94 protein-coding genes and 1 pseudogene (1 of these 95 running past the window's edge) are annotated in these 115,343 nt (G+C 43.9%); 43 read left to right on the top strand and 52 right to left on the bottom strand.

Annotated elements, in window-relative coordinates; translation table 11 throughout:
* The 3 genes from mobA to R7Q38_RS08645 all read left to right on the top strand — a co-directional run.
* Positions 1-499 carry the 3' portion of a molybdenum cofactor guanylyltransferase MobA gene (gene mobA, locus R7Q38_RS08655; RefSeq protein WP_005453897.1) on the top strand. Its footprint begins 89 nt before the window's first position, so the window shows 499 of its 588 coding nt (coding positions 90-588); its start codon lies off the left edge, out of view; its stop codon occupies positions 497-499.
* Positions 496-2,274 (top strand): bifunctional molybdopterin-guanine dinucleotide biosynthesis adaptor protein MobB/molybdopterin molybdotransferase MoeA, encoded by a 1,779-nt coding sequence (locus R7Q38_RS08650; protein ID WP_239938402.1) that lies wholly within the window; start codon positions 496-498, stop codon positions 2,272-2,274. The genes mobA and R7Q38_RS08650 overlap by 4 nt, the downstream gene beginning before the upstream one ends.
* A gap of 74 nt (positions 2,275-2,348) precedes the next feature.
* Positions 2,349-2,615, top strand: coding sequence for a DUF2960 domain-containing protein (locus R7Q38_RS08645; RefSeq protein ID WP_005377584.1), 267 nt, complete (start codon positions 2,349-2,351; stop codon positions 2,613-2,615).
* Between the two features lie 185 nt (positions 2,616-2,800).
* Here R7Q38_RS08645 and nagK read toward each other — a convergent pair whose 3' ends face one another.
* Positions 2,801-3,709, bottom strand: a complete 909-nt coding sequence (gene nagK / locus R7Q38_RS08640; protein WP_005377586.1) for an N-acetylglucosamine kinase — start codon at positions 3,707-3,709, stop codon at positions 2,801-2,803.
* 175 nt (positions 3,710-3,884) lie between these two features.
* The gene (locus R7Q38_RS08635; RefSeq protein ID WP_005389532.1) at positions 3,885-4,634 is read right to left on the bottom strand and encodes a tRNA-uridine aminocarboxypropyltransferase; all 750 of its coding nucleotides are present in this window, start codon (positions 4,632-4,634) and stop codon (positions 3,885-3,887) included.
* A 140-nt stretch (positions 4,635-4,774) separates the two neighbouring features.
* On the opposite strand from R7Q38_RS08635, the gene R7Q38_RS08630 reads away from it, so the two are divergent.
* Entirely contained in the window at positions 4,775-5,590 is an 816-nt protein-coding gene (locus R7Q38_RS08630; RefSeq protein WP_031781345.1) for a sterol desaturase family protein, read from the top strand.
* A gap of 104 nt (positions 5,591-5,694) precedes the next feature.
* Here R7Q38_RS08630 and R7Q38_RS08625 read toward each other — a convergent pair whose 3' ends face one another.
* The 4 genes from R7Q38_RS08625 to R7Q38_RS08610 all read right to left on the bottom strand — a co-directional run bounded on the left by R7Q38_RS08625 (position 5,695) and on the right by R7Q38_RS08610 (position 9,266).
* The gene (locus R7Q38_RS08625; protein ID WP_005389537.1) at positions 5,695-5,913 is read right to left on the bottom strand and encodes a hypothetical protein; all 219 of its coding nucleotides are present in this window, start codon (positions 5,911-5,913) and stop codon (positions 5,695-5,697) included.
* Between the two features lie 48 nt (positions 5,914-5,961).
* A complete protein-coding gene (locus tag R7Q38_RS08620) occupies positions 5,962-6,342 on the bottom strand; it encodes a hypothetical protein (RefSeq protein ID WP_005377611.1) in 381 nt (126 codons plus the stop codon).
* A 211-nt stretch (positions 6,343-6,553) separates the two neighbouring features.
* Positions 6,554-6,967 (bottom strand): NUDIX hydrolase, encoded by a 414-nt coding sequence (locus R7Q38_RS08615; RefSeq protein WP_239938403.1) that lies wholly within the window; start codon positions 6,965-6,967, stop codon positions 6,554-6,556.
* A 280-nt stretch (positions 6,968-7,247) separates the two neighbouring features.
* Entirely contained in the window at positions 7,248-9,266 is a 2,019-nt protein-coding gene (locus R7Q38_RS08610) for a methyl-accepting chemotaxis protein (RefSeq protein ID WP_239938404.1), read from the bottom strand.
* A 134-nt stretch (positions 9,267-9,400) separates the two neighbouring features.
* Between R7Q38_RS08610 and R7Q38_RS08605 the strand changes: the two genes are divergently transcribed.
* Positions 9,401-9,895 (top strand): NlpC/P60 family protein, encoded by a 495-nt coding sequence (locus R7Q38_RS08605; RefSeq protein ID WP_064353906.1) that lies wholly within the window; start codon positions 9,401-9,403, stop codon positions 9,893-9,895.
* Positions 9,896-9,940: 45 nt separating this feature from the next.
* Here the strand turns inward: R7Q38_RS08605 and R7Q38_RS08600 are convergent, their stop codons facing one another.
* From R7Q38_RS08600 to R7Q38_RS08590, 3 genes are all read right to left on the bottom strand, one after another.
* Positions 9,941-10,285, bottom strand: a complete 345-nt coding sequence (locus tag R7Q38_RS08600) for a DUF3802 family protein (RefSeq protein WP_005377620.1) — start codon at positions 10,283-10,285, stop codon at positions 9,941-9,943.
* A gap of 190 nt (positions 10,286-10,475) precedes the next feature.
* Positions 10,476-11,438 (bottom strand): GGDEF domain-containing protein, encoded by a 963-nt coding sequence (locus R7Q38_RS08595; protein ID WP_025766666.1) that lies wholly within the window; start codon positions 11,436-11,438, stop codon positions 10,476-10,478.
* Entirely contained in the window at positions 11,438-12,412 is a 975-nt protein-coding gene (locus R7Q38_RS08590; RefSeq protein ID WP_151514771.1) for a response regulator, read from the bottom strand. Before R7Q38_RS08590 ends, R7Q38_RS08595 begins: the two co-directional genes overlap by 1 nt.
* 224 nt (positions 12,413-12,636) lie before the next feature.
* On the opposite strand from R7Q38_RS08590, the gene R7Q38_RS08585 reads away from it, so the two are divergent.
* Together R7Q38_RS08585 and R7Q38_RS08580 are read left to right on the top strand one after the other, a co-directional pair.
* Complete coding sequence (locus tag R7Q38_RS08585; RefSeq protein ID WP_005377623.1) at positions 12,637-13,503, top strand: fructosamine kinase family protein; 867 nt, start codon at positions 12,637-12,639, stop codon at positions 13,501-13,503.
* Positions 13,504-13,756: 253 nt separating this feature from the next.
* Complete coding sequence (locus tag R7Q38_RS08580; RefSeq protein ID WP_017634925.1) at positions 13,757-13,951, top strand: CPXCG motif-containing cysteine-rich protein; 195 nt, start codon at positions 13,757-13,759, stop codon at positions 13,949-13,951.
* A 75-nt stretch (positions 13,952-14,026) separates the two neighbouring features.
* Here R7Q38_RS08580 and R7Q38_RS08575 read toward each other — a convergent pair whose 3' ends face one another.
* The gene (locus R7Q38_RS08575) at positions 14,027-14,638 is read right to left on the bottom strand and encodes a riboflavin synthase subunit alpha (RefSeq protein WP_205460947.1); all 612 of its coding nucleotides are present in this window, start codon (positions 14,636-14,638) and stop codon (positions 14,027-14,029) included.
* 392 nt (positions 14,639-15,030) lie between these two features.
* On the opposite strand from R7Q38_RS08575, the gene R7Q38_RS08570 reads away from it, so the two are divergent.
* The gene (locus R7Q38_RS08570; protein WP_151514769.1) at positions 15,031-16,401 is read left to right on the top strand and encodes an MATE family efflux transporter; all 1,371 of its coding nucleotides are present in this window, start codon (positions 15,031-15,033) and stop codon (positions 16,399-16,401) included.
* Positions 16,402-16,535: 134 nt separating this feature from the next.
* Positions 16,536-17,534 (top strand): DUF3080 domain-containing protein, encoded by a 999-nt coding sequence (locus tag R7Q38_RS08565; RefSeq protein ID WP_239938405.1) that lies wholly within the window; start codon positions 16,536-16,538, stop codon positions 17,532-17,534.
* A 15-nt stretch (positions 17,535-17,549) separates the two neighbouring features.
* On the opposite strand, the gene R7Q38_RS08560 is transcribed toward R7Q38_RS08565, so the two are convergent.
* Entirely contained in the window at positions 17,550-18,395 is an 846-nt protein-coding gene (locus R7Q38_RS08560; RefSeq protein ID WP_191116136.1) for a DNA ligase, read from the bottom strand.
* A gap of 419 nt (positions 18,396-18,814) precedes the next feature.
* Between R7Q38_RS08560 and R7Q38_RS08555 the strand changes: the two genes are divergently transcribed.
* The 16 genes from R7Q38_RS08555 (at position 18,815) to R7Q38_RS08480 (ending at position 37,223) form a co-directional block, all read left to right on the top strand.
* The gene (locus R7Q38_RS08555) at positions 18,815-19,135 is read left to right on the top strand and encodes an STAS domain-containing protein (RefSeq protein ID WP_017634929.1); all 321 of its coding nucleotides are present in this window, start codon (positions 18,815-18,817) and stop codon (positions 19,133-19,135) included.
* 26 nt (positions 19,136-19,161) lie between these two features.
* Positions 19,162-20,028 (top strand): OmpA family protein, encoded by an 867-nt coding sequence (locus R7Q38_RS08550; RefSeq protein ID WP_239938406.1) that lies wholly within the window; start codon positions 19,162-19,164, stop codon positions 20,026-20,028.
* A complete protein-coding gene (locus R7Q38_RS08545; RefSeq protein WP_318114190.1) occupies positions 20,025-22,127 on the top strand; it encodes an SLBB domain-containing protein in 2,103 nt (700 codons plus the stop codon). Before R7Q38_RS08550 ends, R7Q38_RS08545 begins: the two co-directional genes overlap by 4 nt.
* Entirely contained in the window at positions 22,127-22,813 is a 687-nt protein-coding gene (locus R7Q38_RS08540) for an AAA family ATPase (RefSeq protein WP_005377635.1), read from the top strand. The genes R7Q38_RS08545 and R7Q38_RS08540 overlap by 1 nt, the downstream gene beginning before the upstream one ends.
* Positions 22,814-22,824: 11 nt before the next feature.
* Positions 22,825-23,205 (top strand): Hpt domain-containing protein, encoded by a 381-nt coding sequence (locus tag R7Q38_RS08535; protein ID WP_239938407.1) that lies wholly within the window; start codon positions 22,825-22,827, stop codon positions 23,203-23,205.
* Positions 23,206-23,513: 308 nt separating this feature from the next.
* Positions 23,514-25,040, top strand: coding sequence for a sigma-54-dependent transcriptional regulator (locus R7Q38_RS08530; protein WP_239938408.1), 1,527 nt, complete (start codon positions 23,514-23,516; stop codon positions 25,038-25,040).
* On the top strand, positions 25,015-26,085 hold the full coding sequence (locus tag R7Q38_RS08525) for a glycosyltransferase family 4 protein (RefSeq protein ID WP_239938409.1): 1,071 nt from the start codon (positions 25,015-25,017) through the stop codon (positions 26,083-26,085). The genes R7Q38_RS08530 and R7Q38_RS08525 overlap by 26 nt, the downstream gene beginning before the upstream one ends.
* Before the next feature lie 144 nt (positions 26,086-26,229).
* Entirely contained in the window at positions 26,230-27,414 is a 1,185-nt protein-coding gene (locus R7Q38_RS08520) for a glycosyltransferase (RefSeq protein WP_239938410.1), read from the top strand.
* 11 nt (positions 27,415-27,425) lie between these two features.
* Entirely contained in the window at positions 27,426-28,598 is a 1,173-nt protein-coding gene (locus R7Q38_RS08515) for a glycosyltransferase (protein ID WP_206954077.1), read from the top strand.
* Positions 28,591-30,021: a lipopolysaccharide biosynthesis protein gene (locus R7Q38_RS08510; protein ID WP_239938411.1), complete on the top strand. Its 1,431-nt coding sequence runs from the start codon at positions 28,591-28,593 to the stop codon at positions 30,019-30,021. The genes R7Q38_RS08515 and R7Q38_RS08510 overlap by 8 nt, the downstream gene beginning before the upstream one ends.
* Positions 30,018-31,382, top strand: coding sequence for an O-antigen ligase family protein (locus R7Q38_RS08505; protein ID WP_175413444.1), 1,365 nt, complete (start codon positions 30,018-30,020; stop codon positions 31,380-31,382). Before R7Q38_RS08510 ends, R7Q38_RS08505 begins: the two co-directional genes overlap by 4 nt.
* A 115-nt stretch (positions 31,383-31,497) precedes the next feature.
* Complete coding sequence (locus tag R7Q38_RS08500) at positions 31,498-32,622, top strand: glycosyltransferase (RefSeq protein ID WP_239938413.1); 1,125 nt, start codon at positions 31,498-31,500, stop codon at positions 32,620-32,622.
* Positions 32,619-34,052 (top strand): GumC family protein, encoded by a 1,434-nt coding sequence (locus tag R7Q38_RS08495; RefSeq protein ID WP_005377649.1) that lies wholly within the window; start codon positions 32,619-32,621, stop codon positions 34,050-34,052. The genes R7Q38_RS08500 and R7Q38_RS08495 overlap by 4 nt, the downstream gene beginning before the upstream one ends.
* A gap of 220 nt (positions 34,053-34,272) precedes the next feature.
* Positions 34,273-35,391, top strand: a complete 1,119-nt coding sequence (locus tag R7Q38_RS08490; RefSeq protein WP_239938414.1) for a glycosyltransferase — start codon at positions 34,273-34,275, stop codon at positions 35,389-35,391.
* On the top strand, positions 35,384-36,574 hold the full coding sequence (locus R7Q38_RS08485; RefSeq protein ID WP_239938415.1) for a glycosyltransferase family 2 protein: 1,191 nt from the start codon (positions 35,384-35,386) through the stop codon (positions 36,572-36,574). The genes R7Q38_RS08490 and R7Q38_RS08485 overlap by 8 nt, the downstream gene beginning before the upstream one ends.
* Positions 36,575-36,584: 10 nt before the next feature.
* Positions 36,585-37,223 carry a sugar transferase gene (locus tag R7Q38_RS08480; protein ID WP_005377654.1) on the top strand — a complete coding sequence of 213 codons (639 nt, stop codon included), beginning with the start codon at positions 36,585-36,587 and terminating at the stop codon, positions 37,221-37,223.
* A 19-nt stretch (positions 37,224-37,242) separates the two neighbouring features.
* Here R7Q38_RS08480 and R7Q38_RS08475 read toward each other — a convergent pair whose 3' ends face one another.
* The 5 genes from R7Q38_RS08475 to hrpA all read right to left on the bottom strand — a co-directional run bounded on the left by R7Q38_RS08475 (position 37,243) and on the right by hrpA (position 45,065).
* On the bottom strand, positions 37,243-37,632 hold the full coding sequence (locus tag R7Q38_RS08475) for an ATP-binding protein (protein ID WP_005377656.1): 390 nt from the start codon (positions 37,630-37,632) through the stop codon (positions 37,243-37,245).
* Between the two features lie 126 nt (positions 37,633-37,758).
* Entirely contained in the window at positions 37,759-39,339 is a 1,581-nt protein-coding gene (locus R7Q38_RS08470) for a BCCT family transporter (protein WP_005377659.1), read from the bottom strand.
* A gap of 362 nt (positions 39,340-39,701) precedes the next feature.
* Positions 39,702-40,217: an outer membrane beta-barrel protein gene (locus R7Q38_RS08465; RefSeq protein ID WP_005377661.1), complete on the bottom strand. Its 516-nt coding sequence runs from the start codon at positions 40,215-40,217 to the stop codon at positions 39,702-39,704.
* Between the two features lie 199 nt (positions 40,218-40,416).
* Positions 40,417-40,896 (bottom strand): outer membrane beta-barrel protein, encoded by a 480-nt coding sequence (locus R7Q38_RS08460; RefSeq protein ID WP_238844466.1) that lies wholly within the window; start codon positions 40,894-40,896, stop codon positions 40,417-40,419.
* Between the two features lie 182 nt (positions 40,897-41,078).
* Positions 41,079-45,065: an ATP-dependent RNA helicase HrpA gene (gene hrpA / locus R7Q38_RS08455; protein WP_262643109.1), complete on the bottom strand. Its 3,987-nt coding sequence runs from the start codon at positions 45,063-45,065 to the stop codon at positions 41,079-41,081.
* A 185-nt stretch (positions 45,066-45,250) separates the two neighbouring features.
* Here hrpA and R7Q38_RS08450 point away from each other — a divergent pair, with 185 nt between their 5' ends.
* Positions 45,251-45,835 (top strand): FMN-dependent NADH-azoreductase, encoded by a 585-nt coding sequence (locus tag R7Q38_RS08450; RefSeq protein ID WP_005377667.1) that lies wholly within the window; start codon positions 45,251-45,253, stop codon positions 45,833-45,835.
* A 94-nt stretch (positions 45,836-45,929) separates the two neighbouring features.
* On the opposite strand, the gene R7Q38_RS08445 is transcribed toward R7Q38_RS08450, so the two are convergent.
* Positions 45,930-46,217 (bottom strand): hypothetical protein, encoded by a 288-nt coding sequence (locus R7Q38_RS08445; RefSeq protein ID WP_005389458.1) that lies wholly within the window; start codon positions 46,215-46,217, stop codon positions 45,930-45,932.
* Positions 46,218-46,381: 164 nt separating this feature from the next.
* The gene (locus R7Q38_RS08440) at positions 46,382-47,686 is read right to left on the bottom strand and encodes a MipA/OmpV family protein (protein WP_033905356.1); all 1,305 of its coding nucleotides are present in this window, start codon (positions 47,684-47,686) and stop codon (positions 46,382-46,384) included.
* A gap of 235 nt (positions 47,687-47,921) precedes the next feature.
* Between R7Q38_RS08440 and R7Q38_RS08435 the strand changes: the two genes are divergently transcribed.
* The 3 genes from R7Q38_RS08435 (at position 47,922) to R7Q38_RS08425 (ending at position 50,853) form a co-directional block, all read left to right on the top strand.
* Entirely contained in the window at positions 47,922-48,272 is a 351-nt protein-coding gene (locus tag R7Q38_RS08435; RefSeq protein ID WP_017634942.1) for a hypothetical protein, read from the top strand.
* Between the two features lie 9 nt (positions 48,273-48,281).
* The gene (locus tag R7Q38_RS08430) at positions 48,282-50,222 is read left to right on the top strand and encodes an alkaline phosphatase D family protein (RefSeq protein WP_318114189.1); all 1,941 of its coding nucleotides are present in this window, start codon (positions 48,282-48,284) and stop codon (positions 50,220-50,222) included.
* 190 nt (positions 50,223-50,412) lie between these two features.
* A complete protein-coding gene (locus R7Q38_RS08425) occupies positions 50,413-50,853 on the top strand; it encodes a TerB family tellurite resistance protein (protein WP_017820644.1) in 441 nt (146 codons plus the stop codon).
* Positions 50,854-51,094: 241 nt separating this feature from the next.
* Here R7Q38_RS08425 and R7Q38_RS08420 read toward each other — a convergent pair whose 3' ends face one another.
* Together R7Q38_RS08420 and R7Q38_RS08415 are read right to left on the bottom strand one after the other, a co-directional pair.
* Positions 51,095-51,625 carry a 3'-5' exonuclease gene (locus R7Q38_RS08420; RefSeq protein WP_005377684.1) on the bottom strand — a complete coding sequence of 177 codons (531 nt, stop codon included), beginning with the start codon at positions 51,623-51,625 and terminating at the stop codon, positions 51,095-51,097.
* An 83-nt stretch (positions 51,626-51,708) separates the two neighbouring features.
* Positions 51,709-53,250 carry a diguanylate cyclase domain-containing protein gene (locus tag R7Q38_RS08415; protein ID WP_239938416.1) on the bottom strand — a complete coding sequence of 514 codons (1,542 nt, stop codon included), beginning with the start codon at positions 53,248-53,250 and terminating at the stop codon, positions 51,709-51,711.
* A 291-nt stretch (positions 53,251-53,541) separates the two neighbouring features.
* Here R7Q38_RS08415 and R7Q38_RS08410 point away from each other — a divergent pair, with 291 nt between their 5' ends.
* The 3 genes from R7Q38_RS08410 to R7Q38_RS08400 are packed head-to-tail and all read left to right on the top strand — an operon-like array spanning position 53,542 to position 59,004.
* Positions 53,542-54,174: a DUF2760 domain-containing protein gene (locus R7Q38_RS08410; RefSeq protein ID WP_017634945.1), complete on the top strand. Its 633-nt coding sequence runs from the start codon at positions 53,542-53,544 to the stop codon at positions 54,172-54,174.
* Complete coding sequence (locus tag R7Q38_RS08405) at positions 54,174-56,138, top strand: Hsp70 family protein (RefSeq protein ID WP_239938417.1); 1,965 nt, start codon at positions 54,174-54,176, stop codon at positions 56,136-56,138. The genes R7Q38_RS08410 and R7Q38_RS08405 overlap by 1 nt, the downstream gene beginning before the upstream one ends.
* A gap of 55 nt (positions 56,139-56,193) precedes the next feature.
* On the top strand, positions 56,194-59,004 hold the full coding sequence (locus R7Q38_RS08400) for an Hsp70 family protein (RefSeq protein ID WP_239938418.1): 2,811 nt from the start codon (positions 56,194-56,196) through the stop codon (positions 59,002-59,004).
* An 85-nt stretch (positions 59,005-59,089) separates the two neighbouring features.
* Here R7Q38_RS08400 and R7Q38_RS08395 read toward each other — a convergent pair whose 3' ends face one another.
* The gene (locus R7Q38_RS08395) at positions 59,090-59,284 is read right to left on the bottom strand and encodes a hypothetical protein (RefSeq protein WP_005377692.1); all 195 of its coding nucleotides are present in this window, start codon (positions 59,282-59,284) and stop codon (positions 59,090-59,092) included.
* A gap of 86 nt (positions 59,285-59,370) precedes the next feature.
* Here R7Q38_RS08395 and R7Q38_RS08390 point away from each other — a divergent pair, with 86 nt between their 5' ends.
* Positions 59,371-60,057 carry a DNA-3-methyladenine glycosylase I gene (locus tag R7Q38_RS08390; protein WP_054823495.1) on the top strand — a complete coding sequence of 229 codons (687 nt, stop codon included), beginning with the start codon at positions 59,371-59,373 and terminating at the stop codon, positions 60,055-60,057.
* Positions 60,058-60,141: 84 nt separating this feature from the next.
* On the opposite strand, the gene R7Q38_RS08385 is transcribed toward R7Q38_RS08390, so the two are convergent.
* A complete protein-coding gene (locus R7Q38_RS08385) occupies positions 60,142-61,119 on the bottom strand; it encodes a Gfo/Idh/MocA family protein (protein ID WP_239938419.1) in 978 nt (325 codons plus the stop codon).
* A gap of 11 nt (positions 61,120-61,130) precedes the next feature.
* Positions 61,131-61,418, bottom strand: coding sequence for a putative quinol monooxygenase (locus R7Q38_RS08380; RefSeq protein WP_239932151.1), 288 nt, complete (start codon positions 61,416-61,418; stop codon positions 61,131-61,133).
* A gap of 103 nt (positions 61,419-61,521) precedes the next feature.
* On the opposite strand from R7Q38_RS08380, the gene R7Q38_RS08375 reads away from it, so the two are divergent.
* The 6 genes from R7Q38_RS08375 (at position 61,522) to R7Q38_RS08350 (ending at position 69,457) form a co-directional block, all read left to right on the top strand.
* Positions 61,522-62,400, top strand: coding sequence for a LysR family transcriptional regulator (locus R7Q38_RS08375; RefSeq protein WP_213874457.1), 879 nt, complete (start codon positions 61,522-61,524; stop codon positions 62,398-62,400).
* 427 nt (positions 62,401-62,827) lie between these two features.
* Complete coding sequence (locus R7Q38_RS08370) at positions 62,828-64,171, top strand: sodium/glutamate symporter (protein WP_213973205.1); 1,344 nt, start codon at positions 62,828-62,830, stop codon at positions 64,169-64,171.
* A 204-nt stretch (positions 64,172-64,375) separates the two neighbouring features.
* Complete coding sequence (locus R7Q38_RS08365; RefSeq protein WP_005389069.1) at positions 64,376-64,867, top strand: type II secretion system protein; 492 nt, start codon at positions 64,376-64,378, stop codon at positions 64,865-64,867.
* A 271-nt stretch (positions 64,868-65,138) separates the two neighbouring features.
* On the top strand, positions 65,139-66,878 hold the full coding sequence (locus tag R7Q38_RS08360) for an ABC transporter transmembrane domain-containing protein (RefSeq protein ID WP_318114188.1): 1,740 nt from the start codon (positions 65,139-65,141) through the stop codon (positions 66,876-66,878).
* A gap of 3 nt (positions 66,879-66,881) precedes the next feature.
* Positions 66,882-68,657 carry an ABC transporter transmembrane domain-containing protein gene (locus R7Q38_RS08355; protein WP_053307070.1) on the top strand — a complete coding sequence of 592 codons (1,776 nt, stop codon included), beginning with the start codon at positions 66,882-66,884 and terminating at the stop codon, positions 68,655-68,657.
* 251 nt (positions 68,658-68,908) lie between these two features.
* Positions 68,909-69,457: a hypothetical protein gene (locus R7Q38_RS08350; RefSeq protein WP_005377712.1), complete on the top strand. Its 549-nt coding sequence runs from the start codon at positions 68,909-68,911 to the stop codon at positions 69,455-69,457.
* Positions 69,458-69,499: 42 nt separating this feature from the next.
* Here the strand turns inward: R7Q38_RS08350 and R7Q38_RS08345 are convergent, their stop codons facing one another.
* The 8 genes from R7Q38_RS08345 to R7Q38_RS08310 all read right to left on the bottom strand — a co-directional run bounded on the left by R7Q38_RS08345 (position 69,500) and on the right by R7Q38_RS08310 (position 80,146).
* Complete coding sequence (locus tag R7Q38_RS08345; RefSeq protein ID WP_213973206.1) at positions 69,500-71,722, bottom strand: TonB-dependent siderophore receptor; 2,223 nt, start codon at positions 71,720-71,722, stop codon at positions 69,500-69,502.
* Between the two features lie 200 nt (positions 71,723-71,922).
* Complete coding sequence (gene fhuB / locus R7Q38_RS08340; protein WP_213973207.1) at positions 71,923-73,899, bottom strand: Fe(3+)-hydroxamate ABC transporter permease FhuB; 1,977 nt, start codon at positions 73,897-73,899, stop codon at positions 71,923-71,925.
* The gene (locus R7Q38_RS08335; protein ID WP_033905240.1) at positions 73,896-74,780 is read right to left on the bottom strand and encodes an iron-siderophore ABC transporter substrate-binding protein; all 885 of its coding nucleotides are present in this window, start codon (positions 74,778-74,780) and stop codon (positions 73,896-73,898) included. The genes fhuB and R7Q38_RS08335 overlap by 4 nt, the downstream gene beginning before the upstream one ends.
* Before the next feature lie 11 nt (positions 74,781-74,791).
* Entirely contained in the window at positions 74,792-75,556 is a 765-nt protein-coding gene (locus R7Q38_RS08330; RefSeq protein WP_005389081.1) for an ABC transporter ATP-binding protein, read from the bottom strand.
* Positions 75,557-75,880: 324 nt separating this feature from the next.
* Positions 75,881-76,099, bottom strand: coding sequence for a hypothetical protein (locus R7Q38_RS08325; RefSeq protein ID WP_005377723.1), 219 nt, complete (start codon positions 76,097-76,099; stop codon positions 75,881-75,883).
* 87 nt (positions 76,100-76,186) lie between these two features.
* Entirely contained in the window at positions 76,187-77,311 is a 1,125-nt protein-coding gene (locus R7Q38_RS08320; RefSeq protein ID WP_213973208.1) for an HD-GYP domain-containing protein, read from the bottom strand.
* 274 nt (positions 77,312-77,585) lie between these two features.
* On the bottom strand, positions 77,586-78,791 hold the full coding sequence (locus R7Q38_RS08315) for an aromatic amino acid transport family protein (protein ID WP_033905238.1): 1,206 nt from the start codon (positions 78,789-78,791) through the stop codon (positions 77,586-77,588).
* A 161-nt stretch (positions 78,792-78,952) separates the two neighbouring features.
* Positions 78,953-80,146 (bottom strand): iron-containing alcohol dehydrogenase, encoded by a 1,194-nt coding sequence (locus R7Q38_RS08310; protein WP_213868779.1) that lies wholly within the window; start codon positions 80,144-80,146, stop codon positions 78,953-78,955.
* A 629-nt stretch (positions 80,147-80,775) separates the two neighbouring features.
* Between R7Q38_RS08310 and R7Q38_RS08305 the strand changes: the two genes are divergently transcribed.
* Positions 80,776-82,041: an HD domain-containing phosphohydrolase gene (locus tag R7Q38_RS08305; protein WP_239938420.1), complete on the top strand. Its 1,266-nt coding sequence runs from the start codon at positions 80,776-80,778 to the stop codon at positions 82,039-82,041.
* Between the two features lie 54 nt (positions 82,042-82,095).
* Here R7Q38_RS08305 and R7Q38_RS08300 read toward each other — a convergent pair whose 3' ends face one another.
* Both R7Q38_RS08300 and R7Q38_RS08295 read right to left on the bottom strand, forming a co-directional pair.
* Complete coding sequence (locus R7Q38_RS08300; protein ID WP_213866549.1) at positions 82,096-82,698, bottom strand: 2OG-Fe(II) oxygenase; 603 nt, start codon at positions 82,696-82,698, stop codon at positions 82,096-82,098.
* Between the two features lie 160 nt (positions 82,699-82,858).
* Positions 82,859-83,629 carry a TerC family protein gene (locus tag R7Q38_RS08295; protein ID WP_005377734.1) on the bottom strand — a complete coding sequence of 257 codons (771 nt, stop codon included), beginning with the start codon at positions 83,627-83,629 and terminating at the stop codon, positions 82,859-82,861.
* 411 nt (positions 83,630-84,040) lie between these two features.
* On the opposite strand from R7Q38_RS08295, the gene R7Q38_RS08290 reads away from it, so the two are divergent.
* Complete coding sequence (locus R7Q38_RS08290; RefSeq protein WP_239938421.1) at positions 84,041-84,979, top strand: LysR family transcriptional regulator; 939 nt, start codon at positions 84,041-84,043, stop codon at positions 84,977-84,979.
* A gap of 19 nt (positions 84,980-84,998) precedes the next feature.
* Here the strand turns inward: R7Q38_RS08290 and R7Q38_RS08285 are convergent, their stop codons facing one another.
* From R7Q38_RS08285 to R7Q38_RS08270, 4 genes are all read right to left on the bottom strand, one after another.
* Positions 84,999-85,880 (bottom strand): YjjW family glycine radical enzyme activase, encoded by an 882-nt coding sequence (locus tag R7Q38_RS08285; protein WP_064353884.1) that lies wholly within the window; start codon positions 85,878-85,880, stop codon positions 84,999-85,001.
* Positions 85,881-85,902: 22 nt separating this feature from the next.
* Positions 85,903-87,447 (bottom strand): YjjI family glycine radical enzyme, encoded by a 1,545-nt coding sequence (locus R7Q38_RS08280; protein ID WP_318114187.1) that lies wholly within the window; start codon positions 87,445-87,447, stop codon positions 85,903-85,905.
* A 212-nt stretch (positions 87,448-87,659) separates the two neighbouring features.
* Entirely contained in the window at positions 87,660-88,283 is a 624-nt protein-coding gene (locus R7Q38_RS08275) for a LysE family translocator (protein ID WP_005377741.1), read from the bottom strand.
* 202 nt (positions 88,284-88,485) lie between these two features.
* Entirely contained in the window at positions 88,486-89,703 is a 1,218-nt protein-coding gene (locus tag R7Q38_RS08270; protein ID WP_258470153.1) for an HD-GYP domain-containing protein, read from the bottom strand.
* Positions 89,704-90,190: 487 nt separating this feature from the next.
* Between R7Q38_RS08270 and R7Q38_RS08265 the strand changes: the two genes are divergently transcribed.
* Positions 90,191-91,894 carry a putative bifunctional diguanylate cyclase/phosphodiesterase gene (locus R7Q38_RS08265; protein WP_258470154.1) on the top strand — a complete coding sequence of 568 codons (1,704 nt, stop codon included), beginning with the start codon at positions 90,191-90,193 and terminating at the stop codon, positions 91,892-91,894.
* Positions 91,895-92,002: 108 nt separating this feature from the next.
* Here the strand turns inward: R7Q38_RS08265 and R7Q38_RS08260 are convergent, their stop codons facing one another.
* From R7Q38_RS08260 to R7Q38_RS08240, 5 genes and pseudogenes are all read right to left on the bottom strand, one after another.
* Positions 92,003-92,476, bottom strand: coding sequence for a response regulator (locus R7Q38_RS08260; RefSeq protein WP_005377744.1), 474 nt, complete (start codon positions 92,474-92,476; stop codon positions 92,003-92,005).
* Positions 92,463-93,799, bottom strand: a pseudogene (locus R7Q38_RS08255) (sensor histidine kinase). The gene R7Q38_RS08260 and the pseudogene R7Q38_RS08255 overlap by 14 nt, the downstream one beginning before the upstream one ends.
* 6 nt (positions 93,800-93,805) lie before the next feature.
* Positions 93,806-95,224 carry an SLC13 family permease gene (locus tag R7Q38_RS08250; RefSeq protein WP_017634015.1) on the bottom strand — a complete coding sequence of 473 codons (1,419 nt, stop codon included), beginning with the start codon at positions 95,222-95,224 and terminating at the stop codon, positions 93,806-93,808.
* A 248-nt stretch (positions 95,225-95,472) separates the two neighbouring features.
* A complete protein-coding gene (locus R7Q38_RS08245) occupies positions 95,473-95,937 on the bottom strand; it encodes a GNAT family N-acetyltransferase (protein WP_017820619.1) in 465 nt (154 codons plus the stop codon).
* Positions 95,938-95,972: 35 nt separating this feature from the next.
* The gene (locus R7Q38_RS08240; RefSeq protein ID WP_053350584.1) at positions 95,973-96,335 is read right to left on the bottom strand and encodes a hypothetical protein; all 363 of its coding nucleotides are present in this window, start codon (positions 96,333-96,335) and stop codon (positions 95,973-95,975) included.
* A gap of 480 nt (positions 96,336-96,815) precedes the next feature.
* Between R7Q38_RS08240 and R7Q38_RS08235 the strand changes: the two genes are divergently transcribed.
* Positions 96,816-97,373 (top strand): DUF3750 domain-containing protein, encoded by a 558-nt coding sequence (locus tag R7Q38_RS08235; RefSeq protein ID WP_064353879.1) that lies wholly within the window; start codon positions 96,816-96,818, stop codon positions 97,371-97,373.
* Positions 97,374-97,424: 51 nt separating this feature from the next.
* On the opposite strand, the gene R7Q38_RS08230 is transcribed toward R7Q38_RS08235, so the two are convergent.
* From R7Q38_RS08230 to R7Q38_RS08185, 10 genes are all read right to left on the bottom strand, one after another.
* On the bottom strand, positions 97,425-99,002 hold the full coding sequence (locus R7Q38_RS08230) for a sensor domain-containing diguanylate cyclase (RefSeq protein ID WP_005389121.1): 1,578 nt from the start codon (positions 99,000-99,002) through the stop codon (positions 97,425-97,427).
* 184 nt (positions 99,003-99,186) lie between these two features.
* Positions 99,187-99,657, bottom strand: coding sequence for a heme-degrading domain-containing protein (locus R7Q38_RS08225; protein WP_033905228.1), 471 nt, complete (start codon positions 99,655-99,657; stop codon positions 99,187-99,189).
* Positions 99,654-100,694, bottom strand: a complete 1,041-nt coding sequence (locus R7Q38_RS08220; RefSeq protein WP_318114186.1) for an oxidoreductase — start codon at positions 100,692-100,694, stop codon at positions 99,654-99,656. Before R7Q38_RS08220 ends, R7Q38_RS08225 begins: the two co-directional genes overlap by 4 nt.
* An 11-nt stretch (positions 100,695-100,705) precedes the next feature.
* Entirely contained in the window at positions 100,706-101,479 is a 774-nt protein-coding gene (locus tag R7Q38_RS08215) for a DeoR/GlpR family DNA-binding transcription regulator (protein WP_053306490.1), read from the bottom strand.
* Positions 101,480-101,656: 177 nt separating this feature from the next.
* A complete protein-coding gene (locus R7Q38_RS08210; RefSeq protein WP_213896343.1) occupies positions 101,657-102,499 on the bottom strand; it encodes a phosphate ABC transporter substrate-binding protein in 843 nt (280 codons plus the stop codon).
* Positions 102,489-103,109, bottom strand: coding sequence for an OmpA family protein (locus R7Q38_RS08205; RefSeq protein WP_053303115.1), 621 nt, complete (start codon positions 103,107-103,109; stop codon positions 102,489-102,491). Before R7Q38_RS08205 ends, R7Q38_RS08210 begins: the two co-directional genes overlap by 11 nt.
* Positions 103,102-104,415, bottom strand: coding sequence for a TolC family outer membrane protein (locus R7Q38_RS08200; protein WP_005377756.1), 1,314 nt, complete (start codon positions 104,413-104,415; stop codon positions 103,102-103,104). The genes R7Q38_RS08205 and R7Q38_RS08200 overlap by 8 nt, the downstream gene beginning before the upstream one ends.
* A 15-nt stretch (positions 104,416-104,430) precedes the next feature.
* Positions 104,431-105,744 (bottom strand): HlyD family type I secretion periplasmic adaptor subunit, encoded by a 1,314-nt coding sequence (locus R7Q38_RS08195; RefSeq protein WP_021033865.1) that lies wholly within the window; start codon positions 105,742-105,744, stop codon positions 104,431-104,433.
* On the bottom strand, positions 105,741-107,912 hold the full coding sequence (locus R7Q38_RS08190) for a type I secretion system permease/ATPase (protein WP_318114185.1): 2,172 nt from the start codon (positions 107,910-107,912) through the stop codon (positions 105,741-105,743). The genes R7Q38_RS08195 and R7Q38_RS08190 overlap by 4 nt, the downstream gene beginning before the upstream one ends.
* Complete coding sequence (locus R7Q38_RS08185; protein ID WP_318114184.1) at positions 107,909-115,291, bottom strand: Ig-like domain-containing protein; 7,383 nt, start codon at positions 115,289-115,291, stop codon at positions 107,909-107,911. Before R7Q38_RS08185 ends, R7Q38_RS08190 begins: the two co-directional genes overlap by 4 nt.
* Between the last annotated feature and the right edge of the window lie 52 nt (positions 115,292-115,343).

Raw genomic sequence — 115,343 nt, 5'->3', positions numbered from 1 at the left:
AAATCAGAAGCCACTCATCGAACACGTTATTGAACGTTTATCTCCACAAACTCCACGCATTTTAATTAATGCCAACCGAAACCAAGATGCGTACAGCAAATTTGGTTTCGTATTTAGTGATCAATTCAAAGATTTCCCTGGGCCTATGGGCGGTATTCACGCGGGTTTGATGCATGCTGAAACTGACTGGGTCGGATTTGTACCTTGCGATAGTCCACAAATTAACACCGACCTTGTCGAGCGTTTCTGCCAGGCCGTCAAAGAAGACAGCGATATTTTGGTCGCGCATGATGGTGACCATCAGCAACCTGTTTTTACGCTCTACCACAAGCGCGTACTGCCCAAACTCACCGCGTTTTTAGAACGTGGCGACCGCAAAATCATTCTGCTCTACAAAGAGTGCAACACCAGTTACGTTGACTTTAGCGACTCACCAAACTGTTTCGTCAACTTGAACACTCCGGAAGAACTGGCGCAATTTGGACAATTAGAATCATGAAACACACGCTAAACATTCCTATTCTTGGTTTTGCGGCTTATTCAGGCACAGGCAAAACCACACTACTTGAAGCCCTATTGCCAAAGCTAACTGAAGCGGGACTGCGCATTGGCATGCTAAAACATGCGCACCACAACTTCGATGTCGATAAGCCGGGTAAAGACAGCTACCGTTTACGCAAAGCTGGCGCATCTCAAATGCTGATTGCTTCTCGCAACCGTTTTGCGTTAATGACAGAAACGCCAGAAGCCGAAGCGGAGTTTGAATTCCTATTAACACGTTTTGATGAAGACATGCTTGATGTGGTTTTGGTCGAAGGCTGCAAAAACATCGCGTTTCCTAAAATTGAATTGCACCGTGAAGAAGTCGGCAAGCCTTGGCTTTATCCAAACGATGAAAACATCATCGCTATCGCGTCAGACAGCGGCGAGTTGGACTCTGAACTGCCACAAATGAACATCAATGATCTTGAAGCGATTGCTCAGTTCGTTATTCAGTATGTTCAAGAAGCGAAAGCACCAAAAAACAAAGAGAAAGAAGCCGCATGTTGCGACACACTTTCTCCTGCTTTCCTTTCTGTGGTTCAAGGCCAAGAGAAAATCCTTTCTTTGGTGAACACGGTTTCGGAAATAGAAGCATGCAAGATTGAAAACGCCTATGGCCGTGTTCTCGCGGAAGATATCATTTCACCAGTAAACGTGCCGCAATACACCAACTCCGCGATGGACGGTTACGCTATCCGCAGTGATGATGTTGACCGCGATAGCTACCAAGTGGTTGCTGAAGTGATGGCGGGCCATGCTTACGATCAGCCTCTGGAAGTTGGTCAAGCGGTGAAAATCATGACCGGCGCACCAACACCACTTAACGGCGACACAGTGGTCATGCGTGAGCAAGCCTCTCAAGAAGGTGACAAGGTCACCTTTAACGGTGCGAATATCAAAGCAGGCCAAAACGTTCGTCAAGCAGGTGAAGATCTCGCTATCGGCAGTGACGTCTTTACCGCAGGTACTCGCCTCGCCTCTCCAGAGATGGGCATGATCGCTTCGCTTGGCTTTGGTGAAGCGAATGTATTCCGCAAATTGAAAGTTGCCGTGTTCTCCACCGGTGACGAAGTACAAGCACCGGGAACAGAGCAAAAAGCGAATTCTATCTACGATTCCAACCGTTTTACCATCATGGGCATGCTTGAAAAGCTCGGCTGCGAGATCTTGGATTTCGGTATTCTGGAAGACAACGAACAGTTAATGATTGAAGCGTTGGAAAACGCATCGGCGCAAGCGGACGTGGTTATGACTTCTGGTGGCGTATCTGTTGGTGATGCGGATTACATCAAACTTGCCTTGGATAAACTTGGTCAAATCGATTTTTGGCGAATCAACATGCGTCCGGGACGTCCACTCGCGTTTGGTCAAATCAACAACAAGCCGTTCTTTGGTCTGCCGGGCAACCCTGTTGCCGTGATGGTCTCTTTCATTAACTTTGTCGAGCCTGCACTGCGTAAGATGCAAGGCGAACAAGGCTGGAAGCCTCTGAAAGTGAATGCCATCGCGACTGAAAACCTTCGCTCTCGACAAGGTCGTACCGAGTTTAGCCGTGGCGTCTATGAACTGGATGCAACTGGCCGTTTAACCGTTCGTACAACAGGCAAGCAAGGTTCTGGTATTCTGCGTTCAATGAGTGAGGCGAACTGTTTGATCGAAATCTCCCCAGCTATTGATACAGTAAAAGCGGGAGAAAGCGTGACAATTATCCCACTTCAAGGCAGAATCTAGCTCAAACTAGAAATTCAAAGGTCAGCGAGTCTGGCCTTTTTGTTTAATACAGAAACCTTTTCAGAGAGACAGCTATGGCTCGCACCATTCTTTACACTTACAAAGACCAAGACAAAGAACTGACGTTCTCATACCAGCAGCACCGCAACATTCAAGAAGCAGTTGCAGAAGCCGAAGGTATCGATATCACTGAGTTCCTAAAGATGGAGCAACAAATCGAAGCAGTGTCTGACACTAAAGCGGTGCGAAACTACCGCGACAACTACTTCAGAAAATTAGGCTTTAGCAAAATCACCCTAGCTCAAAAAGAAAACCTGGGCGTAGGCAAAAAGAACAAATAAGCTTAGCTGCAAACAGAAAACTCACGATTCGTCGTGAGTTTTTTATGCATGCTACTTTTGTTCATGATCTATACCCGAGCATACCGAAATTACTTAGGTATATAAGTAAAAGCCCCGTTTAACCTTGAAAGTCTAAACGGGGCTTTAAATTTCTTCTTACTTTATATCGAGTAAGGTTTAAGTCATTACTTGATGTTTAAGAACGCAGCGCCGCGTACACCACCTGAATCACCGTGTTTTGCTTTGATGATCTTAGGACACTTAGCCACAGACAATAAGTGTTTAGGGATGCGTTTTGGCATCTCTTCGTAAATCAATTCGAAGTTAGATAAGCCGCCACCAAGTACAACGGTGTGTGGGTCTGTTGCAGTAAACAGGTTTGCAAAGCAGATCGCTAGCAGCTCCATAAAGCGCTCGACGTGCTCTACTGCTTTCTCCTCACCCTCTGCGTGCGCTTTAATAATGTCGATCGCTTTCTTCTCTTCGCCGTAGTAATGCGCGTAAAGAAGCTCGAAACCACGACCAGATAGGTAACTATCTAAACAGCCTTTGTTGCCACAGCCACAACCCAGTAATGGTGCGTTTTCGCCTAGGTGGAACCATGCGTCGATAGGAAGACGTGTGTGACCCACCTCACCCGCTACGTGGTTGCGGCCAGAGAATACTTTGCCTTCGTAGATAAAGCCGCCACCAAAACCAGTACCAAGGATCAAACCTAGTACAGATGGTTCATCTTGAAGATCTTCATCCCAGGCTTCAGAAAGCGCGAAACAGTTTGCATCGTTTTCAATTTTTACGCTGCGACCGATTTTAGCTTCTAGATCAGCACGAAGTGGTTTGCCTTTTGCCGCAGGAACGTTAACTGTTAGTACCGTTGCATCATCGGCGTCTTCCATACCTGGTAGGCCAAGACCAATCGTACCTTCACAGCCAAACTCTGTATCGTATTTATTCACCAATTCAGCAATGGTATCAACCAGCAGCTCGTAGTTGTCTGTTGGTGTAGGTACACGTTCCGTCGCTACACGCTCAAGCTTCTCGTTAAATGCACCAAATTCAATTTTAGTGCCACCGACATCAAAGCCGTAATACATGTATTTCTCTCCTAAAAAATGCTTCAAACGACTCTCAAAAATGGCTAGAGTCAAAAGTATAAACTGATGGCATTATCCATATCTGTACGCCTGCAAACCGTGACCGAATGCAGATTTATCCCCTCACCGAAGCCAGTTGAACAACATACCATCAACAAAAGCTCATTCCTTAGAGTCAGCTCTCGGTTTTCATCCACTCTTTGAAACGTTTCAAGTGTGGCTGGTTAGGGTCGCTTTTGACTCGAGTCTTGCTCAGCATGTAAGTTTCTCTGAAGGCTTCAAACCACAATTGAAGGCATTCCGCAGCTTTAGGCTCACCAGCTTGTTTTAAAACTAATGTCGCGACTTCGGCGGTTGAAAGATGCTGATCATTCTCGGAGCGGCGCATGATGTATTCAGACAGAGATTCCGGCTCAATGGAAAGCACAGGCAAAGATTTAAGAAAATCAGAACGACGGAATATCTTTCGTGCCTCACGCCAGCTACCATCAATAAAGATCAGCAACCATTTTTTGTTCTCGACATCTTCTTTTACCAATCGCCCTGGCTCTAGATCTTCAATTAAACGAGAGGGATCATCCACATAGTCTGCAGGAAATACAATCACCGGTTGATAACTGTCATCCTGTAGTAGCGCTAGCATCTCTTCAGACGGTTCTGTTCGGTTCCATTGATACACGTAAGTCTCTTGAATCGTATCAGCGATTAGACGACCGGTATTACTTGGCTTAAACACTTCGTTTTCAGAAACAATCAACATACATGCAATATTGGCCTTGATGTTTGGCTGAAGGTCGCACAAACAGTGTTGCTCAGAAACCTGGCAATATTGGCAACGAACCACTTTACATCCACGCGCGTTGAAAGGCTTGGTTGAGATAGATTGTCGGTACTGATATAAACGGTGGAAAGCGTGAATTCTCATGGTAAGTAATGCCAAGTAAAAAGTAGAGCGCGATTCTACTGATATTATGGCTTCGCCTCAAGATAAGCCCATCAGCAGTGTGTTGAAATAATTTCACTCTTATCTCGGTCATAGATAAAGAAATAAATAAGGGAATGACAGTGACAGAAACGACATTTCAAGAACCCTCATGGCTCAGATTAGGCTTTTTCCTTGGCGTATTATTGCTTTGTGCCATTTGGGAAAACAAATTGCCTAGAAAAACACTGACCGCTTCGCGCAGGTTTCGCTGGGTCAATAACTTGTCATTGGTCGCTTTTAACAGCCTAGTTATTGCTTTAATCATGCCTATCGCCGCCTTTCAAGCTGCGGTCATAGCTCAGGAGCAACAGTGGGGGCTGCTGAATATTCTGTCCCTCCCCGCTTGGTTAAATATTTTTCTAACCGTCATTTTGCTTGATTTCGTCATTTACGCTCAGCATGTTGTCTTTCATCATGTAAAGCCGCTGTGGAAGATTCACCGAATGCATCACGCCGATCTCGACATAGACGTCACTACAGGCGCACGCTTTCATCCCTTCGAAATAATCATTTCAATGGGAGTAAAAATTGCAGCCGTGTTTATCTTAGGTGTTTCACCTATCGGAATTGTGGTATTTGAAATTGTGCTTAATGCGAGCGCGATGTTTAATCACAGTAATGCAAAACTGGCTTTATCCATAGACCAAAAACTGCGAAACGTCATCGTTACACCAGACATGCATCGCGTACACCATTCAGTGATAGTAAAAGAGACCCACTCAAACTTTGGTTTTTTCCTTTCAGTTTGGGACCGCTTTTTTGGGACATACCGAGCTCAGCCTAAGTTGGGTCATGATGATGTTGTTATTGGTGTGCCAGAAATTAGAGACGAAGAAGAGCAAAGATTAGATAAGCTTTTAACGCAGCCCTTTCGCTACAATAAAGAGAAGAAGTAATGGTTGAAAAAAATATTGTTGGATGAAGTATGTCAACAAAACGAATAGACCAAGCCTAAACCCCTGTTAAACACTACTTCATCCTCATGATGTGTAAGAACAGATTAGTTTTCTGCTAGCTGACGCTTTTTGTTTAGCTGAGTAATACCAACAAATAAACCAACAACACCAAGCACTGCACATGCCAAAGCATTGGTGTTCATTACTTGCTGTGCTTCTATTGAGCTGTATAGAAAAGCAAGGCTGAAGAAAGTGGTGGCAAAGCTCAAACCTGTCAGTACGCTGAAACCAGCAAAACTGGCCAAGTCTTTAAAATCGTTCATAACGAGTCCCTGTTTACAATCCTTAATCGAGTGTTGTGAAAATAATAATTAACGAAATATTTGGCGCGATTGACTATGTTTTCGCGCATTCCATAACCAGATAGATACCCCAAATGAGAACCCTAAAAACAGTGTCTTCATTTGTAGGGCGACGTTGTTATCTAATATTTCTAATGTATAGTGAGCGTGCGAACTAAAGATAACATTGGTTATAAGAATCAATAACATAACGACTAGGCCAGAGCGGCGATGCTTGACCAATAGATACGCTGCTAATAAGTCCAATAGTCCCAAAGCGCTCCAATACATATTCAACCAGCGTGGCGCAAAATCGTAAGGTAAAAAGCCACCAACAATGTTGTCATAAAGATGAACCACTCCGCCAACTGTCATAAAAAGGCATAAGAGAAACACGACGAATTTATCCATTACCGTTTCCTTATCTGAATGAATGAGCAAAGCATATAGAAGTCACTTAAACATTTGTAATCTCATCGCCATTTTTGAGATCGACAGTGCCATTATCAACACGATGAGAACAGTAACGTCTGCTCTACCTTCCTTATTTGCTTCTAGTAGAAGCATAGTGTTTGCTGTGGCGTTTCGCCCAAATCCGCCAATGCAATGACAGAATCCTCCTTTAAATCACGCCTTGGTTTATCAACTCTCGTACCTTTTCCAGCCCGCGCTGAAACACAGTATGTGCATTCGCGGGAAGGCCGCTCTCGGCATCGTGCCAGAAGAACGCAAAATCATGTCCGCCATCGTCTTGCGTATGAAACAGCCATGAATTAGCGAGGCCAGCACACTCACACAAAACAAAATGCCATACTTGATTTTGAAAGCCACTGTCCCATGAGCATAAATATCGTGCGGAACGAACATGTGTGATACCAGACTCCTCAGCGAGCTCCCGCTTGGCTGCTATGATGTAACTTTCATCAAACACTTCAACAGTGCCCTTGACGAGCTGAACACCCGCCAACGGATGTTTAAAAAGTAGGATCTCTTGATTTTGATTACGTAGAACAACGGGGCAAACTTTATCGATCACAAAACCACTCCTTATGCTTCAAGCAAAAGGCTTTAGCTTTCTCTGGATATAAAGAAATCGAGTGAAGTTGCATGATTCATTCCTTTGAATTCTGACGACATTCTAGTCAACGAGTCCCTCGAACAAAGCATTAACATCACGTTGTGATAACTAAACCCTTTAGAAATGAACGAGATGAGATTTAACTCACTCTTGCAATGTAAATAGGAGCCATTGAATGGGTAGCCGTAACAAAAAAGCAGAACCGAGGTTCTGCTTTTAGTCGGTGGAAACATCTCATTTACTCGGTCTGATGAAGCTCATACTTGTGCAGCATTGCTTGCTGGTGCCCGGCAATTTCCGCCACTTGCTCAGAACTCTCAACCATAGACTCAAGCTGCAGCTTTGTGCGTTCGCCAAGATCAGAAATATGCGTGATGGATTGAGATACATCTGCCGTCGCTCGTTCTTGTTCTTCTGTAGCAACTGAGATTTGCTCAACACGTTCTTGAATGTGCTTAACCGCGAGGTTGATATCAGAAAATGTCGATTTCACTTCATTGCTGGACTGTAGCGCGTGGGTCATTTCTTCTCTTGAATCATTAACTGCTTGGCGCGAACGCTCTGCGGCAGTAATAAGCTCGCTCATCATTTCTCGGATGTTCGTAGTTTGTTGAGAGGTATCACTTGCAAGTTTGCGAACTTCATCAGCGACAACCGCAAATCCACGCCCTTGCTCACCAGCACGGGCAGCTTCTATTGCTGCGTTGAGAGCAAGTAAGTTGGTGTTGTCCGCGATCCCACTGATCATATCCACCATTTCACGAATCTGTTTAACACGCTGGTCTAGCTCTAACATTGACTGTTCATTTACATCCAAAGAGCTTTCTAATGACTCCAAACGTTCGCGGTTTTGTTCCACGACTTGAACCCCTTTTTCAGTGTGTTGGGTTGCAAGGAGCGAGTCCTGTGAAGATGCATTAGTCACCATTGCTATTTCACGAATAGAGGCTTCAAGCTGCGTTATGGTCGTGATCATACTCGACAACGCTTCATTTTGTGTTGCCAACCCATCACTTGTTTGTTCGGCTGCACTGTGACTTACTTCTGCCGTCTGATAAAGCGTTTCACAATTGCGTGTCACCGTTTGAATGGAGTCGTGTGTGGAATCGATTACTTGATTCAACTTTCGTGCTACTTCCTTCAGCTCATAGGGGCCGACTTCTTCTGCCTTGTCACGAAAATCATGTTCGGTAAGTGCTGAAAGACGCGTTAGTACATTCCTTAACCCTCGGTTTGTCCATGACTTTAGGCTAAACCAAGTAACCAGAATAATAAAAGAAATCACACACGCCGCAAACACGAGCACAACGCTCACCGATTCAATGGTCTCGTTGACCACCCGCTCCTTTTCATCGATCAACTGACCAGCGGTTTGGGAGATTTGATCAAGTAACCGCATGGTTTCATCCGCAAGCATCGAAGCCTGTTTAAACTCTGAACGTTGCAATTCCCCTTGTTCTAGTTTGGCGAGGATCAAACGCAGCACGCCCTTTTCACTAAAGCCTTGTTTCACCATCTCATATGGTGCGGTTAAGCTTGCATATTCACTTACTTCAGGATGGAAAGATTGGAAGTCTTCATAGGCGAGTTTAATACCTGCTATGCGATTTCGCATTTCTCGGTATTCTTTTTCGGCTTTGTTTAATTCTGAGTGCATCATCATGACTAAGAACGTACTTTCCATTGAGCTCGCAGAAGCAATGAAACGGTTAGCGGCATCGCTCGACTCAGGATTATCGGCACTAAGGAACGAACTGATTCGATTCATTTCCGGACCGATAGAGCTAAGCCCATAGCGAAACCCACCAACAGCGGCATCAATATCGATTTGAATTTGTATCACCGAAGATTGCTTCAACAAAATGGACTGCGTGATGTTATGTAAACGCGCTAGTTTGGTGTCTAACTCCTCCGAGAGTTGCTGAGCTACACCAGACGCTTCCACAACCAAAGTTGTGCTTTGAGTTGCAAGAGAGTCGATTTGCTCTTTTATGAGAGGCAACTCTTTCGGCTCAGTAATCTGCATACCATGGTTGAGTAGCTTAACCATCTCCAATACATTCCTGGTTAACTTTGCGTTTGCCATCGCGATGGGTAATGCTTTTTGCGACAAGTCTTCAAATTGTTCCCCTACCTGTTCCATTCCTTTGAAACTTGAGACAGAAAGGGCTATAACAAGAGCAATGATAGTTAAAAATGTTGCACTGACAGCCTGAATCAGTGAAAGTGATGTGCGTGAGCGTTTTCGCTTTGCCATAATCAATTTTTATTCTTTCTTAAGGTTGAATCGGTTCTGCAGTGATTCCGTCACATTTGTGAGACAAAACCGTGATTTGCATCCCATACTATGGATTGGTTATGACACTAATATTTCAGTTGTGAGTCATAGAGATGACAGGTGGTGATTTGCGTCGAGTATATTTTCCTTTGATAATCAGTGTGCTAATAGGCGCCTGCTCTTCTGGGCCTGAGCCTAGTAAGCAAGCACAGGTGACAACACCTACAAATCAGCTATTGTCGGACAACCCTGACTTGTTCGACTTTTACACAGAGTGGCACGGCACGCCTTATCGCTTAGGCGGGACACAGAAATCTGGAATTGATTGCTCAGCATTTGTACAAAAAGCGTTTATTGAGGCTTATCAGCTCTCGTTACCAAGGACAACGAAGCAGCAATCAAAGCAAGGTGTGGAGTTAAGTTGGACGGATGCCAAGCAAGGGGATCTAGTGTTTTTTAAAACAAGACGTACAACTTATCATGTCGGAATTTACTTGGGTAACAAGCAGTTCATGCATGCATCGACGTCTAGAGGTGTGATTATTTCAAGAATCGACAACCCATACTGGGCATCTAAGTTTTGGCAAATAAGAAGAGTTACAATGTAACTCCTCTCACTCTTTAACCGGACATTGCTGTAAGTTAAAACAATATCAGTCGTAAGTCGCAACAGCATTATCGAACAGATTTTTGACCAGAGCGATGTATTCATCAAGGAACGTGATCTGTTCATTGGTCGCTTTTTTATGCCATACCCCAGCCAATATCTCACCAAGATCTTCAACAACTGCATCAGCCTCTTTCAACAATTTGAAGCGTACGCTCGAGTGAAGTTCTGGATTTTGCTCAAAAATCGCCATGATGTTTGAAGCCACCATATCGGTGACAACATCTTCGATGCTTTCGGATCCAGTGTCGCCAATTTCGGTCGTAAAAATATCTAGATTTAGAGACAAGTGCTCGATAAGAGCGAGATATCCATCGGTTTCTAAAACCACTGTTTTTCTCCGTTTATTGCAAGCCTTCGAAGCTGAAAGCAGAATAGTTTCAATAGTAAGACATGCCGAGAAAATTTCATTAACTTATTTCATATTAACAAACATTCACGAACCAACTGGATGATTTTCAAACAATTGAGCTTTGCTTCACTGAATTCGGATGCAGGGTTTCTTCAAACCTTTTTATATTTCAGTCATTTTCATGCAAACAGGTTTGGTTACGACCATTTTCTTTTGCACGATACAGCGCAGCATCGGCACTCTTTAACCATTGAGTGTGAGTTTCAAAATAAGGCTTATACTCGCAAACACCAATACTTATTGTGTAATTAATCAAAAAATCTTCCACTTTCACGATCTCTTGCTCAATTCTTTTGCGCAAACGCTCTGCGAAATAGCAAGCTTGCTCCTGGTTTGTGTGAGGAAGTAGTACCGTAAACTCTTCACCACCAAAACGACCGCAGATGTCACTGCTCCTTGCTGTTTTTCTCAACAAGGCAGAGGTTCGACGAATGACTTCGTCCCCTGTCGGGTGACCATAAGTATCATTCACCTTCTTAAAGTGGTCGATATCGAATATTACTAATGAGCATGGTCCGTCGATAACTTTTAAGTGAGCAAACTCATCTTTCAATGATTGCTCCCAATAAGCGCGATTAAATAAACCTGTTAAACCATCTTTGCGACTGATTTCCGACAAATGTTGATTTGTTTCTTTCAAATGAATGCGATTTCTCGCAGTTTCAGAAACATCATTGACTTGAATCGCTATGTGGCTGACCTCTCCTGAAAGCCCAATTAACGGCGTGATCACGATATCTTGATACATAAAATCACTGCTGTTTGAAACCGGAGAAAAGTTGTTGAACTTAAAAAGGTACGGTCGGTTTTCCCAGCTAGAAAAAGAACGAGTTTCCAGATCGGCGGCAGCTTTTATCTTGGTTTCTAGCCAAGTTCTTGGCAGCTCTTCAAAATGCTCAAATAAACATTCACCAAGAATTTCTTGTGATAGAACGCCACTGTATGACTGCATAAAACTGTTCCACACACACACTTTATACTCTTGATCCAAAACAATAAGCCCTGAATCCATCGTATCGAGAATTTGTGTGACCCAATGAAAGTCTGCTATGTCCAGCGTGATATCGGACATTAGATTAGCTCCATGATTTCATAGATTATTTCTACGGATGGCTTATCAATTAAAAACAGTACCTCGCACTCGAAATCGAGCGCTTCTGCCATGTAGGTGTATTCGATAGTAAAGAGCTCACCCAACTCGCCTTGCTCTTCACAATAAGGTGTTAAGGTATCCACAATGCCTGGCTGACGAAGTGAGAATTGCTTGTCGAGTTGATCGCCCAACGATGTGAGAAATGACGAAACCAGTAGGTTAGAAATATTCAAGATGATTTCATTATGAGGCGTAAACTCAAGGAGATAACCTAATTTTTCCCCAATCTGATTGATATCCCTACCACGTAAACACACCAGTGCCTCTCCGTGAATACCACCACCGACAAACCTCTGCGCTACCGCAACGGAACTGTCACGCCCAACCACATCAACCAGTGTCATATGAAGCTCGCCGTAGGACAAAGGTCCAACATGAGGAACAGGAAGTTGGATGAACTCATGTAAATGGTCGGCCATAATCGCAGCCCCTTTACCAAGGGCAATGTTCGCAATTTCACGGAATTTGGCTAGTAAGGAAAGCTCTTCGCAACCCTGGCTTTTAGAATCAACCGAATGACTAGGTTTGAACGCATAATGCAGCCCTAATTGTTCGTATAGTGGGAGCACCTGCTCTTCTGTCAGAGGCTTAGCGATAAAAGCTTGAGCACCAAGATCGAGACAGCGCTGTTTTGCCTCTTGTTGAACATCTCCAGAAATAATGACGATTTTGGTCGCGTACTGACTAACAGGTAATGATTCGAGGACCTCAAAACCATCCATTATGGGCATCGTTAAATCGAGAAACAAAATATCGATATTTTGCTCAGCAAGAATATTAAGCGCCTCATAACCATCTTGCGCTTCAATAAGATGCAATGATGTATCTTGTACGATAGAACGCGCAATAAGCTTTCTTGCAACAGCTGAGTCATCACATATCAGTATTTTCATGCCACCAATGGAACTAACGTCAAAAAAATCATAATACCTGTTGTAAACGCTCATCTCCATATGCTAAGCCAACAAATCAGAGGCTTATAAGCGATTTGATTCACATTTATACAAATTGACTACACTAAGAGGAAGGTTTCTTTACTAAGTATGCTCAACATAACGCCAACTCCCTGCTATTTATCCTAAACTATTGGTGGTCAAATAGATTCGCGAGGTTTTGTATGTGGCAAGCAATATCGCAACAGCTTTCTGATACTTTATTGTTCGATTACCAGATCACGGAAAAAGTAAGGCTGTCTGGTGGGGATATCAGTGAAAGCTACATGATCAATGATGGTGAGCAACGTTATTTTGTGAAAATTAACGATCGCGAGTTTTTGTCTAAGTTTGAGGTAGAAGCTGAAAGCCTGCATCTTTTGCGTGAAACATCCACCCTATTTGTACCTGAGGTGGTATTGGTTGGTAAAACCAAAAATGCCTCATTCCTAATTCTTAACTACCTTCCAACGAAACCATTAGAAGATGGTCCCAACAGCTTTAAATTTGGGCAACAATTAGCTCACCTACACCAGTGGGGCGAGCAAAAAGAGTTTGGTTTTGATACCGACAACTATCTCGGTTCGACTCTACAGCCCAACAAATGGCACAAGAAATGGTGTGTATTCTTTGCTGAGCAACGCATAGGTTGGCAATTACAGCTCCTTAAAGAAAAAGGCGTCACCTTGGTTGATATCGATGACTTTATCGATGTCGTAAAACAGCGGCTAGCAAACCATGCTCCGGAACCTTCTTTGTTGCATGGCGATTTATGGAATGGAAATGCGGCACTCACTGCATTCGGTCCTATCTGTTACGATCCTGCGTGCTATTGGGGGGACAGGGAGTGTGATATTGCGATGACAGAGCTTTTTGGTGGATTTCAACCAGAATTTTATCAAGGCTACGAATCGGTTATGCCACTTTCTTCAAGCTATGAGGAACGTAAAGATATCTATAACCTTTACCATGTTCTCAACCATTGTAATTTGTTTGGCGGCCATTACTTGGAACAGGCTCAACTGGTTATTAATAAAATCATTTCTTATTAATTTGGAAGCCACTGCATATTTCAAGATGTAAAATCTCGAGGCACATCACTACAGAAAATCACCCTAAGCTCAAGGTTGAGTTTGGGGTCAAGTTTTGTACTTATTTCGACTCAATTAGCAACAACTCGACCTAATATCAAAGGAGACTTAACTTTGGATTGTGCCTATTTTCCTTGTAGGCAAAGTAAGTAAAGGGCTGTGCTTCCTTGATGAATAGTGTGTTTAAAAGCCCTGCGAGATTAGGAGTTGTTGTATGAAAAATTATACCGAAAGGTATGTAAAGTGCCCGCATTGCGGACACTCTATCGGCATTACATTGGATGCAAGTAATGGTGACCAAGAGTTTTATGATGATTGCCCAGCTTGTTGCCACGCTATCCACCTAAATATGCGAGTGGATGAGTTACAAGATAAGGTCGAACTATTTATCGATGACAATTACGAATAGCAGCTCGAGCATGTGAACATCAGAAATATAAAAACGCTTAAATGAAAAAGGAGCACTAGGCTCCTTTTTCTCATTCTAAAGCTGTTTTGCTGCAAGAACGCGCTCAACAGTATCAACAATTGCTTGAGTCTGAGGATCAAACTCAATATTAACGCGCTCCCCTACTTGTCTCACTCCGAAAAGCGTTCGCTGCAAGGTTTCTGGAATTAGATGTACTGAAAAACGACACGTTTCAACTTCACCAATAGTTAGCGAGCAACCATCTAAACCGATGTAACCTTTCGCTAATACATATTTCATTGATTCTTGCGGCAGTTGGAACCAAATCGTGCGGTTATTGGGCGTATCGATGATATCGACAATATCTGCCGTTAAACTAATATGACCAGACATGCTATGCCCGCCTATTTCGTCACCAAACTTAGCCGCGCGCTCAATGTTTACGCTATCCCCTTCCACCAGCCGACCTAAATTAGTAAGAGCCAATGTCGCTTGCATTAAATCAAAACTGATAAGGTTGCCTTCGATCTTAGTCACAGTTAGACAACATCCGTTGTGTGCAACGGATGCACCAATTTCTAACCCTTTACAAAGTTCATCGCTTAACTCGACAACGTGCGTTTGAAAGCGTTCTTTTTTATCAATTTTAACGACCTTCGCCGTACCCTGAACTATTCCTGTAAACATTTCTTTTTACCTATTGATTTAATACCAACTGTAGTCGAAGACTAAGCCCTAAACACTGCGCTACGGGCCGGAAATAAAGACCGCAGACGATAAAGCCATGGCTCAATGAACACTGGTTTGTTCTCATGCATGTTTCAACATTACCATGATTCGCTGCTGTTCTCAGTAAAAGCGTATCCTTAGCGTAGAGAGCGTCCAGTCAGTGTTATCGACTATTCACTACCTAGCTATGGAATATAAACATACAATTGTTTATCATTTGCGCGGAGTTTCTCCGAGGCATTTTTTCACCTTATCGTGACTAAAATCAACCATCAGATCCGTTCACCACATCTTTTGCCCTCGAGTACTCTCATTCTTTCAACTTATTGTTCCGCTCTGGAGTATTTTTCGTGCATCGCTATAAAGAAGAAGCATCAAGTCTTATCAAATTGGCGACCCCGGTATTGATCGCATCTGTCGCTCAAACTGGTATGGGGTTTGTTGATACCGTAATGGCTGGCGGCGTTAGCGCCACCGACATGGCTGCGGTTTCTGTCGCTTCAAGTATTTGGCTACCATCCATTTTGTTTGGGGTGGGTTTATTAATGGCATTGGTCCCTGTTGTCGCACAGTTAAATGGCTCTGGTCGTCGAGTGAAAATCCCGTTTGAAATTCAGCAAGGCGTCGTTTTGGCATTGCTGATCAGTGTGCCGATAATTGCAGTCCTGCTTCAAACCCAGTTTATTCTCGGGCTGATGGATGTTGAAGCACTGATGGCAGAAAAAACGGTGGGATACATTCATGCCGTTATATTAGCAGTACCCGCTTTTTTACTTTTCCAAACGCTTAGAAGCTTTACGGATGGTATGTCATTGACGAAGCCGGCAATGGTGATTGGCTTTATCGGTTTGCTGCTCAACATTCCTCTAAACTGGATTTTCGTGTACGGCAAGTTTGGTGCACCTGAATTAGGCGGTGTTGGCTGTGGTGTAGCAACCACGATTGTTTACTGGGTCATGTTTGCCATGCTATTGCTGTATGTGATGACATCAGAGCGATTGAAAAGCATCAATCTATTTGGAGAATGGCACCGCCCACAATGGAAAGCGCAAGTTCGTCTATTCAAACTCGGCTTTCCTGTTGCAGCAGCGCTGTTTTTTGAAGTGACACTGTTTGCTGTCGTTGCGCTGCTCGTTTCACCACTGGGTCCTATCATTGTGGCAGCGCATCAAGTCGCGATTAACTTCTCCTCGTTGGTATTTATGCTACCAATGAGTATTGGTGCAGCAGTAAGCATTCGTGTCGGCCATCGACTTGGTGAAGAAAACGTCGATGGCGCGCGCGTAGCGTCACGAGTCGGCATTATAGTTGGTCTAGCTTTGTCCGTTCTCACAGCGATTTTAACCGTCTTGTCTCGCGAGTGGATCGCCGAGCTTTATACTAGCAACCCAGAGGTAATCACTCTAGCGATGCACCTGCTCGTGTTTGCCGCTGTTTATCAATGTACGGATGCGGTTCAAGTGATCGCAGCTGGTGCATTACGCGGCTATAAAGACATGCGAGCCATCTTCAACCGTACTTTTATTGCTTATTGGATTCTTGGCTTGCCAATTGGTTACGTCCTTGGCCGTACAGACTGGATTGTTGAGCCAATGGGAGCACAAGGCTTCTGGCTTGGTTTTATCATCGGCCTATCTTCTGCGGCCTTTATGTTAGGCGTCAGAATGCGTTGGATGCATCGCCAAGAGCCAGAAGTGCAATTGAACTTTTCAGTTCAATAAAAAGTAAAAAAGGCCAGCATCCGCTGGCTTTTTTGATCGAATAATCACACGGTTGAGTATACTTATAACAAGATTACAAAGCGGTTGATTTTGCTCTCTAGACAACGGATACGAAGTTAGAAAAAAGGATATTTGTGCGGTCTATTTTATTGTTCTTAATCTTGATTCTTAATGGTTGTGATAACTGGTTCAATCCAGAGAACGCCATGTTTGATAAGTATCATCAACGTGTAGCCAATGTATTGGACGTTCCTGCTATTCCAATAACACTACAGTCTACGGTAACGATTCCTGCGAAACGCGTTTTGTTCGAGCCATTGCCAAGGCTATCTATTGGCCTGCTAGAGAGCTATCAATTACGACAGTGCGGACTCTTTAATTTACTTGCCGAGAAAAACTCACAACTTGGAAAGGTGCAGGATGCCTTTCATGATTTTGATTATCAAACTGCCCTTTTAAGAGTCATGAATCGATGTTTATCCGAATTTCCACTTAGCGATGAAGAACGCGCGACATTGGCAGAGCTTTACGCAACCAAGTGGCAACATTTAGACATTCATCTCGACAACTTACTACTCGTAAGTGACGCCATGCAAAAGCAACTAACTGCCTCTGATTGGCTATCTCAAAATACGACGAATGATATTGCACGCATTAACGATGTCTATCGTATTTTCAGCGAAATGTATGATTTACCCCACCGCGCCGTCTCACGTCTACCCGATGTGGAAGTTACGCAATATCAAGAAGAGTTAGAGAAATCTCGTTTACTCGGACGACTTTACTATTCAATGGTAAATACATCCCTTTGGTTAAAAGCGACAACTCAGCTACTTGAGCAGAACCAGAGCAATGTATTGTGCGGGCCGAACAGAGACACCACTCAGTTCCGCTACTTAAGAAATGTCTTTCAATCCATTTACGTTGAAGAAGTGCAACCTTATTTGGCTTATTTAGACAGTACCTATCAACAACTTAATGATGGTGCCACTTTGGTGGAGAACCGTATGCAACTCCATGGTCACCAGTATGGCATCATTGAGGCACATAGGACATTTAGGCAAGAAACCCTAAACCACGTTCAGTTTTGGCAGGATCTCTTCAAACGATGTGGCGTAACCGTTGGCAACTAGTAAGTGCAGAGCGTTCTATTCCTTCAACCTTTCACGCAAGAATCGAGCAAAACGCGGTTTACCAGTATGTGTAAAACCGTTATATCTAAATGTAATGGTTGAACCAATTTTCGGAGGCTGGCGACGCACTTCATCGGTAAATCCGCTACCGATGTAAAACTCAATGCCATTTGGTAAGCGAACTAACATTGCTCCCATCATACCTAATAAGCGCCCTGTTCCTGGCTTATAACCCACAACTAACGCTTCATCATCTGCGTATCGTTTTAGTTTAAGCAAATCACTACCGCGTCCAGCCTGATAGCGGCTTGATACCTTCCGCAACATCACCCCTTCACCGTCGGATATTGAAATTTTATCCAACTGTGTAAACAGATGAGCTTCATTTTGAATGGCTCGGTGCTCGACATATTTGATATGAGGCTGGTCGACTTCAAGCACTAAGGCTTTGATGTTGTAATAACGCTTCCGATAATCACCAGCGGAATATGGCATATCAAAGATCATAAAGTCGATATGTCGCCAAGCAGACTCTACAGGAGTTTTATCTAATACCGTTTGCTGAACAAGATGGAAGTTACCTCTCCCAGCCCAAAGTTCACCGTCCAACGGATAATCAGGCAAAGGTCCTGTAAACCAATCTGGGGCGTAGATTCGATTACCATTTCTCGTCACGAGATGTTGCCCAGTCCAATAAGCGCGAACACCATCAAGTTTTTCGCTATACCAATATTCAGACACATCAATGCCATCCTGATAGCTTTGTGCAAGAGAAACTGGTGGTGCGAGAGAAGTATCCGCTTGAGGCTGTGAAGACGCAGCCATAACAGCCAACGCAATTAATGTCATTTTTAATGGCATAAGAAGACCTTGTACAAAAAATCGCCTTTATTGAAACGTAAGTCCTCTCGATGACCTATTTATTACTAGTTATTCTTCGACTCATAACAATCAACATTAGTAATAATTTGCAAAGATAATCATAAACTTTATGACAGGTTTTGCATTTAGTCGTTACACGTTATTCACGTAAGGCGGATGGTTCGTCAATCGAGGTGGAATCTAATTATGATGCCCCCGCTCTAACGACTTCTTTCGGCTCAACACCTCTTATAAGCAAACCATTTCTGTGTGCGTTTTTGATTCTCAATTTGAGAATCAGTCCTTTCTCAAATTGAACAATATCATTAACAATATTTAACTATTTGATTTTTAATTAATTTCAAATTGGCACGTTACCTGCTCTATATCCAATTAGAAAAACAAACGGAGACAGAGTCATGGAATTACGCAAACTAGAAATCAATCAAGACAAGTTAGCCATTGAGTTTTTTGGTGACTTAGACGCAAGTGGCTGTCGACAAGCACAACATCACATTGATGAAGTAATTCACAACAATCATCACAAAGAAGTCGAAATTAACCTACAGCACGTCCAATTTCTTGATTCTTCAGGGATTGGTGCCATTGTTTACTTATATAAGCGTCTAGTTGAACGTGAAAGAAGCATGAGTATTGAAAACGTATCAGGCCAACCTTTAGAAATCATGAGCTTGCTTCGTATCAACCATGCCATTCCCGTTAACTCAAAAGGACACTAAAAATACCGGTTTAAACGGAGGTTGGCATGGTAAATCTTATACGACGATATGCAGTAAGCGGTCTTGTTGTCGGCATGTTTGGTTGTTCGTCGTTTGACTACCCAGAACACGGGAAAGGTGGCTTGGCGGAAAGCTATCAAGATATCTCGATCGAGAATTATCAGTTTTCCCCAGTGATGCCTGACGAGCCTTTAGGTCCAGAACATGGGTTAAGGTTTGATTGGCAACTGACCAAGTTACATCTAGACGCACTAATCCAAGAGGGCGCGCGCTGGTGTTTTCCTGCGGCAGTTGTTCAGGCCCTTGAAAAACAAAATAGAATTGCGCGCGAGTTAGAAGGTGGGCTTTTACTCGACGCTGCCAACGACCTTGTGATTCAGCGTCGACGCTTAAACCAGCTCGAACAACAACTCGACTACGTACTGAGCCAAACCACTTGCACACCGCCCGATGATATTGAAGCACTACGTAGCGACCTAAACATAGTGTCGGATATCTATGCACTACTTAATATCGACAACCAGTTTGCTGTCGATTCAGCAGAAATCAACCCGAAGTACATGGGACATTTGGCAGAAGCAGCCTACATTTTACGTGACCACCCTAACCTATCTCTTGTAGTAACGGGGCATGCGGATGCAACTGGAACACCCGATTACAACCAGAAACTTGCTCAAGCGCGTGCAGAACAAGTAAAGCGTTACCTAACCGTATTTGGTATCACTTCAGAGAGAGTCACTACCAAATCTGTCGGAGATAACCTGCCACTCTATGAAGGTGAAACATCCGCCGTGCGTTTAACTAATCGTCGAGTAAGCATCGAGGTTATTAGCCCTAATTCAGATAGCGATACCTCAACAAACCGAAACCCAACGGCAGGAGGCGCGCTATGAACACGATGAAACCATTTATCCTCTTAATGTTGTTGTGTCTGGTCGCGTGGGTACCTTCTTCCATAGCGGATGAGAGCAATACTGTTAAGGTCGGTGATTTAATACAGATTAACTTACCTGGAGAGGCGTCGTTAAACCAAGGGTTTCAGGTTGATCGTCGTGGACGAATTAATTTACCAGAAGTCGGCCCTGTATTAGTGGCCGGCTACAATGAACAACAACTCCAAGACGTGATTATCGACAGGCTAAAGACCGTGTATCGTGACGTTAACAACGCTCGAGTTTTTATTAAACAGCAACAGTTGTTAGTGTCCGTTCAAGGCTACGTGGTCAAACCCGGTGAATATACCTTACCTTCTGGGTCCAACATTCAAATGTTTGTGTACGAAGCTGGCGGCCTGCGCGCAGGGGCTCAGCTTGATAAAATGATCGTGAAACGTGGAAATAAAAACATTGAATTTGACTACAAACGCTTCCTTGATACGGGGGACAATAGCCAGCTGCCAAAACTAGAATCACTGGATGTCTTATTTGTCCCCGCTTCCCCACTCGTAGGGAATATTGAGCAAGAGTTTGATGCAGCAAAACTCGCGAATTCAGGTGACAGCGCAGATTCCGCTCGTGCAATCAAAGTCTTTGGTGAAGTCAACGCACCTGGCTCGTTCTCATACAAGCCAAACACCACGCTAGTTGATGTCGTAATGCGAGCTGGCGGCGTGACACGATATGCCAGTGTTGAACAAATTCGCGTGATAACAAACAATAACCCAACCATGTTTAACCTGAAAAAGTACCTTGATACTGGAGACCAAAGCCTACTGCCAGAGATCCTGCCAGGTGCCACCATCTTTGTCCCAAAACAGGAAGAAGAAATCAAAGCAGGTGCAAATGTGGTTTACGTGATGGGTGAAGTCGCCCATCCTGGGGCATACGAAGGCAAGCAAGGCGCTAGCTTCATGGATATCCTCGCCAACGCTGGCGGGCCCACTCGCTACGCAGAATCTCGCCAAATTCGCGTTATAAAAGCCGATGGCAAAGTCATCAAATTCGATCTTACCGCGCATACAGAAGGACTATCTTCAGCCAGACCACCAAATGTTGGACCAGGAGATGCGATTTTCGTGCCGGAGAAAACCGATTTCAATGAGAAGTCTTGGTTAAAAGTAGCACCTAGTCGAGCGGTCGCAGTGATGGGAGAAGTTGTTCGCCCTGGACGCATCGAGTGGTCAGACGAAATGGATTTGATTGATCTGCTTGCACACGTTGGAGGCCCAACTCGACGAGCTGATACCACCAAAATTGAAGTCGCCAATAACGGTCAAATGACACAATTTGACTTAGACCAATACATTCTGGATGGCTCACCAACATCAAGCCTACCTCAAGTTTCCGCTGGTACAGTCGTAAGGGTACATGCATTGCCTGACGACCCATCCGATAATAAGTCGCAATGGGTAAGCCAAAGCTCTGACGCATCGATATACGTTTTCGGGCAAATCAATGCACCTGGGCGCTATCGTTTCACCGAAGATATGCATTTTCTGGATATTTTGTCTGCCGCCGATGGACCGACAATGGATGCAGATATTCACAACATCCGTGTCACACACCGAGGCCTAGGTTATGCCAAAGTGAGTAAATTGAATTTATCGATGTACTTTGAAACAGGCGATGAGTCAATTCTGCCCCGCGTTCGTCCCGGTGATACCATTTACATTCCAGAAAAAAACAAAAACTGGTTAGATCGTTCAAAAGAGTCCACGGTACGCGTATTAGGTGAAGTAAGAGACCCGGGGCGATACGTATTCAATGACAACATGACTGTGCTTGATCTGTTAGCGGAAGCAGGAGGACCAACTGACAATGCCTACCTTGAAAAGATCAGTGTGGTCAATATGTCTTGCTGCCAAGGCCAAGCCCGAACATTTGATTTGGTGAACTTTAGTAAAACAGCCAACATTTATGAGCTGCCAGTCATTCGCGCAGGCGACACAATTTACATTCCCCATAAAGACGAAAGCTTTGTTGAAAAAGCGAGGGCCGGATTGAGAGATATTTTACAAATCACCACAACCATCGTGTTAATAGGAGCGTTGTAATGACTATTCCTGCAACTCACGCTGAGATTGAGCAAATTTATCTTCAGAGCGAACAGAAAGGCCACAAAACGATTTGTGTTGTGGGTTGTAAATCTGAAGATGGTGTCACTTCCGTGGCGTCATCTCTTGCAGAGCGCTTGGTTTTAGCAGGCCACAATACTTTGTATGTAGACCTTAACTTATTCAAACCCGCTTATCACACTGTTCACGAATTTGATGATGACGAGAAGGTTGGCCATTTGATCACACGAGAGAATACACATCAAACTTTAGTCGGCCTCCCAGCTCCATCTCTCGCCAGTACTCAGTTAGCGTACCGAGACCCAACAACGCTGAAACAAAACATTGCACAATGGTTAACGCAGTACGAGCGCGTCGTGATAGATACATCACCACTTCTTAGTGTCAACCGAAGCAATATTGCGCCTCAAGTGATTGCTGGCGTATGTGATGCTACTTTGTTAGTAGCGCATTATGGCTCTACGACTGCAACCCAGCTCGAGCAAGCCAAAAAGCTACTCGATGCTAGCGATGCGAACTTGATTGGTTCTGTACTGAACATGAAGCACACTCCAAGCCTGAAAGATGAGTTAATCCGCCAAGTTTCCAAGCTGCGTTTCTTACCAAAAAAGTGGAAAGAAAAACTGTCTCAGCAAATTAAAAAAAGCGAACTGTTTATGTTATAGGGAGCGCTATTATGAGGATAAATAACACATTGACTATCGAGCAAGAATTAGTGGATGAGCATATTCTTCAGCAAATGATCAAAGATACGTGCGCCGAAATCATCCCTACCTTGATTGATCACTATGTCGAAGAGTCACGCGATCGCATGGAGAAAATAGAGCAAGCATTAAGCACAAAAGATCTTCAAACATTAGAGTTCGAGGTTCACACACTGGGCAGTTCTGCTCTCGCTCTAGGCAATCGAACGCTTTCAAGACAAGCAAGAATGATTGAGAAGTACTGTGTCGAAGGAAAAATACCAAAAGCATTGGAGCTTTGTGAAACACTTCCTCAACTCGCCAATGAATCGTTTGATGCGTTAGAAAAGCGAAAAGCTCAAGGGTTTGAGTAGTATCAGTGTCTTACTCCCTAGCGAAGCATCGCGTTTGATAAAGCGCGATGCCGACATCATCTCAGAAATTTAGGCTCCAAATTCAGTCACCCTCGCCAAGCCACACACCTTGAAATTATTTGGGTATAACTTAATCAATTAAAAAGTATGGATTTTTCGCAAATTTCCTACCTTGTGCTAATACTTAAATAACGCTTTTCTCAAATTGAGAATTTTCAGCACTAGAGAGCTATAAACCACTCATAATGCCAAATAGTAGTGCTGACAAAAATCATAAAAAATGAAACAAACTACGTTGGGATGGGACTATGAGACCAAGGGTATTACTGGTAGAGGACTCTACTTCACTAGCCATACTTTATAAGCAGTATGTGAAAGACGAACCTTATGACATTTTTCATGTCGAGACAGGTCGCGACGCGATTCAATTTATTGAAAGAAGCAAACCTCAGCTCATCATTCTCGATTTGAAACTGCCCGACATGTCTGGCGAAGACGTGTTGGATTGGATCAACCAGAATGACATTCCTACGTCCGTTATTATTGCTACGGCACACGGCAGCGTCGACTTAGCCGTTAATCTAATTCAAAAAGGTGCGGAAGATTTCTTAGAAAAGCCCATAAACGCTGATCGCCTAAAAACATCAGTCGCATTGCACCTCAAACGCGCCAAATTGGAAGATTTGGTGGAAAATATTCAGTCCAAGTTTGATCGCCACAACTATCACGGATTCATCGGTTCAAGCCTCCCGATGCAGGCGGTATACAAGACCATTGATGCTGTTGCGCCAACTTCTGCCAGTGTGTTTATTGTGGGAGAAAGCGGCACAGGTAAAGAAGTTTGTGCTGAAGCCGTCCACCGCCAGAGCGACCGTAAAGACAAGCCTTTTATTGCAATTAACTGTGGGGCTATTCCACGAGATTTGATGGAAAGTGAGATTTTTGGTCACGTTAAAGGGGCCTTTACTGGAGCAACAACAGATCGAAAAGGTGCGGCGACGCTGGCACATGGTGGCACGCTTTTTCTTGATGAGCTGTGTGAAATGGAACTTGAGATGCAAAAGAAGTTGCTCCGCTTTCTACAAACGGGCACTTACACCCCTCTTGGTGGCACTCGAGAAATGAAAGTGGATGTGAGAATCATTTGTGCCACTAACCGAGATCCATTAACAGAAGTAGAAGAAGGTCGTTTTCGTGAAGACTTATACTACCGTGTGCACGTTATACCTATCGATATGCCCCCATTACGTGAACGAGGAAGTGACATCGTCACGCTTGCCAAGCACTTCTTGACCACTTACGCCAAACAGGACAAAAAGAAATTCTCAACAATCGACAGCGAAGCTCAACATATCATCAAGCATTACGAATGGCCGGGTAATGTAAGGCAACTACAAAACATCATACGTAACATTGTGGTGCTTAATAACGACGAAAAAGTCACGGTGAGCCACCTACCCGCTCAACTCACTAAAAAGTCTAAAGTGACGAAAACAACGACACCTGCGCATGTTGCTCAAGAGTCAGCAAACATTGCACCAATCACACCACCACCTGTTTATACTGAGGAACCTTCACCTTCTGCGGTCGAACCGTCGATTAGCGCAGCGGAGCAGCCTGGTACACCGTCCTCTGCTGCTACCTCACCGTACTTTAACTCTGATGGAACCATTCGCCCTATGTGGCAAGTAGAGCGTGAAGCAATTCAAAACGCAATTGCGTACTGTGATGGCAACGTCCTCAACGCCGCTGTCATGCTGGAGTTAAGCCCATCTACGGTTTACCGAAAAAAACAAGCGTGGGAAGCGGATGAAATTAATCTCGAACAATCTTGATAAACCTGCCATTGGTGAAATTTGGATCTTGCTTGATAGCCGTCTATTCGGTGGCATTGAAAGTCACGTTATCGAGCTAGCTCGGGGATTAATCGCCTTTGGAAACAAAGCTCGAGTTGTGCTAACCACTGAGTATTCGCCAGCCGCTCAGATTGTACAGAAGGCAAAAGAAGTCGCGATCCCTGTGAGTTACTTAAACTATTTGTCTGGCGAGCCCAATAAAGCTTTAAAAATTAAACACCTAACAAGCGCCGTCGCCAATCACCAACCCTCAGTGGTTCACTCCCATGGTTATAAAGCGTCGATTTTGTCGCGCTGCGCCAAACTGCTCACCCGTACGTTTCCTCGTTTGATTTCAACTTATCATGCTGGTGAATCGTCCTCAGGGAAGCTATGGCTATACGATTGGCTTGATAGAAGCTCAGGCAGCCTATCTGACTATTGCTTTGCTGTCAGTCCAAGTATTCAGCGCAAAGTTTTTTGTTCTTCAGAACTGCTGAATAACTTTGTTTCGATTCCCAACAGTCAACTCAACTATCAGGAGATCGCTTTTGTCGGCCGATTGAGCCAGGAAAAAGGCGCCGATCAATTTATTGAGGTAGCGAGGCTCTGTCCAACATTACAGTTTAGTGTGTACGGTGATGGCCCAGAAAAAGAGTCGCTTAATCAAACTGCCCCTCAAAATGTGACTTTCTTCGGCCATCAAACCGATATGGAAGGTGTTTGGGAAAATATCAGCGTACTTATTATCTCTTCTCGTTATGAGGGTCTTCCAATGGCGGCGCTTGAAGCCATGTCGAGAGGCATTGCCGTGATGAGCTTACGTGTAGGTCGTCTTCCAGATATTATCCAAACGGGTAAAAATGGTTTTATCGTCGAAGACATTCCCTCTCTTGCTAAATGTCTTCATGACTGGATGTCGATTGGTGAAGCGCAACAATCACTCATTCGCCAGAATGCTCGACAAACCATCATTGATGATTTCTCAGCGCAAAGTGTGATTCCCGTATTGCTACAAAAATATCAAATTGAAACGGATCACTAATCCATATTGGTTCTCAATATGAGAATGATGAGTTCCAAACATAAATATCATATAAGATTCAATCACATAAACTAATGGCATATTTTGGCATCTCTATTGCAGCTCAGCAGTTAACGCAGATTAATGATGAGACAGAGGTGACTTATGACTACGCCAAAACGCATTCTATATGTTCATTATGGTGATAATTGGATTCGCGGCAGTGAAGTGGTGCTTCTGGATCTCATTTCAGGAATCGACCGCAATAAGTTTGAGCCATTCGTATGGTCAAACTGCCAACCATTAATCGATAAGTGCCAATCGCTCGGAATTGAAGCGGAACATTCAGCCTTCAATTTGGTTGGTGGTTGGAGCGCTCCACGCTGGGATATTAGCGGGTGGAATAGCCTTATCAAACAAGGCTCAGATTTGATCGAAAAGCACAGCATCGACTTGGTACACGTCAATAGCGGCGGCCCTTGTCAATGGATGTGTTTGGCTGCTCGCATGAATCATATACCACTTGTCACGCAACTTCATTGCCATTATACATTGCGCGATCGCTTCTCTCTCGGACTTCACCTCTCTCCAAAATTGATTTGCGTTAGCAAAGATGTTGGACGCGAAATTCTTCAGGACGGCTACCCGCAAAACCAACTTCATGTCGTACACAACGGCGTGTCACTTCAAGGCGTGGATACCCCCATCGACATTAAAGATCGCCTCGGAATCCCATCACAGGCCTTTACCTTTCTGTCGGTGGGTTCGCTGATTAAGCGCAAAGGGTTCGACCGCCTTATTCGCGCAATGCGCATGCACAACTACCACCACCACAACCCTCACCTTGTTATTGTTGGTGACGGCGAAGAAAGAGAAGCATTGCAACAGCTTGCCGCGGATCTTGGTATCCAAGAACGAGTGCACTTTGTCGGGGAGCAACACAATGCCGGAGCGTGGATGTGTGGTAATGCAGACGCTTTTATTAGCGGCGCCTATGAAGAGGCCTTTGGTCTCGTGCTCGGGGAAGCGGCTTTAGCTCAACTGCCTATCGTGGCTCCTAAAACGGGAGGCATTCCTGAGTTGTTCGAGCATAATCACTCTGCATTGCTGTACCAGAACAGTGGAATGGCGAGCCTGTTAAACGCGATTCAACAAGTCATGCAAGACGCGGCATTAAGAAACAAGCTGGCGGAAAGCGCTTACCTACATGCTAGCCAGCACTTAACGACGACTGCATCTATCAACGCTATTGAACGTATTTACGAAGGTGAACTTAATAACAACGCCATTACACCAATGCCAATGACTCACTGCATGAAGCCTCTTTCACGCTGGTTGAGCATCAATTGAGGAGCCCGGTCATGAAACGTGTATTGATGTTCGACGCCATCCCAATGCAAGGTGGATCCAAAATCGCGAATGCAGAGCTCCTTAAGCAGTGCGATAAGCTGAACGTGATTGGTTATCTACTCACTACAAATCCAGAGCATTGGGCGTCACTGCTTAGTGATACACCGCGTGTGCAAGTTATAAAAATAAAACCATCACCATTTAACTCGACTCATGGCCTGACCTACTGGTTGATGAACGCTTACTACTTTCTCCAACTTCTCTACGCGTGCATGAAGCTGCCAAAAATAGATAGCTTTTTGGGCCTATCTTGCCCAAGTAATGATATGCCTTTGTACTTACTACGATTAATTAGCAAAAAGCCTGTGGTACAGATGGTTCATGGTCCTATTGGACGATCGAGATCTGCTGGCTACTGCTTAGTAAAAGCATCGGCAATTTACTACTTGGCAAACACCCGCGAATCAATGGTAGAAGCATTACAGGCCTACCTCAAAACAGAGAAGCCAGCCACCGAACGTTATTGGTGTGGTTTGAATACATCTACGTTTGTTAATGGATTATCGAAAGATCGCTGGCCAAAACAAGCGAATCCGATTTCAAGCCGCGTTTTCTGGGCAGCTAGCTTACTAAAATGGAAGAACATCGATCTTTTGCTTGATGCTTTAACACTTGATGAGTCGAAAAAGATCAAATCCACCGTGTGTTACATCAAACCTAACGTGGCAGGTGTGGAATATTCAACACCGGACTTCAACACACAAGGTGTTGAATGGCATGAGTGCCCAAACAACTTAGATGAATTGCGTTCACAGTGTGGTGTGTTTGTTTCCACCAGTCTCAACGAACCTTTTGGGTTATCTATTTTGGAAGCGCTCGCTGCAGGTATGTGTGTCGTCATTCCACATGATGATAGTTATTGGGACCGCGTGTTAACTCACGGCCGAAATTGTATTAAATACACGCCTAACAATGTGGCTTCGTTACACAACGCAATTCGCCTTTTGAATGAATCGCCGTGGATGAAAGTAACGATGGGTATCGAAGCACTCAATGTTTCTCAACTATACACAGCCGAACGTTGTTATTTACCAATCGCCCAGCACCTCGCTAGCGAAATTGCTACCAACAATGATTGCACACTCAAGACACCGCAAGACATCAAAGGATATGATCATGTCTAAAGCAATGACCAACATGACGCTATTTGCTATCGCCTTAGTGATCAATAAAAGCATCAGCCTAATCATGCTGCCTGTATTGCCCCACTTTCTCTCACCAGAACAAATGGGCAAGCTTGAGCTTCTAACAACCTTTGGTGTTGTTACGACCTTGTTTGTCAGTTTCGCTTTGCATGAAGCGCTTTATCGATTCGTCGGCGTTGAAAAGGATCAAAATACGCGCACAAGCCTACTAAACCAGCTGTACTCACTTGCTTTACTCATCGCTGGCGTCGTCGGTCTTAGCTTGCTCACTATCATTTTAATCGCCCCCATTCCCGCGCCTTTTACGCGAGTCGAATTTGCTATTGTTATGTTTGCCATCGTTCTAGAAGGCAGTATTGCAATCGGCACTGCCTGGTTAAGAACACAAGACGACAAAGCAAGAACACTGCTTAACGTCATGGTCACTACCACCATTTTTCAGGTCATTTTTATCGTCGCGGCGCTGTCTGTTCATCCCCATGTTATTTCTGTTTTGTGGGGGGGCTTGTTGGCTGCTATTACTCAATTTGTTTGGCTGCACATCGTTAACCGTTACAATGTCACCCTTCCTAAGCTGACATTGGCAAAACAATACCTAAACTACTGCCTACCAATGATGATGGCCGGTTTAGTAGCATTTTGTCTCAATGGCGCTGAACGCTGGTTCATTGGTGCCAACACTTCTCTTGCGACGTTAGGGATTTACGCGATAGCGGTAAAATTTGCAGTGGGCATGTGTATTTTAGTGCAGCCATTTGGCATGTGGTGGATGCCACGTCGATTTAACTACTTAGAAGGGCGCAAGAACACTGAAGCAGTGCGCATCACACACTTAGGTATGATTTACATTACAGGTTTGAGTGTAGTGGTTGGCACATTAGCAATGGTGATGATCGCCTACTTACTGCCAGAAACCTATCATGAGGCGGTACTATTCAGCTTATTCTTGCTACCTATCGCCATGTTAAAAGAATGGAGTGAGTTGATTAACATCTCCATTTTGTACAAGCGTCGTACTCGCTGGCTACTGGGTATAAATGTCGTCTCTGCGTGCGTTGCGATTGCTTTGCTGTTTGGCTTATCTTCTCTGGGTATTTATGGGGTGTTCATTGCGCTTTATTACGCACAACTGTGTAAGCTGGGCCTGACTTATGTAGTAGGCCAACAATGTATGGCGTTGCCTTTCCACCTAAGTCTGATGGTTTTATTACAGATTATATCCGGTGTGGCACTGTTCCTGCTTCACTCTTCACAATCAATAGGCATCGCCATCGCAATTTGCATTTTGACATGCAGTTTGCTGGCAGGGATAGCCACTCGCTACATGAGTAAAGAGACGCTAAATGCTCTCACTCGATACATAGTGAAAAGGCGTGGACAGGTGAAGAGATACTCGTTATGAATGAAACCAAGGTGAGAACAAAACAGTCCATCGCAGCACTGACGATCACTGTCGGTATCGGCCTGCTTTGGATTGTTATGCCTCATCCCATTTTGATTGTCGCGTTGTGTTTCGCACCACTCGCGTTACTGTTTGTTCTCAATCAAACGTTTTGGCTTGTCACACTGTTCGTTATTTTTTCATTCTTTCGTATTCACGAAGCCTTTCCTGTTATCTATAACTTCAAGATCCCATTACTGTTATCACTGGGGGCACTCGCCGCACTCGCTTTTCACCTTCTTATAAGCCGCCAGATTACAGCTTTTTGGCACCCTTCATTAAAGTGGCTGTGTATATTTTGGGGTCTGGTGATCATCGGAATCATATTCGCTTCTAGTCGTGATATCGCAATAACGGTGTTCAAAAATACCTATTGGAAAATCATCATTATGACGTTGGCCATCACCTGGCTTATTACTAAACCTTCACAGCTCGCACAGATGTCAAAAGCAATTATTTTCGCCGGATTATTGATTGGCTTAGTGGCATTACAAAACGCAGCGAATGGCATTGATTTAGTCGAAGGAACGCGCGTGTCAATAGGACGATCCATAGGTTCCGTACTTGGTGATCCTAACGATTTGGCACTAGTGCTGATGTTTCCCCTTGCCTTTACCGTTAGTCAATTGATGGAGAAACATTCCCCCAAGCATCTCAGACTCTTTGCCCTTATCACCTGTTTGGTTTTGTTCTTTGCGATCATCGAGACGCAGAGCCGCGGGGGGTTACTAGGTTCACTGTCTGTATTTGCCTACTTTGCTTTTAAACACATCAAAAGCAAAACATTAGTCTTGGTATTAGGCGCTATCGCAGCGATCGTACTCTACGCATTCGCTGGTATTTCAGGACGAGAATCGGGGGGAGCCGCTGAGGATGGTATAGATGCCTCTGCGATGGGGCGACTTTATGCGTGGGAAGCGGCATTTAAAATGGCGCTGCATCACCCGTTGACTGGCGTAGGTCTAGATAACTTCTACTTTAATTACTATTTCTATAGCCCACACTGGGATGGTATCAACCACGCCGTCCATAGTACTTGGTTTGGCGTGTTAGCAGAAACGGGTTTTGTCGGGCTCGCGGTGTTCATTACTTTAATTGTGTCATTGATCCGCACCTCTTTGCATTCCATCTCATTGCTGACACCAAAATCAGATTACACCCTCTCTGTAGGAGCAAACGCCGTGTTAAGTGGGCTTATCGGTACCATCGTATCAGGCACGTTTCTGACTCAAGGTTTCACTTGGCCAATTTACATTCTAGCGGCGTTAACAGTTGTCGTTAGCCGAATTGTTCAAAGTGACTGTCAAAATGAGAAATCCTAGTTTCAAACATAAACAAAACCCATAACTCACTGTTTTAAAATGGCTAATTCCTTGGCACGCATTGTGATTACTCACTTAATTAGTAATCAAATAACCAAGACTCAAGGAGAGCCACATGACGGACATCGTAGTATTTGGAGAAGATTTTGGTGGGTTACCCTCTTCCACTCAGCATATTGTCAAGCGACTAGCAGCGAACCATCGAATCCTTTGGGTGAACTCCATTGGCCTTCGTCAACCTAAGCTGGATTCTAAAGACATACAGCGTGCGTTAAACAAACTCACTCGTGTATTTAATAACGTAGGCTCACACAAGCCAACATTGGACTCTGAAACAAACCCAAACATTCACATCATCAACTTGCTCACCATTCCTGCCCCTAATTCTGCATTAGCAAGAAAAGTGGCCGCTAAGATGATGAAACACCAACTCAACAAACAATTACAAGCTCTTGGTTTTGATAAGCCTGTATTTTGGACGTCGCTCCCGACTGCTGCCGATGTTTGTGCAGAAATGAACCCACGTGGACTGATTTACTATTGTGGCGATGACTTTAGCGCTTTAGCTGGTGTTGACCACTACACGGTAACAAAGCACGAACGTACTCTTGTTAATGCGGCCAACGTTATCTTTACGGCAAGCGAAACACTCTCCACCAAGTTTCCATCACATAAAACCGTCACTTTGCCTCATGGTGTCAACGTTAGTCTGTTTTCTGAGCCAGCACCGAAGGCCAAAGACTTACCTGACAACGGCCGCAAAGTGCTGGGCTTTTATGGTAGTTTGTCTGAATGGTTAGATTACGACTTAATTGCCCAAGTCGCAGACCAAGCGCCTGACTGGGATCTCGTGTTCATCGGCCCTAACGAGTTCAGTGATAATCCACTTCCACAAAGATGCAACGTATACTACCTGGGCCCGAGAGCGCATCACACTCTGCCACGTTACTCCCAACACTGGGATGCCAGTTGGTTGCCCTTTGTTGATAACGCTCAAATCAAGGCATGTAATCCGCTTAAACTTCTTGAGTATTTGGCAACAGGAACCCCTGTTATCAGCACACCATTTCCTGCATTAATGCCCTACAAACATATGCTTCATGTGGTTCAAGATGTCGAAGACGTGCGTGCCAGTCTCGATCACCTGATCCCCCCCCCGGCAAACTCAAAGCAATATGTTCAACAGCAAAGCTGGGAAGCAAGAGCCAACCAAGTTGATAAATTAGTGAGGGCGCTATGAACGATTTAAGAGAAAACCTCAGCGTACTGTTACATGGAGCTTGGAGACGTCGCTACATGATCGTTATTCCTATGCTTGTATTGCCTGTGCTGGGTTTCATCGTAAGTAAACTGGTTCCGACGACTTATGTTGCTCATACCAGCATGCTTATTCAAGAGACAGCGAAAATGAACCCGTTCCTTCAAGACCTTGCCGTCTCAACAATGCTTAAAGACCGATTGAGCGCACTCAGTACTCTGCTAAAAAGCCGACACGTTTTGTATTCTGTCGCAAAAGAACAATCGCTGATCAATGACGAGATGAGTGCAAAAGAGCAAGAGTTCATCATAAAAGATCTCGCGTCGCGCCTGTCTGTTCAGCCACTCGGTAAAGACTTCATTCAAATTCAATTGCAAAGTGGTAAATCAGAAGGAATGGAGTCGATGCTGCTGTCTGTCAGAGAGCATTTTGTCGAACAGCTTTTGGCTCCTGAGCGTTCTTCGATTAAAGATTCGAGCCATTTTTTGACTATCCACATCAACAAACGCAGGGAAGAACTAGACAAGGCAGAGCAAGCCTTTGCAGAATATAAAAATACTTACTCAGACGCGACGCCCGAAATGCAAGCTCAAAGCCTTACTCGCCTTGCTAGCCTCAAACAAACGCTAGCCGAAAAGGAGGCGGAGCTTGCTGGTGTTTCACGAAGTCTAGGCAGTTTGGATCAACAACTATCCAAAACGAACCCGGTTATCGGTAAACTGGAAGAGCAAATCATCGACATTCGTAGTGAACTTACCCTGCTTCGCGCTAAATACACAGAGGCGCATAGTTTAGTGCAAGGTAAGTTGCGAGAATTAAACCGGTTGGAGCAGGAACGCTCGGTACTCTTGAACTCTAAGCAACCAGAACTAAACAGTGCTCAACTATGGGATATCGCGAGCAATACCACAGTAAACAGTCTTGGCGAAGCACAGCCTCTACTTGTCTCCCAACTACATCAATTACAAATGATGCGCGGACGTTTTGAAGCACTTACGGAAGAAACCAACAGCTTGCGAGACATGATCCAAGAATTAGAGCGAAATGCGCACCAATTTGGGAGCACAGCAACAGAAATCAACCGCTTAGCTCGTGACGTCGCAGTGAAGAGAGAAATGTATGATGAACTCGTCGAACGCTATGAGATGGCCCAACTAACGGGTTCTTTGGGAGAATTTGAAGAGAATAAGCGCGTAAAAATCATTGATGAACCGTTCACGCCAACGATTCCAACTAACTTACCTAGTTTTGTATTTGTCATTTTAGGATTTATTGGTGGCGCTGGTTTAGGCATTGGATTAGCGACGATACTAGAGTTAGCCGATAACTCTATCCGCTCTAAAAGAGCATTAGAAAAACACCTTGGTGTTCCTGTCATCACCACTTTACCTAACGTAGTGTACGGAAACTAACCGCCATAAGAACTCATTTACAAGCACTCGGTCGGCGAGTGCTTTTCTTTTACTACTGCCTTATACAGCCTCATAGCATGTCCACTAATATGAATCTCAAATTGAGAATAAACATAAAGTCTCACAAACATCAATATTAACCTATTGTTTTTAAATGATTAATTTTTGGCACGCAGTCTGCATTTCCTAAATAAACAAAGAACTCAACGAGGGTTTGAAAATGGAAGTCAGACAAAAGCACAATAACACTGAGCACAGCAAAAAAGTGATATTACACGTCGTGCAACACTTAGCTCCTGGTGGTTTAGAAACGCTCGTACTAGAAATGCTTCGTTTTGCGCAGCCAAACCATTCCGTTTTTGTCGTGAGCTTAGAAGGAAGCAAAGAACATGCACTACAAGGCTGGCAAAAACTATTGCCCTACCAAGGCCAACTGCACTTTCTTAATAAGAAACCTGGATTCAGCGGAAAAACCATCAGTACGCTGACTTCCATGCTCAAAGGACTTAAGCCTGACGTGGTCCACACCCATCATATCGGCCCACTTCTGTATGGTGGTATTGCTGCACGTTTAGCGCACGTACCTGTAGTGATTCATACCGAGCACGACGCATGGCACCTTAATAACAAAAAATCAGCTCGACTACAGTCCCTTTTGCTAACGATGATCCGCCCGCAAGTAGTTGCCGATGCTAACTTTGTCGCCCATCAAATACAGACTAAGTTAAAGTATCGCAAAGTTTGTACTATCCATAACGGGATTGACTGTCAGAAGTTTAAAAGCGGTGACCAAACGGCAACAAGACACTTGTTTGAACTTCCAACCGACAAAATCGTGATTGGCGTTGCCGGGCGTCTAGAAGCAGTTAAAGGCCATAAAGTGCTTATCGAAGCATTCTCTCATCTTACGCCAAACACACATCTAGCCATTGCTGGAGATGGTTCTCAGCGAGCTCAATTGGAAGCACAAGTTAGAACGTTAAAACTTGAAGATCGAGTAACCTTTTTAGGCTTGGTCGACGATATGCCCAGCTTTTACCAAAGCCTAGACTTGTTTTGCTTACCATCACTTCAAGAGGGATTTCCTCTCTCAACCCTCGAGGCTCAAGCATGTGACATTCCTTGCGTCGCGACGGATGTTGGCGGCGTGAAAGAGACGCTCTGTCCGAACAACAGCACACTGGTTGAAGCAAATCGCGTGTTTTCGTTGGCCGAAGCGTTATCACAACAACTGGAATCATCACACCGTTCTCCTCGAACTTTTATTCTCAAACACTTTGATATCAGAGACATGGTGAGTCGCTACTCACGTTTGGCCAAGGAGGCTAGCTATGAATGATTTACTTTGGATTATAGGGTTTGGTTTATCCGCGTTTTTGATTGTCTATCATCACGTTGGGTACCCACTGCTCCTTAAATGGCTTCCTTTAAAACAGCAAGCCGAAACCAAAGCACCATTTGTAGAGCGAGCTTACAAAGCCTCCAAAACAGACAGCCAGCTACCCTCTATTACTGTCATCGTGCCCGCCTACAATGAAGCACAATGGATAGCAGAGAAGATCCGTAACCTTGCGAGCCTAGACTACCCGAGGGATAAATTAAGAGTAGTGATCGCATGTGATGGCTGCACAGATAACACAGCCGAGATTGCTCAAGCGACAATTCAAGAAGCAATCTGCTCTGATACTCTGTTCATTATTAATGATCACCAAGTCAATCGCGGTAAAGTTGCCCTACTCAACGAAGAAATGCGTCATGTTAGCTCGGACATTACCGCACTGAGTGACACGTCGGCATTGATTTCTTGCGATTCTTTGTTGCTAGCTAGTCAGCATTATCAAAATGAGAACGTTGGAGTGGTTAACGCAACATATCAAATAATGAGTACTGATAACCAAGGTGAAGCGGCGTATTGGCAATACCAGTCTCGAGTAAAGCACCAAGAATCCTTGTTAGGTTCAACGATTGGTTCCCACGGTGCGTTTTACACTTTCAGAACTCACTTATTTGAACCACTGGAAGTTAGCACCATTAATGACGACTTTATTCTCCCTATGAGAATCGTTTTGCGAGGCTATAGCGCTATTTACGAGCCAAACATGCTGGCTCTTGAACTCGAGCAGAGCTCAGACGACGCAGATTTCAAACGACGCCTAAGAATTTCAGCAGGTAACATGCAGCAGCTCATGCAATTAAAGAAATTACTACTACCTCGCTATCGTGGCACTGCCTTTGCATTTCTATCGGGAAAGGTCCTGCGCTTAGCAACACCCTATTTGATGATTGTTTGCTTTATTTGCTCACTACTACTGGCACACAATCCGCTGTTTCAAGTAATGCTGTTCGCACAAGTTGGTATTTATAGCATCGCGCTTATCACTTACTTGATGCCAGCACTTAACACAATTAAACCTTTTAAGCTGATTAGTTACATCGTCATTGGTCATCTCGCCAACTTTATCGGCGGTATGAAATATTTACTCGGAATGGAAAATGGACGTTGGAAACGCGTCAACCAATAAGGAAAGCATCATGAAAAACTCACGCTACGATTCAAATGTATGCCACGCGAAAAGAACGTTTGATGTACTGGTTGCAATGCTTATTTTGGTCGTCACTGCACCACTATTCCCATTTATCGCGCTAGCGATCAAAACCACATCGAAAGGCCCTGTGATTTATCGCCAATTGCGAGTAGGACGCTGCACACCAGAAAAAATGGATCTTTTTCAAATCATGAAGTTTCGCACCATGTATATTGATGCAGAGCAACGCTCTGGCGCAGTATGGGCAACTGAAAATGATCCCCGCATCACGCCAGTAGGACGCTTTTTACGCAAAACGCGTTTAGATGAACTACCTCAACTGTTTAATGTGTTGAGAGGTGAAATGTCGATGATTGGGCCGCGCCCAGAACGCCCAGCTTTCTACCAGAAATTAGAAGATGAAATCCCCTATTTTGTAGAGCGCACATATGGCGTGTTACCGGGTATCACAGGCTTAGCTCAGGTTAACCAAGGCTATGATGCATGCATTGAAGATGTAAGACGCAAAGTTGGGTTTGACCACAGTTACGCACTAAGCTTAGGTTCGTTTTACTCTTGGATTTCAATGGACCTTTCAATCATGAGCAAAACATTCGTTGTGATGATTGACGGACGAGGTCAATAACTTCCGGTTCTGGTAACGGTCACTCTTGCCACTGGCGGCGCATCTTTTCTATCGTCGCTGGTGGCACGTCATGAATGCTTTGATACGCTCCGTGACACACTTTAATTTCCACCTCGATGCGCTTCTTCATGCAGTAGTCCATGTAACGCTTCATCTCCCAATGTCGAACAAACGTATTGCTCACAATCACGACTCTCCCTTTGTTCAACCACTTTCTAGTTTGCTGAAAACACCACTCATGCGCTTGAGGTAATTGAACCGGTTCAAAGTGATAATCACCTTCATCATTTTCAAAATACATGTCAGCTTCAAAATGCTTAGCACCAAGCTCTATTGCCAGTTGTTTTGCTAAGGTTGTTTTACCTGAACCCGGAAGTCCACGAATAAGAATGAGTTTAGCCAGTGACATAATGCAGTTTAATGAGGTGGAAATAAGCCTAAACTGTAACGAAATTATTGGAAAAGAAAAGTAGAAATAAAAAATGCCGAGCACATTAGGCTCGGCATTTAAACTCAATCATGGATCGCGTTGTATTTATTTGTAAGCTGGCAGTTCAGTTCTTAACCCTTTCACCAAACTGACACACATCAACAGCAGAACAAAAGTAAACGGTAATCCTGTTGCAACAACGCCTGATTGCAATGCTTGCAGGGCTTCTTTACCACCAACCCAAAGCATTACGGCTGCAATTGCACCTTCAATACACGCCCAGAAAATGCGTTGCGGTACTGGTGCATCAATCTTACCACCGGCGGTAATACTATCGATAACCAGCGAGCCAGAGTCTGACGATGTAATAAAGAATACCAGAATCAGCACGATAGAAAGCATTGAAATCACTGAGCTGTACGGAAGCGCATCGTAAACATGGAACAGAGTCAATGAAATATCAGTTAGGCCATTTGCACCTAGCTCACCAACTTTATTCACCACTTGGTCAAGCGCGATACCACCAAACACAGACATCCAAATCAAAGTAACAACTGTAGGAATAACGATGACTGCGAATAAGAATTCTCGAACCGTACGACCTTTAGACACACGCGCGATAAACATACCAACAAACGGTGACCAAGATACCCACCAAGCCCAGTAGAATACCGTCCAGCCGTGCATCCAAGTTTCATCTTCACGACCGTGAGGGTTACTCAATGGAATAATATTTTCAATGTAAGCCATTGTTGTGTCGCGTAGCGAGCTCCACGCCGTATCAAACGTGATGAAGGTAATGAAAATAAGCAGCGCAAACGCAACCACCATATTGACGTTACTCAGTAGCTTAACACCACCATCAATACCACGAATCACTGATAGCACCGCGATAAAGGTAACGAAGGTGATCACAATCATTTGTGTACCAATGCCGCCTTCTAGACCAAAGACATGGTTAATACCACTGGTCGCCTGCTGAGCACCCAGACCTAGCGACGTTGCAAGACCAAATAGCGTCGACAAAACGGCAAGGATATCAATAACGTGACCTAACCAGCCCCATGCACGGTCACCAAAAATTGGATAGAACGCCGCGCGCAATGAAAGTGGTAAACCTTTGTTAAATGCAAAAAACGCTAATGCTAGTGCAACGAGTGCGTAAATACTCCAACCATGCACACCCCAGTGGAACATAGTGGCACCCATCGCGAGGGATTTTGCTTCTTCGGTGTATGGTACTGCGTTCAGTGGCATTCCCCACCAATCAGTGAAATACGCGGTCGGCTCAGCCACACTCCAGAACAGAAGACCAATACCCATACCCGCGGCGAAAAGCATCGACAACCAAGAAACGGTTGAGTGATCCGGCGTTGCTTCTTTGCCACCTAAGCGGATTTTACCTAGCGGAGAAAAAAGAAGAGCAACGGCGAACAATAAGAAGAAGTTTGTCGACCACATAAAAAACGCATCAAACTGTTCGATAATTCCGTTTTTTAGACCGTTTAATACGTCTCGAGCAGTGGTTGGCTCAACAAGAAGAAGTGAAATCAGACAGAAAACAACGAGCCCCGCACTAATGCCAAAAACCGGGTTATGTATATCGAATCCCCACTTTTGAACGTTATCCTGTCCAACCTGATAATCGGTTGTATCAATACTATATTTTTTAAATGCATTATCCATAAATACAAATTTAACGTGAATTTGAAACGCCCCTCAGGTGAGAAGAACTCCAATACCGCCCTCCATTAATTTGAACTCTAAAGTTTTAAAGCGGGACGAATTTTAGCAGCAATCACATATTTTTGCAAAAAGTCGTGGTTTATTGCATTTTAGGCTCAATTCGAGACAAATGAAGAGGAAATAATATCAACACAAAAATTACGAGGTCTAACGATTGATTTTGTCGTAGGTTGTAGACTAGAAAAGACACAAGAAATACTTAAGTTCATAGCCAGTCACTGCGCAAATAGAGAAGACCTGCGCTGATTTGGTTTCACAATTAACGACGAAACCAAATCAGCAAACCTTTCATCCAGCGAGCGTTATAAGAAATGGAAGGTGATGTTCCCTGTTACGCTGCTAACGGTATCGCTATCGCCTTCAATATCCACGCCAAACGCTTGATAACTCGCGCCCACAGACACATTGTCAAGCAAGAAGTATTCGGCACCAACACCATACATATAAGAGACGCCATCATCTTTGTCTAAGTTTCTAAGTCCACCGTCATAATCAACGTTGAATGCATTGATGCCGCCTTTTGCGTAAACGTGTAACGGGCCGAAGTCGATACTAGGTTTCGCCGCTAAATAGAATGAATCAAAATCAGCACTACCCCTGCTGCCACTCAAAGATAAATCCACTTTGCCGTGGTTAAAGTAGCCTGCCTCAATGCCAATGAATGGCAAAATACCAGTACCGACATGAATACCATAAGTTGTATCATTTTCGCTGTCGATATCGGACTGACCAATTTGGCCACCAGCGTAAATCCAAGAGTCAGCCATTGCTGACGTTGAGCACAACGTTAGAGCGAATAACGAGAGTGTTTTTTTCATACTATCCCTTCCTGATCGATTCCTAAGCGAAACATTACGCAAATATGCGCATTTAATCGCCACTATATATTGGAAAGCATAGGCATTTTAAGACTCTAAAAGTGAATAATTTATGTTCAACTTTTGTTTTGTGACTTCCAGACAAAAAAACACCGACATAAAGCCGGTGTGTTTCATATGGTGTTAGAAAGCTTGACGCTTATAGGAAATGTAGTGTTGCGTTAACAGAGAACGTGCTGATATCGTCTTTACCAGCAGTGTAGTTCATGTAGCTAGCACCAACAGACATTGGGCCAAAAATGAAGTACTCAGCACCCACACCGTACATTAGGTCCAAATCGTCATCGTCTTTGCCGCCTTTCACTTTTTTGTCCCACTGATGGAAACCACCTTTTGCGTACACGTGTAGCGGACCGAAGTCGATACTTGGCTTAAGTGCTGCGTAGTAAGAAGTTAGCTTAGTGTCTTGACCATTTACGTTGAACTCACCGTGCTGTGTTAAACCAGCTTCAACACCAATGATAGGTAGAATGCCTGTACCAACGTGAACAGAGTATGATGTGTCCGTCTCACCTTTGTAGTCAGACTGACCTACTGTTGCACCACCGTAAATCCAAGAATCCGCCATTGCCGCAGAAGATGCGCCAAGTAGCGCCACTGCTAATAGAGTTTTTTTCATCATCTACCTTTACTCTTTATTATTCCCACGTCTGCATAACTCAGTCGTTGGTACTACAAATAAAGGGAGGCGAACTATTGCCTCCCAGAACTAAAAAATAATGCTTATTGAGTTACTAGCAATTAGTGTACCAGCAACTTCTTAAGCGATAATTACAAATCTGACACTATTTTACTGGTTGATTAGCAAGCATCAATCGCGTTTTTGACTCGTTTATCAGAAACAGGATAAGGAGTGCCTAATTGTTGAGCAAAGTAACTCACGCGAAGTTCTTCAACCATCCAACGCACTTCTTTTACATTTTCAGGAATGGCCACACCTTTCGGGATCTTGTTCAGCAACTCTTTATAGTCTTGAGTCACAGATTCAATCTTCAGCATATGTAAACGATCTTTGTTTGGATCGATTGGCAACTTCTCCATACGGCGCTCTATCGCGCGCATGTAGCGAAGAATATCCGGCAAGCGCTTCCAGCCACATTCCGTTGCAAAGCCTTTGAAGATCAAGCCTTCAATTTGTGCTTTGATATCGGACAGAGCAAACGCCATTGTGAAGTCGATCTTGCCTTTTAGCTTCTTATTGATGCTAAACGCCGTGGTCAGAATAGTCTCAACCTGTTGAGCAATCTCTACAACGGTGTCACCCAATTCAGCACGAACGTGTTCTTTCAACGCTTCGAACTTCTCTGGCTCCCAAACTAAACCACCCTGCTCTTCAATAAGCTTATCGACACCACAGGCAATGCAGTCATCTATCAGATCAAGCACTTTGCCGTATGGATTAAAGTACAGACCCAGCTTCGATTTGTTCGGTAAGTTGGCGTGCAAATATTTAATTGGCGACGGTACGTTCAATAAAATTAGGCGACGCTGACCAGCACGCATTGCCGTTATCTGCTCGTACTCTGTTTCGTAGAGTTTGATTTCAACGCTGTCTTTGCTATCAACAAGTGCCGGATACGCTTTTACATCGTAGCCGCCACGTTTTTGTTGATACACTTTCGGCAATTCGCCAAAACTCCACGTATGCAGACCTTGCTGTTCGATATCGTCATCCGCAACTTTGGAAAGCGTTTCTTGAACTTTGTCTTTCAAACTTTCTTTCAGTTCATGAAGGTCTTTATGTTCCTTCAGTTTACGATTTCGATGATCAACCGCACGGAACGTGACTTTCAAGTGCTCAGGTACTTGTTCCAAGTTCCAGTCTTCACGCAGTACCTCTACGCCCGTCATGCGTCGCAACTCTTTCTCTAATGAATCTAGCAGCGGCGCTTCCATTGGCGTGACGCGTGCTAAGAATGCATCGGCATAGTTTGGCGCAGGCACAAAGTTCTTACGAATTGTCTTTGGCAACGATTTAATCAAGCTGACCACAAGCTCATGGCGCAAACCAGGGATTTGCCAATCAAAGCCCGCTGGTTCAACTTGGTTTAAAATCGGCAACGGCAAATGCACTGTGACACCGTCACTATCATCGCCTGGTTCAAATTGGTAACTCAATTTGAGCTTCAAACCATTTTGATGCCAGAAGTTCGGGTAATCCAAATCGGTCACATGGCTAGCATCACCCTTGAACAGCATCTCTTTTTCAAAGTTCAGCAGTTCCGGATTTTCTTTAGATGCCTTTTTCCACCACGTATCGAAATGCTTACCAGAAACCACTTCGGTGCCAACGCGTTGGTCATAGAAATCAAACAGCTCATCATCATCCACTAAGATGTCTCGACGACGAGATTTATGCTCAAGCTCTTCCACTTCTTGCAGAAGCTTACGGTTTTGCTTAAAGAACGCGTGTTTGGTTTCCCATTCACCCTCAACCAATGCACTACGAATGAAGATTTCGCGACTTACGGTCGAATCGATACTGCCGTAGTTGACCAAGCGTTTCGGTACGATTGGTACGCCGTAAAGCATCACTTTTTCGTGCGCCATCACCGCAGCGCGTTTCTTCGACCAATGTGGTTCGCTGTAACTGCGTTTAATAAGGTGTTTAGCTAACGGCTCAATCCATTCTGGCTGAATCTTTGCGATGATACGACCCCAAAGTTTTGAGGTTTCCACCAACTCAGCAGACATGATCCACTTAGGCTGTTTCTTGAATAGACCTGATGCAGGGAAGATATGGAAACGAGCATTACGCGCGCCTTGATATTCATTCTTTTCTTGGTCTTTCATGCCGATGTGCGACAGCAAACCAACCAAAATGGCACTGTGTACGCCATGGTAAGACGCAGGCTCATCGTTAAGTTTGAATTCCATTTCACGCATCGACTGGTGAATCTGGAAGTACACATCTTGCCACTCACGTACGCGCAAGTAGTTCAAGTAATCTTGCTTACATTGTTTGCGGAATTGGTTGCCCGTCAGCGCTTTCTGCTGCTTCTGGATGTAATCCCACAAGTTCACAAATGTCAGGAAATCCGACTCTTCATGGAAGAAACGACGATGTTTATCATCTGACGATTGTTGTTTGTCTGAAGGGCGCTCACGCGGATCTTGAATCGACAATGCCGCTGCGATGATCATCACTTCTTTTAGTGCACCATATTTTGGCGCTTCCAAAACCATACGTGCGAGACGCGGGTCGATAGGCAAGCGAGCCAATTGGCGACCAATGCTGGTTAAGCGTTTTTTCGCGTCCTTCGCTTCGGCGTTAATCGCTCCAAGCTCTTCCAACAAGCGAACACCGTCTTGGATGTTGCGTTTATCCGGCGCTTCCACAAATGGAAACGCTTGAATGTCGCCCAAGCCAAGTGCCGTCATCTGCAAGATAACCGATGCTAGGTTAGTACGCAGGATCTCAGGATCGGTAAACTCCGGACGTGACTCAAAATCTTCCTCTGAGTACAGACGGATACAGATACCCTCTTCCACACGACCACAACGACCTTTACGTTGGTTCGCGCTCGCCTGAGAAATTGGCTCAATTGGAAGGCGCTGTACTTTAGTACGGTAACTGTAACGGCTAATACGCGCTGTACCCGGATCGATCACGTATTTGATGCCCGGAACCGTCAACGAGGTTTCTGCTACGTTGGTTGCCAGTACAATTCGACGACCAGCATGCGGTTGGAAGATTTTGTTCTGTTCACCCGCCGACAAGCGCGCGTAAAGCGGCACAATTTCCGTGCTCTTCAGGTTACGTTTAGACAGTGCATCAGCGGTATCACGGATTTCACGCTCACCGTTCATGAAGATCAGGATGTCACCTAAACCTTCATCACACAGTTCGTCTACCGCTTCGAAAATACCTTCAAGCTGGTCACGATCGTTGTCGTCATCACCACTTAGTGGGCGGTAACGCGTTTCTACTGGGTAAGTACGACCTGACACTTCAATAATTGGTGCATTGTTGAAGTGTTTTGAAAAACGCTCTGGGTCGATGGTTGCCGACGTGATGATCACTTTCAAATCAGGACGACGTGGTAGCAACTCTTTCAAGTAACCCAAGATGAAATCGATGTTAAGGCTGCGCTCGTGCGCTTCATCGATAATGATGGTGTCGTATTGATTCAAGAAACGGTCGTGTTGAATCTCAGCCAGTAAGATACCGTCTGTCATCAATTTGATTTGGGTGTTTTCAGAGATCTGATCGTTGAATCGAACCTTGTAACCAACAAACTCACCCAGTTTGGTTTCCATCTCTTCGGCAATACGGTTCGCAACCGAACGCGCAGCAAGACGACGAGGCTGAGTGTGGCCAATCAGACCAAACTTACCGCGACCAAGCTCAGCACAGATTTTTGGTAGCTGAGTGGTTTTACCTGAACCGGTTTCACCCGCAACGATAACCACTTGGTTTTCTTCGATCGCTTTCGCAATGTCGTCGCGTTTTTGGCTGACTGGCAGGATTTCTGGGTATTCAATCGTTGGCTTGTAGCTGCTGCGTTGTTCCGCAACCATCATCGATTTAGCAATGTCTAATGCGATTTCATCAAACACAGCGTTACGCGCTGCGTCCTTCTTAATTTTGCTTGCACCAGAGATTCTTTTACTCAAACGAAAACGGTCGCGCATCATGCACTGATTCAGTGCTTTACGCAGAGATGCCGCGCTGTTCACTTGAGCCTGAGGTGTTTGAGCTTGTTTCGCTGTCGCCTTTTGCGCACCATTTGACGGTGTCGCTTGCTCTTCAACGGGGGTCTTTTTTGGGGGCTGTGACGAAGTCAAAGCGTTTCCTATTCTTTTCATTACAAAAACTGCGCGGATTGTATCACACAAGGTCTGCAACAAGATAACCGAAAGCTCATTCAATTTTTTCGAACATGTTAAGCGAATCGCTAGGCTTTTGAACTCACTTACCTTGCTTATAATGGCTCCCATAGTCGAAAGCACTTATTTAAGGAATAACCATTATGTCTCGTGTACTAGCTCTAAAATCAAGCATCCTTGGCGATTACTCTCAATCAAACAAATTGGTTGAAGACTTCATCAAAAATGTAGACCAAGACAAACTGACCGTTCGTGATTTGGCTGCAAACCCACTGCCAGTTTTGGACTTCGCCGTTGCCACTGCACTTCGCGCAACGGAAGATCTTTCACAAGAACAACAAGCGGTTGTCGACTTGTCTGATACCTTGATTGAAGAAGTAAAGGCCGCAGACACTTTGGTTATCGCTGCACCAATGTACAACTTCACCATTCCGACTCAGCTTAAAAACTGGATTGATTTGATTGCTCGTGCAGGCGTGACATTCAAATACACAGAAAACGGCGTTCAAGGTTTGATTGAAGGTAAAAAGGCGATTGTAGTAACGACTCGTGGTGGTATTCATAAAGATTCACCAACTGACAACGTTACGCCATACCTACGCACTGTGCTGGGTTTTGTAGGAATCACTGATGTGGAATTTGTTTACGCAGAAGCGCTAAACATGGGTGAAGATGCGGCTGCAAAAGGCATTTCAGAAGCGCAAAGCCAACTTGCAACAATGGCGTAAGTTAGAAGAAACCAGAATACAAAAGGGATTGGTTCGCGCCAATCCCTTTTTGGATCCTTATGCCTTGATCGTATTTATAGGGTCTCTTACATCGTCAAAAACGATTCACTTTCTCCAAGTTGCGTATTGCATCGAGGTAGACTTTTTCTAAAGACCGCTCAGCTTCGCTTATCATATTCTCGATCATCGCATTAAACGCGACATCGCTACGGATTTCTATATTGTCTCCCGCCTTAACGTCAAGAGAGTTGACGTACAGCACCAACCATTCATCGCCCTCCAAGTGCCCTTCTCCGTGAATGGCAAAAAAGCGTTTGGCAAATTCAGCGTTGGTACAATTTATCGCTTCAATTTGAAGATTGAATGAGGAGTCGATACTCATGGTGCTTATGCCATCCGATTCATCAGATGCATCACAAACAGCCTTAACTCTGGCACGATATACGAAATTTCTCGTTGAAAGCAGCATAGTATTATTCATCATTACTCATAATGGGCGATAAATAAGTCAGTTGCAAATCCGACCTATATGCATCTCGTGATGCGCTAAAACTCGAACTGGAAATAAATAGTATTGTAGTTGCTCCCACCTTTAATTCGCCCAAACTGCGAAGCGCTTTCAAAAATCGCCGAGCGGTGATGCAATGAATAGCCCACCCACATATTGTTCCAGCTCTTTTGGTTGAAGAGATCGCCTACATTGACATCAAACGAGAAATCTAGGTAGTTGAGCAACTTGCTTGGTGTATAACCCTTGTCTTCCATTTCTGTGCCTTCAATATAGGTAATGCTATCAATGTATGACACACCTTCCGCTACACCAAATCGCCAAGTCGTAGGCCAATTAACCGTATAATAAGCCTTAATCGCCATGACGTATTCTGTGCTCGCAGACTGAACACTGGACGACCAGTGATGAACCAACCCTGGCGTTAAATAAATATCAAGAGGAAAACCAAACAGCTCATCCGTTAATGGATGCCCATAAAACAATGAAGTAAGTTGATTGTCGTATGGGTCTTTTTCTCTCTCAAAGCTAAATATTTCACCGATGTTCGAAGGCGTCGCCCAACCATGCGCAATACGTAGATATGCTTTATTGCTCAGTGTCGGTTTCGGAGCTTTGCTTTTATCGTTGAAAAAGCCAAAACCGACAAACACTTCTCCCTGATATCGATCTTCTACAAGCTGACTGTTGTAGGCGTTATCATCTAAGCGAGTAACACTCGTCTCACCCAATAAATACAAATTTGAAGTTACATGGTAACGCGCTTTAATACCAAGATTGGTGTCAAGCCCAGCTCCAATTCTCTCGCCAGTAATATCCTTAAAGGAATAATATTCACTATTGAAATCAGCGTCTTTGTATCGAATCGTAATCGATGGCTCTAATTCCCAATCACCAAATACATAATTAGCAGCAAGGCGGTAATTAGAGTGAAACTGGAGTTCGTCGTCCGTCATCAACTCTACTTCTGCGCGCCAAGTGTCGTTAATGCTATAACGCACTTGCCCACCGAAATCGACTCTGTCCCCTTCATTAGCATTTTGTAGCGACATGGGAATATCGACAAATCTCAATCGCATGAGTGCGCTCGCGCGCCAGTCGGAATCACTCTCGTTATACAAAAAAGCGCCACCTTCAATGCCATTGATATACACATGTTCGTTTTCAAAGAACATCATTGGTACAAATGTACTCACCGTAGAGTCATTATCGGCGGTGTAAAACGGAATCGATGCTGTGCGATACATCGCAGCAATCCCCCACGTTTGTTCGTCTGCACCATGCGCAGAAGAAACTGCCGCAGCTAAAGGTAAAGCGAGTGTTGTTAGAATTAATCTCTTCATGAGTTCGAAAAATGTTGGTTGAGAAGCAGGCAAACATCAATGATTTGCCATTAAAAGCTTATGTTCTGCTGATGATAGCCGTTACAATGGCAAATGTTGTCATCCTCGTGACAGTTTGAGTCCCAAGATCATATTAATATTGCACGACTAGGTGAGCTTGTTTGCGAATATTTTACCATTACAACAAGCGCTTAAACTCTAGCTTAGTTCTAAATCAAACATAATGAAGTAAAAAGTGAAAGCATCAGAACTCATCTCTACCTTGAATCATTTACCCGCAGACACAGACCCAGACATTGTGATGGGAGAAGCATGGCTGCCAGAGAGGTTGATAGGGACTCAACTCGATGGTGACATGTTGTTTTTGCACTTTGATAATGCACCAGAAGATGGTCAAGGTGACGAAGAAGGGCGTGGCTTCGTCGAACACGAAATCGACCTAATTAGAACTCGGCTTCAGCAAATTTTGGATGAAGACAGTAATAACGCGTCAAAAGCCGATGCGATGCTTGGTTTGTTCCTTATGGGACATGAACTTAGTAGCTCGCAAGTTATCGAAATATTAGAAGAAGAAGCTGACACATAAGGAGCCGTTTTGCCAGCATTGATGAACACGACTGAAATTTCTTCACTTCCTCTTGTCGTTGCAGGTCCGATCCTACGTAAAGTGACCGCAACTGAAATCAATATTTGGCTAGTCACCACCCAACGCTTGGAGGGTATGGTGCAAATTACGGATGAAAATGCCTCCATCCTTTATCAAGCCCCTTTAAGTGAACAAAAAGAACAGCTTCAAATCGGCCTCAATGCGTGGTGTTGCTTACTTAAATTAGAAGGCGAGTTTCCAACCCATCAAGCGTTACGCTATCAAATAAAAACGCAATATGGATTAGTGACGGAACTGCTCCCTCACCTGACTTATGAGCGAGATAATACGCCAAACTTGGGTATTGAGTTCCTCGTTAGTGAAAAAGCGGATTATCTCCTACATGGCTCTTGCCGTAATCCCCATCACTTCAGTGATGATACATTGGTCGCTGCGGATCATAAAATCGCGTCTCAATCCATTGAAGAAAGACCGGATATGCTCATCATGAGTGGTGATCAAATCTATGCAGACCATGTTGCAGGCCCCACTCTCGATGCCATTGAGCAAGTCATAGCTTTATTGGGTTTGCCAGGCGAAGAATTCGATCAAGCTCCGATAAAAAATACCAATGAGCTCTACCAACACCCTGCTTGCTATTATGGTCGAGATAAATTGTTGCCTCATTATGTGAGTGATGACAGTTTACTAAGTAAGTTTTTTCCACACCGAGAGACACCAATATTCAGCGCCAAAGAGTGTGAGAATCACCTAATAAGCTTTGCTGAGTGCTTTGCAATGTACTTATTGGTTTGGTCTCCGACCTTGTGGAAGCTTGTTCGAACGGATCGTTTGTTAGAAAACGAATTTACTGTCGGCGGAGAAGTTCTTGAACCCAAATGGCAGCAGCAATGGCGCGAAGAAAAAAAGCAAATTGATAAATTCGTCGCAGGTCTGGACAAGGTTCAACGCTTACTCGCTCACATTCCAACCTATATGATTTTTGATGATCACGATGTCACCGACGATTGGAATCTCACCATAGGCTGGGAACAAGCCGCATACAGCAACACGTTTGCAAAACGCATTATCGGTAATAGCTTGATTGCTTACTGGCTTTGCCAAGGTTGGGGAAATGCGCCAGAAAAATTCAATGATGAATTTATGAGCCTCGCTCAACGCTTTATCGATGAGCGAACCTCGCAAACCCAAGATGCATTTATTCAATATTTGTATCGCTTTGAGAATTGGCACTACACTATTCCTACGACACCAAAAGTTGTCGTGCTAGATACACGAACCAGACGCTGGCGTTCTGAGTCTAAAATGAACAAACCTTCTGGCTTAATGGACTGGGAAGCGATGATTGAGTTCCATCAGGAGCTCGTGCATCAAGACAAGGTTGTTATTGTTTCTGCCGCGCCAATGTTTGGTGTGAAATTTATCGAAGCACTACAACGTGTGGTGACCATGCTTGGTAAACCATTGATGGTTGATGCTGAAAACTGGATGGCTCACCCCGGAAGTGCGAATACTCTTATTAGTATTTTCACACACACAAAGACACCAACTAACTTTGTTATTCTCTCTGGCGACGTGCACTACTCTTTTGCATACGATATTAAGCTCCGCTATCGAAAAAACAGTCCGAATATCTATCAAATCACCTGTAGTGGAATTAAAAATCAGTTCCCTACACAACTGCTCAATATGTGTGATGGCCTAGATAGACTGCTATACAGCCCTCGCTCACCTTTAAACTGGTTCACAAAACGTAAACGACTCAAGATTTACAAACGCGCACCAAGTACGCACAACTTTTATCGCTTGGTTAACCATAGTGCCATTGGTGAGCTACGCCTTGATGATGAAGGCAAACCAAGTCAAATTAGTATTCTGACGAGTGATGGTGACGAAGTTCATTTTCCACCGACACGTGCTGAAAGCTGAGTATCAATCCCAAAATGACTTGCCCTTTGTAAGAGGCAAGTCACCTTGAACTAACTCAGGAGTTTAGGTTTTTTTGGGGAGAAAGTGGCCGTTCTTAAATGTCAACGGCGTGCTAAATTTGGTATCGCACCTTGAGATCTTCCGTATTTATTACCATGTTAACCAAATAAACAATAGCTCGGTGTTCATTATGTTTAATTCTCTCACATCATTATTTAAACAACTCATTGATGGCTCTGATTTAAGCCAAACCAACACACTTTCCCCTAACATGGCTATCGCGTGTTTGCTTTGTGAAGTTTCTGGCGCAGACCATAGTGTCGATGATAGAGAACAAGAAACAAAGCGCTCTTTATTGATGAAACTGCTTTCGTTAAATGAAGAGGAATCAAATACTTTGTTAGAGCAAGCGCAACAGAAAATAAAAGATTCCGCTTCGCTGTACGACTTTACCTCTCAACTAAGAGAACTGACTCAAGAAACTCGTTACAACTTAATCAAAAGCATGTGGGAAGTCGCTTACGCAGACGGCGAAATTGACCCGCTAGAAGACGCGGTGATCCGTAAAACAGCAGAGCTACTCTATGTTGATCACAGCGAGTTCATTCGAGCGAAGTTACAGTCTCAGTAAAGTGACGAGATGAGTATATAAGTCGCTGGCTAACTCTAAGCTACCCCTAGAATGACAACAGATATCGCTTCTGTAGCCATAAAAAAACGCGCACTCTGCGCGTTTTTCAATAAGCCAACGACATTGTTATTAAAATACTGGTCAAGGTATGTGTTTAGCTCTTTCCACACTAAACAGACTGCATGACAAAACAACAATGGTTGGATGGTTATTTAATTACAAGCTAGCTAGGTTCGAATAACTAAAACATGGTCAAAGCAAGCTTAGCTAAGTTGTATGCATCTACATAGCCAGAGTGTTGACGCCCTTCCCAGTCTATTCCTTTTGCTTCTTGAGCGGCTCGATGGCCTATACGTTTATCTTTAAGACGATTTTGAATACGGTAGAGTGTCGCTAAGTTGATGAACTCTGTGAACGGTGCTTCAATACCTTTTTGCTTACACTCTTCTAGAAGAATGAGGTCATCTCGCCCCCAAGATGCAAAGATTTTGTTGCGACCACCGAAGTTCTTAACCATGGATTTAAGCACTTCTTCTAGTGGGCGTCCTTGTTTTTCAATCTTACGTGGTGTGATGCCCGTTAACTCAGCGCAAAACAGAGACACTTCATCGTGTTCTGGTTTCACGTAGTATTGAGCACGCTTGACTATCTCACCTTTAGACAAATCTATTTCAGCTAACCCCACTTCGATAATTTCACCCGTGCTGCCGACGCCATTTTCGTTCCAGCAACACATTTCTAAATCGAAGCATACAATACGGTTATGGTTCATAGTTTGCCTTGGTTCCTAACATAAAAACTTAAAGCGTGCGATTCTATCGTAACACGGCGTAAAACTCGAATTTGTGCGCCCATTTAATCGCCGATCGACACATTATTACGGCCGTTTTTTTTACTCAAATAGAGTTGACTGTCCATTTTGTGATACAAGCTCTCAGGATCTTCTTCTTTATGGATAACCGCACCGATACTCAACGTACAGATGATTGACGCATCACCATAATCAAAAGCCGTACTTGCCACAACACTCCGTAACTTTTCTAGGTAAGCTTCTAGCACCGCTCTATCAATGACTTTAGAAATAATACAAAACTCGTCACCACCAGCGCGGTAAAACTTATCTCCCGGTTTTAAATTAGCACTGACCAGCTTAGTGACATGTTGCAACGCTTCATCTCCACCTAAATGGCCGTGTTTGTCATTAATCACTTTGAAGTGGTCGATATCAAAACCAACCAAGGCGAAGTTAACACCTTTGTTTATCTGATTAAGCAAGTGATCGTTGAATGCTCGGCGATTCAGTTGTTGAGTTAGAGGGTCTCGCTCTGCCATTCTTTTTAATTCAACGGTTTTGAGCTCCAACATGACCGCTAAGCGCTCTTTTTCTCGAGACTGTAAATTCACAATCCAACTGATCAAAAAGGCGATTACCAATCCGGCTAGCGTCGTGCCCGCTAAAATAGAACGCTCCCAAGCTGAGACTGCGTCAGAAAGTTTAAAGTCAATACGCCATTCACGGTTAGGCAGTTGAATGGTTCGGCTTATAACGGTTCCTCGAATGTTATCCCAGCTAGCACTTTGAAAGAGAACAGGGTCATCTGCTGCGTCGAATCCCAAGTCTTCTACGCGCACCGACATATCGAGCTCCGTCGCGGTTTTCGTAATCAAATCCTCAAAGTAAACCGTACTTCGGATAACACCGGTCACTACTCCTAATAAATATTTGTTCTCGAAGTCGAACACTGGATGGAACACCAGCAACCCAGTCTTAGGTATGGACTTGTCATAACCATCTTGCAGTAAGCGAACTTTATCCGAGACATTCGCTCGCCCATTTTCGGAAATATCATCCAAGATTAAATCGAAGCGTTTGCGCGAAAAATAGAAACCCAATAGAGAAAGGTTTTCCGGTGTTCTTGGGTAGATATCCGACGCGATAAAAATTGGCTCATTGTGTTCAAAAATGTACCCGTAGGTTTTGGGACCATCTTTAGGAACGGTAAACGGTTGGAAGTTTGGAAATTTTTGACGGGTCTTTAAAATATGTTCATCAAGATCTTCGAATTCGACCTTTTGCATCCATTGAAGCCCAATGAGACTTCGTGAGCTATTAATCACTTGTTCCGCATACATGGGAAACGATGGCCAATAGCTTCGCTCAATCGAATGGAAAAAGTTTGCGCCCGCACCAATGAACTTTAGATCATTCTCGACGTTTGCTTTAAGTGATTCTGCTTGTCGGTCGGCTAAAGTATCAAACGTCGTCTGTGTATACCGTTGCTGCATTGTATAAGCAGCACCAACTACACCAGCAGTGACACATAAAGTCGCCAAAAAAGCTAAAATAGAGTCTGAATGTCGTTTTATAAAGCTCTTATGAGCGGTGCTTTGTGTCATATCGTAATTTTTGATACTTCCGTAAGTTAAACTTCGGGATCTATTGAAATACTGCGTTAGCAATGCACAAACATCAAGCAACAACCTATATTGGGGAGTCTGATCGTCGATTTTTCACGCTGTTCGTACGGTATAGTCACGAATTATTACAGCCTTAAGCCTTGAATATGCTACCATCCGTCATCATTTTAATGTCTAAACTTGGTGCAAGATCGCAAAGACGATCGTTTTAGTGAACAAATATGAGCCAATACTGAGCACCAATAAATCAATAGAAAGAGAAAAAACGTCATGAACATTGATTTGAACCTAATTCCTCAAACGTTCGATATGCTTCACGCTGGCCTAACCGCATCGAGCGTTTTGCTTCTTCTAGTTGCAGTGTCGCGCAAATCAAAAGTGGTCGAGAAAGTGGTAGAAAAACCAGTCGAGAAAATCGTCGAGGTTGAGAAACCAGTTGAGAAGATCGTTGAAGTAGAAAAAGTAGTGGAAGTAGAGAAAGTCGTAGAGCGTGTTGTAGAAGTTGAATCAAAACTTGCAACCGCATCAACAGACTCTGCAATGCAGCTGCTTTCTATCATGCAACAAGAAGCTCGTCTGATTGACTTCTTAAAAGAAGACCTAACGTCATTCTCTGATGAAGAAGTAGGCGCAGCCGCTCGCGTAATCCACACTGGCGGTCAGAAAGTACTGAACGACTACGTGACGCTAGCGCACGTTCGTAACGAAGACGAAGAAACTCGCATTACGGTTGAAGAAGGCTTCAACCCACAAGAAATCCGCCTAACTGGCAACGTAACAGGCAGCGCGCCATTCAACGGCACGCTAGTTCACAAAGGCTGGAAAGCAACATCAATGACGTTGCCTAAACTGGCTGAGAACTACGATGCTTCTGTGATCGCTCCAGCTGAGGTTGAGCTGTAATGGAACACATGAACCAAGAAAACCATTCTCAAGAAGCGTCTGTTGAAACTCAACAGACACCTAAATTCAGTGTTGGTATCGACTTAGGTACAACACACTGTGTCATGTCTTTTGTTGATACACACAACGAAGACGCTCGCGTTGAAGTGATGCCAATCCCGCAGTTAACTGCGCCGGGTACGGTAGAGACTCGTAGCCAATTAGGCTCTTTCCTTTACCAACCACACGAACACGAAATGAACCCGCAATCACGCGTTCTTCCGTGGTCGAGCGAGCCAAAAGCTCTGGTTGGTGCGATTGCACGTAACCTAGGTTCGAAAACGCCAATTCGTCTTGTTGCAAGTGCGAAATCTTGGCTTTGCCACGCTGGTGTAAACCGTCGTGATGCTTTCCTGCCAGCAGGTAGCCCAGAAGAAGTGGAAAAAGTATCCCCTCTTCGCGCGACAGAGCTTTACCTAGAGCACCTAAAAGACGCTTGGAATCACACCAATCCAAATCACAACCTTGCCGATCAAGACGTGACTATTACGGTTCCTGCTTCTTTCGATCCTGCTGCTCGTGATCTAACAGCCGGAGCAGCACGCAACGTTGGGTTTGTGCACCTAACGCTTCTAGAAGAGCCACAAGCTGCACTTTACAACTGGATCGATAACAGCAACGACAAATGGCGCGACGAAGTTGAAGTTGGCGACATCGTACTTGTGGTCGATATCGGTGGTGGTACAACCGACCTTTCTTTGGTTGAAGTAACTGAAGACGACGGCAACCTAACTCTGAACCGTATCGCGGTAGGTGAACACATCCTACTTGGCGGTGACAACATGGATCTTGCACTTGCGTACCGCTTGAAGATGAAGCTAGCCCAAGAAGGTAAAGAGCTACAGCCATGGCAAGTTCAGGCAATGACACACGCATGTCGTGACGCGAAAGAAGCGTTATTGAACGACAGCGAACTTCAGTCAGTGCCAATCGTAGTACCAAGCCGTGGTTCTAAACTGCTTGGCGCAACGCTGAAAACAGAACTGACTCAAGAAGAAGTACAACAAACACTGGTTGATGGCTTCTTCCCTCAAGTTGCAATTACTGACCACCCTGTTCAACGTAACCGTGGTGCACTAACGCAAATGGGTCTGCCTTACGCACAAGATGCAGGCATTACTCGTCACATTGCAGCGTTCTTGTCTAAGCAAGCCAATGCTCTTTCTGCTTCAGGAAATGGCGCAGAAGCAGCCACTCAAGATTTCAACCCATTCGCTAACATGCCTGGTATGCCAGGTGCGGATGCAGCGCAATCGGCTGACTTCATCAAGCCAACCGCAATCCTATTCAACGGTGGTGTTCTGAAATCGAAACTCCTAGCAACTCGTCTAGAAGACACGATCAACGAATGGTTAATTGAAGCAGATGCAGAAATGGCGAAGCGCCTAACAGGTGTGGATCTAGACCTTGCAGTTGCTAGCGGTGCGGCTTACTACGGCTCTGTACGTCGTGGTCAAGGCGTTCGTATCCGTGGTGGTATTGCTTCGGCGTACTACGTGGGTATCGAAAGTGCGATGCCTGCGATTCCTGGCATGGCGCCTCCAATGGAAGCACTTTGCGTTGCACCATTTGGTATGGAAGAAGGTTCCAGCGTTGACGTACCAAGCCAAGAGTTTGGTTTGATCATCGGTCAGCCGGTTAACTTCCAATTCTTTGGCTCAACGGTTCGTCGTGATGACCTAGCAGGTACTCACCTAGACTACTGGGCACCAGAAGAGCTTGAAGAGCTTCCAGAGATCCAAGTAACGCTGCCTGTATCTGAAGGTCGTCGTGAAGGCGAAGTGGTTCCAGTAACCCTAGCCTCTCGCGTCACTGAGCTTGGTACGCTTTACTTAGAAGCCATTGCCGCTGATAACGGTCAAAAATGGCATGTTGAGTTCGATGTGCGCGAAGACGCGAAAAGCAACTCAAACGAAGAAGAATAAATAGAAATCAAACGGCATCCAATCGGGTGCCGTTTTTAAATACACGAAGGTTTGTATGGCATCTCCTCGTTTTCTTGTTGGTATTGACCTTGGCACCACAAACACTGTGGTGGCGTACTGTGAAATCACCGACAACCTTGAACAGTCCGAAGTATCCCTATTCGACATCGACCAATTGATTGGTCCGGGTGAAGTGGTTCGTAAACCATTGCTGCCCTCTTTCCGCTATCACCCTGCGGTTGGTCAAATCTCCCCTTCTGACCTAACACTCCCTTGGGAAAACGAACCTGTATCTGGCGATATTAGTAATGTAATCGTGGGTGAATGGGCTCGTGAATTAGGCGCTAAGGTGGAAGGACGTCAGGTATCCAGTGCTAAAAGCTGGCTATCACACCAAGCAGTGGATCGTAGTTCAGACATTCTTCCTTGGGCTGGCGCGCAAGACGTAGATAAAGTATCCCCCGTCATTGCCAGCGCAAGCTACCTCAACCACATTCGTCAAGCATGGAACTACCGTCACCCTAGCAATAAGCTAGAAGACCAAGATGTGGTTGTGACCGTTCCAGCGTCGTTCGATGAAACCGCTCGTAAACTCACGCTTGAAGCTGCACAGCTAGCTGGTTTGAAGAAAATCGTCCTGCTCGAAGAGCCACAAGCCGTATGTTACGATTGGTACGCACGCCACCAGCAAACCGCAGCTGATGAACTCAAAGAGTTACCGCTGATTCTGGTGTGTGATGTGGGCGGTGGTACTACCGACTTGAGCTTGATTGAAGCCAGTTTCTCTTCTCATGATGAACTAGCCCTTGATCGTATTGGTGTTGGCGAACACTTGATGCTGGGTGGTGATAACCTCGACTTAGCATTAGCACACCTTGCAGAGAGCCGCTTCAACCAAAGTAAGAAGCTCACTGCAGCAAGCCTAACTAAGCTGATTCAGCAAACTCGCAAGGCGAAAGAAAACCTACTTTCAGCGAGTGCACCTGAAGAAGTAAAAATCACCATGCTAGGCAGCGGCTCGAAACTTCTTGGCGGAACAAAGAGTATTGGGCTGAGCAAACAAGAAGTGCACCAAATCGCGTTGGATGGCTTCTTCCCGCTTTCTGATTTCAGTGAAGTACCAGACAAACGCCGCAGCGCCGTTGTCGAGTTTGGTCTTCCATACGTTGCCGACCCAGCGGTGAGCAAACACGTAGCCGAGTTCTTAACTCAGCACCAACAAGTTGCTCGTGCCGCTCTCGGCATTGAAGACGACAAACAAAATGCAATTCCAGTCGGTTTGCTACTTAACGGTGGTGTGTTCAACAGTGAACTTGTGATTGAGCGAGTCACTACCCTACTGTCCGATTGGCGCGGCGCTCCGGTTACGGTATTAGATAACCCACATCCAGATTGGTCTGTTGCACTAGGTGCTGTTGCGTTTGGTAAAGCACGTCGTGGGGCACAGCTAAAAATTGGTGGTGGTGCAGCGCGTTCTTACTTCTTGCATCTTCAAGAAAAGAACAAGATGGGCAAAGCGCTCTGTTTGCTCGCAAAAGGTACAGAAGAAGGTCATGAGATCCGCTTAAGTGGTCGTCGCTTCTCGCTTACCCTAGGTGAACCCGTTCGCTTTAACCTGCTGACTTCTACCCACGACACCTTAACCAATAACACCTCCATTCAAAACGGTGTGATGGTGGACGTTGATCCTGACTTATTTGCTCCTCTGCCGCCTTATATCACCACCCTTGAAGGTGAAGGTGCCGAACTGCAAGCCAACCAGAAAGAGCGCGTAGAAGTGCAACTGGCGTGTCAGTTGACCGAAGTCGGTACGCTTAAGATGGAATGTGTCAGCGCAGAAGACGATAGCAAACGTTGGGAGCTGGAGTTCGAAGTTCGTAACAAGCAAACCGATGACAGCGAGCAAGTTAAGCTTCACCCTAAACTGAATGAATGTAAGGAGCTGATCGCTCGCCTTTACAGCGGTAACAAGAAAAGCGCAGAAAGCAAAGAGATCAAAACCTTAGCCAAAGATCTTGAGAAGAAACTTGGCAAACGTGACGAGTGGGATTTCACGACCCTACGTCAACTGTTTGATACCTTTGCACAAGGTCGTAAGCGTCGCCGCCGCTCTGAACAGCACGAGAAAAACTGGCTTCGTTTAGCGGGTTTTGCATTGCGTCCAGGCTTTGGCGATCCAACCGACTCATGGCGCATTGAACAAGTTTGGGGTCTCTACCAGCAAAACATTCAGTTTAAGAACCATCAAGGTTGGACCGACTGGTGGGTGTTCTGGCGTCGTATCGCAGGTGGCTTGAGCCAAGAGCAACAAGAGACCATCTTGGCGGACATCGCGAAATACCTACATCCTGGCGCGATGAAAAACCCACAATCCGCCAAAGCGGCACAAGACATGGGTTACGAATCCATGGTGCGTCTTTCAGCCTCTCTAGAGCATCTAGAAGTGGAAGATAAAGTTCTATTGGCAACGTGGTTCTTGAGTAAAGCGATCAACCAAAACCAGTTTGAACAAGCACACTGGTGGGCAATGGGTCGCTTGGCATCACGTACGCCTTTATATGGCAGTCAGCATAACGTCGTTCCTCGTGAACAAGCGGAACAGTGGTTGCCTAAGCTGTTAGAGCAGAACTGGCAGAAAGAGCCAATGATCGCGTTTGCAGCTGTAATGATTTGTCGTAAGACGGGTGACCGCCTATTCGATATCTCAGACGACTACCGTGAGCAGGTACTGGCTAAGTTGAAGCAAAGCAAGGTACCTGAATCTTGGGTATCATTGGTTGAAGAAGTCAAAGAGCTATCTGAGAGCGAATCGAAGCGTATCTTCGGTGATGCACTGCCAAGCGGTCTGACGCTGGTAAATAACTAGGCTCTCACGCTTATAAACGCAACAAAGCCCTTCTCGTGAAGGGCTTTGTTTTATCTGATTCTAATAGCTGACGAAAGACGACTCGTTAGTTCATTTCCGTATTGATCACCACATCACGCGTTTCATTATCCATATCACTGATGCCAACAACTGAGATTTCACGGTCAGATAAATTCTCAATCATGCTGTCTTCTAACCCACCGTCCGTCATCCACGCATAGAATTTTTCCGCAATACGATCCGAACCTTCTCCGACAAACGTTAATGTGACCTTCTTCATTTGTGACACTCCATCAATTTACGATTCAGCCACTTAAGCGTAGTATGTTTCGCAAATATCGACATAAACTAGGACTAACTTCTTTTATGAGTATCGAAAAATTTGACGCGATTTATCAGCGCGCTGCCGAGCGTAAAGGTGGTGAAGATCAACTTGAAGCGCTTTTGTCTCATCCACTAAGCAAAGAAGAGCTGGCAGCGATTCCCGACGACCGTTGGCTGGCCGCTTTTTCGATGAAAGTATTCCAAAGTGGGATTTCGTGGAGCGTGGTTCGCAACAAGTGGCCGAACTTCGAAGAAGTGTTCTTTGGGTTTAAGATTGAGCCGCTATTGATGCTGTCGGATGAGCAATGGGAAACCAAAGCAACAGATAAACGCATTATTCGCCACCTCACTAAAGTCATGTCGATCCCTGCCAACGCACGTATGATCCACGAAGCAAAAATCGAATACGGCTCGTTTGGCAAAATGGTTGCCGATTGGCCGCAAGAGAAAATCACCGACCTATGGGCGTATTTGAAGAAACGCGGTAATCGCCTAGGTGGCAATACCGGTCCTTACACACTTCGTCAAATGGGCGTTGATACCTTCATCTTGTCTAGCGACGTTGAAGCTTACCTGCGTAATTGCAAGATCATTGAAGGTGGCAAAGATACGAAGAAATCGCTCGATGCCACCAACAAAGCGTTTGTTCAATGGCAGCAAGAAAGTGGTAGAAGCCTGTCTGAGATCAGCCAAATCATTGCGTTCAGCACCGGTGATAACCGTGTTTAATCCAGACTGAACACAAAATAGAAACGGCGCACTAAATATTGTATTTAGTGCGCCGTTTTTATGTTCATTGGTTCAAGTACACATTTACTTTGAAGCCAGTGATTCCCACTCAGTCAGTAGCTGCATAATACGGTGAGAGTCTTCCCATGTTGCACAAGGGTTTTCTAGCGAGGTACGCCCCTCTTCAACCGCTTGGCGAATATTGCGCACTTGATAGAAGAAAGCATCCCCTGCCGCCGGTACAAACACTTCACGCTTTGACGTCTCGTAAATTTCCACACTAAACTGGTTATCTTGCGTTGGTAGCCATGGGTTTGAATCTAGCGTAATACAACCTTTGCTACCCAGGATGGTGAACTGGTGTTTCAATCCATGATCTTCGGCAGTGTGTACGCTCACCGTTCGTTGCTCACCAAATTGCATCATCAAGCTCGATTCACAGATATTACCGTCATGGCCTCTTCGACCAATCGCCGTCATAGAGCGGTTTCCAAAGGCTTGTTGACCCAACATGGTTTTCACCACCAAATGCACCAATGACATTGGGTAGCAACCTAAGTTATACAAAGCACCTTTACTATCTGGATTAACAAACTGCGCAATCGACGCGATATAAGAAGTATGGATGGAGCGAAGTTCACCAATCTCTCCCAATTTAAGCACAGAAACCAACTCGTTGATCAATGGGTGATGTAAGTACATCAAACCTTCAGCAAAGAATACCTTGTGCGTTTCGACTGCTTTTAGTGCCAACTCGGTTTTTTCCATATCTACCGAAAGTGACTTCTCACAAAGAATAGCTTTACCCTGCTCTGCCGCTTTGACGATAAAGTCATGATGAAGGTGATTTGGCAGTGCGATGTAAACAATGTCGACTTGCTCATCGGCAATCAACGCATCGTAATCGTTGAACGTATTCTCGATGCCATATTGCTCAGCGAATGTCTTTAAGTTCTGCTCCGAACGCCCAGCAACCGCGTACAGTTCACTCTTGTCATCGCCTTGGATTGCCTCAGCCATGACACCTGAGATAAAGCTTGTGCCTAAAATACCCCATTTCATGTTCGCCTCTCCTATTGAGCTTGGGTTTCGAATGCTTGAACTAACTCTGCCATTTCAGCCGCAATAAACGCTTGTGTATGCGGCATAGCAAAATGCGCTTCAATCGCGGCGCGGTTTTCATATCGCTCCCAAAGAATCACACGTTGTGGATCTTTAGAATCGTAGGTCGCATTCGCTTGCAAGCACCCCGCTTCGCTTTGCATATCAAGGCAAAATTGTTCAATGGCTTCAACTACTTGTTGTCTTGGCTTATCGCCATTCATTTTCAGTTCGGCGGTAACAAAAATCGTCTCATTCATGATGGATCTCTTTCTCCATTCTTAATCATACGCCCACTGTAATTAACCTCATTTGATTGATAAACTCTGCTTTAGTTATTTCTTTATTAACTCTGGGTGTGCAATGGATAAATTAACAAGCATGAAAGTTTTCGCTTACGTGGTCGAACACGGCAGCTTTCGTAATGCTGCACACCACTTTGATATTTCACCGACCATGGTTGGCAAGCACGTGAGCTTTCTTGAGCAAAGCTTAGGTACACAGCTGATTCATCGGACCACGCGCAAACAGTCCTTGACCGAAGCCGGTAAACTCTACTACCAAGAGTGCCACCGCATTATTGAAGACATCACCAACGCAGAGAACCTAATCCAGACGCTGATCAACCGTCCAACTGGAACGGTAAAAGTTAACTGCTCTGTCACGTATGGCAAAAAGGTCATCGCCCCCATCGTAGCTGACTTCTTAGCTGAATTTCCCGATTTGAACGTTGAGCTGATGTTGGACAACAATTTGATTGACCCATATCGAAGCGAAGCTGACGTGATTATTCGAATCGGTGAGTTGGTCGATTCGTCGTTAGTCGCGAGAAAATTGGGTGAATACCACATGACTTACTGCGCCTCACCCTCTTACCTTGAGCAACATGCCCCTATCCAATCGCTTGATGACCTTGAACATCATCATTGTTTGGGGTTTCAGTATCACCAAGGAGAAAGCCAACAAGTGGTGAACATGCCATCTAATACCTTTGGAAACAGCAACACCCGATTAACGTCTAACAATGGCGATGTACTTAAGTTCGCCGCGTTAAAAGGCTCTGGTGTTCTTCTGCAACCAAAGATCTTAGTTGAGCAGGAAATCCAATCTGGTGCCTTGGTAGAAATTCTCCAGCAACATGCTCCCAAGCCAAAACCGATCCACCTGCTTTACCGTTCAAAACAGCTTTCCCTTAAAAACCGTACCTTGGTCGATTTTATTCTTTCTCATGTGAATCCATAACGTCACCCCATAAAGCGGCGACAATTTAACCATTTAATTAACTTTTATTGTCGATATGACAAATATTATTGCTTGTTAATTGTCTTTATTTTTCATGTTGTTAGTCAGAGACACCCATTAACTAGGCATAATTTATTGATTTACACCAATTGCATTGCTCTGACAAAGTGACTAGGATTGCCGCCTTTCCTGAGTGAACTATCAAAAAAAATATCGAGAAATTTAATCTAATTTCTCTTCCTGTTCGTGTGCAATCACAACATTTACACTCATTTCAAATTGCATAAGCACATTCCTTTGCTTATGAAAACGACATTGATTTCTCAACGCTTTTAGTCACGTATGTGGCTTTTTGGCTTGAGAGAGATTTTTATTCAAGGTAGGTCACAAGGACGCTACCCCTTGACTGCATTTACTGGAGGATAAGATGCCTAAAGGTCTAATGCTGACTGACTTAGCCATCGCTGGCTTACTATTGATTTTGGCAAAAGTCATTCGCGTTCACGCGCCATTACTACAGCGTATGTACATTCCATCGGCGGTTCTCGCAGGATTATTCGGTCTAATTTTTGGACCAGCCCTGTTAGACGTACTGCCTTGGACCGATACGTTTACCGCTAACGCAAGCCTATTAACTGCTGCACTTTTTTCTGCGTTAGGTCTGGCAACGGATGTTCCATCACCTAAAACCGTCGCACAGCGTGCTGGCTCATTGTGGGCGTTTAACCAAATCGCTTCTGTTTCTCAGTGGTTGTTTGCGGCAATGTTTGGTCTAGTTCTCACAACCTTCTTCTGGCCAGAGATTAATCCTGGCTTTGGTGTGACAATGTCTGCGGGTTTTATGGGCGGACATGGCTCTGCATCTGTTGTTGGTGAAATCTTCACGGGGCTTGGCTGGGAAGATGGCTTCACACTTGGCTTAACGTTCGCAACCGTGGGTATTTTCATCTCGATTTCTGTCGGCATGCTCATGCTGCAATTCGCATTGAAGATGGGTTGGATTCGTAGCTTTACGACCTTCGACAGCATGGACGAACACGAACGCAAAGGCCTTGTTAAGCCTGATGATCAAGAACCGGTAATGAAAGACACCATGTCTTCCCTGTCGGTTGATTCTTTCGCGATTCACGCTGCGTTAGTGGTTGTCGTAACCGCTTTCTCTTATGTCGCCGCCAACTACTTATCTTCTTTCCACGATAAGGTGCAGATCCCGACGTTTGTAACTGGCTTCCTTGGCGGCATGCTTGTGCGAATCATCGCGAAACAAACCAAAGCTTCACGCTATCTTTGTGACGGTGCATTCAAACACGCTGCGGGCATCAGTACCGATTATTTGATTATCTTTGGTATCTCAGCCATCAAGATTACCGTCTTAGCCCAGTATTTAATGCCGATGGTAGTGCTTGCAATCGGCGGTATCGCCTTCACACTATGGCTAATCTTCTGGGTTGCCCCACGTATCATGGGAGAAGATTGGTTCGAGAAAGGCATTTTCTCTTGGGGTTGGTTAACCGGTACGGTTGCCATGGGTATTGCGTTGCTTCGTATTGTTGATCCAAAAATGCGTAGCAAGGTGCTTGATGATTACGCCATCGCTTATGTCCCTGGCTCAATCACTGACATCTTCATCATCTCTTTGATGCCAATCGCGATGTATAACGGCATGCACTGGCAAGCGCTTGGGGTAGGATTAGGTTACATCGCAATTGTCTTATTTATTTGGCGATTCATTTTTAAACGTAACAGCAGTGATCTGACACACGAATCTTAGTCGCTTTACTCGGGAGGATTTTATCCTCTCGAGTTCATTCCTTGGTTTTTATCAAAATCACTCCTCATCTCGAAAATAAGCAACTTGTTTTATATTTGAGATTTGCAATCCCGATCTCTTACTATCATTCTTTTTTAATACTTGACCTGAAAGTTTCTATATCAGAATAGCCGCCTATTCGTTTCTAAAACATGGAGAAAGGCTGTGCGTCGCTCTCAAGGATTTACTCTTATTGAACTCATTGTGTGCATCATCATTCTTGGTATTGTAAGCGTCGTTGCATTTCCTAAATTTCTTGACTTACAAAAAGATGCCAGAGTAGCGGTTCTATATGGAGCCAGAGAAGCACTCATGACCGCCAACAACTTTGTCTACACCAAAGCAGTGATTCAATCTCAAGAGACAGTAGATGGCGGCATAAAATATAACATTGATCTAGATAATGACGGCCATAACGACCTAATTGGTTACTTTGGATTTATCAAAAATGTTATTCCAGCAAAAGAGCTAGCAGGCTTTGATCCACAACTCACTATTAACACTTGGTACGGGGTAGACAGTCCAGACGAGCCCTACTTCCTTATTGGTTTTGCAAACAAGCCTGTTGGTCCAGAACATATGTGTTATGTCGAAGTTTACTACCCAGAAACTCCTGGTGGCCAAGTGAAATACAAAATACAAACTGACGATTGCTAATTCCCATAGAGAGTGGCAGTAACACTTTTACTTTTGGTGTCTTCATCGTTATTGCAAGGTAATGGCTCCAAAACCACCATTAACAACTATTTCACATAATGTCGTCGCACAGTTAGCTCATAGAGATAAAACCAGTAATTTGCGCCGACACATGGCTATAATTGAAACAATCTATCGTTTTTAAACCCGCCTATAACTTGTGCTTGTAAACTCATCATTTCGCTCAATAATAGTTCTATAACAAATTCAATAATTTAAAGCGGGAGGCGTAATGAGAATATTCTGGCAGCTACGTTGGTATTTCCAACAAAAGTGGAGGCACTATGTCGGATCCATTCTGCTTTTCGCTGTGATATCAGCACTACAGCTTGTTCCGCCCAAAGCAGTTGGCATCATAGTTGATGGCGTCGTAGACAACACTTTAGATACAAATACGCTGATTCTATGGCTCTCAGGGTTAACTGTACTGATCTTTACTATTTATGGGTGTCGCATCTTATGGCGAATTTGGCTTTTCGGCGCAAGCTGGGAGCTCGGGACCATTCTACGTAACCGTCTATATAGGCATTTATCGACACAGCCACCTCGTTTTTTTGAACGTTACAAGACGGGGGATCTGATGGCTCGTAGCACTAATGATGTGCGTAATATCGTTATGACTGCCGGCGAAGGGGTTTTAACCGCCGCAGACTCTTTGATCACTGGTATTGCGGTTTTAATCATTATGGTAACGCAAGTAAGCTGGAAGCTCACCGTAATGGCGCTTCTTCCAATGCCATTTCTTGCCATCATCATCTTCTTTATTGTGCGTATCCTACATCAACGCTTTCGTGTCGCTCAGGAAGCCTTTTCTACCATGTCAGACATGACACAAGAGTCACTTAATGGCGTGCGAATGCTGCGTGCTTTCGGATTAGAAAACCAAGAGCAGCAACGTTTTGAAGAGGTTGTGGATGATACTGGCGAAAAGAACATCGCTGTCGCAAGAGTCGATGCTAGATTTGACCCGGCAATTCAGTTAACCATCGGTCTTTCTTTCCTTCTTAGTGTCGCTGCTGGTGCTTACCTTGTTGATAAAGGTGAGATCACGCTTGGTGATCTGACCGCATTTACGATGTATTTAGGGTTGATGATATGGCCGATGCTGGCATTCGCATTCCTATTTAACATTTTAGAAAGAGGCTCTGCTGCATGGAACCGATTACAAGAGATCTTTGATGAAAAGCCAGCAATTATCAGTGGCAATAAGCCAATAGAAAATAAACCACTTCCGTTGAAAATTGATATCGACGATTTCCATTGGTCTAGTGATTTACCGCCCGCTTTGACGGAAGTAAACATCGAACTGGAACCCGGAAAAATGTTGGGAGTTGCAGGGCCGGTAGGAAGCGGAAAATCGACCCTGTTAACACTACTTTTGCGTCAACATGATTTAGAAAACGGCTCAATTAAATTCGGTGATGTCGAGATCAAGGATGCCCTACTTCCACAGTGGCGCAACCGTTTTGCTGTCGTTAACCAAAGTCCGTTTCTATTCTCCAAATCTATCTTCGACAATATTGCCTTAGGCAACCCTAATGCAGAGAAAGAAGAAGTCTATAGAGCAGCAAAGTTAGCCTGTATACATGACGATATTGAGAAGTTTCCTGAAGGCTACCAAACAGAAGTTGGTGAAAAAGGCATTACACTCTCCGGCGGGCAAAAACAACGTATTGCGATAGCACGCGCTATGCTGCTGAATGCCCAAGTGTTGGTTTTGGACGATGCACTTTCCGCTGTTGATGGACGGACCGAACATCAAATCCTTAAGAATTTGGAAACACACTACCGTGATCAAGCCCTAATCGTTATTGCACACCGCCTCACCGCATTGGAAGCAGCAGACGAGATCATTGTCTTGAATCACGGCCACATTACTGAACGTGGGCAACATAGCGCTTTATTAGCGCATCAGGGATGGTACGCCGAAATGTTCGAGTACCAAAAACTAGAACAGGCGATGGAGGAATAATGAATGAACCAGACCAGCACGTTTAAACGGTTAATGTCTTACCCATTATCTCAACCAAAGCCAATGATTAAAGGACTCGCCTTGCTGTTTATTGCAGCGTTAGCTAGCGCCGGCGGCCCTTGGTTGATTCAATATTTCATTGATGAGCACATCGCTAAAGGTGACTATTCACAAAATGTTCTGATTTCGCTAGCAGTAGGTTATATCGCTCTTCAGATCGTATCGGCAACATTCCAGTATTTTCAGTCATTGCAATTTAGCATTGTCGCGGCTAACACGATCAAAGCGATTCGTAAGCAAGTATTTTCTGGCGTGATTAAGCAGCCGTTATCTGCGTTTGATTACACGCCTGCTGGAAAATTGGTGTCGCGAATCACCAACGATACGGAATCTTTACAGCAATTTTATGAGCTTTTGATCGCGACCGTGGTGAAAAACGTGGTCATGATTGTCGTAATGCTTGGCGTTATGTTTTTCATGAGTTGGAAGCTCACACTCGTTGTGCTTGTATTGCTGCCGATCGTCATCGGCTTTATGTACTTGTTTAAGCAGCTAAGTACAGAAAGCTACCGAAAGATGCGTGACCTATTGACTGATATAAATGCGAATCTGAGTGAATCCATTCAAGGGATGAGTGTCATTCAATTAATGCAACAAGAAGAGCGTTTTAATAAACAGTTCAACGAGCTAACCGCAGAGCATCTGGTGGCATCTAAACGAGTGATTCGGCTAAACGGCTATCTGCTAAGACCCTTAATGGATTTGCTCGCTGGTCTTGCGTTGCTTTGCTTGGTTGCGATCTTTGGTTTTAATGGTATTGAGTTGATCGGTGTGGGGGTACTGTATGCATTTATCAGTTATCTTGCGCGAGTTACTGAACCACTAATTGAGATGACTCAGCAACTTGCTCTACTTCAGCAGGCGTTAGTATCAAGCGAACGTGTTTTTGAATTGATTGATGCGAAAGAACAAACTTACGGGGGCGATCATCAACCATTAAGGTCAGGTGCTATCGAACTTAAAGACCTCACATTTAGCTACGATGGTAAACAGGACGTCCTAAAAGACATTTCGTTGAAGGCCAACCACCAAGACTTTATCGCGCTTGTCGGGCATACAGGAAGCGGTAAAAGCACCTTAGCGTCACTTTTAATGGGCTTTTATCCAACGCAATGTGGTGAACTGCTCATAGATGGTCGTCCACTTCAGACATTAGGGAAAGACGTACTTCGCAAAGATGTGGCAATGGTTCAACAAGATCCACATATTCTCCCTGCTTCAGTCAGAGAAAACATCTCTCTCAGTCGGGCGGTTGATGACAATCAAATATGGGATGCGTTAGACAAGGTAGGTTTGGCAGAACAAATTCATCGTTACCCTAACGGGCTAGACACGCAGTTAGGTCAAGGCGAAACTAATTTATCTGCGGGTCAGAAACAGCTTTTGGCGTTAGCACGTGTGCTTGTGGTAAAACCTAAGATATTGATATTAGATGAAGCAACCGCAAATATTGACTCAGGAACAGAGGCTTTAATCCAAAAGAGCTTGGCGGTACTCAGACAAGACATGACGCTCGTTGTTATTGCTCATCGGCTGTCAACTATCCTAGATGCAGACCAAATCATTGTTCTTCATCATGGGGAGTTGGTCGAGAAAGGTACACACAAAGCACTCTTAACGCAAAATGGTCGTTATGCTCAAATGTATCAGTTACAGCAAGCAAACCGACACCTACAACAGATTGAAGAAGACACCAAGCAACTCGAAGAAGCGGTGTGATTTTATGCCCGTGCCTTCTTTTTATTTAGTCGGCATGGGCATAATTGGTGTAACTTCAAAATTTAGCCTTGTTAGCTTCCAATTTCTTCATAATGTGAACTAATTTTCTATTTCTTACCTATTATTGACATAACCCCTCGCTATATCACGCAAGGTCGTTGTAAAATCGTACGGTACTTAAGTCTACTGCCTGTGGCATTGGGCTGAATTCCGCTTTCTAATTATGCACATTAATCTCATGACACAAGTCCATGGACAAAGATAAGTTTACTAACATCTATCGCTTGCCTGGTTCGATTCAAATTCGTATCGGTAAATGGCAAAAGACGTTCCGCGGCACCTCTGATTTAGTTTTACATCAGGCGCTAATGGAGCGTAATAAGCAATTTAAGAAGCCAGACTTTTTACCTAAAGGCTGGTGTGTCACTCCTATTGATGAAAACGACATTACCATTACGCATCACGGTAAATATATCCAAACCGTTATGCGCACAATGCTGGACAGAAAGGTCTCATACAAGCGACTGTTCCTATCTCGGATGAGTCTCGAAGATGGTGAAAAAGTGCTCCACAATTACAAGCTGGAGTGGGTAAGAAAACATAACCAGATCGCCAAAAAGTACAATCAAATTAAAAAGAAACAATATATGAACTTTGCAAGAGAAGAAGAGGAAACCCTCTACCCTTCGATTCCAAAGGGTGAGTTTGACAAAACATTATGGAACAAACTTGTCGTATCATCGTTTGGTCCGCAGAAAAAGTACAAAAACCCGCACTTTGTCCGTAAAGCCGATTTCTAAATAAACACCCCTAAAGTTAGGGGTGTTTATTTATACGTTAACTCACCAGTCGTAAGTTAAACTTGCAATAACATTTTGTCGGTCGCCATACCAACAAAAGCCATCACATGTCGCTATGTACTTTTTATCCGCGATGTTTTTAGCTGCGACTTGTAACTTGTAATCGCCGATTCGATAACTGACCGTCGCATCCATTAAGAAATAACTTGGTACTTTTAGTCTCTCTTCATTGTCTCCGTATGACTCACCTGTATAGCGCGCGCCTAAGCCAACAGCAAAGCCATCAAGAGGTCCATCAAAGAAACGATAATGTGCCCAAGCTGATGATACGGTATTCGCCACTTGGGAAGGTGTTTTGCCAACCCATGCCTTATTGATGTCTTCTTTTATCTCTGCATCAACGTACGCAATGTTCCCGATCAATGTTAAGGATGGTGTCACATTAGCTACAGCTTCAAACTCAACGCCGTTATTTTCTATTTTTCCTATTTGCGTTAATTCACTCAAGTAGATACGAGCCAAGTTTTCTTTTGTTGCCCGATACGTTGCAATATTGAAATAACCATCAAATGAATCAGGTTGGTATTTCATACCGATTTCAAATTGATCACCGCTTTCAGGCTTCGCTGGCTTACCATTGCTGTCTTCTTGAATAATTGGATCAAAGTACTGAGAGTAACTAAAGTATGGCGTGAAGCCAGAATCAGAAATATAAGCCGTTCCCACGCTAAACGTCCACTCTCCATGATCGACTTTCGTGCGAGCACCCGTGGTAACATTATGTACTTCATTACTTGTATCGTCGTAACGTGCGCCCAATAACATCGCCCATTTATCGTTGATCAGCATATGATCTTGAAAGTAGACGCCGAGCTGCTGATTATCGATTTTCGTTCTTTGTTTATCGGTTTCGCTCAATGGTTGTAGCGTATTCGGCTCGAGTAACATTATGTTATCCGAATAAGTAGGATTAAATACATTAAACCTAGGATCGGGCAAAGCTCCCATTGGTGTGTTTAATAATGCATTACCATTAGCAACGATAGGGTCATTGGCAAAATCTTTACCATCGATACTGATCATTTGAAAATCTATGCCCAACATCAAGTTATGCTCAACACTTCGCCAATTTACTTGGTGCATCAAACGATTATCGATATTAAAAGCATCAGATGACCCATCTTCTGTTGAAGCACCCCGAAGTATGGTTTTGCGTTCATTTGATGGGTCCAAAACCGGCCCCAACGCAGGCACATCAGCCGAGTAAACGTACGAATACATTTGTCTTAGCTTAACATCCATTTCGCTGTAACGAGCTGCTTGAACAAATGAAGTGGTATCATTAAATGCATGAGAAAACTCATAGCCTAAAGACACCTGCTCACGCTCAAACGTCTCCCAGTTAGGATTGCCTATCGCTAAACTATCACTGATCTTTCCATTTTTGTTTGGCGTTAACGTTCCTTCAACTGGCAAAAATTGCAGATAAGGATCTGAGTCGTCTTTTTGATAGCTCGTTAGAAAGGTAATTTCAGACGCCTCATTAAATTTGTACGTCATCGATGGAGAGAGAAGAATGCGCTCTGCTTCTACCCCACTAATTCTCGTCCCATTTTTTCTCGCTAACCCTTGAAAGCGGAAAGCTAGCTGCTCACTCACCTCAGAGTTTACGTCAAGAGAAAGTTGTTTACGGTCTTCAGAACCGTACTCCAAAGATACAAGTCCTGACCCCCCATCAAATTGAGGTCGCTTACTGACAACATTGATGACCCCACCAGGAGGGTTTTGCCCATAAAGAACAGACGCTGCACCACGTAAAACTTCAACCCTTTCCAAAGCAAACGGATCTATTTGCCAACTATAAAAACCAGAAGAATATAAACGGGTACCATCTTGATACAGCCCGCTGTTCGCCTGTTTAAAACCACGAATAATAAACCAATCTTGCTTGTTATCTTCGCCGAAATAATTAGTTTGAATACTTGGTGTGTACTGTAGCGCGTCAGAAATGCTAATAGAGGCACGATCATCCATTTGTTCTCGCGTAACAACAGATACCGCTCTTGGGGTTTCATTGATGGCAATATCAGTTTTCGTCGCTGCCCGACTCTTCGCTCCGAGATAACTAAAATCTGGACCAACTGCACTGTCTTGCTGCTGTCCAATCACAACTATATTTTCATCTTCCTGAGCCAAGACATTTGGCGTTGATAAAGCTAATACAACCGCCATCGACGTTGGTGTCAGCATAAACTGCCGAGTCATATTCTTCTCCTTTTTGTCGGCAGCCAAACCAACCCTTCATGACTTCAGCGGTCGCTGAAAGAAAAGCGAGTTACGGCATCGCCAGTTGTTTCCGTAAAAGACAAACCAGAGGTTTTGCATAAAGCACTCGCATAGGTTACGAATGCCACTACGAGTGCTTATTTGTATAAGTACTTTCTTGGTTGAGGCTTAGCTCATCTCTATAAGCGGCGTAAACCCCACATTAAATACAAACCGCCAATGAGAGACGCCATAAGCCCTGTTGGTATTTCTTGCGGGTAAAGGACCTGTCGTCCCAACCAATCAGCCAACAACATCACCCCTGCCCCCAGTATCGCGGCGCATAACATGTGTTGTGACGCTTTGTTAAAACCAAATAAGCGAGCTAAATGCGGAGCCAACAACCCAACAAAGCTAATCGGACCAACAACCAATGTCGCACTGACCGTGAGACAAGCAACTAAAAGAAGCAGTATTGCGCGTGAGCGATCAACTCGAACTCCAAGTGCTTTAGAGGAAGCGGCACCGACAGGAAGAATATCTAGCCATCTTACGCAGAGAAAACTCAACCCTATAAAGACAAGCGCAGATAAAGACAATGGGAGTAACGTTTCAACCGAGACATAGTAGGTAGACCCAGACAACCAAGCTAATGCTTGATAACTTCTTGGGTCACCAGTGGCTAGAATAAAGCTCTGTATTGCATTCATCAGTGCGGTAATCGCAATACCAGTCAACAAAATACGCTCCGGCTGAAAGCCTGACTTACGGTTTAGCAGCACAATGACTGATACCGTCGCTAATGCACCTACGAGCCCGCCTAGAGAAAGAGTGAAAATTGACGAACCAAACCCAGTAAACATCGCGATGATCAATCCCATTGCTGTCCCTGAACTGATACCGATCACTTCAGGACTTGCCATTGGGTTTCCACTTAGGCGTTGAATCATGGTTCCAGCAATCGCTAACATTGCCCCCGCAATTGCTGCTGCAAATAATCTAGGTGCGCGCCACTCCAAAAAAATCCAATTTTGGCTAGCAAATAAGTTTGCCCACCCTTCATTTTGCACAGCAACCGTGGCAAAAAGAACAACAGAAATTAACGTGCCGATCAACGCCAATGAGATCGCTTTAGGGTTTAGCTTGTAAACATGTTGACGGTGTCGAGTTAACACTGTTTGAGTATGGCCCTGCGTCTTTTGTGATAAGCGAGGTAACAGCCATAACAGTAGCGGAGCGCCCAGTGCAGCGGTTGCAGCTCCCGTTGGTATAAAACTCGCCATTAGCCCTGGCAGTTGCTGAATAACCAAATCGGTTAAAGTCAATAACATGGCACCAATCAGCATTGATACCCAAAGCTTATGCTGGATTTTATTGATACCTATCAATCGAGTAATCGCTGGCGCCGCTAACCCGATGAAACCGATGATTCCTACCGCAGAAACCACCCAAGAAGTGATTAACACCGCAAGCCCAAGACAGACAAAACGCAACTTAGCTAACGAGACACCTAAACTCTTGGCACCTTGCTCGGAGAGTTCCAACAGACTTAACGGCTTTGCAATCACAAATGCAATGATCGTAGCAAGTGCGATTCGAGGGGCAAGATACGAGAAATCTCCCCATCCACTCTGAACAAGCGAACCGGCTCCCCATATCATTAACCCATTCAGCTTTTCGGTATTCATCATCAGAATAACCGTACTTAATGATGCAAAGTACAGGTTTATCACTAACCCAGAAACGACGACAACCGTTGGAGATAACGCTCGTCGCCATGACAACAGCATCACCAACCCCATCGATATCACACCGCCGATGAGAGCAACCAAATTAGGCGCGATATCCAACATCCAAGGTGCGAATAGCGTAGCTAACATCAAAGCAAAACTTGAACCGCTCGCCACACCAAGTGTCGTGGGTGAAGCGAGAGGGTTACGCAGCACTTGCTGCATCAATACCCCAGCAACCGCTAATCCAGCACCAGATATAATCGTGGTGAAGACTCGAGGCCACCAGCTAAAGTGAAGTAAAACAGAATCGATAGATTGAAAGTTAGGCTCCCATAAACTGCTTAGAGCTAACGAAAATGAGCTTACTTGGTACAATTGGAAAGCACCAATAGAAAAGGTAAATGCCGAAAGTAACACCACAAAGCTTAAAGGCATCGTTTTCATTGTGTTAACTCCTCGACCTTACTCGCCGTAACTAACTCTGCGAAACGGAGGGCTGAAGGCATAGAACCAAAACTCCAAACGGGCGCGACTTGCATGACCTTTTCACCAGATTGTTGAACAACATATTGCCAAAATGGGTCTTGAGAGAGCTGCTCCGCTCCACCGTAAGGTAATGGCTCTACGATAACGATTTGAGCTTTTATGCCAGCTAACTTGTCGATGCCAACTAGGCTGAAGCCCCAGCTATTCGTCTTTTCATTCCATGCATTACTCAGCCCAATCTTTTCGATAGCCTGGGAGTAAAGACTATTTTGACCAAAAACACGTACGTGCTTTGTATCCATAAACTGAATCATTAGAAGTGGCGGCTGGCCTTTATTTATACGCTGTTTTAATAAAGAGAAACGTTTTTCATATTGTTGGATAAGCGCCTCTGCTTCCGCCTCTCTTCCCAGCTCTTCACCAAACCTCCGAGTGAAACTGGTAAGTACCGACCAATCCGTAATCCCGCTTTCATATAAGTCAATGGTGGTAACCGGGGCGATATCAACTAAGCGATGCTTCATTGAGGAGAAGTACGGGGCAATAAAAATACGATCAGGTCTGAGCTCGTAAATGCGCTCTATATTGGGTTGAGTTCTTAACCCTACATCCTTCGTTTGAGGTGGTAACGGTGGCGATTTTACCCAAGCATCGTAATCTTGCCCTTGAGCAACGCCTACAGGTACGACCCCTAAAGCCAACATCGTTTCAGTTTGTGTCCAATCAACCGACATCACCCGAGGTGATGCGTCAGCTAGTGCTTGAAAAGAACTGACCAAAAGCGCACTAAGTGAGAGAGCGAAAGAGAAATGTTTAAGTCGAGTGTTTGTACTGCTCATTATTCCAACCTTTAGCTTGGCATCGCCACCGGATAACCCGCAGGGTGGTCAGAGATCATCATCTCTATCCCATATATGTCCCTCAACTTAGGTTCAGTAAACACCTGTTCAACATTGCCTTGTGCAATCAAATCACCTTGATGTAATGCAACGATGTAGTCGCAAAATCGTGCAGCCAAGTTGATGTCGTGCAATACGATAATGACGCCCAAACCCAGTTCTTGACTGAGTTTAGAGATAAGCTTCAACATATCTACTTGATGGCTGATATCTAGCGCAGACAAAGGCTCATCAAGAAGCAAATACTCGGTTTTTTGGGCTAACAGCATAGCTAGCCACACACGTTGACGCTCTCCTCCTGATAACGTGTCCACTAAGCGATCTGCGTATTTTAGTGTGCCTGTCATCGCCATTGCTTCTTCAACAATGTCGTGATCTTTCTTACTCAAACGTCCAAGTAAACCATGCCATGGATAACGACCAAAACCGACTAAATCTCGACCTAAAATACTGTCGGTCACCGGAAGATGCTGAGGCAAGTAGGCAATGTGTTGGGCGAATTTTTTCGCTGAGAGATCGTTAATGCTCGTTCCATGCAGAACCACGTCACCAGCTGTGTATTGCTGTTGCTGTGCCAGCAACTTTAACAATGTGGATTTTCCTGAACCATTATGCCCAACAAGAGCGTATGTTTTTCCAGGTTCAAATGTCACATCAAACGCTTTAAGCAATGACTTGCCTTCAATCTCAAACTGGAGTGCTTTAGCTTCCAACATCCCTACTTCACCTAATAGCCATTTACGAATAACAGTTATTCAAAGCTCTCATTCGTTGATCACGTTTGCCGTTCTTATTCAACAGAACGATTAATAAGGGAGGTTTTATATAACAACAAAGATACAAATGCAAACCGTTGTCATTATCATTACATCAACAAGATCATTGAGAGAATTGCTAAGTGTTAGCGATAATTTGCTCTGCTGAACTTCATTAGTAAATTATAGGCAGTTCAACGAGAGCAGCGGTCTCACACTGCTCTCGAATAAATTTGAACGAATACTGCAGCGTATGAAGAAATGAAAAATGCCGCAGTGAATACATTAATGACGAGCGTCAGCGCCAAACTCTACTTCTTTATAGATATCGGCCAGCGACTTTTTACCTTGTTTGTCTTTGGCTGAACGCTTTTTCTTAGTTTGATAATGGTATTCTTGCTCCTGAAGTGCTTGTTCGTGCTCTTTTGCTGACTCAACAAACTCAGGATTTGCAAGTGCTTGTTGGCGTAAGCGGTTTACTCTTTCAAGGGTTTCCCACAACATACTTCACCTCCAAACTTATTACTGTATATAAAAACAGTATTGTTTAAATATTCCTCCTCGTCAACATTTCAACTTTGTTACTGCTCTTCACATTAACCCCAAGACTGTATAGTGCTCGGGATATTTGTGGATGATTTGCTTTATATAACCTTGATGCTCTCGCAGAGCATCAACACATTCTCGAGATAACCATCCCTGATATACCCATTTTTCAAGTTCTAACAATGCGTATGGGATGGACCACGCTTGTCTGTACGGATGGTGCGTCGTCATAAAATCAAAGGCATTCGCGACAGCCGTAATTTGCGCGGCGATTGGTATATCGTCACTGGTTAAACCATACGGATAACCAGTGCCATTTAAATTTTCGTACTGATAAATAATCATCTGCAAAAACAAAGTCACACTCGGGTGAACCGGATTTCCGATACGGGCAACTATGTCATCCGCTGAATCGATACAACGCTCAATATGTTGAATCAATATCGCCTCTTGTTCTTGAGAGTAATTTGTTCGGCGGCTAGCAATTTCAACTGGCAGCTGACTATCACCGAGCGCATGGAACTGAGCAAAAATACCAATATCTTCGACCATTTCGTCATTCAGGTGATAACGATCCGCTAACTGCGTTGCGATAATTTGACTGTAGTACTTCATGCGTTTGGTATGCGCGTAATACTCAGGTGAATAGCCTGGCATCATACATTGCATTCGGTTCGCTAGCGTTTCTATCGCATTGACTACTTGAGTCTCTGATTCAACCGCAAATCGAATCATTTCGAAATAAGGTTTAAGACCATTCAGCGCTTCTAAACTAAACGCATCACGTTGAGTGGAGTTCAAAAATACAAAACCAGTAAAAGCTTTATTGTCATAACAAGGAATAGCAGCCGACGACTGATATCCGTGTTTGAGTAAAATTTGAACCCGAGGACAGTGATTAATATCATGAAGGTCTTCGACGATACGAGGAACCGCGTTTTTAGAGGCAATATTGAGGTGGTGGAGTTTACGGAATGCTGATTCGTGATGGGCTAAACACCAAGTGTCAAACTCACTTTCTGCAAATGATTTGAGCACATCTTGGTCTGGGTGATATTTTGCAAATGACACCCTATCAATACATGGCAAGTGCGCCTGCATCCTGCCTTTTAGCGTTTGCAGTTGCTCGTTAAGCGGTTTTGCAAACGGGTAAAAACTCCGGTGCGCCATGCTTCACCTCCACACCAAAGCAGAGAAACAAGAAAAGCTCATTGTGTTGCAAATTCAATGGTATTTTGAGCGGTTTTCTCCACTTAAATTATCGATATACCACAACTTAAGTGTACGAAATAAAAGCACATTTCTACCAATTTTTTCACCGGATATCTTACGGTAATTTGATCCAGATTAAAAAAGCCAACGAGCGAAACTCGTTGGCCTAACAATACAGATTGATTACGATGGATTCAGTAACTAAAGGTTATTCAAAGAACGTTCTAAACAACTAGCCTAGAGCAGGAAGCACACCCAGCGTAATTAACACCTGAGCGAATACGATGCCAGTGCCAGCGATGCCCGTTATCACTAGCGCACCTTGACCACCAGCGACGCGGTACTCCCCAGTAAAATCATCCGATTTACGAACCTTGATCACCATAACCAAAGGCAAAAAGATGGCTAAAATCGCTAAGGCAATCGCTGCATAGCCCAAAGCCATAATAAAGCCTTGAGGATAGAAAAGTGCGAAGCCTAGCGGTGGAGTAAACGTCACTAGTGCCGCAATCAAACGATTAGGCTTATCGTTACTTCCTTTGATGGTATCACCCAAAAATTCGAATAGACCCAAACTCACGCCAAGGAACGATGTCAACAATGCCAAGTCAGCAAACACACCAACAATGCTACCCAAATTTGATTGGTGTACTGTCTGAGATAGTTGACCAATCAGTGCGCTCAACCCTCCGTTCTCAACAAGCGTACTTTGGCTAACCACACCCAACGTCACGATTTGCCAAAAGATATAAATAACGAGTGGAATCGTCGAACCAATAATAACGGCTTTGCGTAAAGAAGAAGTGTCACCGTCTAAGTAATTCACAATTGCAGGTATACTTCCGTGGAAACCAAACGAAGTAAAGATCACCGGAATCGCCGCTACAACAAGGCCTTGTTCGATTGGCATACTTAACAAGTAAGATTCCGTAACGTTTGGAGCAAGAAAAGAAAGCACCGCAACCATCGCAATGAGCTTCATCGCGAACAGAACTCGGTTTACTTTATCGACCGTACCGGTACCCACTGTCACAACTAAAGTCACAATCAAGGTAAAGATTATCGTTGATGTAGGCCCTGAAATATCGAGGTCAAACCATTGTGCAAGGCGGTCTCCGAACTGAGCACCACCGCCAGCGATATACGCTGCACATAATGAGTAGAAAAGAAACAACATCGCAAAACTTGCCACCCACTTGCCTTTTTGACCTAGGATCTGTTTCGCCAAAGTATGAAGTGTAGCACTACTCTCCGCATGTTGATGAAGCTCAAGCATAAGCAAGGCAGTGAAAGCCATCAGAGCCCATAAACCTAGCATGATGATAATAGAAGTTGAAAAACCAATGCCGGCAGAGGCAAGTGGAAGCGCTAGCATACCAGCGCCTATTGTAGTGCCCGCAATAATTAGCGTACTACCGAATACTTTAGAACGACTCATTGTATATTAATCTTTACACTTTATTAGAAATTATCAGTATTAGATCGGGCAACGGCGGACCGAAACCAACACCATATTTGTATTGCCGTCGATATTGTAGGATCTTTAGCAGAAGATCAAGCAAAGTGTAAGGATAAAAAACCACACATGTAAACTATAATTTACACCTTACTGATATTTAACAATAACTGTGTGCATTCTTCCCTGTTCATGAACTTGGGAACAGGGTAATTCCAGTGCGCCTCTTTCAGAATTAAATCAACAAGCGCATCAGCATCTTCACGTTGAATGAGCGCACTGGTTTGCTCAATATCAATAGTTGAAAACAAGGACTCCAGATTCGCCAAAAAATGCTGAGCACTTGCGTTACCTAACTGCCCCTCGGCCGTCAACTCATCGAGCTTTCTTAGTTGAGGCTCAATCTCTGATAATGAAAAGCGCAGCACAGGCAACAAGGCTAATCCGTTTGCCATACCATGAGGTATTCCATATCTCGCACCGAATGTGTGAGCAAAGGCATGAACATAACCCAAACTCGCTTTGGTAAATGCTAAACCCGCGTAATAGGATGCCATAGCCATTTTATGACGAGCTTCGACATCATCCCCTAGCATCACAGCCCTAGGAAGATATTTAAAAATGAGTTTAATAGCGGCAACCGAATAAGCCATCGTTTCTTGAGTAGCGTTTTTCGATACATAGGCCTCAATAGCGTGGGTTAATGCATCAACGCCAGTATCAGCCGTGATCTTAGGAGGTAAACCAATCATTAAATTCGCATCTAAAGCTGCCATTAGTGGCACCAACTTTGGATCCATTAAAGGGGTTTTAATGTGTGAGGAGGGATCTGACACGACCGCAGCGATAGTAACTTCACTTCCGGTTCCAGCCGTTGTTGGAATAGCAAAAAGCGGTGCTGGCATTCGCCATACCTTCAATAGTCCAGCTAATTTTTTTATTGGCCGTTTATTGGTAACTTTCGCAGCAATAACTTTTGCACAATCCATTGCAGAGCCGCCACCCAAAGCTAATATGCCCTCACAATGAAAACGATGATAAGCCTCTAGACCGCTCTCAACCTGATCATAGGTAGGATCGGGCTTAACTTGCGAGAAAACATCTAACTGTAAATCGAGTTGTGCTGCTGCCTCAAGCACCTTATCTACAATACCGACTTGGACTAACCCTTCGTCGGTTACTAACAAAACGCGTTTAAATCCCAGCTCGGCCATCGATTCTAATAGCTCATTCATCGAACCAGGGCCGGAAAACAAGGTTGGTCTCGGCATAGGAAGGATAAGGGCTGCTATTTTTAACCCTGCGGTGTAAGTCCGATATAAACGATGCTTCAACATACGAAATCCTTTTCATTTAGAGCTATCATTCTAGCTACTTTTACCACCTATGCTTACTTTGCAATCACACATTTTCAATAAACTTATCTCACCAAAAAGGCTAACATCGCTGGGAAGCCGTACCATTTTATTATCTTTCCTCAACAACATGAGCTACAGAGAAAATATTTTCAACGACGCTCTATTGTCATGTTGTTAACAAGCTGCTTTACCTAATACTCTGTTAGTTACAGAGCAAGCCTCGAAGAAGTCTTCTTATTTTTTGCCTTCAAGAACAACAATATAAATTCTGTTAATCACACATCAATACCGTGTGTCTCTGGTTGAGCCCGAACACGATTTACAAAAATAAAAATAAGAATGCGTTACATCATGATTTATTGTCGTTTTCAAATAAGTCAACAAGAGCAACAATAATCTTTCAAAACTTATACTTAGTTCAAATATCTGACTCTTAACCATGAGCTTCAGGTGATATTATTATGCAACTAGGATTATTATCCCGCCCATAATCAAAACTATGTCTAAACGCCCACCTTTTTGGGGTCTATTCGCTGTCGTACCCAATCTTTCCTATCACCTTCTGATTTGGGTTTAGCGTGGGCTAATTAGCAATGTCGGTATAAACCATGAATCATTCTTGCCATTCCCATACGGACATGGGCTTTGAAGTCGATCTGAAACAAGCACTTATCTGGGTTGCTCGAGCACTCGACTATGTCGGTGTTGATGATACGCACCATAGCCATCGTGTCGCTTACATCGCTTACCAATGTGCTCGGGTCATGAACTGGGAACCAGAAAAAGCGGAGTTTTGCTACTTCGCAGGGATGATCCACGATTGTGGGGTCTCCGAAACACAAGAACATAAAATGTTACTTGAGGAGTTGGTGCCACAAGATGTAAAAACACATTGCTTAAGAGGATACCGAAGCCTCAAGCAGTGTCGTTTGTTGCGTCAGTTTGCGACACCTGTTCTTTACCACCATACACATTGGAGTGAACTAAAATATCTTGATTTACCGCCTTTTGAAAAAGAGGTCGCTGCCCTACTCTATTTAGCCGATCGTCTCGATTTTATGCGTTCCAAATACGTCATGAACTGCCACTGTGACATTGTCACACTTCATGAAGAACTAATTGCAGAATGCATCATGGCAAACGCTGGAACTTTGTTTAATCCAGACATGGCTAAGGCAATGGTTAAGCTCGTTATGACCGACGCATTTTGGTTCGCGATGGAGTCTGAAAATATAGAAACCATCGGATTAAACTTTAAAAGCATTGATTGGCTTCAAAAACAGCTCACCATCCAAGATATGAATAGTTTGGGCATGTTTATCGCTCGAATTGTTGACGCAAAAAGCCCATTTACTTATCAACATTCGCAAAAAGTGGCGGAGTTATCTCGGTATCTAGCCATCAAGCTTGGGTTCTGTGAGCACGACCAAGAGATGTTATTTATTGCTGGGTTGGTGCATGATATCGGAAAGTTAAAAACACCAGATGAGATTCTTCATAAAGAAGGCTCTCTTAATAAACAAGAGTATACGCGTATTAAACGCCATACAATTGATACTCAGCTCGCATTACACAAAGTGTTTCCCAACGCTAAAATAGCGGAGTGGGCCTCTAATCATCACGAGCGTTTGGACGGTTCTGGCTATCCTTATCATAAAACAGGAGACGAACTCGATGTACCATCACGTATTGTCGCGGTTGCCGATGTTTTTCAAGCTCTGTCTCAGGACCGTCCCTACCGAGGACGAATGGCTCAAGCACAAATCGCCGCGATTATGGGCGAGCAAGTCGCTAATCAAGAACTTTGTTCTGACGTCTATGCAGTGCTAGAGCGAAACATGACCGAGTGTTACGAGCTATCAACTAATGTTTAATCGATAAAGGGCGTATCTACGCCCTTTGCTGATTTTGTACAGGTTGCAAACCAATCATTTTGCAATATCAAGTACATTGTCTCGCACACCATTGATTCTGAACCAACCTGCAATGCTGAACCGCTCTGCGTTGGTCGGTAAAACCTCATGCGGGAATTGCTCAGATAAGAATAAAAGTAAGCGTCCTGATTGAGGAGGGATGGTTGCTATCTTATTATCATTTAGATCGTAAACCACCAATTCACCTGCATCCTTTTCCGTCCAAGATTCGTTCATGTAAAAAACGGTTGTCAATCGACGGTTTTCATTGCCCTTAAAACAATCTAGATGCTTTTGGTAGAAATCCCCTTCCTCGTACTTGGCAAAGTGAGCTTCATACTCAAAAAGTCCCAGAAACAAGTGACGGTTCACTTCTTGGCGTATTTCTTCCATCTTATCTAAGTAAGAAGTAACCGCGTGCCCCATATTGGGCGACAACCATTGAATTTTGTCACTTCGAATTGATTCAATACGAGTCACATCGTCATTACGACCAATACGCGCTTTTTTCCAGTTACTTGGAATGCAGTCTCGCAATTGATCCACTTCTAGTTCAGAAAGAAAATCATCCCAGATGTAGTAGCCATGGGTTGCTAACGCATCGATCATTTTATCCATTATTGTCGTTCACTCATATTAGTTGGGCGGTCTATATAAAAAATCTTCAACCCCACAACAAATGCGATTTTTTGTCGAAACGACAACAAAATAAAAAGAGAGTAAAAATAGGTGATGACGAATATAAAAATGCCGCTCATATGAGCGGCAATATCTTTTATTATTGACGAGCTTCTAATCTGGTTGGATGAACTCGCAACGGACTAAGACGTTTAATAGTCGGGCGTTGTTTGTTTTTTAACTGGATATGGCAAAGTTCCAGAATTAAGCCGAATGCCATCGCAAAGTACACATAACCTTTGTTGATATGAATTTCGAAGCCTTCTGCCATCAATAAACCACCTAACAAAACGAGGAATAACAAAGCAAGTGTCTTAAAACCAGGGTAACACGACACCAGGTTATTGATTTTTTCTGCTGTCATGACCATCACGATAGCAGAAGAAACAATCGCTGCGACCATAAGTGGGACATCACTTGTTAAACCAACGGCGGTTATCACCGAGTCCATCGAGAATACAGCATCCACGGCAACAATCTGCAACAGAACTACCGCTAAACCAGTACGGGCGTGAGTTGAGTGAGCAGACTCGTTGTGATTTAACCAACTCCACAACTCTTTCAGGCTTTTAGCCAAGAGGAATGCACCACCCGCAATCATGATGACGTCTCTTCCGGTAAACGCTTGGTTCGCCAAAGAAAATAGCGGTTGAGTCAATTGCATGATCCAAGAGATTGAAAACACTAAACCAATACGAGCAATAACAGCAAGACCAATACCAAGGTTTCTTGCCAGCTTACGTTGGTGCAGCGGCAGTCTTTCACATAAGACAGAGATAAAAACGACGTTATCAACGCCTAAGACAACTTCAAGCGCAAACAAAGTGGCGAAAATAGCCCAAGCTTCTGGTTGCATAAAAAGTTCTAGCATGAGCATGTCTCCAATAATAAGAAGACATATGGTGAAGGGTTTTGTCGACTAAAGGGGTCGTCCATTAATTATTTATACCTTTGTTACTGAGGGATCATGAGTAAATCACCAAACAATCAACAAAACAATATCTATTTTAATTAACAAGGAACAAGTTTAATTCGTGTACAAATCAATCAACTCCTCCAAATTGATTAAAATTACATAGAAGCTTTAGAATTGAATAAATGAAAGCATTAAAGTCCAACAAAACTAAGATAAATTTCTAGACTTATAAGCACCATCAACCCTTATGCAACCCATTAAATGCATTGAGCTCAAAGAGAAACAGGCGTGTTTCCGAGATAAACAATAGTAAAAATTTGTTTCATGCTGATATACTGCCAAAAATCATAAGAAACCATGCTATTTATGGACTACATTGCTCTTTCGCGTATAAGCCTTAAACATCTAACTGTTTTACATATGTTGTTAACCACTCACAGCGTCACACTTGCGGCAGAACGCTTGTGTGTAACACCATCGAGCGTCAGTAAAACGCTCGGACAGTTGCGCGAAACGCTAAAGGATGACCTTTTTTACCGTGATGGCACTCGCTTAGTGCCGACAGCATTTGCGCTGCATATAGGCCCGTCAATCCATGGCATACTCTCCAGTATGAATGGGTTATTACATCAAGGCTCTTTTAATCCGGCTTACTATCAAGGTAGTTTTTCATTAGCAATGCGTGAAAGTTCATTTGAGCTCTTTGCGCCAGTTCTACAGCACTTGTCCCAACAACTGAGCAATCACGCGCACTTGAATGTCCATGCGAAAGAGGAAATGAGCTTCGATGCATTAGCAAGAGGTCAAGTAGATTTTTTGTTGCTTCCTCACGATCTCAGCCAACCACCCACACAAAATAAAGACTTGGTCTGGAAAACCATTTTGAAAGACGAAATGGTTTGCTTAATGAGAGCATCGAACCCACTCGCTGAGCAACCCTTATCTGTTGAAAGTTACCTTTGTGCAAGACACATCGGTATTCATGATAAAGATCTGTCACAACCTTATTTTGAGCAAAATCTCACCCAAAGGCATTCAAAGCGAAACTTGGCCATGCGTGTAGCCGACTTTGGTTCAGCTGCGGTGATGTGTCAGCACTCGGATTACTTATTCACATGCTCCAAGATTTGGGCAAGAGCGGCAATGCAAGCAAAAGGTTTGGTTGAGCAAGCTCTTCCATTCGATTACGGGCAAGTTGCCTACAGCCTCGTTTGGAACAAAGCGAGCTTAAACGATCCCGCTTTAAAATGGTTACAGCAACAATTACTCGACGCTTGCGCCATGTTAGATGCCTGTGATGCGTAAGCATAGATAAACAACGGTACTACGTGAGTACTGTCGGCACTGTGATAGGGTTACTCACGTAGCATCGAAGCTCTGATTTTAAGCGTTCGATATCATGATGAGAGCACATATCCCAAGTTAACGCCTCCCCCATTACTCCGTGATGCTGAAAGGCATTTAAACGTATAAGCACCGATTCAGGAAGAGTACTCAAGTAACGTCCAATTGCTACGATTTCTATATCTAAATCACTTTTTTGGGGAATATGCAGTAAGCGGACCTCGTACAATTTTTCGTGCTCAACAAGGTACTGAAGGGTTTTAAATACACGATGATTATCACGCCCAGTTAGCCACTGATGCGTCTCCGTCTGCCACGCTTTCAAATCGATCATTGCGCCATCCAGAAAAGGTAGAATACGCTGCCAACCAGCAACCGCTAAAGAACCGTTACTGTCGATGAAACAAGAGAGGTGCCGTAATTCAGGATCTTGTTTTATCCCTTTAAACAGCTCAATAATGAAAGGAAGTTGTAAGGTAGATTCCCCACCGGATACAGTAACACCACTGATGAAAAAGCGATGTTTGCGTATCAAATCGAGCATTGTTACTACAGAGTAGTCAGTAATTTTTGGATTAGATTGGTTCTGACATATCTCTATACAATGATCGCAGTGGGTGCACTCCTCTTTAAGCCAAACAACGTTGTTGTTTTCGTCGAACTTCAATGCGCCTGCTGAACATTCACTCACACACTCACCACAATGATTACAATGGTTTATCGTGTGAGGATTGTGGCAGTTCAAACACTGATAGTTACAACCCTGTAGAAAGATGACTAGACGATTTCCTGGCCCATCAACACAAGAGAAAGGAAGGATATGAGTGACTTTTGCCAAAAGGCTTCCACTTCGTCTAGACATCTTGTTCTTTCCTAAACCGAACTTATGCCTGCGTGTAAGTCGGTGTTACTTCATGGCTCACCACACGTGGTGAGCGTTCTAAAATTTTGGTATTTTTTGCTGCTTCTGCACCTAGAAACGTCGTGTTGGTTCTCGAACCTTCTTCATCATATTTCGCGACGTCTGAAAGTTTGATCATGTAGCCTGTCACGCGAATTAAGTCATTTGAAGTGACATTCGCGGTAAACTCACGATAACCAGCATTTAGTGCCCCTTTACATAAATTGAACATCGCTTCTGGGTTAGATTTCACCGTTTCATCAATCGTCAAAATATCGCTGATACCCGCACGATAATACTGATGATGCTTCGCCGTTGCTTGTACATAAGTGACAGGGTCTGGCTCTGCACCATAAGGCAGACGTACACCTGGCGTAACATCATGATCTAAGCTAATGCCGCCTTGTGCATGTAAGAGCGCTTTGCCATCTAAACCATATTTCACCGGGGTTGAGTCCACCAGTTTAGCCAGTGTTGCTGAAACATCATGAGCAAAAGTATTTGCTCGATCATTTTTTCCGTATCGCCCTATTTGCCCTTCTTTTTCAAATAGAAGGTTTACCGCTTCGGCCATGCCGTAAACGCCATACATTGGCGCGAAATAGGACTCTTTTATCAACCCTTCTTGCGTCAAAAAGCCTTGAAAGAAGTTCGATTTTTCATGCAAGTGCGTGCTTCTTGCGTTTATGAGCTCGACCATTAATCGATGGTAAGAAGGCAACGCACTATTTAAGAAGTCGTTACAGTCTGATGCTCGTTTTGCAACTTCTTTTAAATTCATTCGCACCAATGTGTTCGAGCCACCTGCTAATGGAAGCGAGTTGTAGCAACTTACAATACCAAAGCGTGAGCCGTTGTAGGCTTTCGCGTGCATTGGGTAATTGGCAATATGCGGTTTACTGCATTCACAAATGTTCTGTGTCGCTTGACGAAGTAAGTCATCAGGCGTAACTGTCTCGTCGTACATAAAGGTGAGATTCGGTGCGATCTGCTTGAGCTCCGCATCTACTTTTAAAACAGTGCGACAAATAATGTTGTCTGTCGGTCCGACATTCACATGCATAAACGCATCTGGCAATGTGCGATCCAGCATGACCCAAAAATGTTTTAACTTTTTGTAAATCTGGCTCTCTGTTAGGTCGCCTATGTAAGGCAACAAGACATCATCTAACTGGCCTAAGTAAACCGGAATGTTCGTTACCGAAGGAACATGATGGTAAATGATGGTCAGCATGTTCAACGCATCATCGAAATCATCAGCCGGAGACAACTCTAAATAGTCTGAGCCTTGCGCTAGAAATTTAGCGTAATCAGGCAACACATAGCGAGGTTTAAACGGTGCATGACCTTCAAACATATCGCAGATGATGCCTTCATCCATTGCTTGTCTCAGTGATGGAGATACGGTCATGTAAGGAATGCACGCTTCCGCCTCTAAAGCTAAAAAACTCGACTTCTGTTTTGGAGAAAGACGGACGTCGGTCGCGATATCTAGAAAACGTTGTTGTAGTTTAGAAAGGCTTGTCATCTAAGATATTCCTACAAAGTAACCACAAGCCCACAAGACAAAATACGAGCTCTACCCCTAAAGAGTAACGTGATTTTACTCCTGCTTGGCTGTTGCCACTAATGAAAATAAACAAAACGTCTATTTCCATTCTGGAAATAAGACAAAGCTAAATTAGCGCATTCCAACTTACTATATGGGAAAACCTAACTGCGTACCGAAGTCTGTCTTATTTATCGGTTTGCCGTCGACAACATCACGCCTGCACCAATAAATACTCCACCAGTCAAACGATTGAACAACTTCGCTCTTCCAGCGACAAACAACCAATCGGAGGCTTTTACCCCTAACAATGCATAAAATGTTAGCCAGCTAAGCTCAAAAACCACAAATGTAGACGCGAAAATCGCGTATTGAGCCAGTAGCGGTGCGGAAGGTTCAATGAATTGAGGAAACAAAGCGGTGAAAAAGACTATCGCTTTGGGGTTACTAGCGCCAACAATGAAGCCACTAGTAAACGCGCTGAACGCTGTCGCGGAACTTTGAGTCGTTGCCGTTTTATTAAAATCTGTCTGAGATGAGCGCAACGCTTGAATACCTAACCAGATTAAATAAGCGGCACCACACCATTTGATAATATTAAAAACTAACTCAGATGAAGCAATGACAACTCCCAGCCCGGTAAATGAGAGCGTAAGGATGATCGTAATCGCAGACAAACTGCCAAGCGCAGTCATGAAAGCAATACGAAACCCACTACTCACTCCTTTACTTAAACACAACAGTGAGCTTGGTCCTGGTGAAGCTGTGAGCACGAGAATGGCAAGAGTGTAAAAAATCCATGTATCTATTTGCATTGGCATCCCTTCCAGCAAAATGAGGTTTATAGCCCATTGTGTATAGAACTATTTTATCGCCCGGTTTCTATCCATGAAGCCGAGGTCTTAATAACCATCTTGCATCTAAATAACTTAGAAAAAATTAATAGATAGTTATGCAAATAAAATACGATCTACATGCAAGGATGTAAAGCCTGTTGTATAAGCTTATCTATTTCTCTTAATCATAAAAAGGCTTAGGATCGATCTCTAACGATGAAGGCGCGATCGCTCTTTCAATTTTGTACGCACTCGTTTTTAAGTCCACCATCGTGACATCAATGTATCGTTTATACTTGCGGGAGTAGAAACATTTCACTTCTGGCTTTAATGCTTGAGATTCATTTGAAGACCAAACAATACCAACACGCCCATCGTTCAACTCGACAATAGAGCCTACGGGGTACATCCCAATGCAATTAATGAATTTGTAAACTAAGTCTGCGTCTAAATGAAATGGCGTTAAACTCAACAAGATTTTAAACGCTTCGGCAGAACTCATGCCTTTTTTGTAACAGCGATCAGCCGTTAGCGCATCGTAGATATCTACAATACAGCTCATACGGCCGTGAATTGGAATCTCCTCCCCCTTCAAGCCTCTAGGATAACCATTGCCATCTAACTTCTCGTGGTGCATCAAACAAACATCACGGCTTACGTCACTAAGCCCTTTTACGTGAAGGATAATCTCACCTGCGAACACTTGATGTAGCTTCATATGTTCAAATTCTTCAGGCGTTAGCTTCGCTGGCTTGTGCAAGATCTTATCATCGACTTTAATTTTACCTACATCATGAATAATGCCACCTACAGCAAGCTGTTTTAGCGTTGGCTTATCCAAGCCCAAGTACTTACCGAATGACACTAAAAGACAAGCGACATTGACGGAGTGTTCCAATAAATAAGAGTCTTTTTTTCGGAGTGCAGAGACACACTGCAACGCATCTGAGTCAATAAAAACACTTTCAATGACATCGTCAGCCCAAGCTTCTACTTCATCAACTTCTATGATTTTTCCTTCAAAAGTTTGATTCAATAGTTTTTGCGCCAAATCTTTTGCTTCGGCGATTAGCTTTTTGGCTCGCTTGTGTTGGATGTCTCTCGAACGATAAGCTCGTTGACCCCTCTTAAAATCGGAGTGTTTCTGCTCTCGCGTCTCTTTAGTGGCACCAGTTGATTCATCTACAGGCTTGAAGACACACTGCTGCGAAGATAATGTTTGATCTACCCAAACATACTTTACGCCACTTGTAGCAAGCTTCTTAATGCCTTCAGGGCTAGATATCCGCCCTGCATTGGCTAAATTGACGCGCTTGTTGTGCTCTATCGCGGTAACAAACATACCAACGCCGATATCAGCGAGCGCAATTTTGATTGAATTTTTCGGATCGTACTGCATATAAAGAAGGCTTACTCGATATTAACGTCCGCATTATAAGAGATTTGATTACTTGGCGTGATAATAAATTTGAATTGATTACAATTAATGAGCATCCTGTCAATTAATAATCGGTCGCGCTCATTAAGTCCTTTTTGTTATTATGGTTTTATCCAAGATAACATATATACAAATGACGTTAGAAAACAGCACATTGATACCGACACAACTGAAAATAACTTTAGGATAATTATTCATAAATATTTATAGATTGCGGACGGCATCAATAACTGTATTTTATAAATGATTTTTACTGTTGACTATTTTTTATAAATGTCGATGATTAGCCGCCTAATCTTAGTATGTTATTAACCTAGTAGCGCATAAAATGATAGCCAAACAATTTGAACTGACACTTTTGTGATTGTAATGTACGCCAGCAGATCAACTCTATGTTATCAACCCCAACACTCATCTCTGATGCTAAAAGGCTCGAGGAGGAAATATCTTGACCACCATATTTGACCAACAAGTCTCAGATAGTGACCGAGAGTTCCTAAAAATCGTCGAAGAACGATTCATTCATATCTTCGATGTATTTAACGAAGGCCTCTTTTACATGGATGAGTTTGGCACCATGGTATTTTATAACAAGGGCTTTTATGAGCAGCTTGGTATCAACGCTGGTCGAATCAGCTTAGAGCAATGGTTAGACCTTGTTCACCCTCTCGATCGAGAAAGACTCTCCACTCGGGTCGATGCTCACATCATTACCAACAACACGAGGGTCACAACGACCTACCGCGTGCGTAAACCCAATGGACAGTACGTCTGGATTGAAGGCGTAGCCATGACCAAAGAAACAGAACATGGTCATTATATGGTTGGTAGCCACCGTGATATTTCTGAACGCAAGCTGATGGAAAGCTACATTCATCAAGTCGCATTTCATGACAATGCGTCAGGTATGGCTAATCGCGCCCATCTCTTGCTGGATATTGAAGATAGTGTGCGAGCCACCGATTCTTGTGCATCTATCTGTTACATTCAGATAGAAGAGATTAAATCTTACTTAAATCAATATGGCAGCGAGTTGGTCGATGGGTTAGTGGAAAAATTGCTACAAACTCTCAGTCACCTACCTTCTCCAAATAGTTCTGTATATCGCGTACATGATGATGACTTTGCGATTTTGATTCACGATGAATGCTCGGTAGAAACGCTGCAAAGTTATGCCGAAAGTTTAAAGGAAACCTACCACGAGGCAGTGATTGAAGAGGGCCAATACTTAGGAAGTAACATTAGTATTGGTTTGTATCCTTGCATAGATCCAAGTCACTCAGCAGAGGAAATATTACGTAAAGCAGCACGAACTTGTCAGTACGCAAGCGAGCAGAATAAAGACCGTGTTGCGGTTTACAGTGAGAAAACTCAGCATGCCGTAGACCGTTATTTCTTTATTGAACAAGGTCTAAAAAGTGCACTAGAAAAACAGACATTAAGCGTTAAGTTTCAGCCAATTATTGACGCCAAAAGCTCAAAAGTGGTGAGCTTCGAATCTCTGGTTCGCTGGCGTAGCAAAGAGTTTGGCGAAATTTACCCAGACGAATTCATCCCCGTCGCAGAGAACAAAGGTTTGATTGTCGAGCTCGGATATCAAGTCTTTGCCAAAGCGTGTGAATTTATCAAAAACTACCGTGATCGTTACCAAAACCAAGTTCGCGTCAACGTGAATGTTTCTGTACTTCAGTTAATGAACAGTGAATTCCCTGCGCGAATTAAAGCCATGGCGGATGAGGTTGGTGTCGATCCTGAGTCTATTGTGTTGGAACTAACAGAAACGTTTATTTTGGATAATAATCAGACAGCCATTGCCCCTCTGAATACCCTCAGGGAACTAGGATTTGCACTCTCTCTGGATGACTTTGGATCTGGTTACAGTTCATTAAATAGCTTCTTCGACCTCCCGATGACACAAATCAAAATTGATAGGTCGATGGCGTGGAAAACACTAACCAACCGCTCTTCACAAGAATATCTGAAGTTTCTTATCACTATGTGCCAGGAAAATAATATTGAAGTAGTGATTGAGGGAATTGAAGACGCCAAAATGTGTGAATTTTTTACCGAAATGGGCGTCGATTATCTGCAAGGTTATTGGTTCTCTAAGCCACTTTCTGTTGCCAGTGCAAGCCGCTATTCGTTGAGTTAAGCATACTAGAGCAATATTCCCGCACGGCCACGTTAAACATGCTGAACTATTCACTATAGATTTCAGACACTAACTGGCCGTGACGAAAACAAGCTTAATGTCCCCCGATTAACGTAGACGTTCAAACACCACACTCTGATCTAAATGCTCGTGATACTGAGTGTAATCTAAGCCCACATCAAAGATATATTGGGTCACCAGGTTTCTAACGCACTCTATTAATTGGCTTGCTTGCCATGGTTTTTCAAAGTAGCGGTCAATGCCTGCGGAGTTGATCGCATTAATTGTATCGGTGTGCGTCGCTTGCCCGGTAAGAAGCACTTTCCTCGTAAAGCCAAAACGACCGTCTTTTGATACATCGGTCAGCAGTTCTACTCCCGTTTTACCTGGCATCACATGATCGGAAATAATCAATGCGATCATCTCGCCTTCTGCATCAAATTCATCCATCAGTTCTAGAGCCTCACCTGCTGATTCGCAGTCTTCGACATTCAACCATTGATTTAACGGCTCTAAATCTTGTAGAACCGCGCTTAGTACCTCTCGTTGGTCATCAACGCAAATTACATTAAGCTTCTCCATGTTCACCCTCTACTGGTAACTTGATTCTAAAAATCGTTTTTTCACTGTCGCTCTTTACCACAATAGAGCCGTTATATCCGGCGATAATGCGCTTTACAATCGACAGACCTAACCCTAAACCAAACGACAAGCCCCCCTTTTTAGTGGTGAAGTTTGGCCGGAAAATTTTTCTACGTGTCGCTTCATCAATTTCTGGTCCGTTGTTAGCAATCGTGACCAAAATTTTACCCTTACTCTCCCGAGTATGTATTTCGATACCGGGTTTCTCCGTTTCACCAAGTGCATCGCACGCATTCTTTAAGATATTTACCCAAACTTGGACGAGTTCGGTTTGAGAACCAATAAAAGCAGGTAAATCCGCAGGGCTAAAACGAACACTCACTCGTCTTAAGTCACTTTGCAATAGAGCCAAGGCGCGATTGATTGAATCATTGATGTTAATCGCTTCATCCAAGTCGATATCCGTGCGCCCCAATTGTTTTACGGATCGCACAATGCCAACGGTATGTTTAGAAGCGATGCGTAAGTCATGGAGATCTCGCCCCATTTGCCAGAAACGTATCGCTTCTTCTGGTCTTTTTAGCCAATGTTCTGAAAGGAAGTTATTTGGAACGGCTCGCGCAAGATCACGAGCAACCTCCTTGGTTAAACCGTAGTATTTTTCGAAGTGGCGCCCCCGCTTTCTCGCTTCGCTAGAAGAGACTTTCTGCCCTTGCATTAAACCAAAATCAAAAAATTGACTCGCTTCCGGATGAACTTCTTCAAGCAGTTCCATGATAACTGTCTCTAGCCGTTCTGATTTACTGCTTACAACGCCTATCGCATTGTTCAACCCAGAGCAATACCCGCTGCAAGCTGCCCCAACGTTGTCATTTGCTCTGCGGTATGAAGCTTTTGTAGTGCTTTTTCTTTAGCCAATGCCTCTTGCATTGCGCGCCGTTGACGACGAGATAATTCGTTAACCATCACAGGCATAAATTGTGTCGTCAATGGTCCGTATGTCGCCTCTTCCACGGCGGGCGTATCGCGCTGTATCCAAGCCAATTCAACATCGGTTTGAGCAATCACTGTCGAAGAGGCAGTCCACGTACCAGAAAAGAAACTATGTACGCCAATAAACGCACCTTGAGACGCAGAAAATACCTGAATCGGTTTCTTGTCATCTTCCGCGTAATAGCCCGCCAGTTCTCCCGACAGCACATAGTACAAGCGATCGTTGTAGCCAGCTTGCTCAATAAGCACCGACCCGGATAAAACTATTAATCGGCGTTCAAGGTGATTAAAGTAGCGTTGTACTAACGCGTCTAACTTCGTTTCGTACATGGTGGGTTATCCAATATGCCCAACAGTATGTAAAATCCACACCATCACAAAGCTGAGTAATACGCCAATCACGCCTAGCACGGCACCGATACGAGCCATTTGGCCGCTCTCGACATGCCCTGTTGCATGAGCTAACGCGTTTGGTGGCGTACTGATTGGTAACGACATACCGAGTGAAGCGGCAAATGTCACGACCAAGATCAGAGTAACTTCACCGCCGAGAGGCGTTAGCGAAGCCATAGAAGTACCCAGCGCAGCCATAATCGGCATCAGCAAGTTTGCGGTGGCTGTATGCGACATAAAGTTTGCCATTAACAAGCACAAGAAAGCCGCACCAAACAAGACAACATATGGCGAGAACTGATCAAACGGAATGCTGTGTACCACCAGCTTCGCAAGCCCGGTTTTATCTAGAGCAAGGCCCAGAGCAATACCGCCTGACACCAACCAAAGCACATCCCAAGAGATTTTCTTCAAGTCTTCTTTGTTGATGATGCCCGTCAATGAGAACACTGCGACCGGAATTAATGCTACTGTGTAAGAATTCATTCCATGTGCAGAACCCATCAACCAAAGAATAATCGTGCCGGCAAAGGTGACGTAAACCATTATTGCTTTGGGTGTTTTCAAAAACTTGCTTTTAATGTTCAGATCGATGGTGGTTTGTTCGGCTTTATACAAAAAGCCAATCAGAAACCAGGCTAACGCCATCATCACAATAACGAATGGAACACCAAATACCATCCATTCACCAAACGTAATTAAGTTGTCACCAACCAAATATTTTAGGGCGATGGCATTCGGTGGCGTGCCGATTGGAGTACCAATGCCACCAATGTTGGCCGCAACAGGAATACACAAAGCGAATGCAATTCGACCTGGGTCTTTAGGCCCGAAAACTGCTATCACAGGGGTTAAAATGGACAACATCATCGCTGTTGTTGCGGTGTTTGACATAAACATGGAAAAAACAGCGGTGATCAGCATCAACCCCAGCATAACGAACTTTGGTTTTTGTCCAAATGGTTTGAGTAACACTCGGGCTAAGTTGACATCTAACCTGTACTTTGTCGCCGCCATAGCCAAAAAGAAACCGCCGAGGAAGAGCATGATAATCGGACTAGCGAAGGTCGCCATTATCTCGTTGTATTGTAATAGCTCACCAAAATGTGGCTGCCCTTCTTGCAAGCGAAAGAGCACAATACCTTTATTTGATACAAGCAATAGCTCTAGGACAATGATCACAACCGAAGTGGCGTAGATTGGAATTGGCTCGAATACCCAGCAAAGTGCGGCAAGCAAGAAGATTGCAATCACTCTTTGCTGGACGATAGTAATGCCATCAAATGGGAACGCAGAGAGAGGCATTAACCAAACAAGCAATGGTATCAATGTTGGAACAACGTATTTGAGATAAGGACGCATAGTACTACTTCTCTTCCTGAGATGGTTAGCCAGACACATTTGGCGTTTGGAACGCTATTACCCGCCGCAAAACCAAAACTTTCAGACTGTTTTTAAGCCTTCAGAGACGAAATGCGGTAATGGCGTTCCAGAGAAGATTATGTACACTGTTTTCAAACAAAACATTGGTGCGAGATCAATGAACTCGTTTTCACATTGGAAAACATTTTATATCTGTGTTCAAGCTCACTAAATGCTCACTATTTAAGTTAAATATACTTTTCCATCATAAAGTTAGTTAAGGTTTCTCCCCTAACCTCAACACGTTGTCGAGACTTAACTGTGAAACCCATTTTCTCGTAAAAAGGTCGGGCGGTAATACTCACTTCAGAATACAGTCGTTTTATCCCCTGTACTTTCGCCTGTGAAAAAAGAAAAGACATCAAATCACGACCAACACCTTGTCCTTGGTATTCATGATGGCAAAAGAAATGATCAATCAAGCCGTCACCTTGCAAATCACAATAGCCAACGACCTGCCCTTCTATCTCCGCGACGTATGGTTGAATATCGTCCATTTTTCGTTGCCACACATCGAGGTCAAAATCTGATGGTGCCCAAGCGGAAACTTGTGATTCCGTATAATCGCGACGATTAATGATTCGCACAGTATGGTAAAAGAGTGCCCACAGTGTTGGGGCATCCTCGGTGCGATAACAGCGTATTGAGAGCATCAATTTCCTCATTCCTATTCAATAAATACTAAGCATTAACGCAAAGTGATACTAGTGAACTCATCATTTTCAATGCCAATCACTAAAGGCTTCCCAATCTGATCACTGTTCATCAATACGGTAGTATTCAGCTCACGGCTTGATCTGCGTATATTGCTTTTTCTTATGATATGAATATTCACAATATAATCGGAATACTCCTTTGTGATTCCGCCGGAAAATTCTACGTGCTCACTTTCATTGTCTCGGACAACATGAAATTTTCGATTGGCTTGAATATCAGTACTGATGGAGGAATCACCATAGTTCAGCACAACGGACGTTGGTTCGCTATCTTGATTGGCAAAACAGCCAAATGCGAACACGCTTAATGCGAGTATACTTTTTGATTTAAACATTAATTATTCTATTTCTAGTTATTTTTCTGCTATTTACATGACCAAACAGCACTTGTTCTGTGAGCGCCTATTGTGCCATAGCTGAACGCTGACTCTAAATGCGCAAAAAGATGAACGATGAAAATTCCGCCCAAAACAAGCAAACGTGAGACAAAGTGAGGGTCCCAAACTCACCCAACCAGCAATGACTCACTGTAAATGTCTGTTTTGTAATGCTTTTAATTCATGTAACCGTGTAAGGAATACATACAACCTCTTACTTTTTCATACGCAACTAGACGAATCGTTCGAGAAATACGGCATCGTCTATGCCACATGTTACAAATCGGCTTACCTTATTATTACGTATGAACTGGGGTTATGGCACTAACCTTCCCTCTCTCTTTTAATAAGGAGAGGATTTCAACAATCAGACTTGCCACGTTTTTATAGCTAAAATCAATAGAGCGTTAACAGCATCGGTTGGTCTAGGAGCAATAAATGAAAGACCCTCTCAACTTTACTCACCTTGTGAAAATTTGGCTCATGTCAATCGCGGTTATGCTGGGTGGATGCACTCAAGGAGATTGGCGTACCGCAAGCAGAGAACCTGCGGGTATCGCACCCGATCCTTCCAATGTCAAGCATGCTGTGATTGAGTTTTACGCCGCAGACGCGTTTGGTTGGCGAGGCTGGTTTGCTGTTCATACATGGTTTGCAATAAAGCCTGAAAATGCGAACGAATATACAGTGTATGAAGTAGTCGGCTGGAGAGTGAATCGCGGACAACCCGCTCTATATCAGTACCAAACTGGGACGCCAGATCGATATTGGTATGGTGCAAAACCAGAAAAGATCCTCTCCATACAAGGTGAAAAGGCCCGCCAACTTATCCCTAAAATACAAAGTGTGATTAACCAATACCCTTGGGCTGAAGAATATACTCTGTTTCCAGGGCCAAATAGCAATACATTTCCGGCTTGGGTGGGTAAACAAATTCCAGAATTAGAGCTAAACTTGCCGTTTCGCGCAATTGGTAGCGGTTACGCCAGCGATTAACAGCAAAGGTTAGTCACTGGCTCGTTTTATGTTCAGCATAAAGCGCAATATCTATTGTGCGTCGTCACCCAACTCCGTTCTATTTCTTCCATTATGTTTAGCTTTATAAAGTGCATTATCGGCGTCTTTCATTACCGCTTCAATTGGTGTGTCATTGCCTTTCCAGTGAGAAACGCCCAACGAAACCGTGACTTTACCAACCACCTGGAAGTCATGTTGTTCCACGTTGTGTCTAATACGCTCTGCAACATCCATAGCGTGGTTTACGTCTGTTTTTTCCAAAAACATCATAAATTCTTCACCGCCAGAACGACACAGGTGATCATTAGAGCGAGCTTGGTCTTTCATTAACTGCGCAAACTCTCTAAGTAAATTGTCACCCACGTCATGGCCATAGTTATCGTTTACGCTCTTAAAGTGGTCAATATCTAGCGCCAAAACAGAGAACGCGGTATTTTCCTGCTTAAACAAACCAAGAACTTTATCTAATCCACGTCGATTCAATAATCCAGTCATCGAATCTGTTAATGTATCCAGTTGCAGCTTATCAATGGTTTTTGACACGATACCAAATGCTTTAAGAAAGCTAAGCTTCAAATGTGAGACCTCAAAATACCAAGACTTAACCAGTTTGAGATCATCGATAGATGATGAATGTTCTTCGACACCTCGCACAGCACCAGCTAACTGCCAAAGTGGTCTAGAAATAAGAAGGGACAAGAACCAAATTAGCAGCAAAGTTAATAAACCAATTGGAATCGACTTAAGGAAAACATTCCACATCTGTTCATCTAGCACAGATAACGTCATCGATTTCGGGCGCTGAGCAACAATTCCCCATCCTGATGACTTTACTGGCGCATAACCAGCAAGCATTTCGACGCCGCGAGAGTTAACAATTTCTTTGTTGCCGCTCTGCCCCATCGTCACCGCTTTGATTGCTTCATTATCGTCGATTACTTCACCAACCCTCGATTGATCTGGGTGATAAATCAGAGTGTTACTCTCATCGACAACGTAAAGGAAAGAACCATCTTTGTATGCGTGCTGGCTGAGTAACTCTGCGAGAATATTTTCTTTTTCTAGATAAATAGTGCCGCCGATATAACCTAAATATTCATTAGATTGAGAAAATATAGGGTATGAGATGGTTAACAAGTAATTTCCAGCGGGCGATATAAATGGTTCAGTAACAACTGGTGCTTGAGCGTTTAAAGATTGGCGTTTTCTTTCACCCACTAACCTTACACCTTTCACCTGAAGTGTTTCAGGTGATACGGAAATAATAACCCCTTTTGCATTAACGACAACCACAGAGTTAAATGATTTGGTTTGCGTTCTTAATCTCTCAGCCTCTTTATCAAGAAGCTGAGCGTCATGCATCTTGTCTTTTAGCACGTTCGCACTGTATTTTAGCTGCGACATTGAGCTTTCTATGAAAGAGTCTGTCATTTCAGACATTTTTTGGGCGTAAACACGGTTTGATTCTAACGTGTTATTGATGATGAGATCCCTTTGAACACGATAAATCGAGTAGAATGCGTTGATCAAAGTGACAAGCACACTGAACACACATAGGGTGACAATAAGATTTCTAAGATTGAGTTTTTCTTTTCTTCTAAAAGACATTGCCAATGGCCAACTTTGAAGGCTTTCTATATGAATGAGCGTATAGGTTATATGAAATTGATTTGATTTTCAGGTAGTAAGTTGGGATCAATGTTAATATTTGCTCACATTAAAGAACACTTTATGAGCTAAAAAGAGAATTCAGTAGCACGATAAAGAACCGTGCTACTTTCATATTTGGCGTTTAAGAGGGTTTTGTCTCTGTCATCGTTTTTAATATATCCACAACTAGCTGATGATCATCTAACTGCGGTAAACCCGATACCGTCACAACCCCAACCAAACCAGACCCAGAAAGCCGAATTGGGAACGCGCCACCATGAGCACAGTACTCACGAGCATCGAGATGAGGCTGATTTTCGAAATCACGTTGCTTTTGCTTGTTGTACAGAGAAAGATAGTAAGAGCTGTGGCCATACCTTAATACTGAGTTTCGCTTCCTACGGACCCAATCTAAATGATCAGCGCAGGTTCCTGCCATCGCGTATTGAAATAGCGTTTGTCCAAAGCCGTAAACCTCAATAGCAACAGCCGCGCCGCGAGCTTCAGCCTCTTCTTTTAGAGCGAGGCCGATAGACCACGCAATATGGTGATTAAATTCCGCCAACTGAAGTTCATGCTCTTGCAGGGCCACGAGTTCAAGCGTCAAACTCATGGTTTCACCTGAATCGTTTTACCCGTTTTACTGCTTTCCAATGCCATCTCAATCAGAGCGATATTCTGTACTGCTTGAGCGGCAGGAACCGGGTTATCAGTGCCCAAACGAATGGCGTCTGCCACACCAACAAAGTAAGCTTGGTACTCGCCTCTCTCCGTTTTGATAGTTTGCGCACCGTCTTCGTCGTAACGGACGCCGTATAACACCTCATCTTCTTCCGACCAAGCATCGTTTTCCGGCAAACGGCCTTCTTTTAAGTAGCCCTCTTGAGGATCTAATCCGAACTTTTCATATTTAGCTTCCGTACCCAATACTTTGTAGCGGAGATTCGGCTCTGGGCTATACAAGTTTGAATGCAAGTGCACAATATGCTCAGGGTAATGAAGTATCAAGTTGTAATAATCAATCGTCGTCGCGCCCGGACGCATCATTCGACATTGTGCGTCTATCGCATTTGGCAAGCCAAACAACACCAATGCTTGATCGAGAAGATGAGGAGCAAGGTCGAATAGAATACCACCGCCATCTTGAGCCTGCTCTCGCCATCGTTGACGAACTTCAGGGCGGTAACGGTCAAAGTGTGACTCAAACAGCTTTATATCACCTAACTTACCTTGTTCGATAAGAGATTTAACCGTGAGAAAATCTCCATCCCAACGTCTATTGTGAAAAACGCTCAGCACTAGACCTTTCTCTTCCGCCAAGGCGATAAGTTCATTACCGTCTTCTATACGAGTAACAAACGGTTTCTCGACGATGACGTGTTTCCCATTGTTCAACGCACGCTTTGCAAGTTCGTAATGTACGTCATTTGGCGCAGTAATGATTACAAGCTCTGCATCACTATCATCGAGTAAAGTATTCGCATCAGAAAACCACTTAGCATCTGGCCAATCATTTTGAACCGCCTCCTGTTGACGAGAGCTTATCGCGCTCAGCGTTAAATTTGGTAGCGCTTTAATGAAGGGTAAATGAAACGTTTTTGCTGAATATCCGTAACCAATCACAGCGGTTTTTACGGGATCGTAAGCCATTGTAAGATTCCTTATTTCGGTGATACAACAATACATTCAATATCATTGTGATCGAGGAGTTGTTGAAAATCTGATTGAGGGGGATGGTCTGTAATAATGATGTCGATCTTTGACAAATCACATACGTGGTGGAAATTGTCGCTACCAATTTTTCGGGATTCACAAACGACGATGACCTGCTGAGCTTGAGCAATCATCGCTTGTTTCATTGTTGCTTCTAACAAACTATTTGTTGTCAGCCCTCGGGATGACAACGCACACACGCCAATGAACGCTTTGTTCACGTGATAATGCTGCATTTGCTGCTCTGCTTGCGCCCCTAAAACTGCTCTGGCATAAGGGTCAAAGTGTCCGCCTAAGAAATAAACGTCCATTGTGTCGTTTGTCTCAGCAGCGGTCAGCACATCAATGCTGTTAGTAACGACGTTGAGCTTGTTTTCTCCACAACGCGCTTTTCCTGCATAGAGTGGGAGCAGAGATAAAATGGTGCTGGTATCAATAACAAGATGGTCGCGCTCATCCAACAACGCTGCGGCAGATTGAGCCAGTCGATGTTTAACGTCACTCACGGGTCGACTCGCGTATGCCTCGGTATGGGAAGAGATCGGCGCAAGCATGACACCACCTCGTATTCTTTGTAACCCAGGTTGCTGACTCAACTTAACTAAGTCTCGGCGAGCTGAATCTCGCGAGATACCAAAGTACTCACAAACTTCAGACAACGTTACTTTGTTTTGCTGCTCCAGCTTCGCTCTGAGTGCTACGAGTCTTTCTTCTTGTGTCATAACTTAAATTCACTTAAGTAGTTTTAAGTAAACTTGCCACAATGATAGAAAAATTACCAACAAAACCACTTACAACCAACTCAATTGACCAAAGGTTAACCAAAGATAAATGAGCAGCAAGGCAAACTTCCTAGAGCGGTACGTTCACTCAAGCCCACATAGTTAGGCGTATGAAGTTTATTTATACCCGTTTAAAACAACTGGCTCATCTAGCCCTAACTTCACCCTATTTATTTTAATAAGCGCTTTTGGTAGTGGAATAAACCCAGCATTTCGTACCTGTTGTGTATTGTTGTCGGTTGTAAGGAGTTCAAATAGCTTTGATTTTTTGATCTTCTGATTAGTGTCGAATTGTTTATTTATATAAACGTAATAGACCACGGAAAATGGATAGCGAAGAGAATAGATGCAATCTGTGCTCAAAGAGCATGAGTCATCGTTATGATGAACAGAGAGAGCCTTGTAGCTCGACCACTGTTCTGAGTATTTAAAATCGGAGTATCGCATATAAGCTTTGGCTGACAAGTCGTCGCTTAAAGCCCGTTTCAATCGGTCTTCATCAAGCATTTGAATCGATGATTGACAACCATTAGAGCTCACATCTGGGTTACTTAAACGCATCTCCCCGAAAGCATACGTATTTGCATCACAGCGTTTCAATTCACTAACGGAAACACTATCTACCGTACTCTTTTGACTATTGATTACGACAATAGCGTTTGCCATTAAAAACAAACGTGTAGGCCTGTGGCCTCTTTCTCGTTGAAATCGGGAGATGTTTTCATCTGACCATTTCTTAGATGTGATCGCAATAGAGGCTCCGTCATTTAGCATGTCGTTAAAACCACCAGACTGAGATGCAAGCGCTACATTTACACTTGGCTCATCTATCAATGTTTCTATCGTTTCTAGTATCTCTGGTTCGACAAAAATCGATGTTCGAGCCTCAGAGTCAGCAAATGCCAGCGGTGAAATCAAACATGAAGTTAGAGCAAGGAAAGGCAAGACTTTAATTTTCATAATTCAGCTCCAACTTCGAATTAGGTGTCAACTCGCTGTCCGAACTAAATATAGTCCACGCTTGTTCAGTACTTTCAGCTTTCGTGTTTACAACAGCAATTGTGCGCCTTTCCCGTTTTTTTAGTTGTACCGTCAATGCCGTATTCTGATAAAACTCTTGCTCTTCAATTCGATTATCTTGAATGCCGTTTCTCACTAGCAATTCTCGTATAGCTGCCGTCCTTTTCTTTGCCAACGCTTTGTTGTATTCGAGTGACGCTTCAGGGCTTGTGTCTCCTATCAGTATGACTTGCGCATTTGGGTTACTCTGAAGCAGTGCTTTCAACTCGCTTAGCGGCATATCATGAGATGGCGTTACCTGATGCTCATCCATCGCAAAGAAAAAGCTGATCAGGTGTGTCTGCGAGTCGTTGACCCAATTCGCACAGCCTTCACTGTCAACAACCACACCTTTTGGCGTATCTGCGCAGTTATCTCGTTGGTTTATCACGCCATCACTATCATTGTCTTTAAGGTCGTTGTACTGGTAAGTGGTCAACGTCGTATTCGGTGATTCAGCACAGCCTGCTAACATGAAAACTAGAAGACTCGTCACTGCGAATTTATCCATTATTGTTCTCCTTCCAGTTCTCTGGATACTCAACTCGCAACGCATAAGTCAGAATCCCCATCGAGTTGAATAAACGGTAAGTGGCAACCAAATGATCGTACTTTGTTCGGGTGTAGTTCCGTCTCGCAACAAACGTTTCAACTTTGGCATCTAATACATCTAACAAACTGCGTCGCCCTACATTGAACTGCTGGATGTACCCTAATTCAGTTACTTTCGCCGCATCAACGTTGACTTTTAAAAACTCCATTTGCTGTTGAAGCAATGTATGTGCGTCCCATGCCAGCCTTACACCTTCATTCGCATCTAGTTCTGCATTTGCTCGAATAGCCCTCGCCTCCTCTACTCGCCAGGCAGATGACTCCACTCGGGAGTCTGTAGAAAAGCCGTTAAAAAGATCGTAGTTGACCGTCAGCATAACCTTTGCATCTTCGTTAATGCCTTCAATATTATCCACGTTGTCTGTTTTGTTGGCTGACAGCTCAAGCTTGAGCTCTGGGTAGTAATCCCCCTTTTCTCTTTTTACTTCATGTCGAGCCGCCTCTAAATCTTTCATCGCTGACTGTATGGATGGGTGCAACCTAACCGCTTGTTTGAGTGCTTCGTCAAGCTTATTCGGAAGCAACTCCTGCGGGTAAACAGGTTCAACTAAGTTTTGCGGCGCTCGACCAACCAAACGTACAAATCTTGTTCTAGCATCGGAAAGATTGTTTTGGGCGGCAATCAATGAGGACTGTGTTGTCGCGACACGCGAAGAAACCTGCGCTAAGTCGGAGTTGCTGGTTAAACCTTTTTCTTTTTTATCTAGAATGAAACGGTAGATCTCTTGGTGTTCATTTAGGTTTCTTTCTGTCAGTTTCATCAACTCTCGGGCATGTAAAACATCCACATACGCTCTGACAGTATCTAATGCAACATTTTCCGCAGATGCCAATAAGTCCAAGCGTTCAGCTTCAGCCTCGTAAGATAGGCGATCAACATCAGCACTTGTTTTAAATCCATCAAATAACAGTTGGGAGATTCTTACGCCCATCTCCGTTCTTTCTAATGTTCTATCTTCACTGTCGATGTAGTTTCCGTTGTTATATCGAGTACCTTCGTACCCTGCTGCTGCATACAAATTAACCTGAGGAAGAAATGAACCATTTATGGCATTTCGGTCTCGTACCATCGACTCATAGCGAGAATAGCGAGCAAGCAAACTGGGGGAGCTATCGAGAGATAACGTAACTGACTCTTCTAAAGTCAAAGCGTTTGGCGACGATGATACTGCAAACAAGACCAATAACGTTGATTTAAGCCGCATCTTATATCCTTATGTCTATCTTTCTCTGAGCGAATTCTCTTTCGCACGTAATATAGGTTTTAACCAATAATTCAGTACTGTTTTTTCTCCTGTAAGAATGTCTACCACAACCTGCATTCCCGGGATGATCGTAAACTTATCATCAACCTTGAAAGTAACGTTGGCACGGTAGTAGGCATTGCCCTCTTCATTTTGAAGTGCATCGGCGCTTACGTAGGTCACTTCTCCTTCTAGGCCTCCGTAAATGACAAAGTCATAGGCAGACAACTTTACCGTTGCCGGCAGGCCAGGCCTTATGAAGGCGATATTCTGAGGAGAAATTCTCGCTTCAACGATTAACGTGCTATTACGAGGGACTATTTCTAAAATAGGCTCACCCGGCTTAACCACACCTCCGATGGTTCTGACAAAAACATCTTTGATGGTTCCATCGACCGGAGAAAGTAACTGCGTTCGATTCAACTGATCCGCAATCGCCTGACGACTTTCATTGAGCTGCGCTAGTTGCGTCACAACTTCATTGAGCTGCCCTTGTGCCTCTGCCCTAAAAGCAAGCGCAGTACCACGATAATCTGCGATGGATTCAGAATACACAGCCCTTTGCTTTTGGGCAGCAGCTTGTGAACTCGCGATGTCTCCTTTGAGCTTTATAACGTCTCTATTCAGTTTTAATAATTCCACTTCAGCCACCGCGCCACTAGAAACCACCTCTCTCAACATATCTCGCTCTTTCGAGACAATAACCAGACTGCTTTTTAGTGTTTGAATGGTATTCAAGGTATCTAGATAAGCTTGCGATTGTTGCTCAATTCGCAATTTAGCCTCCTCCAGTTCAGACTCCAGTTGGCTCAACCGCTCAAGATAGTTTGCTTTGGCATTCAGATAGGCAGAGTGGCCGGTCATCGAAATATCAAATGGCTGAGGCTCGATACTCACTTGTTGTTTCCAATCCAGTTGGAGGCTATTCACTTTTACCGTTTCTAATTCAATTTGAAGCCTCTGCTTTCTGGCGAGCAAAGATTCAACTTGTTCAGAGGTCTCCGAATAGGTCGACTTAAACCTTGTATCATCCAGAATGGCGATGGTTTGCCCCTTAGTGACGCTTTCACCAGGCATGACAAGTAACTCCTTTAGAATGCCTCCCTCTAAGCTCTGAATCGTCTGAACAGACAAAGTAGGAACAACTTTTCCTTCGCCGACAACCACTTCGTCTAACCTCGCCCACGAGGCCCAAATAATCACACTCAGCACTAACGCGGCAGACAACCAAATCAACGTTCTCGAACGGTTTGCTAAATGAGCATTACTCCAACGAACTGTGCTCATCATTGACCTCCTTCGCATACAATTGATACTGCGCGTACTCTGTTCGTCTTCGCGTTAGACTGTTGTTTAGCAAAAATTTCTTGGGGCGCTCCTTCCCTCAAAATTGTGCCTTTATCAAGCACAACAATTCGATCACAAAGCGATAATAAGGAATGTTTATGAGAGCTAATAATCATCGTCGTCGAGTGCGGCAACGATTTGAGAGCATTAAACAATGCATTCTCAGCAGGCTGGTCTAAGGAACTGGTTGGCTCGTCTAAAATTAATGCTGCTGGGTTTCGATAAAAAGCTCTTGAAATCGCTACAGCTTGCCTTTGCCCCCCCGACAAATAACGCCCTCCTTCTCCGACTTGCGTTTCTAGACCATGAGGAAGGCGACTCATGTACTGGTTCAAACCCGATAATTCTATCGCCCGGCGTAATCGTTCTTGATCAATAACATGATGTCCTAATACTATGTTTTCCATAATGCTGCCGTATATAAGATGCGAATCTTGGCCAACCCAACCCGTTTTCTCTCTTATCAATTCGGCGGGCCAAAGCTGACTGTCAATGTCATCAAAATAAACGCTACCCTGTAAGGCACTGAGTTGATTGGTAATAATAGAAAGGAGTGTAGACTTTCCTGCTCCTGCACTACCAATAACGCCAACGCGTTCGCCTTGCTTGATAGTAAGATTAATATCTCTCAAACATGGCATATCAACATCTGGGTATTGGAAGCTCACGTTTTCTAAACGTATATTCCCTGTAAATTCGGCAGACGTAATGACCTGACTGCGTTGCGCCTCCTGAGGTAAAGACATGATAGAATTTAAGCCTTCAACCGCTGTTTTTGTCTGTTGATAGCGAAGTAACAACATAGCTAACTGGTTAATCGCCCCTGCAGCACGACCGCTAAGCATGACAATAGCAATGAGCCCCCCCATGCTGAGCAATCCCTCAGAAATTCTGTACACGCCTGTTACAAGTAACATTACGGTAATTATCTGCTGGCTAGATTGAATGGAGTAAGCAACGATATTCGAATAGTTTCGCGATTGATTTTGCCAATCAGAAAGCATGGATACCGTTTGCTCCCAACGCTTTTGTGCTTCTCCCGTAGCGTTATTTTGCTTAATCTCTTTTAAAGAGGACAATGAATCAAACAAGTGAGCTTGTCGCTTCATGGATAGTGCAGCACTTTCCGTATGTGATTGTTCTATTTTTGCTTTTACCGCAAAGCCAAGGATCAGCAGGATAAACATGACGGCAATAGGTATGAACATCATTGCCCCACCTAGCCAACCTATTAAGACTAAAAATAACAACGTAAATGGGAGATCAACTAAGGTCACAAGAGATGCAGAAGTAAAAAAATCGCGAACACTATCAAAATCTTGTAGTTGTCGAGCGAATGCACCGACTGATGCAGGACGGTGTTCAAGTTTCATCCCCATAACTTTAGAAAAAAGTATCGAAGAAAGCTTGTTATCGATGTACTTACCCGCGGTATCAGTGACAACTCCCCTTGCTTTACGCAATAGCCAATCAAAAATAATGATGACGGAGACACCAGCGACCAAAACCCATAATGTACTGAAAGCTTGATTAGGCACTACACGATCGTAAACGTTCATAGTGAAAAGCGGAATAACTAGCGCTAGCGTATTGATAAGGAAAGAGGCAATCAAAAGATCTCGATACCACGGAGACATTTCTTTCACTACGGCGAAAAGCCAATGTTCATTATAATCCGCTTGAATTGAACTTATCCGTTTGTCCAGCTCTGGACGCATAGAAACTTGCCATGCTTGAGGCTGGAATTGATTATGCAGTTCCTCGCTCGTGACATATTGCGTTTCACCTTGATCTTCACTAAATAACGTGACTTGATAATCGCTGTTATGTCGCTCAGATATAATAGCGGGTTGTAACGTCTTCCTATTGATTACCACCAATGGAAAGCTCAACATTGCGGTGGATTTTAAATCGATTAATGTGAGTTCAAGATCGGCTCGCTCAGCGGCTCTGATGAATAAGTCACTATCCAATCTACCCTCAACAAGAGGTAATCCAGAAAGCACCTTTTTTGTATGGTGTCTAACCTCAAAATAACGCATCAACCAAGTTAACGATTGCACCCAAGGATCGTTAGTCTGCTCACTTGATGAGGATGAGTGATGCTTCATGACATACCACCTACTAGCAAGTTGTTGTCATCAATCATCTTCTGTAAGACATTTTCTTCGGCTACGCCAGTCGAGTCACCTTTGTAAAGCTGATCGAGAGTGACGCCCTGCATAAGAATCTGTTGTTTTGTCCCCGCCTCTTCTGGTTTTATGTGAAGCGTTACGCCATCATCATTCTCTGTTAAATCGAGCTTATTATCGACTTCTGTTATCGAGGTAGCGGTGATTATAGAGGCAATGTCAATTGTGTCATTATCATCACCAATAGCGGATATTTGGAAATCGTTGATCACATCGTACGAGGGCTTTAACTCGTTACCGAGCCCTGAACTATCAAACTGGAATACATCGCTGCCACTTCCTCCAATAAGCAAATCATTAGCATCTGTCGCAAGTAATGTTTGGTCACCCTCTTCCACTAAGGCAACATTGACTACCTGAGCAGCACCTTCTGCGACAGTAGCACCCAGTGTTGCAATCGGTTTTATCGACAACGTAAAATCACTTGCACCGCTAAACCCGCCAACGATGGAAAGATCAGCGACATCCTCTTGATCAACAGTATAAATGCCGTTCAATCTTTCACCATGACTCAACTCTAGATCTGTTGGTAATCCGCGAATCTCCACACTTCCAAACTCTTCTGGTGCAGGGTTGACTAAATTCATGCTCAACCCTAAAGGAATACTCCCAGACGCTTCAGACACAATAGATTGATAATCGGCCGTTAGTGTTGGCTCATCAGCTTCAGGGGTAACAACAATGGTTAGATCGGTGCTTTGCACATCTCCAAAATCGGTTTCGAGTTTCCCTGACACTATCGCTTGATCAAACGCTCTAACATTGAGAGCAACATCCATCGTTCCAAATGCATCCTTCGGAACGAACTCCAAACCTGACACTTCATTTGCTCGCACTAATACCGTCGCCACGGCATTGCCCGCGTCATCGAAGGTAAAGGATGAGAATTGAGTCCCGATACGAATCCTACCTAAGCCTTCCAATGCAGAGGGTTCAGAGCTTGCTTTGATCAACATCGACACTTCTATATATTCGTTGCTATTTGTTTCAAAACCGCTCGCTAAAAAGTCAATCGAAATGGAATCACCTTCATCTCCAGTGAACGTGTTAGAGGTTGTATTCAACGATACATCATCGCCAATCGGTTTTACGCCGACGTTGAACTGAGAAGTGGTATAGTTATAGTCGTTTGATCCAGACTCTTGGGTAATAGCTTGCAGTGTTAATGAAATATCCCCACTAAAATCTAGTGGCGGTAGCAAGTAAACCTTATCAAGTTGTGCTTGAGTTAGCTGCCACTCTTTGCTCTCACCATCCGTTGAACCGTTATCAGGGAGTAATTCGAACGTCCCATTATTGCCCCAAACCAACACGGCTCCGTCTGGCACTCCTGTCATGACCAAAGACATCGACTCAGAACCATCTTGATCGATTAATGATGCAGATAAGTTTCCTAAATAAATATAATTATCTTCATCACCAACTACGTCTTCTGTTTCCAGAACCGCTTTATCAACCACTGGGGCAATGGTAACGGTAACTTCTGTTGATTTAGTTTGAGTATCTTTCGCACTGTCAGTACTTAAACAACTTCCCGTGACTTCATCAGTAATGTTTGCGTCAACGGAAATAACAAGCTCTCCACTGTAGTTTTCAGGTGGGATTAACTGAATTTCGTTTAGACGCGTAACATCTGTCACTACCCATGTTCCATCACCGTTGTCAATGAGTAGGCTCGGGTCCACGGCAGTAAACCGCGCATTCTCGTCAGACACCGATAAAGAAACCCAATTGACACTTTCAAGGCCAGTCGCTGCGTCACCTTCTCCAGTAATGGACTGCATTGGTCCTTCACTATCGCCCAATACAAGAGCAAGATTCAGGTTGGTTATAGTATCTTCTTGAACCGTAACTTGGCTTGGTGCTATCGCGATATCATCGACAACAGGAGAGATTTGTACCGTAATGGTCTGAGCGGTTGTTTTCGAGTCACCATCGCATGGGGCCGTTTCTGTCACTTCTAAATTGAAAGTAATGCAACCAGCAAAGTCCTCATCCACGCCAGTAAGCGTCAAGGAAGACAATCCAGCGCTAGAAATTGAATAACCCAACAGATTGCCCGCATTATCATAAGCAGGTATCACACCTTCGCCAGTAAGCTCGACTCCTTCAGGTAAAGAATCTGCGGCGACAAAGAAGGAAACTAAGTTACCATCACTACTCGCCACATCAGGGTTTAAAAACGCCCCAATTGAGACATCTTCACCTTCTTTACCTACAATATCCCCACTTTGAACGCTTCCCGGTTCACCAGGATCAGCACACTGGTCTCCATCTCCTTCATGGCCAGTAATTTGAATTTGGAACTGACCTGTGATGTATTGAGCATCCGTTCCATCTCGAACATACGCTAACACATTCACATCAAGTATCTCTGTATTAGATGGGCTATAAATCGATGCGCCAGCAAGCAAATCTTGAGCGGTTTCCAACACGCTATCACTTGTGATTCCTTCCATTGGAATCAGCCAGTTCCCATCGGCATCTTGAGAAGCACCATTCGGATGAGTAACAATGAGGTCTTGGCCCTGCGGTATCTGTAAAACGATGTAATCGAGATACTCTGAACCATCAATATCCGCTTCTGTAAATGTAATGCCTCCACTCACGTCAACAGCAGACCCATCCGTACTTGTGAATACTTCAGTCGCGCCTTCTAAACGTGTTTTGTCAATATCTTCATTACCAATATCCACTTTTCCAGAAACCACGACGCTCAAAGAACCGTTGATTGCCTTTACATCAGTCTCCAGCGTAGGAGACGTGTCTGTCACTTCGTACTGAACTTCCAGGCTAAACGTCCCACTTAGGTCTTCATTAGCTTTTACAGTGATTCGTCCACTGTTTAACAACTCAGATAATGTTGCCGAGCTACCATCGAGTAGTTCATTGAGTTCTAACGGTAAATTACTTTCCTCTACTGCATTACCATCAAAGTAAAGTGTTAAGCCATCTGGAATGGATACAATGGTGTATCCTGTCAAGGACTCACTAGAATCTATATCTTGATTAACGACAGGCTCAAGATTTAGTGTGATGAAATTGTCCTCAATACCATTGCTTTGTAATTCTTGACCGTCAGTTTGATCAACAATAGGTGAGATTTCCATTTCCACTTTAAGAGGGGTTTCAGCAGAATCACCATCCGGCTCTGTTGAAACGACGATAACATCCATGCTCAGTGTTCCACTAAAATCTTGCTCTGTTTTGAGGTAAGTGTTTTCAAGAACAGCGTTTGAGACCTGATAAACTGGCCCCGTTATTGGGTCCACGTAAGCAATTGGAAGAACAATAGGGTCACCATTTACATCTGTCAGTTGTGTTCCCACAGGGATGTTCTGAAGCAAGATATTAATTTCTTCTGATAGATCGTCGTCTGATGTCTGGATGATAAAATCCAGTTGTATCAGGTTATCTTCGTCTAACGTAGAGAGATTACTAATTACTTTAGTCGCTTGATCATATTGCCAATTCCCCTGTCCACCATCTAGAACAATTGGTTCATCGACCACGCCTTTTAGCTTAATGTCAATGGTTGCAGATTGGCTCTCGGCGGTTTCATTAATAGGTGCTAAGCCATCAATAGTCGACTCTGTTGAAATGGCGGTTACTTGAAGGGATAGAGATTCAGTAAATGAGCTGATATCCGATTTTGGTTGAAGTAACGCCTCCGAATTGGCTAGAGCATTGGAGGTCACTAGGTAGGTATTAATACCGATAAGCGTAATCCCAGCTCCGACAGGCAATGTCCAACCATCTTGAACTTCTATGCGATAAGACAGAGACTCCGAGCCATCTGTGTCAGTGAGCCGCCCTAAGATGTACTCTTTTAAGTCAATCGCTTGGTCTTCAAGCCCCTGAATGTTTTTAACGGTCAGCGTAGGCACATCGGCATCTGGAGATATATCGATAACAACTTGCTCAGTGATCTCCGCTGTTTTATCTTGCTCATCGGCAAACACACTACCCGACTCAGTCGTTACTGCCGTTACATCAAAAGTAAATCTTCCGGCTAAGTTTTCGTTAGATGTGATTTCAATTTGATCTAACTCGGATTGGCTATACGCTTTCCCTTCCTCAATAGCACTTCCGTTAAGTGTTAATATAAGTCCATCTGGAATATTCGAAATTTGGTAGTGGAGCGTTTCAGAACCGTCTTGGTCAAACTTTTCAGCGACAATATTGAGTGAAAGTGATTCAGCGGAATCTTCAACACTTTGATAAGAAAAGTCCGAATCATTAGACCACTCTGGCAAATCTGCAACCGGTAAAACGTTAACATTTAACGTATTATTGCCTTGTAATACAAAACCATCTGGTTCGACATCAGATACGATTAATGCAGACACTGCTAACGAAACTTTGATAGTGTTGCCCGACAGGTTTAGTGCTGGTTGATAAGTGAGATCACCATTTGGAACAGTGAATATACCCACCCCCATTAGCTCTGTACCAGAAAGACTAATAAATCCGTCATTATCATCATCTTCAAGGCGCGCTCCGTCTAAAAACAGAGCCCCTCCTTGTAGAGATTCAACAGAGATCCTTATCGCTTCAACACGCTCATTATTCTCCGTATCCCCAGGAGAAACTCTAATCGGTAACGCGACTGGCGTAGGGTCTCCACTATTATTCGCGCCATTATCTTCTAACGTATCTACATTAACGGTTCGAATAAAGCCCCTAGCATCATCAAGAATTAATTGAGCTTCACTGCTTGCTTGGTCACCGTCTGCATCCGTCACAGTTATCGTTAGATCATCAAGCAAACCACCTACAGGCGTATTAACAATAAGCTCGGTAGTTAGCGTAAATGTCCCATCTTGAGCAATAGTCAGCGTTCCATATTTTAAGTTACCATCACTACTATTGATTAAATCGATGGTCCAAGCATCATTGCTAAATACCGAACTCGCCGTATCGTATGTTTCACCTGCATAGGTCAAACTTGAAATCAACGTGCCATCTGAACTGATTAAGTCGGCATTATTGCTAAACCAGTTTCCCGAAAACTCATCCCCCTCGGTAAGTTCAATTTCTATTGGTGAGCTTGTGTCTTCAGGGATATCATCCACTACACTAACGGTATATGTCTCAGCTTCAGACTGGTCGCCATCCTTATCAACAGCATAAATTGAAAAACTGAGTTCTAATGTGTTCTCGTCCGCTGGAACACCGTCAGGTTCATCGTGTTCAAGTGCACGGTATAGATCAAACTCGACAGTCCCATCGGTATTAAATCTAATTCTAAAGACGTCTTGCTCGCTTTCATCTCTTGCATATAACCAACCATTCGAGTCCGGTGAATCAAGCGAAACCAGGCTACCACTACTTGTTTTATAGCCGAGCGCATTGAACATATCGATATTCACGCTCACACTGGCGATAAAGTCTGAACCTTGTAATAACGTAATGGATGGTGACGAGCCCTCGATGCTAGAATCAAGCGAATCATCATTCAACCCGCTTTCATTGACTGTGATTCCCTCTGTAATTACTAGTTCCGGAAACAAGCCATCATAGACCAGTATGTTGGACTCCGTAGAGATCTCGCTTCCATCAGAATCTCTCGCCACGATGGGCATAGAGATCGACAATTGCGTCCCATCACCTAAAACATGGTCAAGCGAGTGATAAAGCTCTACAGTTACATTAACGGTAGACGTATCATTTGATGGCAAAGAGAAGTCACTAGGTAACGTGACCCTAAATATAACGTCTCCAGTGTCAGAAATTGCGTCAAAGCTTCCATCATTGTTATCGTACCAAGTGACAGCCTCTCCGTTATAAGTAACAGCATCACCAAGTGTAGTTTTGACAGTATCTCCATCATTTATGTCAACACCCAGATACACAATCGGATCGAATGATGACGTAACTATCACATCCGTATTCGCTATGGCTGAAACCCCATCAGGAGCAATGTTTGTATCGACAGGTGTTTCGGTCAACTCGACATTACCACTATTGATTAGCGCTTGTTCATTGTCGTTATCTATCACATTAATGTCTAAAACGACCGACGTGTTATCTTGGTCTGAGTCCATTGCAGTAACAACGAGAGGCACGTTTGGACCAGTATTTTCTTGTTGGTCGAGAGCCTGAAAAAGCTCAAAGGAGTAGGTAATGTCGCTATTTGCATCAATAGGTAATGAAGCATTGAGGGTAGCTTGAAAGATGGGAATCTGAGTGTGCCCATCTTCGTCAAGAATATAACCATCAAGTGTTTTGCCATCCGCAGAGACTTGATAAAGCACAACTTGTTCACCACTCGTCAACAAGGGTTGTTCAGAGACGATGAACGACAAAGATTCGAGGTAATCACTGCCAACCTCAACTTGAAAATTCCCTGAGCTCAACACACTTCCATTTGCGAGATCAGATTCTTTTACTTCTACCCCATTCAAATTATTTAAAGTTGGGTCTGCGCCATCCTTTAGAACATAGTCAATTTCATTCTCTACAAGCGGTGTGGCATCTAAATCTACGCCACCAATGGTCAACGGGAAAGTGACCGTATCACTGCTATTGAATTGATCGATAGGGTGCTCAAGAGTAAGCGAAATTGAAGCTAATACATCGTTACCCGACTCAACGCCACTCAACGTTAACGTAAATACAGTGACACCATTCGCAAATGCTGTAATTTGCTTTCCACTGGAACTTAACGTGTAGCTAAGCTCAGTATCAGAGACTGAGCTTGTAAGCCCTAATGCTTCTAACTTAGTAATAGATGACCCACCGAAATACAAACTACTCGGATCCGGATTGTCAGATCCCGCGACAATATTAACAGTTCCTTCAGAGTTCAATATCGGGCCATCCAAAGGGACTTCTGTTACGTCTATAGTTGCATTGCCTACGTAACCTGCTTGTCCATCACTAATATCAATCGTCGCGTTAGCCAAGCCATAGTCTTGGGAGTCATCTGCAGCTAAATAGCTGAAAGAAACACTTTGCTCGACCGAATGATCTAGGTTTCGACCTGCATCAAACTGCCAAGAGCCATCAGAAAATACGGTTAATTCGCCTTTTTCTAAACTAAAACTTACGGATCCCCCCTCTAGAATTGACTTCTGCTCCCCGCCAGCCTCTACAAATTTCACATAAAGTGTTCCATCAAGATCAATATCATTTTCAAGTACATTGCCCGTAATTGTTTGATCTTCTACGACTGAGTATGTGTCATCTCTAATCACCGGTTCAGAGTCATAAATAGTAATCGTTAACGGTGCCACAACCGTCTCTTGTGTACCATCAGCATCACTTTGAGTGCTTTCAACCAATACGTTAGTCACCAGCTCATCTTGACCTACACCATGATCAATCGCTTCATAAAAAGTAATTTGA

Origin of the sequence: Vibrio sp. Vb0598, from assembly GCF_033338935.1 — a bacterium.
GTDB classification, from domain to species: domain Bacteria; phylum Pseudomonadota; class Gammaproteobacteria; order Enterobacterales; family Vibrionaceae; genus Vibrio; species Vibrio alginolyticus.
This window is presented reverse-complemented; position numbering and strand designations above follow the sequence as displayed.

Excerpts from the sequence above, each read along its gene's own strand:
- R7Q38_RS08650 (WP_239938402.1), top strand. The coding sequence starts at position 496 with ATGAAACACACGCTAAACATTCCTATTCTTGGTTTTGCGGCTTATTCA.
- R7Q38_RS08645 (WP_005377584.1), top strand. The coding sequence starts at position 2,349 with ATGGCTCGCACCATTCTTTACACTTACAAAGACCAAGACAAAGAACTG.
- nagK (WP_005377586.1), bottom strand. The coding sequence starts at position 3,709 with ATGTATTACGGCTTTGATGTCGGTGGCACTAAAATTGAATTTGGTGCA.
- R7Q38_RS08635 (WP_005389532.1), bottom strand. The coding sequence starts at position 4,634 with ATGAGAATTCACGCTTTCCACCGTTTATATCAGTACCGACAATCTATC.
- R7Q38_RS08625 (WP_005389537.1), bottom strand. The coding sequence starts at position 5,913 with ATGAACGATTTTAAAGACTTGGCCAGTTTTGCTGGTTTCAGCGTACTG.
- R7Q38_RS08620 (WP_005377611.1), bottom strand. The coding sequence starts at position 6,342 with ATGGATAAATTCGTCGTGTTTCTCTTATGCCTTTTTATGACAGTTGGC.
- R7Q38_RS08610 (WP_239938404.1), bottom strand. The coding sequence starts at position 9,266 with ATGGCAAAGCGAAAACGCTCACGCACATCACTTTCACTGATTCAGGCT.
- R7Q38_RS08605 (WP_064353906.1), top strand. The coding sequence starts at position 9,401 with ATGACAGGTGGTGATTTGCGTCGAGTATATTTTCCTTTGATAATCAGT.
- R7Q38_RS08595 (WP_025766666.1), bottom strand. The coding sequence starts at position 11,438 with ATGTCCGATATCACGCTGGACATAGCAGACTTTCATTGGGTCACACAA.
- R7Q38_RS08590 (WP_151514771.1), bottom strand. The coding sequence starts at position 12,412 with ATGAAAATACTGATATGTGATGACTCAGCTGTTGCAAGAAAGCTTATT.
- R7Q38_RS08585 (WP_005377623.1), top strand. The coding sequence starts at position 12,637 with ATGTGGCAAGCAATATCGCAACAGCTTTCTGATACTTTATTGTTCGAT.
- R7Q38_RS08580 (WP_017634925.1), top strand. The coding sequence starts at position 13,757 with ATGAAAAATTATACCGAAAGGTATGTAAAGTGCCCGCATTGCGGACAC.
- R7Q38_RS08575 (WP_205460947.1), bottom strand. The coding sequence starts at position 14,638 with ATGTTTACAGGAATAGTTCAGGGTACGGCGAAGGTCGTTAAAATTGAT.
- R7Q38_RS08560 (WP_191116136.1), bottom strand. The coding sequence starts at position 18,395 with ATGCCATTAAAAATGACATTAATTGCGTTGGCTGTTATGGCTGCGTCT.
- R7Q38_RS08555 (WP_017634929.1), top strand. The coding sequence starts at position 18,815 with ATGGAATTACGCAAACTAGAAATCAATCAAGACAAGTTAGCCATTGAG.
- R7Q38_RS08550 (WP_239938406.1), top strand. The coding sequence starts at position 19,162 with ATGGTAAATCTTATACGACGATATGCAGTAAGCGGTCTTGTTGTCGGC.
- R7Q38_RS08545 (WP_318114190.1), top strand. The coding sequence starts at position 20,025 with ATGAACACGATGAAACCATTTATCCTCTTAATGTTGTTGTGTCTGGTC.
- R7Q38_RS08540 (WP_005377635.1), top strand. The coding sequence starts at position 22,127 with ATGACTATTCCTGCAACTCACGCTGAGATTGAGCAAATTTATCTTCAG.
- R7Q38_RS08535 (WP_239938407.1), top strand. The coding sequence starts at position 22,825 with ATGAGGATAAATAACACATTGACTATCGAGCAAGAATTAGTGGATGAG.
- R7Q38_RS08530 (WP_239938408.1), top strand. The coding sequence starts at position 23,514 with ATGAGACCAAGGGTATTACTGGTAGAGGACTCTACTTCACTAGCCATA.
- R7Q38_RS08525 (WP_239938409.1), top strand. The coding sequence starts at position 25,015 with ATGAAATTAATCTCGAACAATCTTGATAAACCTGCCATTGGTGAAATT.
- R7Q38_RS08520 (WP_239938410.1), top strand. The coding sequence starts at position 26,230 with ATGACTACGCCAAAACGCATTCTATATGTTCATTATGGTGATAATTGG.
- R7Q38_RS08515 (WP_206954077.1), top strand. The coding sequence starts at position 27,426 with ATGAAACGTGTATTGATGTTCGACGCCATCCCAATGCAAGGTGGATCC.
- R7Q38_RS08510 (WP_239938411.1), top strand. The coding sequence starts at position 28,591 with ATGTCTAAAGCAATGACCAACATGACGCTATTTGCTATCGCCTTAGTG.
- R7Q38_RS08505 (WP_175413444.1), top strand. The coding sequence starts at position 30,018 with ATGAATGAAACCAAGGTGAGAACAAAACAGTCCATCGCAGCACTGACG.
- R7Q38_RS08500 (WP_239938413.1), top strand. The coding sequence starts at position 31,498 with ATGACGGACATCGTAGTATTTGGAGAAGATTTTGGTGGGTTACCCTCT.
- R7Q38_RS08495 (WP_005377649.1), top strand. The coding sequence starts at position 32,619 with ATGAACGATTTAAGAGAAAACCTCAGCGTACTGTTACATGGAGCTTGG.
- R7Q38_RS08490 (WP_239938414.1), top strand. The coding sequence starts at position 34,273 with ATGGAAGTCAGACAAAAGCACAATAACACTGAGCACAGCAAAAAAGTG.
- R7Q38_RS08485 (WP_239938415.1), top strand. The coding sequence starts at position 35,384 with ATGAATGATTTACTTTGGATTATAGGGTTTGGTTTATCCGCGTTTTTG.
- R7Q38_RS08480 (WP_005377654.1), top strand. The coding sequence starts at position 36,585 with ATGAAAAACTCACGCTACGATTCAAATGTATGCCACGCGAAAAGAACG.
- R7Q38_RS08475 (WP_005377656.1), bottom strand. The coding sequence starts at position 37,632 with ATGTCACTGGCTAAACTCATTCTTATTCGTGGACTTCCGGGTTCAGGT.
- R7Q38_RS08470 (WP_005377659.1), bottom strand. The coding sequence starts at position 39,339 with ATGGATAATGCATTTAAAAAATATAGTATTGATACAACCGATTATCAG.
- R7Q38_RS08465 (WP_005377661.1), bottom strand. The coding sequence starts at position 40,217 with ATGAAAAAAACACTCTCGTTATTCGCTCTAACGTTGTGCTCAACGTCA.
- R7Q38_RS08460 (WP_238844466.1), bottom strand. The coding sequence starts at position 40,896 with ATGAAAAAAACTCTATTAGCAGTGGCGCTACTTGGCGCATCTTCTGCG.
- R7Q38_RS08450 (WP_005377667.1), top strand. The coding sequence starts at position 45,251 with ATGTCTCGTGTACTAGCTCTAAAATCAAGCATCCTTGGCGATTACTCT.
- R7Q38_RS08445 (WP_005389458.1), bottom strand. The coding sequence starts at position 46,217 with ATGAGTATCGACTCCTCATTCAATCTTCAAATTGAAGCGATAAATTGT.
- R7Q38_RS08440 (WP_033905356.1), bottom strand. The coding sequence starts at position 47,686 with ATGAAGAGATTAATTCTAACAACACTCGCTTTACCTTTAGCTGCGGCA.
- R7Q38_RS08425 (WP_017820644.1), top strand. The coding sequence starts at position 50,413 with ATGTTTAATTCTCTCACATCATTATTTAAACAACTCATTGATGGCTCT.
- R7Q38_RS08420 (WP_005377684.1), bottom strand. The coding sequence starts at position 51,625 with ATGAACCATAACCGTATTGTATGCTTCGATTTAGAAATGTGTTGCTGG.
- R7Q38_RS08415 (WP_239938416.1), bottom strand. The coding sequence starts at position 53,250 with ATGACACAAAGCACCGCTCATAAGAGCTTTATAAAACGACATTCAGAC.
- R7Q38_RS08410 (WP_017634945.1), top strand. The coding sequence starts at position 53,542 with ATGAACATTGATTTGAACCTAATTCCTCAAACGTTCGATATGCTTCAC.
- R7Q38_RS08405 (WP_239938417.1), top strand. The coding sequence starts at position 54,174 with ATGGAACACATGAACCAAGAAAACCATTCTCAAGAAGCGTCTGTTGAA.
- R7Q38_RS08400 (WP_239938418.1), top strand. The coding sequence starts at position 56,194 with ATGGCATCTCCTCGTTTTCTTGTTGGTATTGACCTTGGCACCACAAAC.
- R7Q38_RS08395 (WP_005377692.1), bottom strand. The coding sequence starts at position 59,284 with ATGAAGAAGGTCACATTAACGTTTGTCGGAGAAGGTTCGGATCGTATT.
- R7Q38_RS08390 (WP_054823495.1), top strand. The coding sequence starts at position 59,371 with ATGAGTATCGAAAAATTTGACGCGATTTATCAGCGCGCTGCCGAGCGT.
- R7Q38_RS08385 (WP_239938419.1), bottom strand. The coding sequence starts at position 61,119 with ATGAAATGGGGTATTTTAGGCACAAGCTTTATCTCAGGTGTCATGGCT.
- R7Q38_RS08380 (WP_239932151.1), bottom strand. The coding sequence starts at position 61,418 with ATGAATGAGACGATTTTTGTTACCGCCGAACTGAAAATGAATGGCGAT.
- R7Q38_RS08375 (WP_213874457.1), top strand. The coding sequence starts at position 61,522 with ATGGATAAATTAACAAGCATGAAAGTTTTCGCTTACGTGGTCGAACAC.
- R7Q38_RS08370 (WP_213973205.1), top strand. The coding sequence starts at position 62,828 with ATGCCTAAAGGTCTAATGCTGACTGACTTAGCCATCGCTGGCTTACTA.
- R7Q38_RS08360 (WP_318114188.1), top strand. The coding sequence starts at position 65,139 with ATGAGAATATTCTGGCAGCTACGTTGGTATTTCCAACAAAAGTGGAGG.
- R7Q38_RS08355 (WP_053307070.1), top strand. The coding sequence starts at position 66,882 with ATGAACCAGACCAGCACGTTTAAACGGTTAATGTCTTACCCATTATCT.
- R7Q38_RS08350 (WP_005377712.1), top strand. The coding sequence starts at position 68,909 with ATGGACAAAGATAAGTTTACTAACATCTATCGCTTGCCTGGTTCGATT.
- R7Q38_RS08345 (WP_213973206.1), bottom strand. The coding sequence starts at position 71,722 with ATGACTCGGCAGTTTATGCTGACACCAACGTCGATGGCGGTTGTATTA.
- fhuB (WP_213973207.1), bottom strand. The coding sequence starts at position 73,899 with ATGAAAACGATGCCTTTAAGCTTTGTGGTGTTACTTTCGGCATTTACC.
- R7Q38_RS08335 (WP_033905240.1), bottom strand. The coding sequence starts at position 74,780 with ATGAGCAGTACAAACACTCGACTTAAACATTTCTCTTTCGCTCTCTCA.
- R7Q38_RS08330 (WP_005389081.1), bottom strand. The coding sequence starts at position 75,556 with ATGTTGGAAGCTAAAGCACTCCAGTTTGAGATTGAAGGCAAGTCATTG.
- R7Q38_RS08325 (WP_005377723.1), bottom strand. The coding sequence starts at position 76,099 with ATGTTGTGGGAAACCCTTGAAAGAGTAAACCGCTTACGCCAACAAGCA.
- R7Q38_RS08320 (WP_213973208.1), bottom strand. The coding sequence starts at position 77,311 with ATGGCGCACCGGAGTTTTTACCCGTTTGCAAAACCGCTTAACGAGCAA.
- R7Q38_RS08315 (WP_033905238.1), bottom strand. The coding sequence starts at position 78,791 with ATGAGTCGTTCTAAAGTATTCGGTAGTACGCTAATTATTGCGGGCACT.
- R7Q38_RS08310 (WP_213868779.1), bottom strand. The coding sequence starts at position 80,146 with ATGTTGAAGCATCGTTTATATCGGACTTACACCGCAGGGTTAAAAATA.
- R7Q38_RS08305 (WP_239938420.1), top strand. The coding sequence starts at position 80,776 with ATGAATCATTCTTGCCATTCCCATACGGACATGGGCTTTGAAGTCGAT.
- R7Q38_RS08300 (WP_213866549.1), bottom strand. The coding sequence starts at position 82,698 with ATGGATAAAATGATCGATGCGTTAGCAACCCATGGCTACTACATCTGG.
- R7Q38_RS08295 (WP_005377734.1), bottom strand. The coding sequence starts at position 83,629 with ATGCTAGAACTTTTTATGCAACCAGAAGCTTGGGCTATTTTCGCCACT.
- R7Q38_RS08290 (WP_239938421.1), top strand. The coding sequence starts at position 84,041 with ATGGACTACATTGCTCTTTCGCGTATAAGCCTTAAACATCTAACTGTT.
- R7Q38_RS08285 (WP_064353884.1), bottom strand. The coding sequence starts at position 85,880 with ATGTCTAGACGAAGTGGAAGCCTTTTGGCAAAAGTCACTCATATCCTT.
- R7Q38_RS08280 (WP_318114187.1), bottom strand. The coding sequence starts at position 87,447 with ATGACAAGCCTTTCTAAACTACAACAACGTTTTCTAGATATCGCGACC.
- R7Q38_RS08275 (WP_005377741.1), bottom strand. The coding sequence starts at position 88,283 with ATGCAAATAGATACATGGATTTTTTACACTCTTGCCATTCTCGTGCTC.
- R7Q38_RS08270 (WP_258470153.1), bottom strand. The coding sequence starts at position 89,703 with ATGCAGTACGATCCGAAAAATTCAATCAAAATTGCGCTCGCTGATATC.
- R7Q38_RS08260 (WP_005377744.1), bottom strand. The coding sequence starts at position 92,476 with ATGGAGAAGCTTAATGTAATTTGCGTTGATGACCAACGAGAGGTACTA.
- R7Q38_RS08250 (WP_017634015.1), bottom strand. The coding sequence starts at position 95,224 with ATGCGTCCTTATCTCAAATACGTTGTTCCAACATTGATACCATTGCTT.
- R7Q38_RS08245 (WP_017820619.1), bottom strand. The coding sequence starts at position 95,937 with ATGCTCTCAATACGCTGTTATCGCACCGAGGATGCCCCAACACTGTGG.
- R7Q38_RS08240 (WP_053350584.1), bottom strand. The coding sequence starts at position 96,335 with ATGTTTAAATCAAAAAGTATACTCGCATTAAGCGTGTTCGCATTTGGC.
- R7Q38_RS08235 (WP_064353879.1), top strand. The coding sequence starts at position 96,816 with ATGAAAGACCCTCTCAACTTTACTCACCTTGTGAAAATTTGGCTCATG.
- R7Q38_RS08230 (WP_005389121.1), bottom strand. The coding sequence starts at position 99,002 with ATGTCTTTTAGAAGAAAAGAAAAACTCAATCTTAGAAATCTTATTGTC.
- R7Q38_RS08225 (WP_033905228.1), bottom strand. The coding sequence starts at position 99,657 with ATGAGTTTGACGCTTGAACTCGTGGCCCTGCAAGAGCATGAACTTCAG.
- R7Q38_RS08220 (WP_318114186.1), bottom strand. The coding sequence starts at position 100,694 with ATGGCTTACGATCCCGTAAAAACCGCTGTGATTGGTTACGGATATTCA.
- R7Q38_RS08215 (WP_053306490.1), bottom strand. The coding sequence starts at position 101,479 with ATGACACAAGAAGAAAGACTCGTAGCACTCAGAGCGAAGCTGGAGCAG.
- R7Q38_RS08210 (WP_213896343.1), bottom strand. The coding sequence starts at position 102,499 with ATGAAAATTAAAGTCTTGCCTTTCCTTGCTCTAACTTCATGTTTGATT.
- R7Q38_RS08205 (WP_053303115.1), bottom strand. The coding sequence starts at position 103,109 with ATGGATAAATTCGCAGTGACGAGTCTTCTAGTTTTCATGTTAGCAGGC.
- R7Q38_RS08200 (WP_005377756.1), bottom strand. The coding sequence starts at position 104,415 with ATGCGGCTTAAATCAACGTTATTGGTCTTGTTTGCAGTATCATCGTCG.
- R7Q38_RS08195 (WP_021033865.1), bottom strand. The coding sequence starts at position 105,744 with ATGATGAGCACAGTTCGTTGGAGTAATGCTCATTTAGCAAACCGTTCG.
- R7Q38_RS08190 (WP_318114185.1), bottom strand. The coding sequence starts at position 107,912 with ATGAAGCATCACTCATCCTCATCAAGTGAGCAGACTAACGATCCTTGG.